Here is a 98066-nt window from a genome sequence, read left to right on the forward strand (position 1 = left end):
TTGTTGAATTACCGGGCGGCGGGATGAAAGGTACTCGAGTCATCATTGATTCGGTCGATGATTAGGGTCTGTTGATATTTCGCCAGGGTAAATAAACAGCAATGCATAGGAAATCAAAACTTTTCGGGCAAGATAATCGGCCTATCAACAGACCCTAAATTCAAATGACTTTTTGCCCTTTTATTGTAATAAGGCAAAAGAACCATGCACACCATTAGCAGCGAGCTTATTTTTTAAATTCGATGTCATCTGTTTATCAGCAAAAGGGCCTACTTTAACAACAAAGCGATTTTCATATTTCTCAACAATAACAGGCGATGGTGTTAATTTTGCCAATTTATTTTGCAGGACATTCGCTAATTTTTCTGAGTTGAAGGCACCAGCCTGCACATAATAATGAGCAACGCGTTTACCAGTACTCAACGCCTCGATTTCAACTGGTGCGGTACCTTTAGGTAATAAACCCAGTTTTATAGCAGCAGCATAGGAGAGGTCAATAACCCGATCACTGTGGAATGGACCTCGATCATTAACTTTGACAATAGCCACCCGCCCATTACTCAAATTTTTTACTCTGACATAGGTTGGTAATGGCAAGGTTTTGTGCGCAGCTGTCATAGCATACATATCATAATCATCACCACTGGAAGTTCGTTGACTATGAAATTTAGTCCCATACCAAGACGCTATACCTCGCGTTTTATAACCACCTGAACTTTTCATTACTTCATAAGTATGACCATCTACAGCATAAGATTCCGGATTACCATAGCGGCTGAATGGTTCATTTTTAGGTTTCACCTCTTTGAAAGATACTGGCATGGGGCCTACTGGCGCCCCGTCTTTCTCTTGGCTATATCTCTTAGAGGATTTAGCAGGGGAAACGGTTAAATCCTGGTTGGTACCGCAACTCGCTAACAAACACATGGCCAAAAAACAAACAAATCGCATTCTTTAACTCGAACAAATAATGTTTGCCTAATATATACAAAGCGAAATCGTATTAAAATACCTTAATGCCATTTGGTTGCATGATTGAGGCTGTGGTAAGATGGCGGCGTTTTGTAATAATGAGTATAGAAACCATGAAGTTACCATTTCCTTTCATTCGCATATTAATAGCAACTACGCTACTTGCAACATCTAATAGTTTTTATGCTGCAGTTGATGTTTTACCTAAATCCGGCTTGTCTGGAGCGGTACCGACTTCATCGCCCGTTGCCAACAAGCCACTGATTACCCCTTCAGCACCCACACTGAATGCCAAGGCTTACATTCTTATTGATGTAAACAGCGGTAAAATTATCGCTGAAAAAAATAGCGAGGAAAAATTACCTCCAGCCAGCTTAACCAAAATGATGACACTTTATGTCATCTCCCATGCATTACATAATCAGCAGATTCATTTAAATGATAACGTTCATATCAGTCGTGATGCTTGGAAAACCGGTGGTTCACGCATGTTTGTCAAAGAAGGACAAGATGTGGTTATTGAGGACCTGCTAAAAGGTATTATTGTAGACTCAGGTAACGACGCCTGCGTTGCAATGGCTGAACATTTAGGTGGTAGCGAGCCGGGCTTTGCTGAAATTATGAATCAACAAGCACAAAATCTGGGTATGAAGGATAGCCATTTCACCGACAGTACTGGTTTACCGGATCCCAATCTATATACTACCGCTAAAGATTTGGCTATCCTGGGTCGTGCCTTAATTAATGACTTCCCCCAATATTACCATTGGTACAAACAAAAATGGTTTACTTATAATGGAATACGTCAGCCTAACCGCAATCGTCTGTTATGGAGAGATAATCAAGTCGATGGAGTAAAAACAGGACATACCAACGAGGCTGGTTTTTGCCTGGTATCATCCGCTAAACGAGAAAATATGCGTTTATTAGCTGTTGTTATGGGCTCTCCTAGCGAATCAGCACGTGCTGACGACAGCGAACGGTTACTTAACTATGGCTTTCGCTTTTTTGAAACCCATGCACTTTATAAAGCCGGTCAAACCATTACTGAAACCCCTATTTATAAAGGTTCAACAAATAAATTAACCATTGGGCTACGTGAAGATCAATTTGTCACTATTCCTAACGGTCAATATCAACGATTAAGCATTAATACAAAAGTCCCTCAAAATCTTCAGGCACCTATTGCTAAAGGGGATGCTGTTGGCGAACTGGTTATTCAATTTGACAACAATATAATATCAACCCAACCCCTTTATGCACTGGAAGACGTTGAAAAAGGAGGTATTTTTACTCGAATGAAGGACTCTGTCCGATTAACATTCAAGCGTTGGTTCGGTTAGTAAAGGCAAGGCATAGTTATGACAGGCATTGTGTATCTTAACGGTGATTACTGTAAAACAGAGGACGCGAAAATATCGGTATTTGACCGTGGCTTTTTATTCGGCGACGCTGTTTATGAGGTAATTCCGGTATACAATGGACGTACTTTCTTTGTGAATAGTCATTTACAACGATTGGAATCCAGCCTCACTCAGGCAAGAATTAAGATGCCTGACATTAATTGGCGTTCGATTTTTCATGAACTTATTAAGCAAAATGGGAGTGGTGATTTGCAGATTTACTTACAAGTCACCCGTGGTAATCAGGGATTACGCAAACACGACATCCCGGAGGGATTAAATCCCACGATTATTGCATTTACCCTGCATACCCCCTACCCCAGTTTTGAAGCTAAAAAACGCGGTTTGCATGCGATGCTGGTGGAAGATATTCGCTGGTCGCGTTGTAATATTAAAACCACGTCTTTATTAGCAAATATCCTCACTAATGACGATGCTGTATCCGTAGGAGCAAATACCGCGATTTTATCCCGTGAAGGTTTTTTAACTGAAGGAAGTGCGAGCAATGTTTTTTTAGTAGATGCACAGGGGACTATTCGTACTCCTGTCCTGGATAATCTTTGTCTACCAGGCATTACACGCCACATTACGATTGATCTCATAAAATCGCTTTCTTTACCCCTGCGGGAAGAAAAAATCCCAATTGAATCTATTTTTAATGCGCAGGAAGTTTGGATAACGAGTACAACTAAAGAAATTTATCCCGTAACACGTATTAATGATTGCATCATAGGCAAAGGCTGTGGTGGTATGTATTGGCAACAACTCAATGAACACTATCAACAATTGATAAAAAACACTCATGAATGATAAAAAATCTATGATCGAATTTCCTTGTGATTTTCCTCTGAAAATAGTTGGGAAAAAAACCGCTAACTTCGCCACGGATATTATAGAGATTATTCACAAACATTTTCCAGAAACACCGGATAAAGCAATCAGGCATCAAGAAAGCCAGCACGGGAATTATTTAGCTGTTACTGCGGTGGTACATGCCCAAGATCAAGTGACGCTTGATGCACTATACCGCGACTTAACCAAACATCCTGACATCAAAATGGTGTTATGATGATTAATATCCGTAATCTAGGCCTACAACCCTATTTAACAGTTTGGGATAAAATGAAATCATTCACCTCTGTGCGGAATGAAAGTACAATTGATGAATTATGGCTATTAGAACATTGGCCAGTGTATACTCAGGGACAAGCTGGTAAGGCGGAGCATATTTTAAACCCTAATGATATCCCAATCGTCCAGAGTGATCGCGGTGGACAAGTTACCTATCATGGCCCAGGCCAATTGGTTGCGTATGTATTAATGGATATCCGAAGACGCCATCTTGGTATTAGAAATTTGGTAAGCCAACTAGAGCAAATTTTGATAAATCTTCTGGCAAATTTCCAGATCCCTGGCTCGATACGGTGTGGTGCACCTGGTGTTTATGTTGAAGATAAAAAAATAGCCTCTATTGGCTTACGCGTGAAAAATGGTTGCACTTATCATGGAGTTTCGCTTAATGTTGCTATGGATCTCGCACCTTTTCAAAGTATAAACCCTTGTGGTTTTGCTAAACTGAAAATGGCTCAAATAAGTGATTATGTACCTGACGTAAGTGTTGCTGGCGCCAGTAAACTGTTTACTGAAGCATTTTTAACTCAATTTGAACACTGATAGATAATCTATGCATTTATTCACTGATTACATTGAACCATTAACTGCTTGGCTTTATACCCACCCTCATTGGGCCTTAATTATAACGTTCCTCATTGCGCTTACTGAATCACTAGCAATTATCGGCTCGATTATCCCTGGCTCAGTCACCATGACTGCTATTGGTATTCTTGCCGGATCAGGCGTTATGCGTATTGATTTAACACTTCTTGCTGCAACTTTGGGAGCAATTGCAGGAGATAGCAGCAGTTATTTGCTAGGCTACGCCTTTAGCGAGCGACTTGTTAGCATCTGGCCTTTTAGCCGCTACCCCAATTGGTTATTTTATGGCAAAGATTACTTTGCCCGACACGGCGGTAAAAGCGTGTTGGTAGGGCGATTTATAGGCCCTTTACGCTCGATTATTCCGGTAATTGCGGGAATGATGCACATGAGTCACTGGCGCTTTTTTATTGCCAATGCCCTTTCTGCCATTGCCTGGGCAATTATTTATGTTACCCCTGGTGTATTAATTGGTGCAGCCAGTAGTGAACTCTCCCCTGAAAGTGCTACCCGTCTCTTCGTTCTTATTTTAGTTTTACTGGCAAGTATTTGGTTATTGAGTGTGGGGCTTAAGTGGCTTTTTATCCGTATTAATCGCTTACTAAGATCGAGTTTACATGATTTTTGGTCCTGGTCTTCAACTCATCCTCACTGGGCTAAATTTTTCAAACTGGTTACTCCCGCCTACGAAACCAATTATTATCCAACTGCCGCCCTAGTTGCGTTGCTTGGGATAAGTACTCTTTTATTTCTTATTCTTGCTGCCCTTGTGATGCATGGTGACTGGATTAGCGTCCTTAATAGTCCCACACATCTTTTTATGCAAAGCCTGCGTACGCATGCCTTCGATGTTTTTTTCATTGTGGTTAGTCAAATAGTAAGTCCTTTAACATTAATTACTTTGATATTAACTATTATCGCCTTAACAATTTATGCTCAAGACTGGCGCTCATTAACTTATTGGCTAAGCCTCAATTTGTTTTGTACCCTTATACTTCTCACTGTGCACTTGCTTATCAACAGTCCTCGGCCGCAAGATCTTCTGGAAATTCAAGCTGGAAACTCCTTTCCCACTATTGAGCTTACCTATGCTACGGCCTTGTTTTCATCCCTCATCTTTTATATAAAAACCTATTATCCAGGACGACTAAATGGCCTTTTCAAAATAATCCTATCCTTAAGCTTATTGCTTGCAGGATTAGCATCGATTTATTTGGGGGATAACTGGTTCACTGATAACCTGGGTGCCTATCTCTGTGGTTTTAGCCTCAGTCTTAGCCATTGGTTATTTTATAGGCGTCAGACTCAGCAGGCTGTTCGTTCATTCCTAGTACCTACCATTATTTTGGTTTCATTATTTTTAGCGAGCATGGCCTCTTGTTTGTTAACCTATAATAAATCGATAAGAAGGCATCAGCCCTATTTCGCCCAATATGTATTTACTGATGAATTGTGGTGGAATCAAAGGAAGCCTCTTTTACCAATGTATCGTACCAATCGTATTGGCCAACGTATCAGTTTATTCAATATTCAGTATGCTGGTTCGTTAATTCATTTTACTAATGCCCTCACAGCTTTTGGTTGGAAAAAGCAGCATGACTCTCTTTTTAATTCAATCTTAACTCGAGTTAGCGGGCAAGGGGCTTCTGCGCAACTTCCTCTAATGGCGCAACTATACTTAAATCGTAAACCAGTTCTCGTGATGACCTATCAGCCTAATGATGGGAACCCCATGCAAATTTTGAGAATTTGGCGCTCTAACTATCATTTACATCATTTTCATCAACCGCTCTGGCTGGGAAGCGTTCATCCTCGCACTCCTTTAAAACCCCATGAATTAAAGCACATGAATTTAAGTAATAAAAATAAGCCAAATTCACTTATCTATGTCAGTAATGCCCTCCCTCAATTTTTGCAACGGCAACTTCCTTTACCTGCATATCATGCAAAAAAACAATTACCAATTGTTGTAGAGCCCACTTTATTGTTAATTAGAGAGTCAACAGGCTTGGAAATTAAGAAAGAGGCTTTGCATTGACTGTGCAATACAAAACCTGAGTAAATCATAGCTGGTGCATTTCTATAAAAATCTGATACTCTACTATCTCAATCTAATGAGATATCTCTACTGAGTTAAGCCAATTAGCTAACTCTAATTTTAGAAAGGGACTAGCTTGATGATGAACTTGATGGATGCGATCCATTTTTTACTCCCCTTTTTGGGGTGCCTTTTTTTTCTTGTAGGCATCAGATTACAACGTAAAAACTATATTGTCGCCTCTTTGTGGTTAAGCCTTATTGCGTTAGCTTTGCATTACCGTGCTTCCGGTGGTGAAATTCTTGGGAGCTATTTTAATTACACCCACGCTATAATTTACTCACTCAATTTAATCATCTTGCTCGCAGCAACCATTTATTTGTTATTCAGCCTAAGCAATAATACTCAAACCAAATTGATTCACTATAGCACAGGTTTGTTATCTGCATGTCTCATAACCGGATTGTTTCTTTTATTAGGAAATTTATGGGTAAATGCCGTGTTTGTTGAAAATAGACTTCCAGGAACCCCCATTTTGCAAGTGGCTAGCTTTAACAAACAACCTTATTGCGATTATAAATATGTCTTTTATAAAATTGGGCCTGATAGTATTGTAAGGTTCATGTGCCCTAACCACTACGGCTTGCTCCCTTCTGTAGGACGGCTGGATTCTGCTCCAGGGTTTGTTGTTAAGCAGTTACCGATACAACTACAAAACAAATTTAAACAGGAATCAGATTCCTTATAATTTGTCTTTTTATACAAGAGGTTAGATAGAATAATTTTAATGAATGAGCAAATAAAATCACCTTGTAGATAATTTGTTCCATTGTTTATTTTTTGTTAACATATCGGAAATTTTTATACTATTACTATTATGCGCAGTTTGTTTTTAGTCTTATCGATATTAATATTTACATCGTCTTACAGCATGGCTCCCAAATTAAATTGGGACAATGCAGTTGATAATGCAGTGAGAAAATATGGTCTGCGAACTGAGCCAGAACTACTTAGACTATTTGCAAAATCGAACGTCGAATACCCTCCCAAAGATATAGCACTGTTAGCCTTCAAAAAAGAAAGAAGAATGGAATTATGGGCAAAAGATAGCAATACTACCTGGCGCTATATCCATACTTACCCCTTAACAGCCTTCAGCGGTCGTTTAGGCCCCAAACTCAAGGAACGAGATGGACAAATACCCGAAGGAATATATCGATTAATAACATTTAATCCCTTCAGTAGCATGCACTTATCAATGATGATTGATTATCCAAATTATTTTGATCGGCTGCAAGCCAGTAAAGATGGGCGTCGCAGACTTGGTAATAATATTTTTCTTCATGGTAAATCATTATCTGTTGGTTGTTTGGCAGTAGGAGATCGGGCTATTGATCAGCTTTTTCTTCTCGTACGCCGCGTAGGCTTAAGCCATGTAAAACTTATTATTGCTCCTAACGACCTGCGGATTGCTAAACCAGCTACTTCCAATTTTGCTCAACCACGCTGGTTGCCTGAATTGTACAAACAAATAAATTCCGCATTGAGTCAATTTCCACATAGAAATAAAATTGCCTGATTATAGCCATTTTGCAAAATTGCTTGAGAGGTACATAGTTCATATTTCAACCGGTTAAGTCTTTATACGCGCGGCAGGAGTCTCTTCCGCGGGAGAGTCCTTCGCAGCATTTAGGCGGGCTTTAAAATCCTTAAAGCTATTAGCCGCTTTCTTTTCATCAACTGTCCCATCTTTATTCAAATAGACTTCCCCTCTTTTACCCCAATAGCGGTGTGAAGCTATCGCCTTTTGAACTTCAACAGCAGCCGGGTTTTTACTGATATGTAAATTTCTTCTTTCTTCAATTGGCACCCTCATAAGAGCATCTTCAATTCGAGCAGCCTTGGCGTTCATACCTACAGTCAGCAAACCTGCATTCTTGCGAAAGTCTTGAATAATTGATTTGACCTCCTTGACTGAAGAATCTCTTTTTAATTGCTCCAAGGTGCTAGTTAGTTCGGTTTTTAGTTTTAAAAGCGCATTAGGATCTGTTGTTTCTGCAATGGCAAGTTTCTTTTTCTCAATAAAATCCCGCATTGCTACATCGTTTGGACTCAACTCTTCATGCGCAATCGTCGCTAAAATCCTCTTACATTCACTTTTATAACGATAAACAACGATCAACTCCTTAGCTACAAGAGCTTCAGGAGAGGTCGCCGCCATTATATTTCCTCTTTCTTTTACTGGAATTTGATTTAATACAATTACAGCGTTTCTATCTCCAGAAGTAATTAGCGCTTCTCTTAACTCTATTAACACAGGATCAACTTTAACTTGTTCGAAAGCTTTTAATTCTTCTTTTATTTTACCAACCTCAGCTAGGTTTTTTGCATTTAGAATCTCAGCCTGCTTAGCCATAACAAACGCATTCATTGCTGTATCCGCTTTGCCAAATCCCTTCCTGTTAATTTTTTCTAAAATTTCATTACATTCATTTACAGCAATTATTGTTTGGATTCTTGTTAATTCAGATAGTGCTTCACTGACTGGGATGCGTTGTGCCGGATCGACTTTAATCATTGAAGAAATGAGTGTTTTTAATTGACGGCCTGGTGCACTTTGGAAGATTGGCGCTGAGAAATCAAACTCTGCAGCATCATTTTTCCCATAAAGATATTCAAAATTACATTGAGTGAGATATTGATATAAATTTTTTCCTAACATAAAAGAATGCATTTTATCTGCCGAGAAAGGCACTCTATCCCAACGCTTAAATTCAGGTGGATTCATATAACCTGTTGATAAAAGACTGCACCATTCATTTGCCGGACTTTTGTAATCAATTTTTCCCGAGGCATCGGTAAATGCAAACGATTTGGTGTCCGCAAGACGTACCCTTCCATTGCTATCTAACAGCCAATTCGTGTTTTTCATGTCAGGAAAACCACAGCCATCCCGACTAATATCATTTAGAATCGCTCCCATTTGACTATAGATATCAAGAGCAGATTGCAGGCGAGCAGCATTGTTTGGACGTTGTTTTGAATGACTCTCCAGATCACCGCCAGCACAAAATTCAGTTAGCAACAACGTTCGGGTCAGTGTTTCGCTACTACTCGCATCCACATAAGTAGCTTGTCGCTCCGCAGCAACTGGAGTGAGTGTTGCTTTGAGTGAATGCTCCCTCAGATGGGCTTCAACTTTTTTGGGCATATTTAAGCGATTATCTACTTTCAAAACAATTTCTGAGCCATCAGCAAGGGAGGTGATTCTGAAATTTTTTGAATTTCCTCCGCCTAAAAATTGAATAGAATGCTTCTTTAAAAAAGATTGAAATGTCTCATAGCCTTCTTCGCCACGGCTATATAACCTTTTAAAATCTGTCAAATCAAATTGTGCCCCCTCGGCTAAAATGGTTAGCAAGCGCGAGGTCTTTTCAGGTGACATATTGGCAAGTATTTCTGCAAAGCTATCTTTATTAACAGGGGTGATGGGAGGTGAGGCAGGATTTATCTCTAAAACCTTATGTAAGGATACAATTCCCTGCTTTGCGAATTCTTTCTTTACATTGCTATATAACGTCTGATGAATCGTTGCACGATAACCCGCTGAAAAACTCATATATGCAGCTTGGTACTTACTATCCACAGTCTTTGCATAATGATATACCCCTTGCAGGGCTCTAATTTTTCCTTCTTTATCCCTCGTATCGTTATAAACTTTAATAAGCCTGTTTAACTCATCTATATCACCATTTACGCTCTTAATAAATTTGTCTACCATTTGAGCTGTACTTTTTGACAGATGGCCGGTAGAAGGTGAAGCTATATGTTTAAGTTTAGCCATTGGCTCTGACCTGTCCACTTCTTCCACAGGGGCTCTCATCTCAGCTACCCTTACAGCCACAGATGGAGTGCCTCCAACCACAACTTCCCGTCGTTCTGGATCAGGTAGTTTTGGTACAAATTTTTTGTCAGGATTAGCCGCCTTTAATGCCATTAATGAGGCTATTTTTTCTACTGCCTGCTCTTTTTTACAACTTTCAGGGATATTAAAACTTGCTCGCAGAAATGAAAGAGCTGCATCTTTATGAGCTGTTGTGTACTTTGGTTTAGGGCTATTATAAACATCCCACGCGTAATCTATTCTTTGCGCCAAATGCCCTTTACTATCAGAATAGATCCCTCTATCCAACAAATGCTCTTTGCGGAGAGTCTTTCTGAAGAAACCCATAGCTGATTTTCTTGGAGTAGACCTATTTTAAATGTATACTTTTAACTTCGTTTTGTAAAATATTAATACATTCGGAATTAAATTATATCAAATGAAGAAGCTACTGGTTTTACAACTACCTAATAAATTTAAGTTTCTATAAATTTATTATTCTAAAAATGTTGATGAGCTTAACAACGACTATTATTGCAATATTTTGATCATGACTCGCTTTTGTAAAGATGTTTGCATGATCACTCAACAAAAATTAGCAAAAATTAATAAATTCGCTCTATACTGAATTAAAACAATAACACAGTAATGAGATGGCTACTTTCAAAAGACAATCCTGGTCAACCATTGATTTACATACACTTCCTCCACAAGACTCTTTGTTAGGTTGTCTTGTGTTACTAACCCGTTATTATCGAAACCCCTATTCTGCACAATCTTTGACGGCAAGATTACCTTTGGAACAAAATAAACTCACTGTTAAGTTATTTGCCCGAGCAGCTGAGCGTGCCTCATTGAGTGCGGAAATATTCGATAAATCTATCGATAAAATCAAGAACAATGAACTTCCTGCTGTTTTACTATTGGAAAAAGGCGAAGCTTGTTTATTAATACAAGATGCCCAAGGAAAGCGTAAGATTATTAATCCCCAAACACCTACTGAACAGCTGGAGCCGGCAGCTATTTCAGCTAGCTATACTGGCCAAACCATTTTGGTGCAACCAGAATATAAATACACTACACGTGCCGAAGAAACCTTAGGGAAACCCCCAAAAAACTGGTTTTGGAAAGTGTTCCTAAAGTCTTGGCGGACCTACTCCGAAGTATTGGTGGCCTCCCTGCTAATTAACCTTTTTGCGTTGGTTATTCCTTTATTTACAATGAATGTCTACGACCGTGTAGTACCTAACCATGCCATTGCAACGATGTGGGTATTAGCCAGCGGTGTTGGCTTAGTGTTTCTCTTTGATGTTTTACTTAAAACATTACGTTCACATTTTATTGATTTAGCGGGTAAACGTAGTGATATTGAATTATCTGCAAACATTTTTGAGCAGATATTAGGAATCAGTATGCAAACAAGGCCAAAATCAGTAGGAGCCTTAACCAATACCGTTCAATCTTTTGAAATTTTCCGTGATTTTATCACTTCAAGCACGATAACAATTTTAGTTGATTTACCCTTTGTCGTTATTTTTATTTTAGTGATTTATTTTATAGGTGGCAGTTTATTCTGGATTCCTTTACTTACTATCCCCATTATTTTTGTTATCGGTATTTTACTGCAATTCCCTTTGATAAAATTGACAAAACAGTCTTATCAATACGCAGCAGAAAAACAGGCCATTCTTTTTGAATCACTTTCTAATATTGAAACAGTAAAAACAACCACTGCAGAATCTGCCCTGCAATCACGATGGGAGCAATTAATTGGTCTTGCCGCAAAAACAGGAATGAAATTACGTCTGGTATCCAATACCAGTATTAATCTCACTATTCTTGCACAACAGGCTGCGACGATTATCATGGTTCTTGCTGGTGTCTATCTTATTAGTGAAGGCGATTTAACAATGGGGGCACTCATCGCCTGTACTATTTTAACTGGCCGTGCACTTGCTCCCATGGCGCAAGTGGCTTCTCTCTTGACCCGTTATTATCAATCCGTTAACGCATTAACATCGCTTAATCGCATCATGCAATTACCAATTGATGTTAATGAAGATAGTCATTTTCTGCACAGGCCCGTGTTGCGGGGACAAATTGAATTTCATCAAGTCTCCTTTAGCTATGGTGATGGTAAAAATTCTATTTTAAAAGCGATCAGCTTTAAAATTAAAGCCGGAGAAAAAATTGCCATTATTGGTCGTGTAGGCTCAGGAAAATCGACGCTTGCGCGTTTAATACTTAAACTTTATTTGCCTGACGAGGGTACCATCCTTCTTGATGATACGGATTATCGCCAAATTAATCCCGATGATTTAAGACAACAAATTGGCTATGTCCCACAGGACATCACTTTATTCTATGGTAGTGTCCGAGACAATATCTGTGTTGGAGCCCCTTTTATTGATGACGCCTCCTTAATAAGAGCCTCTAATATTGCAGGCGTTACTTCCTTTATAAATAGCCATCCTGATGGTTTTGACAGACAAGTTGGTGAAAAAGGAAGTGAATTGTCGGGAGGACAACGGCAATCTATCGCAATCGCCAGAGCCTTGTTACGTAATCCCAATATATTGCTTCTTGATGAACCAACTTCCGCAATGGATGACAACAGTGAGCGACGTTTTAAAACCCAACTAATTGAGCATATGACAGAAAATCATACCCTTATTTTAGTAACGCATAAATTTTCCATGTTAGAACTGGTCAATAGAATTATCATTCTTGATGATGGTAAGATAATCGCTGATGGTCCCAAAGAATCTGTACTTTCAGCATTAAAAGCCGGCATGACTGTTGAGAGGAAAACAAAATGAGGCGCGAAGAAAAATCACGTCTGTTTACTCACATTATTCTTTGGAGTGCTGTTTTATTTATTATATGCGCTACTCTCTGGGCAAATTACGCTATTCTTGACGAAGTGACTGTGGGGCAAGGAAAAGTTATTCCATCAAGCCAAGTCCAAGTCATCCAAAATCTGGAGGGTGGTATCGTCAGTAAACTTTACGTCCATGAGGGAGAGATCGTCGATAAAGACCAGGTATTGATGCAAATTGACAATACTCGATTTATGGCAACCTATGATGAGGCACAAAAAAAAATCGCCGCTTTAGAAATTCAGATATTACGTATCACGGCGGAGATGAATCAAAAACCAATGAATATTCCACCAGAATTTGCTGAAAATAACGCCGAGCTTATTGAGGCTGAAAAAGCCTTATACCAATCCAGGCAAGAAGAACTAAAACAACTCAATGATGCTTTACTTGCGGCAGATAAAGAATTATCTCTCTCTAAACCATTGGTTGCCAAAGGTGCTATTTCAGAGGTTGAAATTTTAAGATTGGAACGTTCTGTCAGTGAAATAAAAGGTAAAATTCATCAATTCAAATCGCAAGCTCTTGAACAACTCAATAAAGCTAAAGGTGAGTTAGGGGCTCTTAATGCTGCCCATCGAGCAGATAAAGATAGACTAACTCGTACCACTGTTCGCTCGCCAGTAAAAGGTGTTGTAAAGAGGCTCAAAGTAAACACCATCGGTGGCGTTATTCAACCAGGAATGGATATCATTGAAATAGTTCCTCTTGATGATACTTTATTGATTGAAGCAAAAATAAAGCCAGCAGACATAGGCTTTATCCGTCCAGGACAAAACGCCGTCGTTAAATTAACCGCCTATGATTTTTCAATTTATGGTGGCTTACCTGGTAAGGTTGAACAAATCAGTGCTGATACAATTACTGATGAAAAACCAACTAATGGCAAAGAGGAAACTTACTATTTAATTCGCGTCAGAACAGAAAAAAATTACTTGGGAAATGAGAAAAAACCGCTTTATATCATACCCGGTATGATGGCAACAGTTGATATTCTGACTGGTAAAAAATCAGTCTTGGATTATTTATTAAAACCCATTTTAAAAGCTCAGCAAACAGCACTCAGAGAACGTTAAATGGATCCCGTAATTAATGCTATGCATTTTACGGGATAATGTTCGTTTAACAATTTTAGAACGCTTGTTAATTATCATGCTCAGGAGCAACAACAAAAATACCCGGCGCATTTCTTAGATATTCATTGTAATCCATACCGTATCCAAAAATATAATGATCATCGACTTGTAAACCCACAAAATCAGCTTTCTTTAAACCATTAGGTACACGCTTGTGGTATTTGTCGACTAATACCGCACAATAGACTTCTGCAGCCCCCATCAGCTTGACTTCCTCAATAATTGCTGCCAAGGTAACACCGCCATCAAGAATATCATCAACAACTAAAACTGTTCTTCCGGTCAAGTCAGTACTAGGCTTGACCTTCCAATGCAACTCCCCACCTGTAATTTCACCCCGATAACGTGTAGCGTGGATGTAATCGACCTCTAAAGGGAAATCAAGGCGTGGCAACAAATTTCCCATAGGGACTAATCCGCCAATCATCACACACAAAAGAACAGGATTTTTATCCTGTAACTGCTCATGAATATTAATCGCCATTCGATCTAGAGCTGCCTCAACTTCTTTAGTAGTAAATAGGCAACTTGATTTCTCATAAACCTCTTTGATTTTACTTGGAATAGACATCTGATATCCTAAGAATTTTGACGATCGGGTTATTAATCTTTACGTTTACCAGAAACTGGAAACATGCTTACCTTACCTTCATCTTTCGATTTATCTCTAACTTTCGCAGCCCCCTGTTTACTCACTTCATCAATACGAAAAACAGAGTGCATTGGAATGTAAGTACGCTTCACATCATTAAATTCTACCTTTAAACGCTCTTCAGAGGGATCGACAACCAAGGATGTATTCTCACCAAAAACAAAATCCTCAACTTCGAGAAAACCGAACATTTCACTTTCACAAACTTTACGCGCGTAAATCTCATAAATTGCTTCCTGATTTGCGAAAGTTATACGATAAAGTGATTTTTTTGACATGCAACTAACCTAAAAATAAACCAATATTATTATACCGAATGTTCATGGGCTTATCCAAGCAATTAAGTGCTTTTATTGATCGATGCCCGCAATTTAAATGGGTTGCAGCGGCACCCGATTCGTTAGTAACAATTCGTCTTCGGAAGCAGTTTCCAAAAGCACATCAGGATGAGCCTCTTGCTGCTTTTGGGCTACCAAACAATAAAATCCTGGGGGGCAAGGCCAAATCATTTTACCTAATTCATTAAGTATTTCTAATTTATGTAACCATTTTTCTTTTTTTACTGGGGGAATGTAATAAAAACTCGATAAATTACACAGTACATAACCACGATGAACCATCGCTCTCTTTACAAAAAAAGCAGACATTGATTTACCAGCATAAGCACCAAAGCAAGGCAAGCTTCCTAGATGCATCTTGACGCCCCAAGAGCTCATGGGATTAATTCCAAAAAAAACCGCATATCCCATAGGCTTGAGAACTCTATCAATCTCATCTAATGGGTTTTTTTGATGCGTAAAAGCTTCTAAGGTTAAAGGAGCAATTACACAATCGACACTCTCTCTATCAAGAGGTAATTGAGTAAAGGAGCTAACCAGAGTACTTTTAGCTGGATTTAAGTAGGGGGTAACTAACCATTTATGACTATAATGCAATGCTTGCAGCCATAAATTATCACCGCAATTTCCTAGCTGTAATAAAGTAGTCCCATACAAAAAATCGCTAAGATGGGCTAATTCCGCAATAAAAGCATGTCCTAAATGAATGCCCTGTGGCGAGTTAAACCAGTCATCAAGGGCATAAAACCTAGTTTTCAGATCCTCGAAAGACAAAGCACTCGCCTCATATTTAATAAGCAAAACTCCCTTTTTGTATCATACAGTCATAGTCTACAGCAAGATATCTATTTACAATAACCATTAAGTATAAGCAGACTTTTTTATGCAAAGCTAACTCTATTCAATAATAGAAAGACAACCCTATCTCAATCCTGCCTAACTTAATTTCAAAACCAAATGCTCGATTTAATCTCTTCATGACCAACATTTCCTTTTATTGTTCTTGACAAGCACAGTGTGAGCCATAATAATTCGACGATTTTTAACCAATTTGCTGAAGGGATAATCGGCGCTTAACTAGGAAAAATATGCAAAATAATAAAGTAGTTATGTTGGCTCTTATCGCCCTACCGTTGACTTTTTCTCTGAATGCCAATGCCTCTACAAGTTCAACCGATTATAGTTTTAACGGTTTGTCTCTTAGTGCCTCATTGGGAAGCTTATCCGGCAAATCACAAGAATACGTTTATGATTCGGAGAGTGGTAGAAAAATGAGTCAATTGGACTGGCGGATCAAAAACGCACCTATCGTTAACGGTGAAGTCAATTATGATTTCCTATCCTGGCTTAGTCTCAATGGTAGAGGATGGGTTACTCTGGGTAAAAGCAAAACAACAATGGATGATTATGATTGGCTGGATCCTTTTCAATCTAATTGGACGGATTGGTCTCATCATGAAAACACCCACCTTAATTATGGTAATGAACTGGATTTGAATCTACGAGCATGGATAATGCAAAAACAAAACTATAAGTTAGGTCTTGTCGCAGGGTATCAAAGAAATAGCTATAGTTGGCGTGCAGTTGGTGGCTGCTATCAGTATGAAAACGGTAGTGAGATAGGTTGTTTTGTAAATGATGACGGGGGAATAGGTTATCAACAAAAATTTAATACTCCTTATGTAGGGTTATCAGGAAAATATGTAATCAATAATTTTGAGTTTAATGCTCTGCTTAAATTTAGTGATTGGGCTAATGCGCAAGATCGAGATGAACACTACTCTCGTGGCCTAACCTTCAAAGAGCGTGGGCAAAATTCAAAGTTCTATTCAGCAACGATTGATGCAGGGTATCATTTTACTCAAAGTACGAAGCTTTTCGCCGCAGCCTCCTATAATCACTATTCAAAGGGACTAGCTGATACTGAGATAATAGACAACATGACTGGCGAGCGCGCTTATTTCAATAATGCAGCTGGTATTTCCAATAAAAGCTATATCCTCTCATTAGGGATCCAATATCTTTTTGGATAATGACCTAAGTAATCGAGCCCAATGTGTTTGAATTTACCATTGGGCTTTTCACCGCGAATTTTTTGCCTGAATAGTCTGTCCCCCAATCTCGTAACCTTATCTTTATGCAGAACAAAGAACTCTGCAATCTATTGAATTTGGCTTTTTTTTCTTTATAGTAACTGGGGGAAATTAAAAGGCTAATCATGGAAAAGACAATAAAGCCACAGGAACAATTACAAGGAATTATCCAATTACTCGTACAAAATAAACTTATCACGACTGAGAAAGCACTTGAATATCAACAAATTGCTTTTAAAAACAAACAAACTTTATTGCAATATTTAATTAGTGAGCAATTATTTTGTGCGCAAAAACTTGCGCAAGCAATAGCAGAACATTATTGCGTTCCTTTCATCGATCTGGATAGTATTGACATCAATTCTATCTCTCACACCCTGATTAATGAACATTTAATTCGCCGCCACCATATCGTGCCGCTTTTTATTCGTTGCAATCGCTTATTGCTCGCCACGGATGATCCTGGTAAGCCATTTTTATTAAAAGAAATTCAATTTCATGCAGAGCTCCCTGTCTCCATCGTAGTCGTTGAAAGCGATAAACTCGGTAAATTGATTAACAAGATACTGTCAGAAAAAGAAAAACACACCCCTCCAGTTGGCCTGACCTATTTAGAAAATTATGCAGAACCTGAAGAGTTAGCCCCAGCCATTCAATTTGTCAATCATTGTTTACAGGATGCAATTAGTAAAAGAGCATCTGATATTCATTTTGAACCTTATGAACATCAATATCGCATTCGTTATCGTCGAGACGGTTTGTTATTCGAAGCAACATCACCGCCCCTTAACCTAACCAATCAGATTACATCCCGCATTAAGGTAATGGCTAATCTTGATATTTCTGAGCGTCGCGTCCCACAAGATGGGCATTTTAAAATGAAAATATCCCATACTCGCACGATTGATTGCCGGGTAAATACTTGCCCTACCATTTATGGTGAAAAAATTGTTATAAGAGTACTTGAGCAAGCACTTCCGCAGTTAGGCATTGATGCACTAGGATTTAACACGGTTCAAAAAAAACAATTTTTAAACGCTATAATACAACCACAAGGTCTGATCCTGGTAACCGGACCTACAGGCAGCGGTAAAACAATTTCCCTTTATTCAGCACTTGCCCTGTTAAACAGTGAAGAAAGAAATATCTCAACTGTGGAAGATCCTGTGGAAATTAAAATACCAGGGATTAACCAAGTTAATATTAATACCAAGGCTGGTTTAACCTTCCCTACCATCTTACGTGCTTTTTTACGACAAGACCCTGACGTTATTATGGTTGGTGAAATTCGTGATCTTGAAACAGCCGAAATCGCTATTAAAGCAGCGCAAACTGGCCATCTTGTTTTATCTACCTTGCATACAAATAGTGCTGCTGAAACACTGAACCGCTTACTCAATATGGGTATCCTGCCTTTCAATATTGCTTGCACTATTCGTTTAGTAGTTGCGCAACGTTTAGTAAGACGCCTATGTCTTTATTGCAAACTGATACGCAATGATATTCCTTCGGATGATTTAATAAAACTAGGGTTTCATAAGAAAGAACTCTGTACACTCCAATTGTATAAATCAGGCAGCTGTAAGCAATGTATCAATGGTTATTACGGCCAAATAGCGCTATTTGAATTACTTCCCATGACCCAAACAATAACAGAACTTGTTATGGCCGGAGGAAATTCAGTAGGTATTCTCCAACAAGCGCAACGTGAAGGCATGATCACTATCTATCAATCAGGTCTTGAAAAAATAAAGCAAGGGCTTACCACGATAGAAGAAGTTCAACGAGTAGCCTTGAGTAATGTATGACTAACAAAACAAACTACTATCAATGGCAAGGACTCAACCGTCGTGGAGAAAAACTAACAGGCTCTCTTGCCGCTCCTAATCTTGCAGCAGTTAGAATCGAATTGCGCAAGCAAGGAGTGATTACTAAAAAAATAAGCAAACTATCGTTCTTCTCTTCTCTCCGTATTAATAAAAAAATTACCACAAATGATATCACTTTGTTTAGCCGACAGATGGCAACCCTAATCAAGGCAGGCATACCCTTAATCCAATCCTTTGAAACACTTATTAAGAGCTGTAGCAATCAAGCAATGAAAAATCTACTACAAATTATTAAAAAAGATATAGAAACGGGACTTACACTCACAGAGTCCTTTCGTAAACATCCACCATTTTTTAATACCTTGTTTTGCAATCTTGTCGATGCCGGAGAAAAATCTGGCTCGCTTGAGCTCACGCTGACTAAGCTGGCAGTTTATAAAGAAAAAATGGGTGTCATTAAAAGGGGAATTAAAAAAATACTCGCCTATCCTTGCGCTGTTTTAAGCATTGCTCTATTTGTCACAGTTGCACTGTTAATATATGTTATTCCACAATTCGAACAATTATTCAAAACCTTTGATGCCGAGCTTCCTTTATTAACACGAGGTATCATTTATTTCTCTCAGTTCTTTAAAAATTACTGGCTTATATCCACTGGAACGGTACTAGGTATTATTTATAGCCTATTCTACGCATTCAAGCGCTCTCAACAATTTCGACAATGGTTAGACAAGCTCTTGCTAAAAACACCTTTTCTTGGAGTTGTTCTTACAAAAATCATTATTGCTCGCTTTGCGTGGACCCTCTCCATTACTTTTGCCGCTGGCCTTCCCTTACTGGAAGCTTTAAAATTGGTTGCGCAAGTAACAGGTAACTCCATCTATACCCAGGCAGTTAATGACGTTCAGAAAGAGATAGGTAACGGTCAACAGTTGCAAACTGCTTTAGCCAGTAAAGCCTTATTTCCCGCAATGGTAATTCAAATGATCGCGGTTGGAGAAGAATCAGGTACTCTCGAGCTGATGCTGACTAGAATAGCTACTTATTATGAAGAAGAGGTAGATAGCGCAATAAGTACTTTAAACAATCTGTTAGAACCTATTATTATGTCACTTTTAGGACTGCTGATAGGTATTTTGATAATTGCCCTGTATCTTCCTATTTTTAAACTTGGCTCAATAGTGTAGAAAATAATGCTTAATCAATTGCAAATTATTCATTCCCCAACAACTTACATCTTGCTTGCCCTGTTTTCTTTGGCTATAGGCAGCTTTTTAAATGTTCTTATTTATCGTTTACCTCGAATGATTCAGGCTGAGTGGAAGAAAGAATGTCGTCAAATACTGAACATGTCTCCAGAATTAAGCGAAAAAATAAATTTATTTTTGCCTCGCTCATTCTGTCCTGCCTGCAAGGCAATGATCCCCGCAATACATAATCTTCCATTGCTTAGTTACTTATTCTTAGGTGGCCGTTGCAGGCAATGCAAACACTCCATTTCACCACGCTATCCCTTGGTTGAAAGCCTCAGTTGTTTACTTGCTCTATTAGCTGCCTGGCATTTCGATTTTAATTTAACCTTGGTTTTCGCACTGTTATTTATCTGGTTTAGTATTAGCTTATTCTTTATTGATCTCCAGCATCAAATCTTACCAGATAGTCTAACTTTAGGCCTACTTTGGCTAGGCTTAATCGCTAATACGCAATCGCTTTTTACGTCTTTATCAGACGCCGTTTTAAGTGCTGCCTGTGCTTATCTATGCCTGTGGCTATTTATTCAAATCTTTTATTTATGTACTGGTAAAATAGGAATGGGGCACGGTGATTTTAAATTATTTGCCGCATTTGGTGCCTGGTTTGGCTGGACTCAGTTACCCCTTATTTTATTATTTGCTTCCTTAAGTGGTATCCTAATAGGAGTTATCTATCTAAAAGCCAAAGGAAAAACAACAAAAAATACACCAATTCCCTTTGGTCCCTTTCTCTGTATTGCTGGCCTCGTCTCGCTATTTGGTGGAAAGTCTTTTATAAATTGGTATTTAACTTTTCTCTTTAACTAAGGAGCTCAGTAGAGCTCTGATCTCCTTATAATGACCGATTGAATCAACTTTTATTACGATGTTTCATTAACGCGGAGAAGAATTCAGGTTTATTCAAGCCTATTGCCGCAAATATCTGTGGAACTCTATCCCAACTGTTTTCCTGCTCGATACTGGCAACGACTAACTCAAATCCTCTATCACGATCAGGAGTCACACCCCAACCATTTATATAGCATAAGCCCCGTAACCGTTTTGCTTCAACATGCCCAAGTTTTTCTGCAGCTTGCAAATAGACATGCGCCTCTTCATAAAGCTGAAGCATTTGACGCTCATTTCCTGGGCTTGCAAAAAGTTTTCCTTCCTCAAGTTTTGCTCTGTAGTTGGCTTCATCCAGTAGTTTTTTTCCTAGTTGGTATCCAGCGACTGGATCATCCAATGTTGAAGCCGCACGTAAGCAGGCAACAACCATTACATCCGCGAAAGGATATTTTTTATGGCCTATTAAAGAATGATAGATAGCTCCTAACTCATGATAATAAGAAATTTCTTTTGCTAACACGTCATCTTTGGGCTGATTATGAACACGGTTGTGCTGCATCGCCTTTATTTTTTTATTTAATCTTCTAATTTTAAACCGTTTAAAAAGCATGCCAGCTCCTTTTATGGGACAGTTAATAACCATTGTAGCAACGACAACGCTAATAAAACTAACACAATTAGCAACACTATTTTGAAACCAAAACTTAGCGTCGCTTTTACTTCTTCTTTTATTTCTATCTGCTTGTCTGTTTTTACCGGTTCAATACCATGGATTTTATTATCTATGTGATTTGAGGCAAGATGGGAAATATAACCGCAAATCAGGGCTGGAATAATAAAAATGAGAAAAATTATCCAGGAAGCCCCAGCTTCACTAAACTCATAATATTCTTTTAACCATTCATGCCAATTTAAAACAATTGCAGGTATATCATAATTCCAGCCCCAAAAAAGGTAGGGAACTACATAAAAGCCAAGAGCAAATAAAGTTAAACTAAGTAGTAGCGTAACGATACCAAGAATAAAAACTTTACTATTTTGCTCGTAGCGATCTGGTTCCATAATCTTTATTTATCCCGGAATTTAATCATAAACAGTACAAAAATCATTGGAATCATATAAATTCATTAATTTTTCGAGCTGGCTTCTAGTAATCCGGCATTCTGACAGTGGCGGTAAAGTCCCCAGACTAAAAAAACCTATATCGAGAATTTCATGACTATGGGTAAATTGCCCTCCAATTACCTCACAATAAAAAATGCATTTATAAATGTAAGGCCAGTGGGGGGGATGATCATGTTTTGCAGTATCCCATAAGGCAAGAAGCCGTTTTACTCGGGTCTGTAATCCTGTTTCCTCATGTACTTCTTTCACTATACACTCAGAAGGAGAATAATTGACATCTGCCCAGCCACCCGGTAACGCCCATTTTCCATCCTGTGCCTCACGCACTAATAATAGTTCATCATTTTGGATTATCAAGGCTCTGACATCAACTTTAGGCGTCGCATAGCCAGCTTGATTTAGAAAAGTTGCCTGAAGAACCTCTTTCTTTACATCCACAACATCTGACATCATTTCAACAGCCAGTCTTGCCAGTTGTTCATAACGTTCTTTATCGTAGAGATCAGTACTGTAGGTAAGGCCAATCTGAGCAATTGCTTGGACCTCGGTAGCCCAGGCCAACAAATTCTTTAATTTATCAGACGAGCTTGTCATCTCTTTTCCAATAATCATCACTCTCATGAAAATAACAGAAGCGAGTTACCTTGCCAAGCTATTATAAGCTGGTAGCAAGATTATTAATCGATTAGAATCATAAATTTGAGTTTAGAGACTACTCTCTAAAGAAGGGGTTATAGATGAAACGATATGTTTTCATGATTTCAGATGGGACAGGGATTACCGCTGAAAATTTAGGCAATAGTTTAATTACGCAATTTGAAAACATTGAGTTTGAGAAACTTACTATTCCCTACATCGATACTGTCGCAAAAGCAGAAGCAGCAGTTGCACGCATAGACTCTTCTTACGAAGAAACAGGTATTAAACCGCTCATCTTCATGACTTTGATTAACCCAGATATAGCTCAAGCAATTAAACAGTCTAAAGCAAAAGTTTTTGATCTTTTTAATACTTTTCTTGGACCTCTCGAGCATGAGTTGCAAGCCAAATCATCTTATACTGTGGGGCGTACTCACGGTGTCGCAAATCCGCAATCATATACTCAACGTATTGAAGCAGTAGACTATGCCTTAGCCCATGACGATGGCATTAAAACACGTGGCTATGAAAAAGCAGACATTATTTTAATTGGGGTATCACGCTGCGGCAAAACGCCCAGCTGCCTTTATATGGCCTTACACTTCGGTGTCTTGGCCGCCAACTACCCTTTTGCCGAGGATGATTTAACCTCTTTTCGCTTACCAGAATCATTAAGGCCGTACAAGAATAAATTGTTTGGACTCACAATTGACGCGGAAAGATTACAGCATATACGTACAGAACGACGCCCTAACAGTCAATACGCCTCGATGGAACAATGTCGACGTGAAGTTGCTGAGGTCGAAACGATGTACCAACGCGAAAACATTCCCTATATCAATTCCACTCGCTATTCAATTGAGGAAATTGCTACCAAGATTCTGGCTACAGCCGGGATTAAACGAAAATTCTAATTGAACAACAAAAACGCTAGAAAGCAGCAAAAAATATCCTAGCGTTTTTCTTCTTCATTATTGCTTCGCTCAAATCTGCCAAAGAGCCATAAACTCAACAACCGACAAGGCTGCTAATGAATTAGTATCATCCATTGCCTTGGAAATTGCCTCAACACGTGCAGGCGCATAGCGGGTTGCTAAATTCCGTTTAAATTTTGCTAACAAAACCGAAAGCCCCTCTTCGCGGCGTCGTTTATGGCCAATAGGATATTCTACCGTTATCAATTGTGATTCTGTACCGTCGTTAAAAAATAGCTTGATGCTGTTTGCTATAGAGCGTTTTTCAGGATCATGATAGTCACGCGAAAATTGTTGATTTTCACTCACATGCATTTTTTCACGTAGTTCATCAATACGTGGATCAGAGGCCGTTTCATCTTCATAATGTTCAGCTCGTAGATCACCGTGCAAAAGAGCAACCGCTACCATATATTGCAGGCAATGATCTCTATCAGCGGGATTATGCAAAGCACCTTGCTTACTAATAATACGAATTGCTGACTCATGAGTTACTAGTTCTATCCGTGCAATATCCGCGATTCGCGCTTTTACCTGCGGATGTAAAGCAACAGCACATTCAACAGCGGTTTGAGCGTGAAACTCCGCTGGATAAGATAATTTAAATAAAATGTTCTCCATGACATAACTGCCATAGGGACGTTGAAATTTAAAGGCTTTGCCACCAAATAAAACGTCATAAAATCCCCATTTAGGGGCTGTTAAAGCACTGGGGTAGCCCATTTCACCACGAGCAGAAATCAAGGCTAAACGTACAGCACGCGACGTCGCATCACCGGCAGCCCACGATTTACGTGAACCAGCATTCGGAGCATGGCGATAGGTTCTCAGGCTTTGTCCGTCCACAAAAACTTGCGATAAAGTACGAAGCATTGTATCTCTATCTGCACCAAGTAATAGGGCAGCAACGGCTGCACTGGCAACCTTGACTAGCAAAACATGATCCAAGCCAACGCGATTAAAGCTATTTTCTAAAGCCAGAGATCCCTGAATCTCGTGTGCCTTAATCATTGCAGTCAATACTTCATGCATGGTAATTGCTGCTTTACCCTGCTGGAGATTTTGTCGACTCATATAATCAGCTACAGCCAGAATCGCACCCAGATTATCAGATGGATGCCCCCATTCAGCCGCGAGCCAAGTGTCATTAAAATCAAGCCATCGCACCATAGTCCCGATATTAAATGCCGCCTGCACCGGATCAAGTTCATAATTAGTACCGGGTACACGTGCCCCGCCTGGCAAAACCGCGCCAGGGACAACAGGACCCAGCAATTTGGTACATTCAGGAAAATTAAGCGCCAACATGCCGCAACCTAAAGTATCCATTAAACAAAGGCGAGCTGTTTCGTAAGCAGCTGCACTCTTAATCTCCATATCCAATACATAATCAGCAATATCTGTTAGTACATTGTCATAATCTGGTTTAACGTTGTCTTCTACATAGGAATGCATATTATCCTCGCTGCTCAATAGGAATAAATTTTCTAGCATCAGGTCCAGTGTATTCGGAAGTTGGCCTAATCAAACGATTATCTGCACGTTGCTCAAAAACATGTGCTGACCAACCGGTAATCCTTGACATCACAAAGATAGGGGTAAATAAAAAGGTCGGTATACCTGCGTAGTGATAAGCTGATGCACTGTAAAAATCAAGATTTGGAAATAATTTCTTCTCACGCCGCATTACCGCTTCAACACTTTCTGAAACCCTGTATAACAATAGATCGTTTTTGGATTCAGCTAATTTATGCGACCACGCCTTAATAATATCTGACCGAGGATCGCAATCCTTATAGACACGATGGCCAAAACCCATAATTTTCGCTTTATTAGCCAGCATTTCCATTAAACGCTGTTCAGCTTCCTCTGGACTTTTAAACTGTTCAATCAACTCCATTGCGGCTTCATTTGCTCCACCATGTAAAGGGCCACGTAAGGTACCAATTGCTGAAGTAATTGCTGAATAGAAATCAGCCAGAGTAGCAGCTGTAACGCGAGCCGCAAAGGTGGAGGCATTAAATTCATGCTCAGCATACAAAATCAGGGAAACATTCATCATGTCACTTTCCAACTTAGATGGCTTACGCTCATGAAGCAGTTCAAGAAAATGCCCCCCTATGGTGTCTTCATTACTTTCACCACTAATTTCTTTCCCTTTAAAATGATAAGCATACCAATAACACATCATGCCCGGGAATAAGGCTAGCAGTCGATCAGCAATGTCATATTGCTGAGCAAAATCCTTTTCTGGTTCCAAGGTACCTAACATTGAACAGCCAGTCCGCAATACATCCATTGGATGCGTATTTTTAGGGATTAATTTCAATACAGTCTTTAATGTATTAGGCAAATGGCGCAAACCAACCAATTTTTTTGTATAAGTGCTAAGCTCTGAACTTGTAGGTAACTTACCATAATGAAGTAAATAAGCCACCTCCTCGAACGTTGCATGCTCGGCCAAATCATCAATGGAGTAACCACGATAATTTAACCCTTTTCCAGCCAGCCCTACAGTGGCTATAGCCGATTGCCCAGCTATTACACCAGCCAATCCTCCTGCTGCTTTATTGACCATCCTCACCCTCCATCAATTGGTCTAATTTTTTTTCATAATCGTGATACCCCAGTACCTCATACAAATCATTACGTGTTTGCATGCTCTCCAGCAAGCCTTTCTGTGTCCCCTCTTCCTTAATTGCTTTATAAACACGTAAAGCTGCTTGTGACATAGCTCTAAAAGCACTCAAAGGATACAAAATAAGTTGCACACCAGCCTTAGCCAACTCATCCCTGGTAAATAACGGTGTTTTACCAAACTCAGTAATATTGGCCAGGATAGGCACTTTAACCTGTTTACTAAAAGTCTGGTATTCATCCAGTGTCGTCATTGCTTCTGCAAAAATCATATCAGCGCCCAACTCAACACAGAATTGAGCTCGCTCTATCGCAGCATTCATTCCCTCAACTGCATAGGCATCGGTCCGTGCCATAATAACAAAACTGTCATCACTTCGCGCATCTACTGCTACTTTAATACGATCACCCATTTCCTCCATTGAAACAATCGCTTTATTGGGACGATGCCCGCAACGCTTAGCGAGCACTTGATCTTCAATATGAATGGCGGCAACACCAGCCCGCTCCATTAGTTGTACAGTTCGAGCAATGTTAAATGCGTGTCCCCAACCAGTATCAACATCAACTAATAAAGGCAAGGAACAGGCTTGGCTGATTCGCCTAACGTCTTCTAACACCTCAGTAAGACTAGTCATACCTAAATCAGGCAAACCATAAGAGGCATTGGCAACACCTGCGCCGGATAGATAAATTGCCTCACAGCCAACTGATTCAGCAAGCATTGCAGAATAAGCATTGATGGTTCCGACAATTTGTAATGGAGAATGATTTTGAACAAGCGTTCTAAAGCGCTTTCCCATAGACATCAATATTCACTCCTTGACATTGTGAACGGCATTTTTATCATGCTGGCAGTCTGATAGCAACTGCTAAACCTGTGGAAAAACAAGCTATTTAACCGATAGAACGATGATTTAGGACGAGAAGAAGGGGCGAATCAAAGCCCGGAACACTATCCGGGCACATGATTATTTTACAGATACTTCCTTCCACCAATTTGTTTTGGTTTCAGTTGCCCAATGCCCATCACGCATACGCGCAACAAAGGCTTCTGTTTTTTCAGGAGAAGAATTTTTCATATCCAGCTTAATGCACCAGTCCCAATCACCTGTAGTGGACCACATTTTTTCTACCCCATCCCATTTGGCCATTGTGCTTAAATCAGACCAGGGTTTATTCGTTTTCATAAAAATTATACTGTTCCATGTATCCATAATCACTATCCTTAATTTTAGGGGGACGCCTATGCAATGACAGCAACCCCTGGTGTCTGTAAATAAAACTCCAGCGTTTTCAGCTTAGAACAATTATCTCGGTCCTGCCATGTGCTTTTAATAAATTTTTTGTTAAGTTAAGCAAAGTAAGATCTGGCAACAAACCCTAAATAAAGGCATGAACTACAAGGTACTCTACACCCCAATGAATCTCTCACGCTTTTTTTATTTACTGCTTATATTGGGTTCAGCTCTATATTCTCCCACTTCGCCAGCTATGCAAACCACACAGAAATTCTGGTCAACTCTTTTCCTGAATACGGATATTGACAAATTTTCCTATCAAATTGAACCACAAGTACGGCTTGTCAACGATCCTAGAGTACTTGAGCAATTCCTGTCGCGATTTAGCGGCGGTTATAATGCTTCCTCGCAATGGGCTTTTTGGTTAGGTACAGGTTGGTTCTCCACTGCACAAGATGAAGATACTAGAAGTCAGGAGTTTCGCCTATGGCAAGATGTTATTTACAATGAAACACTGAACTCCAATAAATTTTTTTTTAGATCACGCGTTGAACAACGCAGAAGTAAAGGCTCCGACCAATGGGGTTATCGATTTAGAGAGCGTATTCTTATTAGCCACCCGCTTACAACCAGTATTAGCCTTGTTGGCTCAAATGAGTTCTTTATCAACTTTAACCGGCCAGACTGGCTTTCCACTAAAACCATTGATCAAAATCGATTATCGATTGGTCTTGATCAACAAGCATCAAAATGGTTAAACGTTGGCGCAGGCTATCTCAATCAGGTAATTTTTTCAACACCAATCCAAATGGGACATGTAGTTACCTTTAATGTACAAATTCATCTTCCTGGAGGCTAAGACTTATAATCAAATAACCAAATACCCTTTTGAATACCATGTGCAATGACCTGAAATATGAACCCGCTCGTCATGAATTTCACAAGTTAACTCCCCTTTGCGGAAAGAACCCTGGATAGCATGCAAGATCTTTTTATTGAGGCGCTCAGCCCAAAAAGGTCCAAGAACACAATGAGCTGACCCTGTGACCGGATCCTCCGCAATGTTATGCCTTGGGTAAAAACAGCGTGAATAAAAATCTGCACCACTGCAACGAGATGTGAGAATTAATCCACGTTTCGGTAATTTGACTAACCCTTTAAGATCGACTTGAGCATGCAACACTTTATTTTCATCAGCAAGTAAAATTAGGTAATCCAAGTCACTTTCAAAAACATCCACATAAGGTTTATCAATTAAGGCTGCAATTAGTTCCGGGGTCTCACTCAATTGAAAATTTAATCGAGGAAAATCCAGGGTATAGCTCTCTCCTTTTTTTCTCACCGAAAGAAGTCCACTAGGACTCGAAAAATGAACCGTATCTTTAGAACATTTACCTAGCTCATGTAAAACAAAACCTGCGGCTAAGGTAGCATGTCCACAAAGACTAATTTCACCCCGCGGTGTAAACCAACGGATATGAAAACCACTTTTATCCTCAATAATAAAAGCGGTTTCCGAAAGATTATTTTCAACAGCAATAGCCTGCATCAATTCATCATTGAGCCAATCATTGAGCAGGCATACTGCCGCCGGATTCCCGTGAAATATTTTGTCAGTAAATGAATCAATTTGAAAAATTTCAATGCTGTTCACGGACTACCCCATTGACTAACCTGTGGATTCGAAGAGTAACGATCTCATGTTAGAGAAGCAATACTCTCACTTTTCTCTCTCTGAAAAAGATATGTTAACATGTTCAAAAAAAAACAGGGAAGATTAAGCTATCAATAAGCAGCTTGAGCTACTACTTATTTGATTTATTAAATATGCTTTGATTTTTTTCTTCCTTAAGAAAGCAAAAAAACAAAGCATATGGCAGTTTTAATGTCGCGCTTGTTGAATCGCAGGTTGAATAGAGGCTCTTTTTATGACCTGTCTGGATTGATTGTCAGCCAAGTTGAGACTTTCCCTTAGAAAATGAGAAGATTCAGTTAAATGCGAGAGTAAATCTTGTGTTAACTGCGTTGAATCCATTCTATTCAGTATATTCATCACTAAAGACAGATGACCAGCCATTAACTCAAAATTTTCATTACCCTCTTTCTGCTCCCTGTAGACAATTACTTTTGCCTTCATGGCTACTCCTGATTAATTATTGATATAAAGTTATAGTTCAAAATTCCTATCTTACAAGTAACTTGATAATTTTGACCAATTCCTTTGCCCATACTGTAAAAGTATAGGCTATAAAATGAATCTTAATCTTGATGCAAATTTTTTGTTAATTCTTTACGTAAAAAACGAGCTGGCGATAAAGATTGCACTAAGGTGCGAGGCAGAAACCAGGGCTCATTGTTAATCAGTGATGCTAACCATTCAGCGCTAAGCGGAACCGTCGTTAACCCCCGCGAACCAAAACCGGCACACAGAAATAAACCGGGGTAAAAAACACCGGGAGTAGGCAACCAACGCTTAGCATTCGTTGCTAAATCAGCAAAACGCGCTTTAAAAAGCTGCTCATCCGGCACAGGACCGACCAAAGGTAAATAATCGGGAGTAGCTGCTCTCACACCAGCCCAATTGTCAATCACTTCATCAGACCAAACTAATTCTGTAGAGATTTTTTCCAACCTTGCGAGATTGCTCTTATTATCCTCTTCATAGCAAGTTTGTTTAGTAACGTCTAAATGATAAGTTGCTCCAATGGCATGCATACCTTTATTTGCTGGTAAAACATGGCCATCGCCACACAAGGGTATTTTTAATTTTTCACTAGGAAAGTTTGAGCTAATCATTGTCATTTGGCCACGAATTGATTTCAGTGGTAGAAAAGAGGTTTGGCTAAATTGATTCGCTTGATTGCCGTTCGCAATGATTAATACGTCGGCCTTATGCCCTGCTACATGCCATTGCTCATTTCTAAAGACTAATTCTCTTATTACTGTGTCAGGAATCCAATTGACCCCTTTTTCTTGAGCAAATATATTGCATAATGCACGTGAATCCAACCATCCAGAGTGAGGGATGAACAAACCACCAGTATTTAAGTGAATTCCAGCAATTTCCGTTGCACACTGCTGATCTACAAGAACACCCAACTCAGGATAAGCAGCCAACCATTTCTCTAAACCAAGCTGTGAAGCCCGTTCTCTATCATTGAAGGCCAGTTGCAAAATCCCCGACAATTTACCAATATCATGTTTATGAAGTAATTGGCTATAAATGCGATGAGCAAAAAGAAAAGCATTTAGCATAAATAGAGTTAAAGGTGAGCGATAAGCGGATAATTTTGGGTATAAAACTGCCTGGGGATTCCCTGATGCACCACAACCCACTTCATTCTGAGCATCCATTAAAGTAACTTGCCAACCGCGTTTCGCTAAAGCTTGAGCGAGATAACAACCAGCCAATCCTGCACCTAAAACAATGGCCTTTTTTTCATTGACAATTCTTGGAATACCACTTTGCCAAGGTGTAACCCGAGCTCTTGGCGAGGAGGCGAACTCTGCTTTTTTAAATGCAGCAACCACCATTTCACGTTTTTGACCAAAGCCTTTGATTTTTTTGACCTCAAAACCAACCACTTGCAAATTTTTTCTAACAACACCTGCAGCAGAAAAGGTAGCAAGCGTTGTTCCTGGTTTAGATAATTGCCCTATTATCTGAAAAAGCTCTTCATTCCACATCTGCTGGTTTTTGGCTGGTGCAAAACCATCCAAAAACCAGGCATCAATATGATTTGTCCTTAATTCTGCTTCAAGTTTAACATCCCCACAAACTAAAAGTTGATGAAAACAGTGGCTAGCTTCTCCAAGCATCAAAGTTAAATTGACTCTGCCATTTTCAAATTGTAGATGATGAAATCCTGGCGTTAAAATAGGGTAATCTGCCTGTAAAACCAACGCTAAGTTCTTTAATTGCGGCCATAAAGCTAAACAACGAGCAAGCTCCTCTCGTCGCAAAGGGAATTTCTCGCAACTGATAAAATGCAACCGAGCTTGCTGAGGGGCATATTTAAGCCACAGCGACCAAGTTAATAAAAAATTAAGACCGCTACCAAAACCTGTTTCTGCAATAGCAAAAGAATCACGTCCCTCAGTGGCTAACCGTTGCCAACGTTCTATGAGGTTGTTCCCGGTGATAAACACATGCTCCGCTTCTAACAAACCATTTTCATTAGAAAAATAAATGTCATTAAATCGGGTAGAAAACGGCAAACCATCACACCACATTAAATCTGCCGTTTCAATTGGAATAAAAGGATTACTCACAAGCACACACTAGAATGATTTCGTAACAAAGCCAAGCTATGCCGAAAATTAACGCGTGGGTGTGATTATAACAGAGTTGTTAACTACCGCTGCATTTGCTTCATTAACTACTTCAGATTGCATATTTTCAATCCATTTACATAACCGTGGTCTTAAAATAAATACTAACAAAGCGGCAACTAGAGCAATTAAGCCTAGCTCTAAAAATACACGACTATAGCTGGAATTAGTGAGTACAGGTGAAATACTGTCTTGCCCGCCCATCATCCAATTAGAACTATAACTTGATAAGATCGCCCCTACACCGGTGCTCAACATCCACATGCCCATCATCACGCCTTGTAGAGAATTAGGTATTAGCGCGCCTACCATCGCATAACCAATAGGTGCGATAAGCAATTCACCGGCACTTTGGAGAATAAAACTGAGAAAGATCCATCCAGGGGCAACCAATCCAACCGAATTTGCACTGATTATCCCTACAGGCAGTATTATAAACGCTAAACTAATTAACAATAAGGCCCAGGCAAATTGCACAGGAATATTAATAGGTATGCCACGCGAACGCAGATGGTTCAATAATGAACTTAATAATGGCCCACCGATAACAATGCTTAACGTATTGATATTCTGAAACCATTGTGGAGGGATGGTCATCATCAGCCAATTACGATCAACATTGTTATCGATAAAATAGGTTAAACCCATAGGCCCGGTCTGATACAACATCCAAAACACCGTACTCACTAACATCAACACTACAAAAGCGAGCATCTTTTTTTGTGCATCCATAACATTTTGCTGGAATGCGAGCCAACAAGCAACAGCTAACATTAATCCACCAGTAAACAAAACCAACTTATTTGCCCAATTAGCAAAATGAATCAATTGGCTTAAAAGCAAAGGCATACAAAGAATAACCAATATGCCAACCAAAGAAGCTTGTCGTTTCTTTTGTCTAGAAAGACGCGAATAAACAGTTTCATGATCGGCTAAACTGTGCCAACAGTATAAACAAATAAAAAGAGCAACCAAATTACCCAAACTACTCAATAAAAATAAGCGTTGATAATTTTGCGATAATTGAAAATAACCACTCAAACTAAACCCAGTAAAGAAACCGATATTCATTCCTGCATAATTCCACAAAAAAACGGTTTCACGGCGTTGGTCTTGGGGTTTAAAACGTTGCGTTAGCATACAGTTAACACAGGCAACATTAAGACCACAGCCAATTAAAAAAGTGGCTAAACCATAATAAAGGTAAGCTACATTGATACTGGCTAATAAAATACAGCCAACAATTTGCGCAAACATACTAAAACAAAACAGCGCTCGATTTGAGAAAAATCTCCCACCGCAATAACCACCCAATAGGTGTAAAGTAAAGTTAAGGGCAACAAATATGCCTGTAACGCTATTAGCCAATTTAATGGATAAACCAAGTTTGCCAGTCATATACAAAACCAGCGTCGAATAAAGCACACTAAAACTTAAGGTCGCAAAAACTTGAATGAAGAACAGGGGAACTACTCCTTGCGGCAACCTATTCCAAACTATTTTTTTGTTAGCTACTCTTAACATTGGATGCCCTCCTCTGTTAGCTAATTCACCTCGAATATGACATGGCAATTTTTAGCTGTCTATGCAAAAAGGACGATCAAATAAAGTTATTACAAAAACCTGCAATTTCTTTACAAATTGAAGTTTTATTGCAATATTTTTTATACAAAACTCTACAATTTCTTTACAATACAAGACTTAGAACAAGTTTTGCTGCTTCGATCGCTCTTTTGATTTGATCCCTGTAGTTAATGATCAACGTGTTTGAGGTTTAACCATGCACAAAAAAATTTACTTAACTGGCATAGAAAAGCGACCAGGAAAATCGTTTGTATCGTTGGGTTTTTTATCAGCGCTTAAAGAACAGCAAAACTCTATTCAATGCTTTAAGTTATTTACGGAATCAGATGAGTCGCAAATTCCATTACTGGAAGCAGTAGCAGAACAATCTCTAACACCGATCATGGATGTCAATAAAGCCATTGCGCTTATGCGCACGCAACCTGAAGATTTACTTTCAGCGGTATTAGAAGCAACCAAAACTCAAAACCAGGATGATTTGATTTATCTTGAGGGCAGCGATTTTGAAAGTGACAATGATGTTTTTGAATATCAGTTTAATTTAACACTCGCGCATCAACTAAATTGCGATGTAGTCTTAGTAGTTTCAGCTAAAGATAGAACCTTGGAGCATACGCTTTCTATCTTAAAGACTGCTCTGGAAGTGAGCAAAAAAGCGCATGCACGTGTTGTGGGAGTTATTATTAACCAAGTGTCGCCTTCTGATGAAAGTGAAGCATCCGAGCTTTTTAACAAGCAGTTACCCAAACTGGCATTTACAGCCATTCTTCCCGAGTTTGAATCTCTGGCTAACCCATCTGTTCGCGATATAGTGACCACTTTAGATGCTAAAATCTTATGTGGAGAAAGCGAGTTAGACCGCCCCGTCAGACAATTTACGATTGCTGCCAAGACTGTAAGTAATTTCTTGCAATCACGTCTTGATAGAAGCGGTATGCTTATTATCACGCCAGATGATCGCATTGATATTCTTTTAGGCTCACTTCTGGCCGATCAATCAGCTTATTATCCTAAAATAGCCGGTATTGTTTTAACCGGAGGTGAAATGCCCGGAACCGCCATCTGTGAAATTCTCGCAGGCCTCGATCACCCCTTTCCGGTCTTACTAACAGCACTTAAAACCTATGAAACGGCTACCACTCTGTTTTCAGCAAAATTTAGTTTAAGTGAATCTAATCCAGATAAAGTGAAAACAGCCATAGAAACGATGCGTCCTTATCTCCATGAACCCTTGACAAAATTACTGAGTGATAATTCAGTTAAACCACAATTAAGTCCAGCAGTATTTCTTTATGACTTAATCCATAGGGCAAAGCAGTTAAAACGGCATATTGTTCTTCCAGAAGGTGATGATGCCCGAATACTAATTGCTGCAGATCACTTACTAAAACGTAATATTGTTAAGATTACGCTCTTGGGTAAAACTGAAAAGATTAATTTATTAGCCAAACGTCTGGATTTGAATTTGTCAAATGCAACAATTATTGATATTGAAAAATCCGCAAAGCGAGAAAACTACGCTCAACAATATTACCAGCTTCGTCAACATAAAAATGTTAATTTACCTATTGCTCTTGAGCGAATGACTGATATTAATTATTTCGCTGCAATGATGGTTTATTGTGGTGATGCAGATGGTATGGTTTCCGGAGCAGCCCATACTACGGCAGATACCGTCAGACCAGCTTTGGAAATAATAAAAACCAAACCTGGCGTCAGCAAGGTATCCTCTATTTTCATTATGTGCATGCCTGCACGTGTTTTAATCTATGGGGACTGCGCTATTAATCCAGAACCTGATAGTCAAACACTTGCTGAAATTACAGCTCAGGCCGCCCAAATCGCTAAAAATTTGGGTATAGAACCCAAGGTCGCGCTTTTGTCTTATTCTTCGGGTGATTCCGGTAAAGGAGAAAGTGTGGAGAAAGTAGCCAAGGCTATGGAAATTGTGAAGAAACAACAACCCGATTTGTTAGCAGAAGGACCTATGCAATATGATGCTGCAGTCGATCCTGAGGTTGCTGCAAAAAAACTACCTCATTCCAAACTTGCAGGTCATGCAACTGTACTGATTTTTCCTGATCTTAATACGGGGAACAACACGTATAAGGCAGTACAACGTGAAAGTGGGGCTCTGGCAATTGGTCCGGTATTGTTAGGCTTAAACAAACCAGTCAACGATTTAAGTAGAGGCTGCACGCCGCAAGATATTATCAACACGATTCTCGTTACTGCCATTCAAGCACAAGGTGATAAATAATGTATATTTTAACGATCAACGCAGGAAGTTCCTCTATTAAATATAAGGCATTCCAGGTTGAAAAGCAGCAAGTTACTCCCCTGCTATCAGGCTTAATTGAAGGAATTGGTGAATCTGAATGCCTTTGGCATCATTATAAGCACAGTAAAGAAACCATAAAAAAAAATTTTAAAGCGCATGATGAGTCATTTCACTCATTAGCGGACAAATTACACCATGACCTTAAAGATCATCCTATAACAGGCGTTGGTCATCGTGTGGTACACGGGGGTGAGCGCTATTATGAACCGACGGTTATTACACCCCAAATATTAAAGGAAATAAAAGAGCTTGCTCATCTTGCTCCAATTCATAATCCGATTAATGCCCTGGGTATTGAGTTCGCCCAACAGTATTTCCCAGAAGCTCAGCATATCGCTGTCTTTGATAGCGGCTTCCATCATACAATGCCGGAATATATTCGCCAATACGCAATTGATTCAGCGATAGCGAATCGTTATCAAATTAAACGTTATGGTTTTCATGGTATCAATCATGAATATGTTGCCAACCAGGCAGCAACCTATTTGCAAAAACCAATAAAAGACTGCAATTTTATTACTTTGCATTTAGGGAATGGTGCAAGTGCTTGCTTAATTAAGCAAGGTAAATCTTTTGATACCTCAATGGGGATGACCCCTTTAGCAGGTTTGGTAATGGGTACACGTTGTGGAGATATCGATCCGGCAATTCCCTTATATTTACAGCAGCAAGGGATGACTGCCCAGCAAGTTGATATCTTCTTGAATAAACAAAGTGGATTAAAAGGCATTGCGGGTGAAAATGACATGCGTAGGCTCATAGCTAATGCTTTAGCAGGTGATCAGAGCGCAGAACTCGCTATTGAGATGTATGTTTATGCCATTCAAAAAACAATTGGCGCTTACAGTAGCCAAGTTGCCGCCCTGGATGGGTTAATTTTTACCGGTGGCGTAGGTGAAAACGCTGCTTTAATTCGTGAGCGGATTGTCGCGCCTCTCAAGCACCTGGATTTTGAATTAGATTCTACAGCCAACTCAAGTTGCAGTAATGAAAAATGCCAGATTATCTCAAATTCTGGAAAACCTATTTTAGTCGTTCGAGGGGATGAAGAAGCCTATATTGCTCAGAAAGCAGCCACTAAAATTCTGGAAAACCAACACCAATCTAAATCATGAAAAATTTGATATTTCGCTAGCTTGAGTCGAAAAGCGTTGGTTAATAGTAAATGAACTGCGACAGTAAATTGACGCTTTTCGATCGAGATAGTAGAAAGGTCAACAGACTCTATCCGGCTTTACGAAAAGTAAGGTTCAAGCGGTATCTACCGACTAAAAAATGCTCATTCTCTTTGAGTGGTAAGATACCATGATAGCGAAGTCTGGCTGGCCCACCCCAAACCACAACATCTCCATGCATTAGAGGCAAGCGTTGTAATTTATCGCTTCGTTTAAAACCACCAAACAAAAATATTGCAGGAATGCCAAGCGATACAGAGACAATTGGGGCAGCAAAATCCTTTTCATCTTTATCTTGATGTAAGGAAAGACGACTCTTTGGTTCATAACGATTTATCAAACAAGCATCTGGAATAAAATGACTAAAGCCCGCTTGCAAAGCAGCTGATTTAGCGAGCTCTACCAATGAATGAGGCATTGGCGGCCAACTTTTTCCACTTAAAGGATCAATTGATTCATAACGATATCCACTTTCATCCGTTATCCAACCCAAAGATCCACAGTTTGACATAGCAACTGACATGATATATCCCCCCGGCGTTACCATATGCCGAAACGGAGCCACATCAATGACTTTCTTCAAATCTGCCAGAATTAAACGATCCATAGAAAGAGTAAAACCATGTAATATTACAGCACCAGGAGCCAGAATTTCCTGGTAGGGCTCTTGATATACTTTATCAAACAAATCCCAATTCATAACTCTATCTTTAATTACCTTACTCTATTAAGTTTAGCTAACTTATTATATAAACTTTTTCTATTAAAAATATTTTATGCTTTTTAGTATGAGCACATACAAGGGGAGGATAGATAACTGGTCATTAAACCATCTACAAAAGAAATTACTCAAATAGCTAAATCCTGGAGCCTTTATAGAACAATAATCCTGCATCTGGAGCGAAGTCACTAAGACTCAACTTCTATTTCAACCAGTTGACTTGTGCCAAAGTGACCGGGGGCAGCAAAATGGTAATTATTTGATGTAAATTGTTCTTTAATTATTTTAACCTGTCTATTATCCAGACGGGCACCATATTGTTTGACAACCTGTGCCGCTGCCTTATTGGCCAAATCGATTGCCAACTGAGGTGCATATCCCTGAGTAATTGCATAGAGATAAGCTCCAGCAAACATATCACCAGCTCCTACCGTATCTACAGCCAATACAGGTGTTGTTGGAATAGCCATTATTTCACCATCTATAGCTAAAACAGCCCCACGACTTCCGCAAGTAACCACTAAATGGTTTGCTAAAGGTTGTAACAAACCAATGGCCGCCTCTAAATGATCCGTTTGAGTAAATAAAAGAGCTTCCTCTTCATTACAAAATAAAAGATCAACTCCACCATCAATGACTGCTAGTAATTCATTCTTGAAATAACGAACCATATTTGGATCAGATAGGGTTAAAGCAACCCTGGTATTGACAGTATTTGCATACCGTCGCGCAGTTAATAATGCATTTCTAGCGGTGGGTGAAGTAACTAAATAACCTTCGAGATAGATATATCGCGCTGCAGCAATCGCTTTTAAATCCAACGCCTCTGGGCATAAAGTTTCTGAAATACCCAAATGAGTATTCAGAGTTCGTTGCGCATCCTCTGTGACAAGTACAATACATTGCCCAGTTATACCAGACGACAGATTATTGACAGTTAAATTGCAATCAAGACCGAGGGCTTTTAACTCATGCAAAAATAAATAACCCGCCTCGTCGTTAGCAACTTTACAACTATAATAACCACGTCCACCAAACTGACTGAGAGCAATCATTGTATTGGCGGCAGAGCCGCCACATCCCCTATGACAAAACGAATCCGCTAAGGCTGTCATCAAGCGATGATGCGTTAGTTCATCTGTTAAAGTCATGACTCCTTTTTCTATCTGAAAATCTTCTAAAATCTGCTCATCAATTTTTGCTTCCCTATCCAATAGGGCATTTCCTACACCATAAACATGGTATTTTTTCATTAAGCTCTGATCTCCGTGAGGCTTGCCAACACTGACTCCGCAGCTTGCTGTGTCAATTGAATTTCTTCGTTTTGATGAGCAATAGACACAAAACCTGCTTCGTACATAGATGGCGCGAAATAAACTCCTTTTTGTAACATACCATGAAAAAATTGTTTAAATAAAGTTTCATCCGAGGAAGCAATATCCGCATAATCAAAAACTTGTTTTTTACGATTAAAACAAAAACCAAACATACCCCCCAAGGAGGAGTGACAAAATGGAATATTAAATGAAGCAGCAACCTCAGCCAAGCCTTCTACCATTGCAGTTGTATTAGCAGAAAGTCGCTCGTAAAATCCTGGCTTTTCCAATTCAGTCAAGGTCGCTAAACCAGCAGCCATCGCTAAAGGATTACCTGATAAAGTACCTGCTTGATAAACGGGCCCTTCAGGCGCTAAATGAGTCATAATTTCAGCCTTGCCACCCACTGCTCCAACAGGCATACCACCACCAATTACTTTACCAAGCGTCGTGAGATCAGGAATAATATTAAATAGTTGCTGTGCTCCACCTAAAGCCACCCTAAATCCAGTCATTACTTCGTCAAAAATTAATAACGCTTCATGAGCATCACATAAATCACGTAATCCTTGCAGAAAATCTGGTTTTGGTAATACAAAACCCATATTGCCGGCAACTGGCTCTATGATAATTGCAGCAATATCGCCAGGATATTGCTCAAACAGTTTTTCTGTTTGTTCAAGGCTATTAAAGTCAGCAGTGAGTGTATGTTCGGTTATACTGGCAGGTATGCCTGGCGTAGAAGGAATACCAAGAGTCAGTAAACCCGAACCTGCTTTTACAAGCAAACTGTCATTGTGACCATGATAACAGCCATTGAACTTGATAATTTTATTTTTACCAGTAAAGCCGCGTGCCAATCGAATAGCCGTCATTGTTGCTTCTGTACCAGAATTAACCATCCTTATCTTTTCGATAGCCGGCATTAGCGTCGTAATTTTTTGCGCAAGCCTGACTTCCAATTCAGTTGGCGCACCAAAACTCATACCGCTGCGCAAGGCAATACTAACTGCATCAACAACGCCAGGATGACAATGCCCTAAAATGAGAGGCCCCCAAGATCCTACATAATCGATATAATGTTTATTATCAGCATCAATTAAGTAAGCCCCTTTTCCCTGTTTAAAAAAGATTGGATCGCCGCCAACACCTTTAAAAGCTCTAACAGGGGAATTGACACCGCCAGGAATAACGGTTTGCGCTTGCGCAAATAATTGTTGAGAACTCCGCATGACCACTCCATCGTCTAGAATTAACCCGTTATTCTACAGTCTTTTTAGGGGGCTGACAAAAATTATAACAAATTTAGACTTTACATTAGTGCAGTCAATAGCTAAATTAGCCCCTTTAAAATATTGAGCGGCAGATATGCAAGATTACAAAAAATACATTTGTGTTATATGTGGTTTTATCTACGATGAGGCTGAAGGTTGGCCTGAAGATGGCATTCAAGCAGGCACGCGTTGGGAGGAAGTACCGGAAAACTGGTTCTGTCCTGATTGCGGAGCAGGTAAAGAAGACTTTGAAATGGTTGAAATAGATTAATCCTTAATTAGCAATCTTTCCCTGCCGTGAGGCTCCTCCTGACTCACGGCTAAAATGGCTTGAGTACCACCAAGAAAACGATAGCCAACAAAAATAAAGTCGGCAATTCATTAAAGATCCGGTAAAATCTTGCCCTCTTTTCGTTCTTGTCCTGAGCAAATTGCCTAACAAAACGCCCACAGAACAGATGGTAAAACCACAATAAAATCACCAAACTTACTTTTGCATGCATCCAACCTGCTTTTAAGTAGTACTGCCAATTGTAGCTAATCAGGGCCAAACCAAATCCCGTTGTTAATAAAGCAGCAGGCCAAGTTATTCCATAATACAAGCGCTTTTCCATAATTTTAAAACGTTCAATCGATATTTGATCGTTTGTATCAGCGTGATAAACAAAAAGACGAGGTAAATAAAAAAGACCGGCAAACCAAGCAACCATTGCGATAATATGAAGTGCCTTTACAATTAACATAGGCTATGACCTGTTTTTTCGTTTATGTTGACGAGAACGCCGAACAATATTAAGCACTTCAACACTTAAAGAAAAGCCCATAGCAAAATAAACATAACCACGTGGTACATGAAAAGAAAAACTATCAGCGACTAAAACCATACCAATTAAAATCAAAAAACTTAAGGCCAACATTTTAACTGTTGGATGCTTATCTATAAATTCGCTTACAGGTTCACTTGCATAAATCATAACTAAGATCGCACAGGTGATAGCAGCTGCCATGACCCAAAAACGAGTAGTCAGACCAATTGCCGTAAGAACACTATCCAAAGAAAAAACAATATCCATAACAGCAACTTGAAATACAACCACTTTAAAAGTGGGGTGTTTAGGACCTTTAGCTTGCAATTCCGTCTTGTCTTCCCCTACTTCATAATGTATTTCCTGTGTTGCTTTCGCTATTAAAAAGGCGCCGCCGGCAAATAAAAATAGATCGCGTATAGAAAAAGAAAATTCCCCATAGGAAACCAACGGATGCACTAATTTTACTAGCCAAACAGCTGAGCCAAGCAAAGCAATTCGAGTCATCCAGGCAAAAGTTAGCCCCCATCTTCTGGCGCTTTTACGTTGTTCGCGCGGTAATTTTTCTGTCAAAATAGACAAAAAAACAAGATTATCTATGCCTAGTACTATTTCTAAAATAACCAGCGCAGAAAGACTTAAAAGTATATCTAAAAATTCCATGTCATCACTTTAAAATATCAATATCAGCAGCCTTATTGTCACCCGAACTTATCCAAAGGTAAATGATTCACTTTCTAACCTATCTTAGCTATACTAACGCGCGATAAACAAGTTATACAGGTGACTAAATCATTAAGTTAATCAAAAAGCTGCTACGTAGATCCAGGACGAACCAATCACCTGTTGATGCCAGTTATATTATTCCACGCAGCCAACACCATATATCAAAAACAGATATCAGTGCAAATGCACTTAAAGTCTTGAATCGCCTTAATAGTGCTGGTTTCCAAGCCTTTTTAGTTGGCGGTAGCGTACGTGATCTTTTGTTGCGCAAAGTACCTAAGGATTTTGATGTTGCAACCAACGCAACTCCGAACCAGATAAAAAAATTATTTCGCAATGCCCGTATTATAGGACGACGCTTTAAGCTAGTGCATATTATTTTTCACCGCGACATTATTGAAGTAGCCACTTTCCGAGGCAGTGAAGGTGCAGATGAAGTTATTGAAGCGAATCAATTAACCAATGAGCGAGGCATGCTCGTTCGTGATAACGTGTATGGTACTCTCGATGAAGATGCCTGGCGCCGTGATTTCACCATTAATTCACTCTATTACAATATTGACGACTCTTCGATTGTTGATTTCACTGGTGGCGTCAATGATGTTAATCAGCATATCATTCGTATGATTGGTGACCCAACAACACGTTATCAGGAAGATCCCGTACGTATGCTGCGTGCAGTACGTTTTAGCGCTAAATTACATTTTAGCCTTGCTCCAGAAACAGCTGAACCTCTGCCACACTTAAGTTATTTGATTACCCATGTTTCTGGTTCGCGCCTATTTGATGAAATGACTAAACTATACCAATGTGGCGAAGCCGAAAACGTGCATCGTTTATTAATTCAGCATGGTTTATTTCCTCATCTTTTCGCCCAAACAGCAAAATTAATGGATAGTCACTATCCAGTGAATGCCTTAATAGGAATAGCATTAGAAAATACGGATACCCGCATTAGGGATAACAAGCCTGTTACACCCGCTTTTTTATTTGCCGTATTGCTATGGTTTCCTTTGCAAGCACGAACTGCGCTGTTGCAGGAAGAAGAGGGGCTAGATCCACTGCCTGCTTTAGAAAAAGCAATGTCACAAGTTATTATTGAACAAAATCAAGTTATAACAATTCCCAAACGTTTTAGCCAAATCATGCGAGAAATGTGGCTTTTGCAATACCGCTTTCCAAAACGTTTAGGTGGACGTGCCTTTAATTTATTGCAGCATCCAAGATTTCGCGCTGCGTATGACTTTCTCGCTTTGCGAGCTCTTGCAGGTGACGAAGAACTCGAGCTGGCGCAATGGTGGACTACCTTTCAGGATGCATCTGAAAGTGAGCAAACTGAGATGATTGCAACACTTGCTCCTGCCGCTCCACGCAAACCGCGAAAACGTCGCAAACCCAAAGCAGCAAGACCCGAATGATTTCCTGTTATCTAGGATTGGGAAGCAATCTGCGATCGCCCCAACGTCAATTACGACAAGCTCTAACTGCTTTAAGAGGTTTGCCATCTACACAAGTTATCAAAGTAGCAGGCTTTTATCGTAGTAGTGCTTGGGGAAGAAAAGCACAACCAGATTATTACAATACTGTAGTGGCTCTGCAAACGAGCTTAACGCCTGAACAATTATTAATGTTTTGCCAAAAAATAGAGCGTCAGCAAGGTCGTATACGAAAAATACGTTGGGGCTCACGTACACTTGATATCGATATCTTGCTATTTGGCACAAGAAAAATTAACTCCACGAAAATAACGGTTCCGCATCCAGGATTACATTTGCGCGACTTTGTTTTTGTCCCTTTGCTTGAGCTATCCCCCAAGCCTGCAGTCATGGCTAACAACAACCTTTCTAAGCTTATTAAAGAAAGTAAGTTTTGCTCAACAATCAAGCAATAAAATTCATTGTTGTTTTTCCTGTTCATAAACTACACTTACGATATCAAGCAGTTATTAAGCGAGGGAATCGTGTATACATCTATACTGCATGCAACCGATTTGAGTGAAAACCATTTTGATATGTGTAAACAGGCCGTAAAAATTGCTCATCTATTTGGAGCTACCCTTCACTTACTGCATGTCATTGAACCCCCGCCTAGTCTACAGCTGGCACAGGGACTTGGGTTTGCTGAATTTGATAGCCCGGTTAAAGATGACGCGCAAGCTGTTATGAATGTTTTGGGCGAAGCACTTGGCATCCCTCCTGAGCAACAACATGTTGAAATAGGCTCAATCAAAATGAATGTATTGGATAAAGTAAAAGCCTTAGGATGTGGACTCATAATTATTGGCAGCCACAGCCCAAACGCACTGCCAGCTTTTCTGGGAAGTACAGCACATGCTGTGGTGCATCATGCTCCTTGCGATGTTTTAACGATACGAAACAAGATATAATTATTGGGATTTTTCTCCTTAGGAAAGAGCTCGGCATGAGTGTATAACACACTCTTTATTTTTTAACGATCCTTAGAGATAAAACACGACAAGGCTTAAGTTTTCTTTATCTTCAGTTTCATTAACCTCCAATATAATATCATTACCAATGAGTGATAACTTTAAAAGATAAAGATATGCCTGCCTTTCTTTATAGGAAGGATATTTTCTCTAAAAGGTTTTTCTGAATTGCCTTTCTTCGTTATAAATAGCATTTTAAAGAAATAATATTCTCTTTTTGCTCTCATAACTACAGTGTGTTCTTCGCATACTAGCAACAAAGATTTCCGGTGCTTGATAAACGCCTGGCATTAATTACTGAAGAGGAATGAGACTTCTTTTTGCTTAACTCTAGTCGCATTTCACACTCAAATAATAGGTTTACTCTTAATGAAACTACCTCTTTTTAACACGTTTCATAAGCCTTTTTTTCTTCTTGACTTGGCGTTCGGTCAACTTGTTCTTTTTATCTTTAAATGGATTGCCTCCACCTTTAAATTCAAGTTTTAAAGGCGTACCGACTAACCCTAAATGAGCCACAAAGGCATTCGTAAGATAACGCTTGTAACTATCTGGCAAAGAATCCAACTGATTCCCATGGATAACAATAAGTGGCGGGTTATGACCACCAGTATGAGCATATCGTAATTTAATTCTTCGACCATGCACCATCGGCGGGGTATGTTGACTCACCAAATCTTGCAGTAAACGAGTCAATTTTGGTGTTGAAAAAGCCTGTATTGCTGATGCATAAGCTTCTTCAATATCCTTGAATAATAGGCCAACACCACTACCGTGCAAAGCGGAAATAAAGCGAATTTTGGCAAAATGAACAAAATGCAGGCGACGATCCAGTTCAGAACGAACCTGTTCTTTGTGTTCCTCATCCAAGCCATCCCATTTATTAACCGCTACAACCAGGGCCTTACCTGACTCAATGATAAAACCCAACAAATGCATATCCTGCTCGGTTAATCCTTCTCGGGCATCTAAAAGCATCATACAAACGTGAGACTCTTTTATTGCCTGAAGTGTCTTGATTACCGAAAATTTTTCAATTTTCTCATCAACTCGTGAACGCCTACGTACGCCAGCTGTATCAATTAAAACATATTCTTTTTCATCGCGCTTAAATGGAATAGCAATACTGTCACGGGTAGTGCCAGGCATATCATAGACAACAACTCGCTCTTCACCCAGGATACGATTAATCAACGTAGACTTACCAACGTTGGGTCTACCAGCAAAAGCAATTTTAATTGCCTTAACATCTGAACTTTCTTCTCCAACGGGTTCAAAATCTTTGGTTAAAGTCTGCAATAAAGAATGCATACCGCGACCATGGGTTGCAGAAACGGGATGTACTTCACTGAACCCTAAGGACTGAAACTCAGAACAGGCTATTTCTTCATCTAAGCCATCAGTTTTATTTACAATCAGGTAAACAGGTTTGCTAATCTTACGTAAACGTTGGGCGATATTTTCATCAATTCCTGTTAACCCAGCTCTGCCATCAACTAAAAACAAAACAGTATTTGCTTCCTCCAAAGCTGTTTCTGATTGCTTTGACATCAAGGCATCAACAGCCAAATCATCAACACCAACTCCACCGGTATCAATCACAATAAAGGGCTTATTTTCAAACTCAGCCTGACCATACTGCCTATCGCGTGTCAAACCAGGATAATCTGCAACGAGAGCATCCTGAGTCCGGGTTAATCGATTAAACAGTGTCGATTTTCCTACATTAGGACGACCAACAAGAGCAATAACAGGAATCATTCATTTAACTCACAGAAAAACGGCTTAATTTACCATTAGCGGCCATTACATAAATATTGTTACCAATAACAGAAGGAGCCGTATTAATCGCACTGCCAAGTTGCGCGCGTGAGATCAAATTACCACTATCGGTTGCGAGAATGTGTAGATAGCCGGTCTTGTCTCCAACCACTAAACGATTCCCCATTAGCACTGGTTCAGTAAGCCCATGAGCCTTCAGTGCTACCTGCTTCCAGTTAACTTGACCATTTTGGCGGTTAATAGCCCAAATTACATCATCACTATCAGTTAAAAACACTGTTTTACTATCCATCGTGATATTTCGATAAACAGATGCTGGTTTACGCCATATAAACTGTCCATCGGTGAGAGAGAGTGCACCGACATAACCTTGGTAACTGGCGAGATAAACAACTTGTCCACGCACAATTGGGTCTGCGTCAATATCTACCAAGCGCTCAACATCACTTGCACCGCTTGCATAAGCGATACTGCGTTGCCACACCAGACGACCAGTTTGGAGATCAACAGCATCCATCCTACCATCAGAATACCCTACCAAAGCCAACTTATTGTCAAAAATAACCGGTGAAGAACTCGCTTTTAAAATTAAACTGGGCGCTCCATGATCAGAGATCCACAGTTTTTCGCCTTTTACAATATCGAAAGCATACAGATTACCGTCGATAGTTTTAGCAATGACTTTATTATTGGCAATAACTGGTTTGGACAAAACTTCTCCAGACACTTTATTTCGCCATAACTCACTTCCATCAACCTGTTTCAACAAAATAATATTTGATGTGTCAGTTCCTACCGCAATAGCTCCCTCAGAAACGGTTGGACCACTTACTATTCCGCTATCCAGTTTTTTAGACCAGAGCACTTTACCGGAGTTTTTATCAACAGCTTGTACTATACCGCTTGTGTCAGCAGTGTAGATAATATTCCCTCTAATCTCCGGTTTTAGTTTTAAATTAGAGTTATTTTTTTGGGTCCCACCAGCAGGAACCGACCATTTTTCAATTAAACTTACTTTGGTTTTAAGAGGTTCTAAAGGCGTTGGTGTGGGTGTGTTGTCCTTACCCAACATATAATCATCAACCTGGGTGCAGGCTTGTAATAATGCGCAGACGCCTAAAACCACCAATTTTTTGTTAATAAGCAACATATGACCTCTTTATATCAAGCAGCTTGTAAAGCATTGTTTTTGGTTTTCATGGATTGAGTAAGAGCAGCTAATTCATTTGTTTTCATTTCCAGGAAAAGGTTACCCATACCATTTGTTCGCACTTCCGTAATCGCTTCTTTATAAGAAACGATCGCTTGTTGATATTTTCCTGTAGCCGCATAAATATCACCTTTTAACTCATTAACAACAGGCATATAAGCCATATCATCAATTGTAGTTAGTTCGGCAAGCGCTTTATCATACGCTTTTTCTGCAGCAAACAAACGCGCAATACGAATTTTCGCCACCTGCTTCAGGGCTGTCATTTTTGAATTTTTAGCTACATAGTCTAAATTTTCTCTAGCCTTTTCATATTTTTCACGCGTAACAAAGAGTTTGGCTAAGGCCAAACGAGCCGCATCTGCATATACTGTATCACTGTATTCATTCATGAGTTGGTTAGCATAGGAGCGGACACCTTTATTGTCCTGGTTAGAAAAAGCGACCATAAGATGCTCGTAAGCATTGGATGCTTGCATACTCATTTTAGACTCATGCCAGTTCCAATATTTAAAACCTGCAACAGTTAATAACACTAACGACAAGATCACAGTAATCACATTACTATACTTGTTCCACCATTTTTTAATTGCTTCTAACTGCTCTTCTTCTGTCATATAAACCGACATAATTATCTCCCACTACCTTCCCAGACAGTCTTGTAAGTACTTGCTCAATTCCCGTTGTGGAATGGTTGCCTGTTCTTCATGACTACGCAAATTTTTAACCCCAATTACTCCTTGCCTAACCTCATCTTCCCCGAGGATTAACGCAAACTCAGCCCCACTCTTGTCCGCTTTTTTAAATTGACTTTTAAAACCGCCTCCTGCCGTATTAGTAATCACTTGCCAGTTTGGGTTTGTATTTCGCAACTCTTCAGCAAGCAATAAAGCCTGACTCATCGCGTCCGCACCTGCTGCAATAATAAATAACGCTTTGGGTTCCTGGATCTCTATTGTTGGAGAGTTTTGTAATAATAACAGTAAACGTTCAGCACCCATGGCAAAACCAACTGCCGGTGTCGCATTGCCTCCCAGCTGCTCAACCAGGACATCGTAACGTCCTCCCGCACAAACTGTAGCCTGACTCCCCAGTTGATCAGTAACCCATTCGAAAACCATATGGCCATAATAATCCAAGCCACGAACCAATAAAGGATTAACAGAATAGGCTATACCCATTTTAGTAAGGCCTTCGCATAAATTAGCAAATCGCTTTTGGCTCTCCGGACCAAGACTATCCATTAGTTTAGGTGCTTTACCCAGCAAAGCCTGCATGTCAGGATTTTTACTATCAAGAATACGTAATGGATTTCTATCCAAACGCCGTTTACTATCCTCATCGAGCTGATCAAAATGGGTGGTAAAATAATCAACCAATTCCTCTCTATACTGTTGCCGCTCACTTAACTCTCCGAGGGTGTTAATTTGTAAATGAACCAGGCTACTAATTCCCAAAGCAGTCCATAAACGCTGGCAGATTGCAATGAGTTCCAATTCGATAGCTTCACCCTCTATACCCAAGGCTTCAACACCAAACTGATTAAATTGCCTGTAACGCCCTTTCTGCGGTTTTTCATGCCGAAACATTGGTCCCATATACCAAAGTTTTTGCTGCTGATTATGTAACAAGCCATGTTCCAGACAAGCACGAAGACAACCCGCAGTACCTTCTGGCCTTAGAGTCAAACTATCACCATTCAAGTCGGTGAACGTATACATCTCTTTTTCAACAATATCAGTTACTTCACCGATAGTGCGTTTGAATAATTGCGTACTTTCCACCAAAGGAAAACGAATTTCTTGATAACCGTATTGCAACAAACACTGGATGAAAATTTTTTCAAGCAAGCGCCACAACATCGTTTGATGAGGTAAAACATCATTCATACCCCTTACAGCTTGAATTCTCTCACCCACCATGTGTCTCCAAAGGTGTAGCCGGGCCAGATGGGCTGGGGCTAGTTGAAAGCATAGAGCGCATTTTTGATAGATCTGTTAAACGAATATCCGTTTCGGCCTTATTCGATAAGGCGTCAGTATGAGTATTTTTTGCAGTAAACAATTGCTGACTATCTTTATTTTTTTGCCACCAAATACTTACAGCAACAATCACAGCAATAGCAACCAAACTGGTTAACCAACGCACCAGACGTTCTCCTTTATTCGATTCCCGCTTACTTTGCCACAATGCTTTCTCAGGCTTTGCTTCCGTTGAATAGAGACTATTAAAGGTTTCCAAGAGCGGCTGCGATGGTATCCCAAGTAACTTGGCATAAGCATGGATATAACCCTTAATAAAAACAGGTTCTGGCATTTGCTGGTAATCATCGGCTTCCAACAATTCAATAAGTCGAACTCGCAAATGCAATTTAGCTGCAACATACTCCTGGCTATAGCCCTTTTTTTCACGTACACGAGCTAACTGCAAGCCAGGATTTTCTCGATTACCGTTATGAATTTCATCCATTGCTACTATCGTATTCATTTTTTGCTCCGGTATAATAGTCCGTATAATTAGTCAATCTAGCCAAACGCTGTTTATACTCCCCTTCAATATTCCTTTTTCCTGCTTGACGCGCTGCTTCCACACCCATTGCAAGTATGTTAGGGTCAGTCAATGAAAGCGCAGGATATTTTTGCATATATTCCAATGCCTTACTTGCATGTTTCTCTTTAAGCTCGATAGCAGCTAACTCGTAAAGCGCTTGTTTTCGACGCGGATCCTGTTGCAATGCCTTTAAATAATAATGTTTCGCCTTAGAATAATCAGGTACTGCCGCCGCACATAATCCAGCATTTTCATAGGCTGCAGCTGTATGAATGTAGTGAATATCATTCGCTGCTTTTAGAAAATAACGTTCTGCCTCTTTATAATGCCCAAGGCGACATAAAAAAGTTCCATAATTATTCAGTTGGGCACCACTATCTGGCGCCAGAACTAAAGCCTTCTGGTAGAACACCTGCGCTTTCCTTACTTCCCCTGTTTTTTCAAGATAATAAGCCATCGCTACATTCACATCAGCGGAATCAGGCGCCAAGTCCAGTGCGGTAAGCAACTTCCGCTTTGCTCGTGGCCTATCACCCTGTTTTAAATAAGCCAAACCAAGCTGAGTATTATAGGATGCTGCCTCATTACGTTTCTGTAGTTGTTCTGCCCTTATGTCATTATTCTGTTGACAAGCTTGTAACAACAGGAAAATTAACCAAGGTAAAAAGCGTAATAAGTTCAACACAATTGTCACATGGCATTAAAGGATTGGCCATTATAACCGTGAACAGATAAATTTAAAAAGCTTTATGCACTCTTTTCGTCAATCTCGTTAGTGGCCGTCTTAGGCACAAAGTGTAATTTTTGCCAGCGCCTAGAGCGACTTGTTCTATCCTTTACCTCGCCAGCCAATTGACCACAGGCTGCATCAATATCATCGCCTCTTGTTTTACGTGTAATCGTGTTAATTCCTTTGGCTATTAGCTTTTCCCGAAAGGCATCAATAGTCGCTTGCGAAGAACGTTGATATTGCGTCATAGGGAAAGGATTAAAAGGTATTAGATTCACTTTCGCAGGAACATCGCGCAATAATTTAATCAATTGGGCAGCATGCTCAGGCTGGTCATTAACCCCTTTAAGCATCACATATTCAAACGTTACCTTTCTTTTAGGTTCATTTTTAAAATAGCGTTTGCATAAAGCCATTAATTCTGCCAAGGGATATTTTTTATTGATAGGCACTAATTCGTTACGCAATTCATCGTTAGGTGCGTGTAAGGAAACAGCCAGTGCGACTGGGCTGGCTTCACGCAAACGCTCTAATTCTGGCAAAACACCGGAAGTACTCAGAGTAACCCGTCGCTTGGATAAACCGTAGGCAAAATCATCCATCATGATATCCATTGCCGCTACAACGTTATCAAAGTTGAGCAGAGGCTCGCCCATCCCCATCATGACTACATTGGTAACTCGCTTATCATGTGCTCCATTCTGTTGTGATAATTCACGCACAGCTAACCAGACCTGGCCGATAATTTCCCCTGTACTCAAATTTCGATTAAACCCTTGTTTAGCAGTGGAACAAAAGCTGCAATTTAATGCGCAACCAACTTGCGATGATACACAGAGAGTCCCCCGCGTTGCTTCAGGAATAAAAACAGTTTCTATACAATTCCCACAATCCAACTTCAGTAACCACTTATGAGTGCCATCAGCAGATTTCTGGCAAGTTACAATTTCTGGTAAACGAATTTCAGCCAGCAGGCTAAGCCGCTCTCGGAGCGACTTACCCAAATTAGTCATTTGCGAAAAATCATGAAAACCAGCCTGATGGATCCATTGCATTACTTGCTGCGCACGATATGGCTTATCACCAATCTCATTAAAAAAATTGCGCAGTTGCTGATAATTAAAATCCAACAAATTGATTTTTTGACTCATCACATTACCTCAAACAACAATTATCTTTTGCAAATTTCATGTGGTTCGAAGAAATAAGCAATTTCTTGAGCAGCCGTTTCAGGACTATCAGAACCGTGAACTGCATTTGCATCAATGCTGTCAGCAAAATCAGCACGAATAGTACCTGCATCCGCCTTCTTAGGATCAGTCGCGCCCATTAAATCACGATTTTTGATGATCGCATTTTCGCCTTCTAAAACCTGAATCATTACAGGACCTGAAATCATAAAAGACACTAAATCGTTAAAAAAAGGACGCGCTTTATGAACAGCATAAAATCCTTCTGCCTGTGTTCGAGAAAGATGCATCATTTTTGCAGCCACAATGTTTAAGCCAGCTTTCTCAAAGCGAGAATAAATTTGGCCAATGACTGATTTAGCCACTGCATCAGGTTTGATGATAGATAGGGTTAACTCTTTTGCCATAACGCACTCCAATTTTCTAAGATTAAAGCGCGGTATTATACACGATCTGATAGCGTAGTAGCCAATATAAATTCATTGTTCGCCAAGATCGGCATCAAAATAGAGTGATTCACGGTTCTCTTCTGTTTGTTCCGGATTTACACGATATTCTGGTAGTAATTGAATCAATTCATTGACTCGTAGTATCAAATTATAAAAATCAGTACGGTATTGGCGCAAACTTCGCCCAGCATCCGAAACACGCTCTATAAAATTCACCAAAGATGCCTCTATTGACTCAGCAAATTCAGTTAACTTGACAAGCTCCTCCACGATTAATTGTTTAAGTTCATTTCCTATGCTTTGACCCAAAATTTTTTCCAAATCACCCCAGATACTACTCTTAAAGCTGACGGTTTCTCCCGGCGCAGTATTTTCTTTAATAATCAAGTGATTAATTGCCTGAATAATTTTTTCATCACTTTTATCTCCGCCAACTAACGGCAAAGCAGGCTTAATTTTTTTTGCAATACCTTGAAGAATTTTTTTCCATTCAGAAGCATGCTTGATAAGACTATGCTGGCTTTCGGCAATCAATTTATCCTGAGCAAATTCCAATTGATGAAATTCATCCCCCATTTCTACAAGTTTTTTACGCATCGCCTCCAAATCATCTCTGGTCAAACCACCAGGCGATTCCTCATCTTTGGCCGTTTCACCGGACAGCAAATAATCAACAAACAATTTTTGTGCATAAACCTGATAATCATGGGCTTGCTGCAAGATAATCCCGTTAAATACGTTTTTCATGGGAACACGTAGCAAACGATGATAAAAATTATTGGGGTTTTTGACCGCAGCAAACAGATCTTCTTGCGGGAGTTTAATTTTACATTTTTCTAAAATACGTTCTGCGGTTATTAAACCATAGGTTGAATACCACATTGACAAATCGCTTTCTGCTTGTTTTTCGCTCATTATTCATCCAACTTGATTTTGCAACAGACTGTGATATAACGCACTCTTATCAAATAGTATAATGTATATTTCTCATGCTAAGCTCACTTACCAATGAATTGCAAATTTTAATTGATTTTATTCGTACACCCACCCCTACTGCCTGGTTGGATGCTGCTGTATCAAACTTAACAACCTTACTGGTGGATCACGCACATTGTGAGCGAAAAGCAGCAGCCACAGCAATCAATTTCATTAGTAAATACCCGGAGAAGCAAGAGTTAGTCGCAGTTATGTCTCCTTTGGCGCGTGAAGAATTACTACATTTTGAAAAGGTAGTCAATTTGCTGAAGGCGCGGTCCATTAAATTTGGACCTCTTCATCCCTCTAATTATGCACAACAAATGCATCGTTTTGTACCCAAAGAAAATACCCGGGAGCGTTTACGTGATCAATTAATTATTGGTGCACTTATTGAAGCACGATCTTGTGAGCGCTTTAACGCTTTGATTCCTAGACTGGAAGATGACGAGTTAAGTAGATTTTATAGTTCGCTTGTGAAATCTGAAGCACGCCATTTTCAAGATTATTTGCATCTGGCAAAACTTTATGGAGGCGATATTAGCAAGCGGCTGGATTTTTTTATTACCGTCGAAAACGAACTAATTAATAATACTGATCAGGTATTCCGTTTTCACAGCGGAATACCTATCTAAAACGAGGGTCAACAGACCTTATTATATGGTCATTCCAGAGCGTGGCTCTTGAGGTGGCTCATATTTCATATTGATATTATAGCGTCCTTCCATAAAGCTTTTTAAGCCAGTATTAGCCGGTTGGTCAGGCGCCCTGCCTTCACTAAGCTCTTTGAATTGTGCTGTAGTCATGATTGCGTTAGTGGGTGGCTGTCCTCCCAGGCTCTCTGTTTGTTTTAATACGACCTTGCCAGGATGATTAGGATCGGGTTGATTGGTATAGCCGTGTGTTTTTGCCCATGCAACCAATCCCGCATCAAAACGCATTTGCTCCGCTTCTCCAAAAGGCTCTCCATCTTTGGTCGCGCAAGAAACCAAATGCCCTTCGTCGTCGACATTCACACTAAATTTAACATCAGGGACTCTTGTTCCTAAACCAAGTGCACTACCAACACGGGTGTTACCAACTTTATCGGAAACGAGCGCGCCTACACCCTCAGCGAATTGCCCTATTTCCTTGTTATAAGGTACCAGTGAGACCAGCGGTTTTAGAACTAAATCATTGCCTGCTTCTGCTACAAATTTCAACATTCCCACTGCTGCATAGTCACTATCACCAATCGGATCCAGCGACATAGCCATAGCCAAGTCCATCATTGTATTAACAATGGCGTTCATACCAGAAACCCAATCATTATAGCCTTTCATCCCATCGCCCATGAGAGTATCAGCATTTTTATTAACTTTATCCCAGTAATCCTTCCCTTTAGCACGCCGTTTTTCCCTACCCATATTATTTAATTCTTCTTTCATCTGCTGCTGCTTTGCTCGTTGCTCATTTTGCAGCATGCCTTGTAAAGCACCCTCGTCCTCCTTGGCTGCTAATGTCTTGATTTGTTCCTGTTTCGTTTCTTCAGGAGTTGGCATAGCGAGATACCTCTATTAATTCCAGTTGATTAAAAAATATACCTATTGATTCATCATAACACAGAAGCATGGGGTTGTCATCCCAATCACTTAGCACATATTGACTATACATAATTTCATTATAACAATGATTTATTAAGCCTGGCTTATGTGTATGCCCATGAATTAAATTAGCTACTTTATATTTCTGCATATGTTCTATCATATCCGATACAACGACATCCATTTTACTATAGGGTTTACTTCGATTTGTTTGACTGTGTTGTCTGATCTTGCTAACTAATTGAGCCCGGACTTTATAGGGAAAACGCAAAAAAAAGTGGCTAAACCATCGATTTCGCGTTAAACGTCTAAACCATTGATGGCCTTTATCATTAGTACAGTATCGATCCCCATGAACTAATAATATTCTCGTATCACCTAATTGGATAATGGCAGGCTCAGGAAGAATAATCATTCCCGCCAAATCAGCAAACGCTTTTCCTAGCAAAAAATCACGATTGCCGTGCATAAAATAGATAGTTACTTGTTGTTGCGATAACCAGAATAGACGTTTTGCGATCGATTTGGACCAGGAATCAATACTATCGTCACCAGCCCAGGCATGAAAAAAATCACCTAGAATATAAACAACCTTGGTATTTTGCGCTGCCCATTCGATAAAGCGATTAAAGCGTGCTGTAATTAAAGACGCTTCGGGGTGTAAATGTAAATCCGAAATAAACACTGCAGCCAAACGATCGTCAGGCTTCTTTGTCGTGGCGGTCATCAGCGGTCGTTTTTCAATGCTTCGCAGAGGCTGTTTAGACGAGTAGATGATACCACCATGATCCAAATTTAAACCATTTTGCTTAAATCGAACAAAGCGCAGCATACGTTCTATCATAGAGGCTCTATACAAATATGCTCATCTTGTAAATAGACCTGGCAAGGCCCGGAATGAGGCTCAATCGCATCACTTAAACGATAAAAACCCGCAATAGACACCAACTCAGCCTCTAAAGATTGGCAGAAAATTCTTGCTTGCGTATCCCCGGATAGACCAGCCAATGCCCTACCACGCAAACTACCATAAACATGAATATTGCCATCTGCAAGCAGCTCCGCACCATGGCTGACTGAGGCTGTAATTACCAAATCACCGCCCTTACTCACTACTTGCTGTCCCGAGCGGACAGGCGTTGTTTGCAACTTGGTTTTGGACGATTCACTCACTGCCGTTGACTCGCCAGAAGGCTCTTCAATCAACGGTTTATCGTGAGTAGATGAAGCATGCAAAACAGCTAATCCCTGGCATTGAGCAATCGTTGTCAGCAAAGGATTCGCACCCTGAATAGCGACCGGTAACAAATTGTACTCGCGCATACACTGACACAAGTCCTGCAGATCAACATCATTTTCCTCGAGAACACTGCAGTCCAAAACAATCGGTGTTCTATCAAAGAGGCGAGGTGCTTTGGCGACTATTTCATTTAGTTGCTGTTCAAATAATATTCTATTACTGGATAATAATTGTAAAACAGTAAAAGTATATAATCTGCCTTTAAGTTTAAATGCTTGTGATTTCAATAAATTATCCGCCATAACTCCGATATCCATCACCTTGTTTTTTGTTTATACTATCACGAGGGGATCAATAACAGAAGGACATCAACGTGGATAAAGTCTGGTTAGAACACTATCAAGCAGGCGTTCCTTATGAAATCGATAGCAGTAAGCACTCATCTATTGTTGCTTTATTTGAAGATTCATGCCGCCAGTATTCTGAACAAATAGCCTATGTCAACTTAGGTTGTGAGTTGAGTTACAGTGAACTAGAGCTTAAAAGTCGTCAGTTTGCGATATACCTGCAACAACTTGGTTTAAAAAAAGGCGCACGCATTGCGCTCATGATGCCTAATTTATTGCAGTATCCTATTGCCTTGTTCGCAGCCTTAAGAGCAGGTTTCGTTGTTGTTAATACCAATCCTCTCTATACGTCGGATGAGGTAGCCCACCAGATGAATGACTCAGGGGCAGAAGTGATTATAGTGCTGGCTAATTTTGCTAAAACGGTGGAAAAGGCCTTGGCTCATATGACTACTGTTAAACATGTCGTTATTACCCAAATTGGCGATATTTTCCCGCTCTTTAAAAGAGTCATTGTCAATGCAGTTGTCAAATATATTAAAAAAATGGTTCCTAACTATAGCATCCCCCATGCAACTCGCTTCAATGACGCATTAGAACTAGGGAAACAGGGTCATTTACAAGAAGTAAAATTGAACCATGAAGACATTGCTTTTCTACAATACACTGGAGGTACTACCGGCGTTGCCAAGGGAGCTATCCTCACTCATGGCAATATGGTAGCCAATGTACTGCAAGCTTCCGCCTGGATATCCCCTTTAAAGGTTGATAGCCAAGATATCATTATTACCGCACTTCCCCTCTATCATATTTTTTCTCTTACTGCCAATTGCCTGACTTTTCTAAAAGCCGGCGCTAAGAACATCTTGATAACCAATCCACGTGATATTCCTCATTTTATTGCCGAGATAAAAAACAGCGGTTTTACAGCAATTACCGGTGTTAATACTTTATTTAATGCTCTTTTAAATCACCCTAATTTCAAAGACATTGATTTTTCAAAGCTCAAACTTGCCCTCTCAGGGGGGATGGCCTTACAAAAAAGCGTCTCGCTTAAATGGCGTGAAACCACTAAAACTCGTGTATTGGAAGCCTATGGCTTAACCGAGACCAGTCCTGCTGTAACTATCAACCCTATGTACCTGGAAGAATATAATGGCAGTATAGGCCTGCCTCTGCCGTCGACAGACATTTCCATTAGAGACGAAATGAATCACGAAGTCGATTTTGATAAAGCGGGTGAATTGTGTGTTAAGGGGCCGCAGGTTATGCGCGGTTATTGGCAACGTCCAGACGAAACAGCTTTGGTCTTTACTCCGGATGGTTTTTTAAAAACAGGGGATATTGCCCGCATTGATGAAAAAGGATTTATTTATTTAGTTGATCGTAAAAAAGATATGATCGTCGTGTCAGGTTTTAATGTCTACCCTAATGAAGTTGAGCAGGTTATTGGCATGCACCCAGGCGTTCTTGAAGTAGGTGTGGTGGGGGTTATAGACTCTGAATCAGGTGAACGGGTAAAAGCTTGTATTGTTAAACGAGACCCTGCACTGACTGAGGAAGCCATCATTGCTCATTGCCGCGAACATCTTACGGCTTACAAAGTGCCTAAAATTATTGAATTTTACAAGGAATTACCAAAAACAAATGTTGGTAAAATTTTACGCCGAGCCCTAAAGGATAAAGAAAATAAAGAAAACGAAGAAATCAGTATTGCTTAATACCTTATCTCTCCATTGCTCATTCCCTGTTTTTTAAAAGCAGGGATGATACTTCTACTCCATCACTCGCTTTTTGCTTAACTGCATCATAATACGCGCTGTTGCACCCCAGACAAAATAAGTACTAGCCATATATTGATAGCTTTTAATATCTACTCCATAACGCTTCACAGTAACCTCTTGATAATTCGACAAATTACTAACTTCGGCAAGAGGTAGACTAAACACAGCTGACACCTCCGCTAAATTAGCTTTATAAGGATCTATTGATTCAATAGTAACCAACCATGGTTGAATAATATAACCGGTTAAAGTACGCTCAAGAGCCATACTTCTTTGCAACTGTATGCGAGAGGAATCTATATCCAACTCCTCTCTTAACTCGCGTAAAGCAGTTGCATACAAATTATCATCACCTTCTTGCCAACGACCACCGGGAAAACAAATTTCGCCTGGATGTTCAGGCATCTCCGTGCTTCGTTGAGTTAACACTAAAGAGTCAGTGGTTAAATCGTGCATCACTATTACGCCAGCCTCTTTCGGAGTTTCTAATTTATTCACTTATTAATCCATTTACAATTGCGGCAATTTTTGTGAAACATTCACGATACTCATCTTCCCAGTTGGAATCAATCACGATGCCGCCACCTGCCGCTAAATGCAAAACGTCATTACAAGCGGTTACAGTACGTATGGCAATATTGCTATCAAAGCGGCCATGTCGAGAAAAATAACCTAAACTACCACAATATACACCACGAGAGTAAGGTTCTTGTTCCGCAATAACATGCATGGACTCTAATTTGGGTGCTCCTGTAATAGACCCTCCTGGAAAGCAGGCTTCTATTGCTTGCCAGGAACTAATACCATCCTGACTTCGCGCTTCGATATGACTGACTAGATGATGCACCGATTGATAACTTTCCACCTCACATAAAGCATTTACCCGTACAGATCCTGGCCGCGCAATTTTGCCTAAATCATTACGTAACAAATCTACGATCATAATATTCTCAGCACGATTTTTACTACTTGCTAACAACCGCTCCCGCAATAGTGCATCATCCCAATAATTGGCAGCTCGTCTTTCAGTTCCTTTTATAGGGGATGTTAATAAATGCCCTTGATCGCCAGTTAGAAATCGTTCTGGTGAAAAACTAAGAAGATCCCCTGAGTTAGTACGCATAAAGGCACAATACGGTACGGGATTAGTTAATCTTACCCGTTTATACATTTCCCAAGAATCGCCCTCGTAACAGGCATTAAAAGGCTGTGTATAATTCACTTGGTAACATCGACCTTGTTGCAAATCCTGATAAATGCTTTTAAATGCTTCTTGGTACTCTGCTTTGCTAAGTAGCGGTGCAAAGAAGCCACTCCAACTAAACGACTTACACTGTTGCGTTCTGCCCTGCCATAGCATTTTTATTTCTTCGACAATTGAAGCGGTGTCGGTGCAACTATTCGCTGCAAATAAACTGACTTTCTTTAACCTATGATCAGTAATAATAGCCCAATCATACAATCCCATATCCACCAGAGGCATATCAGTCAATGTAGGTTGTGTCGTCGAATTAATACCCGCCAGACTTGCAGCAAAATCATAAGAAAAATAACCAATTGCTCCACCTTGAAAAGGTAAATCGATATTGGAGGAAATTAAAGGAACTCGCTTTTGTAATTCCTTAAATGGATTACATAAATTAGTTAGGTGACGCTCGACTCTGAATTGTTCATAAGGATAGGCACTAAGAATATCATAACGCCCTCGAACTCTGTCACTACTCTCCAAGAGTACAAAGCCGGGCAATTGACTCATTTTTTGATAATTTCCTATGAGATTATCATTATATTCTAAAGGGAAGATACTCAACAATAACACCCTGATTTCTAGGTTATAATTTGCAAAACTCTAAATGACTAGCAGCGCAATTATAACTTATTTTTTAACAGTCATAACCGGAATTAATCAGCTTTTTCACCAGCGTATTACAGAATTGTAAACATAATCTGGTTTTTGCAAAAAATTGTGAGTATTCTATGGCGGCGTTGTTAACAAGGAGACAAGCCGTGACAACAGTTGCTCGATTTGAAATACCTTTCACCCAAATTATTAATGAACAAGGTGAACCTTGCGTTACCCTGCCTTCTTTTGCTAGCGATAAAACGTTGTTACAAGAACTCTATCGCATCATGGTACGTACAAGAACCTTTGATAAAAAAGCAATTGCCTTGCAACGTACTGGTAAGATGGGGACTTATGCCCCCATTAACGGTCAAGAGGCCATTTCAACAGCGATAGGTCACGCTATGCGACCAGAAGATGTATTCGTTCCCTACTATCGTGATTATGCTGCCCAATTTCAACGCGGCGTAAAAATGTCAGAGATTCTAGCTTACTGGGGAGGTGATGAGCGGGGTAGTCAATTCGCTTGTGATTCAGAAGATTTGCCCATCTGCGTGCCTATTGCCTCACAATGCTTACATGCGGCAGGTGTTGCTTTTGCATTCAAATACCGAAAGCAAGCACGCGTTGCGGTGGTATGTCTTGGTGAAGGAGGTACCTCAGAGGGTGATTTCTACGAAGCAATGAATGTAGCAGGAACCTGGAAATTACCTGTGGTTTTTATTGTTAATAATAACCAATGGGCTATTTCAGTGCCACTTTCCAAACAAACAGCCAGTCAAACTGTTGCTCAAAAAGCCATTGCTGCTGGATTTGCAGGTACCCAAATAGATGGCAATGACATACTTGCTTGTCGTCAGGTTATCGGTGAAGCAATAGAAAAAGCACGTCTTGGCCAAGGACCCACTTTAATTGAAGCGTTAACTTATAGGCTCTGCGATCATACGACAGCTGATGATGCTACTCGTTATCAACCACAAGAAGAGGTTGAGAAGGCAAAACTAAAAGAACCAATTGCACGCTTTAGGCACTTTTTAGAACAACAGAACTTATGGGATAAAACACAAGAAGAACAGCTTCTCAAAGAATGCGGTGAACTTGTTCAGCAGGCCGTAGACGAATACTTGGAACGTACCCCTCAACCTATTAGTAGTGCCTTTGATTACCATTATGCTGAACTACCAGATTATCTGGTTGAGCAACGAGCAATAGCAATGGAGGAAGCAGCTCATGCCTGATATAACCCTAGTTGAGGCAGTTACCCAAGCATTAGCTTATGAACTGGCTCATGATGAAAATGTCATTGTATTTGGCGAGGATGTAGGTAAAAACGGCGGTGTATTCCGTGCGACTGTTGGCTTACAAGATCGTTTTGGTGAACATCGTGTTTTTGATTCCCCACTTGCTGAATCGATGATAGCAGGACTTGCTGTAGGAATGTCTGTACAAGGTTTGAAACCTGTTGCCGAATTTCAATTTATGGGTTTCATTTATCCGGCAATGAATCAGATTATTTCCCATGCCGCTCGTATGCGAAATCGAACCCGCGGCCGCCTGCATTGTCCATTAGTATTTCGTGCTCCCTTTGGTGGGGGAATTCGTGCACCTGAGCACCACTCCGAGAGCACCGAAGCATTATTTGCTCATATTCCGGGATTGCAGGTCGTTATTCCTTCCTCACCTAGACGAGCTTATGGCTTACTATTAGCAGCTATCAGGAACCCTGATCCCGTTGTTTTTCTCGAGCCCAAACGAATTTATCGCCTGGTTAAGCAACCCGTTGAAGATAATGGTCAAGCTTTACCCCTAGGTAAGTGCTTTACCTTACAAGAAGGTGATGATGTAACCTTAATCAGCTGGGGAGCCAGCATGCACGAGACTTTACAAGCGGCCAAACAGTTGAATGAAGAAGGGATCTCCTGTGAAGTAATCGATGTGGCTACTATCAAGCCACTGGATATCGAAACCATACTTGCATCCGTTGAAAAAACAGGGCGATGTGTCATCGTCCATGAAGGAGCAAAAACCTGTGGTGTTGGTGCAGAAATCTCGGCACAATTAATGGAAAACTTGCTGCCCGACTTACTGGCGCCGGTTCAGCGAGTAACTGGCTACGATGTAGTCATGCCCTATTTTCAACTAGAAAAACACTATCTACCAAGTGTTGCACGAATCAAAGACAGTGTCATGAGTATAATGGAGTGATAATGAATATTTTCAATTTGCCTGATTTGGGCGAAGGTTTGCCCGATGCTGAAATTCATGAATGGTTTGTCAAAGAAGGTGATACCGTAACTCTTGACCAACCTTTGGTATCAATGGAAACAGCCAAAGCAGTCGTCGATGTGCCCTGCCCGCAAGGTGGAACTATTGTGAAATTATTTGGCAAGCCTGGTGATGTTATTAAAACAGGTGAGCCCTTAGTCGCTTTTGCAGCCACAGATGCACCACGTGTTGATAAAGGAACTGTGGTTGGTAATCTTGAAGAAAGCACCGATATTTCAGATGATAATTTTACCATTGGAGCGGGACGCACCACGTCGCAACGAGCAAAAGCAACACCTGCGGTACGCTTGCTGGCTAAAAAATTGGGAGTCGCTCTTAATACATTAAGTGGTAGCGGTGAACATGGCGTTATTACCCGAGAGGATGTTCAAGCAGCTGCCAATAAAAAAGCTCAACTTCCTGAAGGCTTCGAAGCTTTACGGGGCGTACGTCGCGCTATGCTTAATAGCATGATGCAATCGCATCAGGAAGTTGTGCCTGTAAGCATTTTTGATGAAGCAGATATTCATAGTTGGCAGCCGGAGACTGACATTACTGTCCGACTGATTAGAGCAATAACTCACGCCTGCAAAGAAGAGCCTGCTCTTAATGCATGGTTCGATACCGCTCATAGCGCACGTAAATGTTTTAATGAAGTCCATTTAGGTTTGGCAATGGACAGTAGTGAAGGCTTATTTGTACCCGTAATCCATAACACAGCAAGCTGTTCAGACGAACAATTACGTCAAATGATTAATGATTATAAACAAGCTGTACAGGATCGTGCTGTAGCACCTGAAAAGTTAAAAGGTGCAACCATTACTCTCTCGAATTTTGGCAAATTTGCCGGCCGCTTTGCCAGCCCAATTATAGTCCCTCCTATGGTTGCAATTCTGGCTGTGGGGCGTTTATATGAGGCTGTTGTAGCAACTAAAGGTAAAGCAGAAATCCATCGCCTCCTACCTTTGTCTTTAAGTTTTGATCACCGAGCAGTTACCGGCGGAGAAGCCACCCGATTTTTAGGGGCAGTGATCCAAGCCCTCCAAAAACCTTAAAGAGCCCGCTTCAGCGGGCTTTAAATTCAGGGTGCAACTGTTTTTTAGTGTTTTTTAGTGTTTTTTAGTGTTTTTTAGTGTTTTTTAGGCAGCTGGTGCTGCAATAGCAGCAGCCGCTTTCTCTACTGCACCAACTCGTTCCAATCCAACAGAGCGATCGTAGAAAAAGGCAAAACGACCAGTCGACCATTTTGAGGCAGCCAATTGCAGACCTACAACAATCCCCAAAGTAGTTACAGCAACAAACATATTAAACAACACAGGTCTCCACCAGGAAGCATGCTTACTCATTAACTCATCCTGAGTATGCGCCAAATGCATAAATTCGGTTTGAAAAGACTCAACTGCTTGTCTGGTGAGTTCCCGCCCTTGATTGCTAATAATAAAAGTGTCTACCTTAGTTCTCAAAGACTGGGCTAACTCCAGAATAGTTTTTCTCTGCTCATCGGTTAAACCGCTTACCTTTAAGCCATACTGCTCTATTCCTTCAATTTCGGTATAAAGTTGCTCAATAGCTTTCACAAATTGTTCTTTATTATTGCCAGCAGCGTCAAAAGTAGCAAGAGCAGCTAAAGCGCGTTGATGTTCAATAATCAAAGCCTCCGATTTATTGTCATCATAATTTTTAGGAATTCTTTTGTCCTGCTCACTGAGTCCATGTAACAACTGACTCAGAATAGTTTGAAGATTGTAGCCAGCGAATTTTCCTCTTTGAGAGTTAATATAAGTAAAAAGGGGCTCACTGTTACCCGACTTGGTATAAGCGTCTAGAGCGGATGTCACTTGCTCGACAAATTGTTTGCGTGCAACACCATCAGTCCAAAGAACATAATCCTTAAGCGCATATTTTCCATTTCTTTGAACAAGATAACGATCTAAGGCCGCAGTAAAATCGACAGCAAAACTTTTTCTTGCCTCTATGCGAGCATTCAAGGCAGCATTAATAGATTGTTTTTGAGCCAGTAAATCTCGCAAGGCCTCAGACGCTTTGCAGACAGCTTTGAGTTTATGCAGAACAGCTTCACTGGCAGGCTTTAAATCCTCTAGGGTACTCACTAACCCTACAAGCGTCGTTTGTGGGAACTTCATTAAATAATTTTCTGTATCGGCAAAAATACTCCGATTAGCATGATAACACTCTGTTGTTTCACTAAATGCCACATTTACAGTTGTAGAGTGTGTTTGCAGATCTGATTCATAAGTCTTTAGAATTTCCTCTACCTGGTTTAAATAACTTACTAATGATAGCTCATTACTCAACGCCAACTGTTGTACATTATTATTAACCAAACTAAATTGTATCTTTAGATTTTCAGCATTTACTGTTTGTAAATCGCCTTGAATTGCGCCCTGGCATTTGGTGATTAAAGCTCTTGCATCAGCATAATTGCTGTATTGTATTAATAGCGTATCTAACCGACTTAATTGAACAGCCAGTGGGACTTCCTGCCCTGTAAATTGAGCCGCCAATTTTTTGCCTAAAACTACCATAGCTTCTTTATTAGCTTGAATTTTTGCCTGCAGATCATTAACTTTCCTGCCAAAAATACCGTCCTTAAATTTTAAAATTCTTTGTTCTGAACTCTGCAGTAAAGAGATAATCGTCTCAATATTAGCTAAATAAGCTGTATTATCATTTAAGCTATTTACGCTCCTCGCTAGCTTCTCTAATAGCAGGTTCAACTTGCCCTGTTGACTAACTGCTCTTGCAATTCTTCCGTTTATAATTTCTTGATTTTGATAAAGTAAATCGGCAGAGCCGAATTCAGTGTCTGACGCTTCAACCTCAGCAACCAATTTATTGAGTGCTTGGCAGCCTCTTAATAAATCGACAACTTGCTGCAATATACTGACATCTTCAGTCAATGAAACCGCCGTTTCTTCCTCTTCAGCCAGACTAAGTTCTTCTTGTTCAATTGCAAGAAGCAAGTCACTACGTTTCTGTTCTCTATGCTTCCTTACCAATTCTTCAATATCATTGTTCAGAACTGGTAGAAGAATCATAAGATCCCTAATGAATAGAAGGCTATCTTGAGCATGCAGAAAATCTTTTTGTGCTTTTTCCAAGATTAAACGCCCCTGTATTTTACTCTGGTAACTCCATCTTTTTGACTCAATGAGTTTCAAGAGCTGCTCTCTTGCTTGCAACAACAGCTCTTTCGGAGGAGCAGACTTACTATAGGCAAGCCATAATTTCGTTGTGTTTGAATCATCAAGCAGACTCAATAAAGCCTCAAAACCGCTGTTTTTACCCGTGACAATGCCTTGCAGCGCTGACAAAGAAGTTAACGTTTTAAAAGGAAATCTTTCCTTTGAGGAATCATTGATACAGTTATAAGCAGCGTTTAAAGCAGCGAGCATTTGGGGATAATCTCGGCTCTCCTCAACACTCTCCAATCCCCTTTGATCTTCAAAGATTTTATTTAAGTAACGCTGAGCTGCATCGACTCCCGCCAAAGAATTTAATTTTTTTACATCAAAATAAGCAGCGAAACCTGGTTCTACCGCCAAAATTTGCTTTGAGTGGGCTGCTATTTCCGCCAGAATACTTTGTATAATCGAATTTCGTTTTTTTACCAACGTTGATAGCGGTTCGACCTCTTCCAAGACTTCATCGTCTACTCCATAAGGGCTTTCTTCATCTTGTTGCAATTGCAATCTTTTTTTACTTAAGTCCTGAGCACGTTTTTCCTGCGTAACAAACAATTCTCGAAGCTGCTCCTGCTTGTCACTCAGTAGTATTTCAATATCTTCAGGATTTGATGAGCGCATTGCCTCAGCAAAGGCTTTAGCCGCTTGTATTTTGCGTAACTGCCCCTCTAGAGCTTCTTGCCTGCTTTCAAATAATTTGGCACTCTCATGCAGTTGCTGCCCACAAAGAGACATTTTTTTCTTACTTGCTGTATAACAGCCCTCTACTGCTTCAATGAGCCTATTATCATCCTGGCAAAGCCTTTCTGGACATGGGACAGATTTATTGAGAGCTTCTTGCAAGATTTCTAGCTGGCTCTCATACTTCTTCAATTTTTCTTGACACTGCGTCAAATCTTCTAATTCTTGAGAGAGTGATTGAATTTGTAGTTCAAAGTTGTCACCGTCATCTGGCATCTCTATTTGATCAAGACGTAAAGCGCCGCTCGCCTCTATACGAAAATGTTCTAAGCGCTCTAACCAACGCTCATTTTCCTTCTGATGTTGCTTAAGTACTGCTTCATGCCACTCTTGCAAGATCAGCTTATCCTGTCGGGCAAAGTCTAATTGTTGATCAGTTATTTGTTTCCGCAAGCGAGAAAGATCATTCAGAGTTGAGTACAATTTGGTTTGTAAAATTTGTTGAACAGGGATAGTCGTAAAACTACCCTGATCTTCAGCAACAAGAATTGCTGGTAAAGCAGAAACGGCATAAGACACATCAAGCCCCAACGCTGCATCTGCCTCAAGTACACCCACCATGTTATGCATGACAAGCAAATCGGCAAACGTTTGTTGTTGATAATTTCTGCTATTAACTCCTTCAATCAATTGCTCGATATCACTCAACAGCTCATTCACAGCCACCATTTTTTGTTTGAGTAAATTAAGTTTATCCTCATAACCCATTTCAGCAGGGAGACTTTTATTCAACTCTTGATATCTTTCATTATATGGCTTGCTCTTATTTTGCAGCCAATGCGTTTCTTCCGTTATAAAAGCTTGAATTAATTTGGCTTTGGCGCGTTCGCTTTTGACGTGAGAAGTCTCTCTATAAACAGCAAAATAATCGTTTAAAAGCGCATATAAAAAAACTCGACTTTGGGGAAGCGCTTCTCGATAATGCTCATCACCATTAAACGATATTGTTTCTTCGCCTATAGATAAGTCATAGCAATAAGCACTAGAACTTTCCTCATTAGAAATGCTTGCCAACTGGAAAGGAGCCAAACCTGCAGCAGAAAGTAATTTTGCAATAATTCCACTTCTCAAATTAAGATTCAAAGCAGTGGGATTTAGAAAAGGAATACAAGCATCAAGTGATTCCGGAAGGGTATCAACGAGTAATAAAAATTCAACAAGGAGTTGATAAAGACCAGGGTCGGTTATTTTCAATTGGAAGGGCGGATTAAAATCCTTAAACTGATGATTCCAACCGATTAATTCTTTTTTTATATCAAAATTTAATTGAGTGATTAATTTTTTCTTATCAATATGTTTTTCTTGATTAAACTGAATAAAATTAAATTTCTCAATAACCCCATCAAGCTTGGCTAAAATTAAATCCAAATTGTTATTCGGTATTTTGTTGGCAGCCGCAAAACGAATTTCTTTTTGTTTTCTGATCTCTACCTTCAAAGTAGCTCTAAGATTATCTATATTTTCTGGAGTAAATAACTTAATTCTCTTTGTCTCTAACCAGGTTGTTAGCATACCCTCTAAATCTTTTTCGATTGCCTCATAGACGGCATATTCAGGCGTATAAAAAACGGGAAGAAAAGATCGTAAGCCTAATCCAGATGAGATCATGCCAGGCAGTGCTGTGCTAAATAGACTTGGGCTATTACCAGCATCAAAAATAGGCAACGCCGTTTTTATCAAAAAATCAAAACCTTGTCCTATAGCAGCCAATTGTTGATCGGAATAAATTTTTTCAACTGGGTCGTCTGCGGTAGCAGGTCTGGATTCTCGAATTTGACTCAATTTAGCTTGGAGTTTGGAAAGAAATGTCCCAAAAGGGCTATTTGCGAACGCTGGATAAGTCTTTTTTGAATCTTTTCCCATTTGTTACACCACTAACGTAAGTATCTGAATTTTATAGAGTAGAACTTAAGTAAATATTAAATATTATTTATTTTTAGCCTCATAATTGGCAGCCAGTGTATTGAGTACTGCGGCCAAACGACATCCAGCTATAGCAAGACGCTCTTCAGTCGTTGCTTTAACCATCCTTTGATAGCGTTTGTCAGGTTTTTGCCCTGCCTTTATTTGATAAGCTTTATGGATTGCCAATTGATGAGACTCTGTTGCCCAAACTTTTGGTTGAAGATTTACACTGGCTATACTGCAAGGCCAACGCTGCTCTATCCTGTATGCCAATCTGTTAACCTGGGCTTGCGAGTAATGCCTTTTTTTACTTAACATACCGCCTCCTTTATCCCAGTAGGAATGCAAATTAGAAGCAATTGGATTAGCGCCCAGGAGATAGAGATTACCGCCTTTATCACCCTTCGGGTAACGAACACTAAATTGGTTGACGGCGTGCATCGGTTGGTGGAGATCACCGACTACATGAAGTAAAACACGCAAACTAAAGCCCTTGACAAGCTCACTCTTCTGCGGAGAATTGATAACCCTCATCGCTTCTTCAACAGCAGAAACAGCATTAACCCTGGCAGGCTGTATCAAGCGAGTACCATCCTTGGTAAAAGGGATATTGATGTAGTGCTTTGGTGCAAGCCAAAGTTGATTTTGATCATGTAAACGGTCTAGCCAGACAGCAGCATTAACCAGGCTTTGAGGCCGGTATTGTTTGTCTAAAGTATGATTGTAATGATTAAAAATTTGCTTGGCTTGCTTGGTTAAATGATTATAGGCGATTTGAGCCACCAAACGATGACCCAATGCATTCCAGCTGTAACTTTTGGTTATCACTAACAAAATACCGAGACAACAATAACCGAGTCTTTTACCCATCAATTTTTATCCCAGATAAGGTGACCAGGCTGGTTCCTGCACATCGCCTTCACGAGCCGGTAAGCGCAATTTAATACGGCCATCAAGTGACACCATGCCCAAGACACCCTTGTCATTGTAACGTGTTGCATAGAGAACCAAGCGTCCATTTGGTGCTATAGAAGGAGACTCATCTAACGAGGAGAAAGTTAGCTGGGTTATTCGACTACTGCTGGTATCCTGCACACCAATATTAAAATTCCTATCTTCACGGTGCAGCATTACTATATGCTTTTGATCAGGGGTATAAGACGCACGAGCATTGTAATTGCCATCATAGGTAATCCGGCTAACACTGCCATCAGCCAGTGATAAGCGATATACTTGTGGCGCGCCACCGCGTCCGGAAGTGAATAACAGCGAGCGACCATCGGGTGAATAACGTGGCTCCGTATCAATGGCATCACCAAACGTCAGTTGCTTCATATAACCGCTGCTTAAATCCACACTATAAATTTTAGGCGAACCTCCTTTGGATAACACGACGGCAAGCTGACGCCCATCTACCGACCAGGCAGGTGCACCATTGATCCCGGTAAAATCAGTCACTAAACGCCGTCTACCAGTTGCTACATCAACAGTGAATATCTGCGCCTTCTTTTTTTCAAAGGATACATAGGCAATTTGTCTACCATCAGGCGACCATGCAGGAGACATAACAGGTTCAGAAGACACCAATAAACTTTGGGGATTATGACCATCTACATCAGCGACCTCAAGGAAGTACTTGGCGTTCTCTCCATTACGTTGCACCAGGATATAAGCAATCCGGGTAGAAAAAATCCCACGTTCACCAGTTAATTTTTGATAAACTTCATCACTAATGTGATGAGCCAGTGCTCGTAATTCATTTCCACTGATTTGGTAGTTTTTTGATAAAAGTGTTCTGCCTTGTGCTACTGCATCAACCAACTCAAAACTGATGTCGTAACGATTATAGCCAATCTTGCTAACACGGCCTGACAACACACTATCTGCACCAGCTTGACGCCAAAGACCAATTGCTACTTGCCCATTCTGCATACCTGGAGGAGGAGCGATAATGTTAAATTGGCCGGAAAAACTTAAATCATGGCGAACAACCTCTGTTAATTGCCGGCCGGCATCATCATAACCAAAAGAACTAATGGCAATCGGTAATGCTGAATTAATACCCTGTGTCAATTCGAGATCGAGGGAAAAAACTGCCCCTGAAATCAATAAAAAAAATGATGCTACTAAACGTTTAACTAACACTTTTATCCCCTCACATTTTCTGGACGTACCGTTAAACTGATATCACGAAACATATTAAAGGTATCTGGATCAGTTGGAACGGGTAACGGTGATGCTTTACGAATAGCCGTCTCGGCGGAGCGATCGAGCACCGGATCACCACTACCGCGTGTCAAACTAACATCCAACACAGCACCATCAGGTGCCAGGCGAATTCTAAATTGACTCGATAAGCCACTATTTACGTTCTCAGGCAGGATCCATTGTCGGCTTATTGCATTAACAATCATTGCCTTGTATTTATCAACTTCTCCAGCAATGTGCGCTTTTTTAGCCGCATCTTGCGCAGCTTGCTGCATTGCTGCCTGCCGTTGTTTTTCTGCTAATTCCGCTTTAGCTTTTTCTGCACGTGCAAGTTCTTCTTTTGCTTTTTCAGCTTTTATTTTATCGCTTTTTATTTTTTCTTCTGCTTGCTTCTTTTTCAATTGCGCAAGTTTTTCAGCTTCTTGCTGTTGCTTTTTCTGCAGCAATTCTTGTTTATGTTTTAATTCCTCCAGTCGTTTGGCTTCTTGCTCTTTTTGCAAAGCTAATTGCTTCAAATGACGTTTTTCTTCTTCAATTTGTTTTTTTCTCGCAATCGCTACTTTCTCTGCCTCTTCTTTCAGTTTTGCTAATCGCTGTTGTTCCTGTAAACGTGCTTTACGAGCCATTTCAGCTTGTTTGGCCAAAGCCTGTTGCCTTGACTGTTCTGCTCTTAATTGATTAGCTCGTTCTTGTTTTAGACGATTCACTGTTTCCATCACTTCTTGGCTGTCTACACTCACTGCCTTCACGGCTTGTTCTTTGGGTTGATCAGCCAACTCTACCGGTAAAACTTTGCTTGGTTCATTTTTTGCGGCAAGTGTCATAACAGGTCGCTGATGAGTCGACTCCATCGTCAACAATAAAGCTAAAAAAAAGTGCAACGCAATCGCGATGAAAAACGCTTTACGATAAGTCTGATCATTTATCATCCACGACTCCCCTGCTCTACATCAGTAGAATCAGTCAACAGACCTACTTGAGCAGCCCCTGCTTGCTTTAATAAACTCATAGCACCAACTACCTTGCCATAAGCAACACCCTGATCACCTTTAACCAAAACATTCAACGCTTGATTGGATTGGCGAGCCAATTCTAATTCTGCAGCCACTCTGACCATTAATGCCTGAGGTTCAATTGGGCTTTCAGGTGTAGAATGGATATTGAGAAAATAATCTCCTTGTTGATTGACTGAAACAATAATTGGTTCACGCTCGGAAGGTTTCAGTGCCTCACTCGCTGCTTTAGGTAAATCCACAGTCACACCTTGAGTTAGCATAGGGGCTGTAATCATAAAAATGACTAATAGAACTAACATCACGTCGATGTAAGGCACTACATTAATGTCTGCAATTGGGCGAGAAGTAGTCGTTTTTTTCCTCAACATAAGATTATCCCCTTACTGGCACTGAGGTTTGCTGCTCTATCAGTGAGACTAATTCATCCTGGAATAAGTCATAACGATCCAGCAAGCTATTAGCACGGGTGCTGTAACGGTTATAAGCAATAACGGCGGGAATAGCTGTAAATAATCCCAGGGCAGTTGCCACTAATGCTTCCGATATTCCCGGTGCCACCATAGCGATAGTTGCTTGAGAGGCTTGGCCAAGAGCCTGAAATGAGGTCATAATTCCCCATACAGTACCAAATAAACCAACGTAAGGCGCAATAGAACCTACTGAGGCAAAAAAAGGCAAATGCTGTTCTAATTGTGCCGCTTCCTTAGCATGTTTTATTTGCATCACTCGCTGAATCGGCTCAAGAACGACATTTCCTGTCTTGCGCGAACGCACATATTCTTTAAATCCGGCGTGAAAAATTGCAGCTAATCCTTCTCTATCATCATGATTGCTATCGAGGTCTGCGTATAACTTGCTTAAATCACTACTATCCCAAAAACGCCTGATAAAGCCTTCACACTGTTGTTTTTTACGATTGAAATACCAGGCTCGTTGCAAAATGAGAGTCCAGGATATCACAGAAGCAGCAAGCAAAAGCATCATAACAGTCTTCACGACCAGACCTGCTTGCATAAAATAACCCAATACATTGGCATGGTTAACCACGTTTTATTCCTCCATTAGTCATCTTTGCTTCTTAAAGCTTTTTTTAAAATTGTTAATTCTTTAACGCTCAGAATAGATCGTCTGGTAAGCGTCTTGGTTTCAAATGGGTATTGACACAGACTACTTTAACCATTGCTTCGCAGAGCAATTTTTTATGCTGATTGTACATGAGCTGCTTAAATAATGCACTGCATGCTGTTTTACTATCAATTCTTGAAATGATTGTGAGTAAGTCATCCAAACGCGCAGGATTGAAATAATGCAACTGAACTTCATTGATCGCAAAATGGCAATCATACTTTGCCAGAGTGGTTAAAGACAAGCCAGATTTACGTATCATTTCAGTCCGCGCACGCTCAAAAAAGCAAAGATAATTTGCGTGGTAAACAATACCCATGAGATCAGTGTCTTCAGCATACACTCGGATATCAAATCGATGCTCTGGATGATTACTCTTATTCATGCACCGCTATACCAAAATGTTGATAAGCCAATTGAGAAGCAACCCTGCCTCTTGGCGTACGCATTAAAAAACCTTGTTGAATTAAATAAGGTTCAAGGACATCTTCGATAGTTCCCTTTTCTTCACCAATTGCAGCAGCAATACTATCAAGACCAACTGGACCACCAGCAAAGCGTTCGATCACAGCAAGCATTAATTTTCTATCCATCATGTCAAATCCATGTTGGTCAACATCCAACATTTCCAGGGCAAGTCTTGCCATTTCCAGGGTAATTGCACCACTCCCCTTCACTTCAGCATAATCTCGTACACGGCGTAAAAGTCGATTAGCAATTCTTGGTGTACCTCGCGAGCGCATCGCAATTTCTTTAGCGCCGGCTGCTTCCGTATTAACACCAAGCAATTTTGCCGAACGAGAGACAATATGGGTTAAAGATTCTACGGAGTAAAATTCTAAGCGCTGAACGATGCCAAAACGGTCGCGTAGCGGTGAGGTAAGAAGTCCTGCACGAGTTGTTGCTCCGATTAAAGTAAAAGGTGGTAATTCCAATTTAATGGAACGGGCAGCAGGTCCCTCGCCAATCATAATATCTAATTTGTAGTCTTCCATCGCTGGATAGAGAATTTCTTCAATTACCGGGCTTAAACGATGAATTTCATCAATAAACAACACATCGTTTTCTTGTAGATTAGTCAATATGGCAGCAATATCCCCGGCTCGTTCAAGAACAGGTCCTGACGTTTGCCGCAAATTAACGCCCATTTCATGCGCAATAATATTAGCGAGTGTTGTTTTACCAAGTCCTGGAGGACCAAAAATAAGCACATGATCAAGTGCATCCATACGATTTCTGGCTGCATCAATAAAAATACGCATTTGTGAACGGACAGCATCCTGGCCGATATATTCATTAAGACTCAAGGGTCGAATAGCTCGATCTAACGCTTCTTCCGATGTAGCTGAGCCAGCACTAATCAAACGGTCACTTTCCAACATAGGAGTCTAGGGTTTACCATGATTCCTGCATTCTAACACAGCTTTTGCTGCAAGCTCATCTCCTTTGCGGTTAATGCACTTTAAAATTTTATCTTTGCAAGGGCTGATATGTTCAAGGAGCTTGTTAGAGCAATAGTTGTTATTGATGAGCATTGCAGCTCAATGCTCATGGAAGTACATGAGCAGAACGTTCTTAAAAGAAGTTTATTTTTAGCAGAATTAATTAACAAGCTCTGAAAGTATATTTCGTACTCGATGAATACGAGAGCGTACTGTTCCCAACGGACAGCCAAGATGTTTGGCAATATCTTCATAACTTAATCCCTTTACCACATATAAATTAAAGCAGTGCTGTAATTCATTTGACATGGCAGTAAAGAGCTTTTCTACCCGCTCAGCAAGCTGAAAACCGATTAAATAGGCTTCAGGTGAGTTATTTTCTTCACCTCGCAGAGCGAGTAAATTATTTGATTCAATATGGATTGCTCTAAAATGATTTTTAATAGTATTTTGGGTGATACGGTACAACCAGGTAGTAAAATTGGCCTGTTGCTTAAAACCTGAAAGATTACAAAAAATTTTTATACTGACTTCTTGCGTTAAGTCATTAGCGATTGAATTGTCGGATATTTGTGATTTTATTTGGCCAAAAATTTTAGCCTGGTAACGGGCAATTAAATGGTTCATTGCCTTGGCTTCTCCCTTTAGCGCTGATTCAATTAATTGCCTCTCAGTCACTGACGCTGCATCCCGCATAAGATGTCCATTTTTCAACCACCTACCTAAGGTGTCGACAAAAAAATGAACAGCTTTAACTTATTTTATTTTCCCTATAATATTCAATAACCTAAAATCATTTTTGCTAATCTGATCAGAAAAAATAACAACAAGCTTGCGTTGCTTTTCATGAGAGAACTCTACAAGAAAAAAAAGACCTGCGCTCATAACAACTCGCATTTTTGCGTATGTCCTCTGTTGTCCATGCACATCATGTAATTGCCAATTATTATTTGTATACACCAATAAAGAGCAAGAACCAGGTATGGAAGTAGCTTTAATGCGAAAAAAAAAGAATAACAATAGAAAAAATCCTGGTAATTTAAGGAAGCATGGCCAGGCAGAATAATAAAGAACGACCATTACTGAGAAATAAATGAGAGACGCTAATCTAACGTAAATGGCCGATCTGTCCAGTTTTATCATGCAATTTGATAAATTCAACAATCTCTAGCAACTCCTTGTCTACAGGTTTTGCATGCCCCATTAACCAACTGAATAACTCAGGATCAGTGCATCCAAGCAACTCATCAAAGGTATCTACCTGCTTCTCTGTCATAGTATCCAAGTAACTCTCAGCAAAGCGTATAAGAATTAAATCCAGCTCGAGCATTCCTCGTCTACAATGCCACATGAGCTTCGCTTTTCTTAATGGATTAATCATTGGGCTACCTGATTGTCAAACTGGGCGATGTTACACTAAAATCCCTCTTAATCGCAATCTCAAGTATTTAGAATGAGTTTTAAACAATATTTGCTCAATAGCCGTCCCTATACGGCCTTATCATCCCTGGAGGATGAATTTAATTTTCAAGCTGATAAAAATTATCTGTTTGACCTGGCTTACCTTACATCAATTGCTGTTATCGGTGAACGCAGCGCAGAGTTTCTGCAGGGTCAATTAAGTTGCGATATACGTAAAGTAACTACCGATAGAATGCAGCAAGGGGTTATGTGTAATTTAAAAGGCAGAATCCTGGCTTTATTAGATGTCATTAACTGGCATCATTTGCAGTTAGTTCTTCCTGTTGATTTACTGACTGAAACAAAAGCATCTCTCATGAAGACGGCTCTACTTTCGAGAGTTCAACTGGAACCAACGTCGTATCGAATGTATGGATTATATGTCAATAATCAATCCGATTTACTACCAGAAAATCTACAATTACCTAACGAGTGTTTCGCTGTAACCCATTCAAACGAACTATGTTGCTATCAGCTAAGTGATAGTTTTTATTTAATTTTGGCTACTGAAGAAGCAACCTCATCGCTAAGTCAGCCTTTTATTAGAAAGCAACAGATGCGAGGTTCTCTCGCTTGGCATCAATTACAACTCCAACAGAAGCGCGTAGTTATTTACCCCGAGACCAGAGGGTTATTTTTACCACACCGTCTTGATTTACACTTATCCGGTTACTTAAGCTTTGATAAAGGTTGTTATAAGGGCCAAGAAATCATTGCTCGCACTCACTACAAAGCCAAAATCAAACATGGTTTACGCTTATTTAGCATTCATACTCCTGAACTTTTATTAGCCGGGAAAAAATTATTTACTCCTTCTGGTGAAACAGAAGTAGGTGAATTGATTGATTTTAGTCCTTTAGCAGACGGTCGCTATTTAATTGCCTCAAGCATCCTATTTGAGCATCCCAATGAAATACTCATTGAAGGCAATAAACATCCCGTAATACTCAGTAAAGCTTAATTACCATACAAAGGTAATACTACTGACTGCATTTTATGCGCACAATCTGGGCTGATACTCCACTGAAAATCGACTACGTGCATAAAGCACGGTAGTTACCGCCGACGACCAGGAAGCATACGACGCAAAACATCGTCCTTATCAATGAAATGATGCTTGATTGCACCAGCGGTATGTATGACAAGCAGCACGATGATGATCCAAGCAATCGTATTGTGAACCTGTTCCATCAACTCGGCCACCGCTTCATTTGGAACTACTCCCGGGAAAGGTACCTTAAACAGCGTAAAATATGAGGGAATTCTGTTAGCAGCCACTGACATTATCCAACCGGATAGAGGCATCAGAATTACAAAAAAATACAGGCTGTATTGCACCGAATGCGCAAGAAATTTTTGCCAGGCAGGCACTGAAGCAGGCAAAGCGGGTTTACCCCTATACGCAATCCAGAAGAGGCGGATAATCATTAAAAAAAGTATGGTGAGACCAAACGATTTATGTAGCATATAGGCTGAGGGTTGATAGTGTTCTGGTAAATCACCGAGAAAGAAACTGCCCGCAAGCATACAGATAACAATCAGAGCAACAAACCAATGGATGAACTTAGATCCGCTTGAATAATTGACAACCTGTCTTTTCACTGTCTGAACTCCTTGATTAAGCCTTTTGGCACTAATTCTGTCTCTTTTTTATGAAAAACAAAAATGATCTTAAAGAATAGTTGTCCTACTATACCCAATAAAAGTAGAGGGGGTAAAGCACTTCTTACCAGGCAAATGACTTTACTAATGCCTGCAACAAAAAAGAGTAGCCTTATTAACACGGGCTACTCTTTGATGACAAATTTTCCGAAGAAACGAATGCTTCGTTTTAAACTACAACATCAACATTTTTTTCTGCCAGGATAGTTGTTTGAGTTAAAGCTAACAATTCTCTGATAGCAACAAAAAACATCGTATAGTTCAAGCTCGTACTCGCCTTTAAATCAGCAAGAATATGCCGCCATCGCTCAATCAAGACAATATTTTTATCTGACCAGGCAGTAAAACACTTCATGAAATCCTTTTTCTTACTATCGATACTGATAATGCCCGCTGTCAATTGTTTTTGCTGCCAATCCAAATCATCGCGCAAACCCTCTCTAGATAAAGATTCCCAATGATTATCTGTTGGATGGGCAAGGATCTGTGAACGAATCCATGACAGATCCAGGAACTCATCAATACCAAAATACACTTCCGCTACTTTTGCAACATCGAGCTTTGTTTGATGGCTAACTTCAATAATATCAATAGCAGAGAACAAAGCTCGCGTAATTGATAACTCATGTGCAAGACCTGTTGGAATCCCTAATTCTACGTATTCATTAAAATGCTCATCGTAGTTCGCACGATTGGCTTCGCCAAATACAGCAGGAAGCGCTTTCTTAAGCTCACAGACTCCTGACGCAAAGTGTTTTACAGCTTTATTAATATCCAGCCCCATGCGTGGAGTACGAAGGAACCAGCGTGTTACCCTTCTAAGCAATCTCAAATATAACATTGATAATTCAACTTGCTTCGCCGCTGTTATTTTTGTATTTAATGCACCTATTTCCTTCCATATCGTCTCAAGATCCAGTACCGATCTGGCAATCATATAAGCTCGTACGATAGATGAAACCGGAGCACCTGTTTCATCCTGGACGCGGTATATGAAGGTGAATCCCATTTCATTGACAATAGTGTTGCTGAGTTTTGTTGCAATAATTTCACGTTTTAAAGGGTGACTTTGCATCTGCTTACTAAAACAATCTTGCAAGGGTTTAGGGAAACAACTAACCAAGACTGTTTTAAGGAAAGCATCTTCAGGGACATTTGAGTCCAGAATTTGTTCTTTCAACAAAGTCTTGCTGTAACACATCAGTACGGCAATATCAGGACGGGTTAAACTGGTTCCACTTAACTTACGCTCTAATAACGCTTTTTCATCCGGTAAAAACTCTATAGTTCTATCTAACTTACCACTTCGTTCCAATTCATTAATGTAACGACCATGCAACTCTATGGAGCGCACTGCCTGCGCTGCAGCAATACCAATTGCACGCGGCTGAGCAAAATTATCACGTAAGACAAGGGCAGCAACTTCGTTAGTCATCTCACCTAATAGTTCATTGCGCTGTTTTTCAGTTAAATCACCGGCAGTTACGATACTATCCAAGAGAATTTTGATATTCACTTCTTTGTCAGAGCAATTAACTCCAGCCGAATTATCAATAAAATCAGTATAAATACGGCCACCATTGAGTGAATATTCCACACGCGCCAATTGAGTTAAACCAAGATTTCCACCCTCACCAACTACTTTGCAGCGTAATTGTTTAGCGTTAATTCGGGTTGCATCATTCGTTCTATCTCCCACATCAGCATGCGTTTCTGATTGTGCTTTAACGAAAGTACCAATACCTGCACTCCACAATAAATCAACCTTCGCACGTAAAATCACCCGAATTAATTCATTGGGTTCAATTGTTGCCTGCTTGATATTAAAAATATCCTTCATCTCTTTACTGACAGGAATCGATTTGGCACTGCGATTAAAAACACCTCCGCCTTTAGAGATCAATTTTTTGTCATAATCTGTCCAACTGGAACGCGGCAAATTAAATAATCGCTCTCTTTCTTGGAAACTGATCTCAGGATCGGGATCGGGATCAATAAAAATATGCACATGGTTAAAAGCAGCAAGCAATTTGATACGGCGTGATAACAACATGCCATTACCAAAAACATCCCCAGCCATATCACCAATACCAACAACCGTAAAATCATTATTTTCTATATCACGGTCTATTTCGTAGAAATGACGCTTAACTGATTCCCAAGCACCCCTAGCCGTAATTCCCATCTTTTTATGGTCATAACCAACGGAACCGCCTGAAGCGAAAGCATCACCTAACCAAAAACCATATTCCAGTGAAATTGCATTGGCAATATCCGAAAAAGTCGCTGTACCTTTATCAGCAGCCACAACCAGATAAGGATCATCCTCATCAAAACACATCACATTAGCAGGCTTAACAATGGCTCCCTCTTTGTAATTGTCGGTAATATCCAACAAGCCACGGATAAATAAACGATAACAACTAATGCCTTCCGCTAAAATGTCTTCACGTGTACCATTAACAGGCAAATGTTTGGGAACAAAGCCACCTTTTGCTCCACTAGGTACAATCACCGCATTCTTTACCTGCTGCGCTTTCATTAATCCTAAAATTTCCGTACGGAAATCTTCTTTACGATCAGACCAGCGTAAGCCTCCTCGTGCAACCTTACCACCCCGAAGGTGAACACCTTCAAATCTAGGTGAATAAACAAAAATCTCAAACATTGGATAAGGTTTAGGTACACCAGGAATTTCTTTACTATCAAGCTTAATAGAAATGTAATTTTTATAATTTCCTTTCTCATCAACCTGATAGTAATTAGTTCTTAATGTAGACATAATCACCTGTACATATTGCCGGATAATCTTGTCTTCATCGAGATTACTCACCTCATCCAAAGCTGCCAAAATCTTATTGACCAGATCCATGCATTTTTCAGCTCTGGTTTCATCAACGATTGGGTTAAAGCGAAGCTCAAATAGTTCTACTAATCTTTTAGCAATATGAGCATTGTTATTTAATGCAGTTTCAATGTATTCCTGGCTAAAAGTAAACCCAATTTGTTTGAAATATTTTGCATAAGTACGCATCACTGCAACTTGGCGCCAATTCAACTCAGCAGCAAGAACTAATTGATTAAATCCATCATTTTCTGCGTCGCCAAACCATACACTGGAAAAAGCATTTTGGAATAATTCTTTTATTTCATCAATTTCAAATTTAGCACCATGAGTATATTGAAGCGCGAAATCATTAATCCAGGTTTCTTTACCATCTTCCAATTTTAAAACGTAAGGCCTTTCACTGATTGCGCGCATCCCCAGTCGTTCAATGATTGGCAGCACATCAGACAAGGGAATCGTGTTATCATGCTGGTAAATTTTAAAACGGAAATTTTCCGGTGGTTCATCCATTAATTTATAGAAATTCATTACCAAAGGAGTTTCTTTAGAGAGTGCTTCCATATGTTTTATGTCATACACTGCTGTTCTTGGAGGGAAATTAGCAGTATAAGCAACTGGGAAAGCATTTTTATAACGCACATAGAGGCGATTAGCGCTTTCCTCACCGAAAGTATCAAAAAGGAAATGCTGTAAATCATCAGACCAGGTACGGCCAACATCAATCAATTTTTTCTCAACTTCTTTGAAATCCCATACTGTTTTATCCTGAGGATTAGTACGGATAATAAAATGAATACGCGCCAAAATTGATTCTTCGGAAAATCGGGTAGAAAAAGTAATTTCATCAGAATTAAAACTGTCTTTTAAGACTTTTTCCATCTCCTGCCTTAATTCAGTGTTGTACCGCTCTTTAGGAACATAGACTAGACAGGAAATAAAACGGCGATAGACATCTGTACGCGCAAACATACGAATTCTTCGACGCTCTTGCATATAAAAAATACCCATACCGATTTCTAATAATTCATCCTCTGATGCTTGTATCAAATCATCACGTGGCAAGGTTTCCAGGATATTTAATAGAATCTTACCAGCATGACCACGAGGATCAAGTTTGGAATTCTCCATAATCATGGCAACTTTATGACGCAAAAACGGAATGTGTTTAGGACTTGTGTTATAAGCGGCAGACGTGTACAGACCAATAATGCGACGCTCTCCAATCACCTGCCCTTTTTTATTAAAGCGCTTAATACCTATATAGTCTGTGTACGCACGACGGTGGACAGTAGCCTCCGTATTTGTTTTGGACATAACCAGAACGCGTGAAGATAAGGTATGCTCACGTGCTTCCGGGGTCATCGCAGAAATACTACGCGCACTGGATTTACTTATGCTTTGGCGAAGTACACCTAACCCAGTTTCAGGCAGTGGCTGTAAAATAGTCTCCTGTCCCTTTTGAACAAGTTCATAATCGCGTACACCCAGAAACGTAAAATGGTGATCTTCAATCCAATTTAGGAACGCTTTCGTTTCTGCGGCTTCATTGGCTTCTAAAATCCCGGATGCGTGGTCAAGTTCGGCAATGGCCTCACGAACTTTTTCACGCATAAGGATCCAATCCTTAACAACTGCGCGATTATCTTCTAACACACGTTCAAAATTACGATGCAAGTCTTCAAGAATAGAAGCATCTGTTTGCCTATCAATTTCAATAAAGATCGCAGCTTCTGTTAATTTGCCACTATTACTACCTAAACTACGTGGAAAAACTGCGGTAACCTGGTTGTTTTTATCCCGTTGTAAAGATAAACCGCCCATATGCATAATGAGATGTGAAACCAATCCTAAGCGATTGATAACCATCCGCAATGAATCGACCAGAAAAGGCATATCCTCAGTAATAATTTCTACAACCGTATGAGTTGTTTGCCAACCATGCCTTTCAAAGTCAGGGTTATAAATACGAATTTTTGTTTCATCCGGTGCTCGTTGTTGAATAAGCGACCAAAAATTAATTGCAGCCCCATACAGATCATCGATATCCCATTCACGTAAATCTTCCAAGGCAACCGTGCCATAAAATTGGCGAACAAATTGAGAGCAAAAATCAGCTTGCTCACCACTCATTTTTTGCTTTAATTTGTCCACTACAGCTTCAATAATTAAATCTTTGCCTTCTTCAAATTTGTAAGACATTCAATCACCTCATTAGGCATGAAAATAAATTGCGGCGCATTATATACTTCTACGCGATAAGTTACACCGCCAGTAATGCATTTTTTTGCTCCAGGAGCTATTCACCTTCCACTAGCTTGAGTGATTATGGCTTGATTTTAAAGCATCGCAGCGGAGGCATACACACTAGCATGTGAGCATGCGAAGCACAGAAAATCAAGACATAACTGCAAGATAGAGGACATACCAACAATTGCATAACTTATTCAATACACACGCGTGTTCCCACAGCAACCCAATCAGCTAATTCGACTAAATCCGAATTTTGCATACGAATACAACCATGGGAAGCTGGTTTACCTAATTCGGATGTATCAGGCGTGCCATGAATATAAATAAAGCGCTGTAAGCTATCCACCTTACCGCCTTTATTGCGTCCTTCCTCTAAACCATCCAATTGAAGAATACGAGTTAATATCCAGTCTCGCTCGGGATAAAGAGCTGCTAACTCAGGCGTATAAATTTCTCCTGTCCACTCACGAGATATAAAAACACTATTTATCGGGGCATCCAGGCCAATACGAGAGTATATTTGATGCCAGCCGCGAGGGGTACATCCACTGCCACTTAATTCACCTAAACCGTTTTTTCCTGTTGATATTAGGTAAGATTTATAAACATTATTATTGTCAAAACAATGCATCCTTTGTTCAGTTGCCGAAATAAAAATCAATTGATTATTTGTTATCATGGTCATTGATTGCAACCGTTTTTGTATTAACAAATTCTAAAATACCTTCCTTCGATAATTCTCTTCCATAACCAGAATGTTTAATTCCCCCAAACGGCACTCTTGGATCTGAGGCCACCAAAGCATTCACAAAACAGGCGCCAGCCTCTAATTCATAGCGAGCAATCCGCTCCCCACGAGTCAAATCCCTCGTAAATACTGCGGAGCCTAAGCCATATTCACTTTGATTAGCCAATTGTACAGCATCAATTTCATTGTCTGCATTAATAACGGCAATGACCGGACCAAACAATTCCTCATCAAAAGCGGGCATACCTTTTCGCACATCAAGTAATAAGGTTGGCGGGTAGTAAAAACCCTTGGTATTTGGTATTTCTCCACCCATGACCAATTTTGCTCCTAATTTTACACTTTTTAATACCTGTTGATGAAGTGTTTTTCGCAGATCATCACGAGCCATAGGACCTAAATGGGTCTTCTCATCTAGAGGGCTCCCCATTTGATAACCAATCATTTTCTCTTTTATTTTTTTAACCAATTGATCACAAATAGAATTTACCGCGATGATTCGTTTGGCGGCAATACAAACTTGGCCACTGTTATTCAATCGAGAAGTGACAATACAATTTGCAGCCAAATCAAGATCAGCGTCCTCAAGAATAATATAAGGATCATTACCACCTAACTCTAGCACTGCTTTTTTTAAGTGGCTGCCTGCATTAGCAGCAATTATCTGGCCTGCTCGCTCACTTCCCGTTAAAGTGACAGCAACGATCTTTTTATGCGCAATTACTTTGGCGGCCATTTCATTATCTAAAATAAAATGCTGAAACAAGTGTTCTGGAAAACCGGCTTCCAGAAATAAAGCAGCAATCGCCTCGCCAGTACCCGTTGAAATAGGAGCATGCTTTAAAATAGCTGCATTCCCAGCCATCAACGTTGGAGCAGCAAAACGAAAGACCTGCCAAAAAGGAAAATTCCAGGGCATGATAGCAAATACAATGCCTAGAGGCTGATAACAAACCATGGTTTTTTTCATTTCTGTTTGAATTATCCTTGGTTGTAAATAATCTTCAGCATGTTCAGCAAAATGCTCGCAGACCCAGGCACATTTTTCAATCTCAGCTTTTCCAGCACTAATAGGCTTACCCATTTCGTTTGCTATCAGCAAGGCAAAATCATTTTTCTTTTGCCGTAATAAAGCTGCCATTTTCAACATGGCTTGTTTGCGCTGCAAAAAAGTTGTTTTTTTCCAGATATTGAAAGTTAAATGACCTGCATCAATTAAAGCATCCATTTGTTTTTCACTAAGCGTTGAATACTCCTGCAAAACAACTTCCGTCGCCGGATTGATAGTTTTTATAATCATTTGCATCAGCCTCTATTCTTATTTTTACCAGTGTAGCCGATGCCAATGAAGACGCAAACTAATTTAAATCATCCATTTCCTGTAAGCTCGCCTATATGCGATCCAGTAATGCGTTTACTACTTTTGACTAGATAGACTTTTACCAAAGAGTTCTGTTCTAAGGCAGTTCGTTGTATGTAATGGGCAAATCACTCATTCAACACATCAGTATTCTTGCACAGGGGTTTTGATTGTTGTTACTATTTTGCTAATTTCGTTGTATCGGCATTGTTAGCAATTAAGTAATCTGGCATAACAGCCTTATACAGTAGTATGACACTAACCTTAGGACACGCGATGACAAACAAAATTCTAGGCTACCATCCTGTTCACTACCTGGTTGCCTGGGCTGTGCATGCATTCACTGCGAGCGCAGCTTGTTTTGGTATTCTTACCCTCATCAAAATCTATCAACACGATTACGTGCAAGCTCTTTGGTTTATGGCTGTAGCTGTGGTCATAGATGCCGTGGATGGGACCTTAGCCAGATTAGTGCAAGTAAAATCAGTACTCCCCAATATGGATGGTGCTTTACTCGATAATATTGTCGATTATTTAAACTACGTGATAACACCTTGCTTTTTCCTGTTTGTAAAACCCGGCATGCTACCCTCTCATTTTTTGCTTTTTATCATTGTCGCAATTACACTGACCTCTTCTTATCAGTTCTGTCAGGCAGATGCAAAAACACCGGATCATTTCTTTAAAGGATTCCCCTGCTACTGGAACATTGCAGTCTTTTACATGTTTATATTCGATACTTCGATGAATACAAATGCCTGGATCCTCTCAATATTATGTGTATTGATATTTGTACCAATTAAATATGTCTACCCATCTCGTCTTGATTACCTGACTGATTCCAGGTTTCTGAAAATAATTATGCACAGTTTCTCTTTGATTTATGGTGTCAGTTCAGCCTTTGTGCTATTAAATTACCCACGCATGGATTCGCTGTGGTTATCCTTATCCCTGGGCTATGTCATTATGTATCTGACTCTTAGTATGTATCGTACTTATTCACCCATGCTCAAAGTGAAAACTATCCTACGGAAAGAAGAAAGAAGTTGATTCACTTTTAATGCGGTTATCATTAGAATATCCCGTTTCAATTTATTTAAGAGGATTTTCATGTCACTTTGTAGAATAATCATGTCAACATTTGTAATGACTGTTTTTTTCTGCAGCACGGTAGCCGCGGACAACTTTCCACATGGTTGTGAGGTATCAGGTTTCGGCTTTAGCCAAGATCGTCTGGTTGTCAATGATGATGGCCAACAAACTTTTTACTTAATTCAAAACCGCAGTAACGTACAAATCGAATTACAACGTTTTGAAACACGTGAAGTCTTCATGAGCCCTTCTCTAACTGTCAAGCTCGACCCATCTAATTGGGCCGCTTTTGCATCTGACATCGCCAATTTAAATTTCCAATGTTTTTCTCGCAAACAAGAAAATACACCGGAAAATGAAACTAATAATGAGGTGGATACGCCTAGTGCAACTCCAGTTGACTGCCGTACAGTATTAGACGTTTGCCAATATCCTCGGGTTAAATTTGCCTTAAGCAATATGGGTAATTATTGGGTTTCCACGAATAAGTCACAACAAGATGTTATTAATGAGGCAACTCGAAAAGGCATTTACCTACGCTGGTGATTAAGTGAATACAAAGACCCAAGATGAATTATTTCTGCTGATTGGAATTATTGGTTCAATAATATTATTGGTTGGTTTAACACAGACTCCAGCGCAAAGCTATTATGTGGTGGGCTCCCTCCTATTATTGTTCACCTCTCTGCATTTCAAGCTGATTTATTTTATAGCCTTGGAAATGATTCTTATTGCTGGTCACGGTGCAATTCTTTTAGGGATTGGTACAGCCCTACAGATGGCTTTGCCAATCCTTTTGTGTCTGCAGCTTCTCTGCTTTTATTTGTTAAGCGGTCAAATAAATAATTTTTTCCTTTTAATTGGAGTTATTGGCATTGCTGTTCTATCTGTCGGTTTCGCTTATGAAAACCAATGGGTGTTCTTTGCAGGAAGCTTGTCTGTCGCAATTTATGCTTTTTACAGTGCCTATAAAGGTAAGCGAATCACTTTATTATGGGCTTTTCTTAATTCACTATTTGCCTTGATTGCAATCTTGAAATTAATCTTTTCATCAGGCGGGAGACTTTAATGGCTAAGACAGCTTCCAGTATGCTACCTCTCGGTACCACTGCCCCTCAATTTTCTTTGCTGGATGTAGTTAGTAATAAAAAGATAGGATTAGATAATTCCCATCAAGCCAGATCAACAGTAATTATGTTTATCTGCAATCATTGTCCCTATGTAAAACATGTTAATAAAGAGCTCACCAAACTTGCCAATGATTATTCAAGTAAAGGAGTCTACTTTTTAGCGATTAACTCCAATGATGTAGAAAAGTACCCTGACGACTCCCCGGATAATATGAAAAAAACTGCCCAGGCAGAGGCTTATCCCTTTCCCTATCTCTATGATGAAACACAAGAAGTTGCAAAAGCTTATCATGCGGCCTGCACCCCTGATTTTTATGTTTTTGACTCCAATCTGAATCTTGTCTACCGCGGACAGTTAGATGACTCTCGTCCAGGTAACCAAATTGAGGTCACTGGCAAGTCTGTTCGTGATGCTCTGGATTGCTTGCTTGCAAACCAACCTATCAACTCAGACCAAAAACCCAGTTTGGGGTGCAACATTAAATGGAAAAATTAGCCTCTCATTATAAAATAAATTTTTATGTGCCTGAAAGTCATCTGGAAATTGTTAAGCAGGCCTTGTTTGATGCCGGCGCAGGAAGGCAAGGTGACTATGATCAAGCCTGTTGGCAATGTCTTGGTCAAGGTCAATTTCGACCTTTGAAAGGCGCAAATCCAAGTATCGGTACTCTACAAAAACTGACCTTTGTTCCAGAATATAAAGTCGAGATGCTTTGTTCTGGTGCATTTCTTAACGCCGCAGTTCAAGCATTAAAAACCAGCCATCCCTACGAAGAACCAGCTTTTGATGTCATTCGTTTAGAAAACTAAAATTTGCATTTAAGAAACGTATTAATTCAATTCTTGTATATTCATTCCGCTAATAAACTATACTTTGAGAAATGTACCAATTAGTCAGGTGAATAACATGGCCAGCCATCTAAGACTGCAAGGAACTGAACCAAGTGATGATGAGGCTTTTATTTTTTCCTTGATCGGAAAAATCCAAAAATATGATCAATATATTGCCAAAAACCTGGATCAAGATACTTTAGGCTCACTTAAGAATGAAGAAGGCCAGGTTTTCTTTGAAACCCAAGCCAGGTCAATGTATTTAGAAACAGCAAGAGCTTTAGCCAAACAGTGGGATCTTGAGATCCCGCAAACGGACAATTACCAAGAAATTTCTGCAACTTTGACCGCTTTACGGGAAAAAACCTCTAAAAATCCGAATCAATATAAAGAAATTATGAATGGGGTAGCCGGTATTTTTTTTAATCAAACCAAACAATTGGATGAATTATATAAAGCATTTAAAAGTGACATCAGACAACAAAAAAGAGAAAAGACAATAGAAGCATTCTTGGCACCCTTTAAAAGTCTAAAGAATAGCATAAAGGATAAGGTGAGCAGTCTTTATCATTCAATAACCTTGAAGAAACAGCTCAGAGAAGGAAAAGACTTCCAAGATATTGCTCAAAGTACCCACTTGGATTCCGTTGAACGTTCTATTAAACGCTCTATGGATAAATTAGATGCACGACACCATGTTTTGTCACCATCCCAAAATGAACTGCTACAAAAGAAAACTTTATTTGATATTGAAAAATTCATTAAATCAACTGACTATTTAAATGCTGATGAAAAAACATACGCATTAAATACATTGCAAAGGGCTAAAACAGACCGAATTAAGGATGGCAAATCGGGTCGATCCATACTCGATTCTTTAACCACAATGTGGTTGGCAGCGAAAGATAAGGCTGCTTATCCAGCGAGCGATACTCATAACGAAGATACATTAGCAAGATGCAATCTGATTGCTAAAAACATGGCATTATCCGATAGAGAATATAATTTAGATAATAATGGTAAAGATCTAGGTGGTGAATCACGACATGCTTGCCGTGGAGGTACTATCAATAAAATTGTAGAGTCCCTGGAAGCTATTCATCCAGATGTTGTAATTATAAGAGGGACAGAAATACTCTCTGACTTGGCAAATAAAGAGTTTATAAATGCTGTTGAAAATCTAAGTGATGAAGAACAAGTCGAATTATACCAAGGTGACGAAGAGTTAATGCAATCCATTCAGGAAATAATACGTGGCAAAATAAATGAAATAGATAGAGACATTTTTGAGGGCTCTGTTGGCGCTAATAAAATAAACGAGTGGGTTGATGCCGTGCAGTATATAGAAATTCCTGAAACAAATGCTATTAAACAATTTAAAGAGCGACAAGCTCCTACAGCTACTCTCTCTAAAGAGCAAGCAGCTGGAAGTGAGTCCCCTCCTCAGAAACTACTCTTTAAAGGCAATGAGATTACACCACGCGATATTGAAGCTTTTAACAACGCCTTTGAACAAACCCAAAAACTCCCTACCGGATGGAATGAAGAACAGATAAGCAAACGTGCAGTAAAAATTGCTTTCGGTGAAGAGATATGGGAGCCTGAAGATAACCTTGAATCTTTAGCCGATATGTTATTGACTATACGTAAAGATCCTCAAGCTATTAAACAATTTAAAGAGCAACAAGCCCCTACAGCTACTCTCTCTAAAGAGCAAGCAGCTGGAAGTGAGTCCCCTCCTCAGAAACTACTCTTTAAGGGCAATGAGATTACACCACGCGATATTGAAGCTTTTAACAACGCCTTTGAACAAACCCAAAAAATTCCTACCGGATGGAATGAAGAACAGATAAGCAAACGTGCAGTAAAAATTGTTTTCGGTGAAGAGATATGGGAGCCTGAAGATAATCTTGAATCTTTAGCTGCTATGTTATTGACTATACGTAAAGATCCTCAAGCTATTAATCAATTGAGAGGAATGGAAAGCCCTGAGGATAAGCCCCTGTCTTCTCAATCTTCTACAACTCATAATCAAGAGAATATCACTTTTGCAGGCCAGGAGATTACAAAAGACCGCATTAGCTCCTTTAATTTCTCATTCGAAAGTATAAAAAAATCCCCTATGGCTATCAGTCAAAGCTGGACTGATGAGCGAATTGCCCGAGTATGTATAAAGGGTATGTTTCCAGAGTCTGTTTGGGAACCCGAAGGAAATATTGAGCAATTAACAACAATCATGCTAGATGCACGTAATAAGGAATTAGAAAAAAATAACCCTGCAGTTACTCTGGCAGAAAACATAGAGGATACAGACAAGACAGAGAATAGAGAAAACGCCGAGACTACAGAAACTGATAAGTGGCAATACAGTATGTAAGTTAGCAGCAATATCGCCAGCTTGTCTCATTCTATAACTTAAAAAACCTGCTAGGTCTTAGCAGGTTTTTAGCTTCAACTATTTTGCGGGAACGATTTGTACTTGCAGGTTGGCGATCACATCACTATGAACATGAATTTCAATTACATAGTCACCAATTGAATGGATAGGACCTTCAGGCATAACAATTTCACGCTTGCTAACTTCCATAGACTTAGCAATCAAAGCCTCTTTGACTTCATTAGGGCCAACAGAACCATACAGTTTACCTTCGTCACTTGCCATAGCAGCAATAACAATAGTCGTATCGTTCAACAGCGCAGCACGTTGCTCTGCAGCAGCTAACGTTTTCTGTGCTTTTTTCTCAAGTTCAGCACGACGTTTTTCAAATGCTTCAATATTTTCCTCAGTAGCAAACACAGCTTTGCTTTGTGGAATTAGGAAATTACGGCCATAACCTGGTTTAACATCCACTTTATCACCCAAATTTCCCAAGTTTCTAACTTTTTCTAATAAAATAACTTCCATCTTATTACCCCTATTCTATTTTCCACCTACATTTTGCAAGCGTATTCTAAAATTAAACAAACTATCTAAAACACCAAAAATCACATAGACAGGCAACATAACAAAAGGCACGAGTACTAACGGTATTACTAATAAAAGTAAGGTACTAATTCCTCTGCCTTTAGCCAAAATAGTAAAGCTTAAACTAAGCCCTGCACATACATAATATAAAACAAGCACCGGCAAACAACTTAGAGCAATAGGGTTATACTGATATGCTCCAATAGCGACAAGGATTAGTAAGGCAACACCCCACCCGCTTGCACGGAAATTAAGCATTTCCTGTCTATAACCACCAGGATAAAATATCCTGGCCTGCACAGAACGAGCCAGCATTAGCGAAACGAGTGTCGATACCACAACACTCACAACCTGTATTCCCACTAAGTAATTGGAAAAAATTACTTGATTTTGATTATCTAACAGACTATTAACGGAACTATCAGCTTCCAGTTGTTTAAGCATTACCTGAATATACTGGTATTGAGCAGTGATAAACTCAGGAGTTAACCAGTGAATCAGAATAATCCCCAGCAGTGCCTGTAAAACGATAAATCCCCCCGTTATTCGCCAACTGGCTGTTGCTCGCAGAACAACAGCCGCTAAATAACAGGGTAGAAATGCCATCATAGTGGTAACAAGGGCTCCAAATAAAGGCATGGACATCAATGATAAGATCAGCAATGCGCTAATCCCGAGGGCTAATCCTCTAAACCCATCAAGCCAACCTTTACGCAAAGTCACTAATGCAACAATGGCCGCGGATAACCACGCTGTAAACGGTATTAATGCGCAAATTACAATATACAACAAGGCATAATAGTCATTTTCCAAAAGGAAATGACCTTGTTTACGTAGTAAGTCACCCAAACGAGTCATTATTATCTATGGCTATCACAATAAGGTAATAAACCCAGGAATCTCGCATGCTTAATGGCTTTAGCCAACTGGCGCTGGAAGCGGGTTTGCGTACCAGTAATACGGCTTGGTACAATTTTACCAGTTTCTGTTATGTAATCTTTTAACAAATTTATATCTTTATAGTCTATTTCAGATGAACCTTCGGCATTGAAACGACGCATTTTTTTTCTACGAAAATAAGCTGACATATTTAACTACTCCTTAGGCTGCTCGGTCGTCTTTTTCTTTCTTCATTAACACAGACTGAGTGGTAATCGCCTCTTTCTGATTGATGATTAAATTTCTCAAGATAGCGTCATTAAATTTGAACGCATTTTTCAGTTCGTCCAAAGCAACTTGATTACATTCAATATTCATCAATATGTAGTGTGCCTTGTGTACTTCTTTGATTGGGTAAGCTAATTGTCTACGTCCCCAGTCTTCTTTACGGTGGATTTTACCGCCTTGTTTAGTGATGATCCCTTCATAGCGCTCGACCATTCCTGGTACTTGCTCGCTTTGGTCAGGGTGTACAAGAAACACTATTTCATAATGTCTCATAGTTTCTCCTTATGGGTTATAGCCTTCCTCATATGAGCTGAGGTAAGGCAAGGTTAAAAAAACGCACAATCTTAACTGATTTTCGTCTACGGAGCAAATCTTCCCGGTAAATTAAACAGCTTAAGAGTGAGTCCTTATACCTACAAAGACTAAATTATAGACAAATGTAGGCTGATTGATCGATGGCAACAACGAATTAGTAAAAATCTATTTTCTACTTTCAGAATTGCCTCAGCAGTGGTTATCTGTCGAAAAGCGTTGTTTTACGAGCATCTCATCCTGGTTTACATGCGAGTAAATGAGCAGCAAAGCACTAGAAGTTAACGCTTTTCAGCCAAGATAGTCGAAATGGCAACAGCCCCCAGTAAAATCGTTGCTTTTAAACTTTCCATACGATATAACGTACTAAAAACAAAAGAGGTTTTGCATGAATATTGTGACCATCCCATTTGAAGAACCATTGACTGTTCATGTGAATGGTACTGTTGTACAAATAGTCGCTTTTAAGACCTCAGAACACGGTAATATTAAATTCGGTGTGGAAGCTCCTCGATCAATCCAAGTCCATCGTGAAGAAATTTATCACGCTATCAAGCAGAAACAACAAAGTGGTGATGCCGAATAATCGCCTGGCTACGCCTATACAGGACTTTGCTAAATATTGTCCCCTAATTACGGCCTTTTTTATTTGTAGTTTGGCTATCGTAGCCTATGCGGTTAATTTTTTATTTTACCGCTTCCCAGGCAACAATTATTTCCCTCCCAGTACTTCCTTAATAGCTATAGTTTTGCTCCTGGCCATGATAGGCGGCTCTCTGCAATTTGGTAAACATGGCCGTTTTGTACGTACAGTCCGTGAAATTTTTTATTTTTTCCTGGTCTTGGTTGTGATTGCCTTTGCCACAAATGCGGTGCAATATACACCATTCCAACCCATAGATAAGCAACTAATAGCCATCGAAGCAACCATGGGGATCAACATGCAAGCAATCGTTGCATGGACAGCGAATCACCCACGCTTGCAATTATTACTGGCTTATATTTACGATAGCCTTCACCTGCAAATGAGTATTTTGCCATTAGCTGTCATTATTACAGGAAAATTTTCTTATATTCGTGAACATTATTGCCTTTTGCTTGTTACTGTTTTAATTGGTTTTACCTTTTACTATTATCTGCCCACCATGGGACCGGCAAGTTTTATTCCAAGCCCTTACTTTATGGCTGAACAGCATGCAACTGGTATTAAATTTACTGAAATTCATCGTTACATCCAGCCCTCTACTATTGAGGGCGGTATGATTGCCATGCCCTCTTTCCATGCTATCTGGGCCTGGCTTTGCTTGTACCTGGTTCGCTGTTGGCGTATTGTATTTATTTTATTGCTGCCAATTAATGTCCTCTTACTGGCTTCCTGTATTTTGCTTGGCTGGCATTATCCAATTGACCTGTTTGGCAGTTTCCTGATTCTTCTTCCCGCTCATGGCTTGTATTTTTATTACAGGAAAAAAACTCAAAAAATTCTGTAGTCGGTAATAAATTAAGTGCTGATTTTTTTAAGAATACCACTCGGATTACTTAATTCTGAATTGACCACTTTCTTATTGACTTTATTTAGAGCAGACATTCTTTTTAATTGCTCATAAGCCAATGCTTGCAAAGAATTATTTTTTTGCTCAGCAAGTAAAGGATGCGCTTGAATATAGAGTGTACCTTTGTCGAAACCAAATTTTACTGGCTCATTGAGCACACGTACTGGAGTACCTACACTAACAAAATCAAAGAGGTATTCAATGTCTTCCGGCATCATGCGTATACAACCAGCACTTACCCGTGCTCCGACACCATCCCGACGGTTAGTACCATGAATAAGATAAGTTGGCCATCCTAATCTCAATACATGCCGCCCCAAAGGATTACCATCACCGGGTGGAAAAACATTCGGTATAGGTATGCCGTTTTTTGCAGCCTCGGCACGTACATTTGCGGTAGGACGCCAAATTGGATCACGTTCTTTGGTAGTGACTTTGGTTATACCGATTGGCGTTGTCCACCCTTCCCTACCAATTCCTACAGGCATGGTTATCACTACATTATCGTTTGGAGGATAATAGTAAAGACGATACTCAGCTAAATTAATAACCAGCCCCTCCCGTGGTACGGGTGGCAAAATAAATTGTGAGGGAATTAGCAAACGGGTATGTGGCGGCAAGGGTCTTGTAGAATCAACCTGTGGATTGGCTCTCATCATTTCGTAATAGCCGATATCGTAACGAATACCAACTTCACTCAGTGTTTCACCAACTTGGGGACGAGCATATTGCATCTCGCCAATAACATCACCCTCAGTAGGAAGTACAAAAGTAAGGGCAAACGAGATATCTGTCAAAGTAATCATTAATAGAAATATTAACAGCAGGCGCAAAGGACTTAATATAAACATGAATAATTACTCTAAATGAACTATGGCAAGGAAATGATACCTTGCCATAAAAAGGAGCACAAATACCTTATAAGCTAGTATCGGCTTTGAAACGCTCACCATACTGAGCTTCCAATTTAGCGAAAAGCTCATTTAATTTGTCATGGCCAAATTGCTTAGCATAATTCATCGGCCCGCCACGGAATGGAGCAAAACCAGTGGCGAAAATCATTCCTCCATCAAGTAAGTCACTGTCCGCAACAACCCCTTCACGCAGGCAAGAGGCAGCCTCATTGACCATACGTAGAATCAAGCGATTAGCAATATCTTTTCCTTTAGCTGATTTTGCAGGCTTCACTCTTTGTTTGATGGCTTTGCCATTCTTATAACGGTAAAAGCCTTGACCTGATTTACGTCCAAGCTTGCCTTCTTTAACCATATCACGCAATTTTTGCGGTACTGAGCCCCCAAAATGCGCTGTCAAATTTTCAGCAACAGCCAAGCATACATCCATCCCAACCGTATCCGCTAACTCAACAGGCCCCATGACCATACCAAAATTTTTGGCTGCCTCATCAATTTCTTCACCACTATATCCCTCTTCCAATAACTGCACGCACTCCATGAGGTAAGGCATTAAAACGCGATTTATCAAAAATCCTGGGCTCGATTTTACAGGTAATGGTAAGCGGCCAATCTGATTAACAAAGGAACAAGAACGTTTAGTGACTTCTTTGGCGGTCTTATTACTACTGACTACCTCAACCAAATCCATCTTGGCAACTGGATTAAAGAAATGGATACCAATTAACCGAGTAGGATTTTCCATGACTTGGCTGATTTCATCGAGCGGAATACTTGACGTATTCGTGGCAATAATAGCTTCTTTACTTGCCTTTTGTTCGACTTCCTTCATTATTGTTTGTTTAACTGCAAGATTCTCAAACACAGCCTCAATAATCACATCTGCTTTAGTAATACCGTAACCATCTGGATCAGCAAGCAAACGATCCATGGCCGCTTGAATTAATCGTGGTTGGCGCAATTTCTTTTTGAAAAGTGCGTGAGCTCGTACAAGCGCAGGCGCAATTTGCTGGTGAGACTTATCTTGCAGGGTCACTCGTAAACCGCGCAAAGCACACCAGGCAGCAATGTCTCCCCCCATAACACCGGCACCGATTACATGAACATGTTGGGCTTTAAAGTCACTGTCTTTAGCGAAGCTTTTCATGCGTTCCCGCAAATGGAAAGCACGTATTAGGTTTGTTGCCGTATCCCCTTGACTTACTAACTGCTCAACAGAATCGGCCTCTTTTAAATAAGCTCGTTCGCCTACTCCACCTTCCTTTTCCCACAAATCAATAATTGCATAAGGCGCAGGATAATGCTTTTTAAGTACGCGCTTGCTGACGTTATAACGAAGTATAGGGGCAAGGATAGCCCGTACTAACGAGTAGTTGCTTAACGATTGTATAAAGCTTGGCTTATGCTTGGCAGGTTTATTTTTAATGTAATAAACAGCGGCACGCTTTAATTGACGAACAGGTACTACATCATCAACAAATCCTAGTTGCTTGGCTTTGGCAGCAGCGATCGGCGCACCAGTCAAAATAACTTTAGATAACGCATCAAACCCACCTATCAAACGTGGCAAGCGTACTGTTCCACCCCAGCCAGGATGGATACCGAGCATAATTTCAGGCAAACCTAACCGGGTATCTTTATCATCAGTAGCAATCCTATAATCACAAGCAAGAGCTAACTCTAAACCACCTCCCATACAGAAACCATCAATCATAGCAACTGTAGGCATCGAGAGAGCTTCCAGTCGTGAAAAAACAGCTTGTCCCTGCCTTAAAAAATCAACTGCTTCTGCTGGTGTATCAAACTTCGAAAAAGCGTTTACATCAGCACCGGCGATAAAACCTTTGGGTTTGGCGGAGTAAATAACCAAGCCTATTAGATCTGATTTCTGAGCGATCTCTTGCAAAAGACCATTTAATTCATCTAAAACATCGCTATTGATAGCATTTACCGCCGTATCTTTGCGATTAATACCTAACCAAACAATATGGTCTGCATCTGTTTGTATTTCCCAATGTTTATAGTTACTCATGTCCTTTCACCTCTGTCACGCGTTCCAGATACATTGCCCCGCCTTGCCCTCCACCAATGCAAATGGCAGCCATTCCGCGAGTTCCATTACCGTGTTTCAATGATTGCAATACATGCAGCACGATACGAGCGCCACTAGCGCCAATTGGATGGCCAGCAGCAATAGCTCCGCCATCTTTATTCAGTTGCGCAAGAGATGGAGCCCCCATTGCCTGTTTCAATCCTAGTTGGGTACGGCAATAGTCTTCATCATCCCAGGCTGCTAGACAACCTAATACCTGAGCAGCAAAAGCCTCATTAATTTCCCAGCAATCAAAATCGGCGGGTTTCAAATTGTGACGCTGCATAATCGGTGTAGCCGCATGCACTGGCCCTAATCCCATTTGTGAAGGATCGAGAGCAGCCCATTGCGAATCGACAATACAACCAAGGACAGGAAGTTTATGCTTTTTAACAGCCTCTTCACTAGCCAATAATAACAAACAGGCGCCATCGGTAATTTGGGAGCTGTTACCTGCTGTTACCATGCCATATTTTTTATCAAAAAAAGGTTTTAATTTACCTAATTTTTCAACCGTAGAATCTGGACGAATACCATCATCTTGCGGATAGACACGACCTTTCGTGTCAATAATAGGAACAACTTCATCCATACGTCCTTCTATAAAGGCATGCGCTAAACGCTGATGACTCTCACTGGCAAAAGCATCCATCTGCTCTCGGCTAATATTAAAGCGATAAGCGACCTTCTCGGCGGTTTGTCCCATGTTCATGCCCACGATGGGATCAGTCAAACCGCGTAGTAAAGCAATTACCGGTGCCAAATAAGAAGGTCTAAATTGAGTTACCAAACCGAGGCGCTGACCAACACTTTTAGCGGCAAACCAATTAGCCAGCCAGGATGCCATCTTTTGATTAAATAGTAAGGGCGCATGGCTCATAGCCTCAGTACCACCCGCCAAGACCAGGTCACTACGACCATTGGCAATTTGCAACGCTGCATTATCAAGAGCCTGCATACCAGAGGCACAATTTCTCATCACAGTGAAGGCGGGAACTTTTTCTCCACAGCCCAAACGCAGAGCAACAACTCGCGCGATATTCGCCTCATCAGGACCCGGCATTGCAGAACCAATAATAACCTCATCCAAATCAGTGGGGCTAATAGATTGACGATTTAACAAGGGCATACCCGCAGCTACTGCTAAGTCTGACCCAGTAAAAGGACCAACTCCCTTTGCTTTTAAAAACGGTGTTCGACTACCATCTACTATATAGACCCGCCTACCGTTTAAATTCGACTTTTGTTTCATTACTCCTCCTGATACATGTCAATGCAGCTGACAAGCGCCAAATTTTTCATGTCAAAGATAACAGTAATCCTAAGTTTTTGGAATTTATCTAAATAAAATCATTTTTATTAACTGATAATGGGTGTTGACGCCACATAAATACCTGATATACTTCGCCTCCATTGACTGGAGAGATGGCCGAGAGGTCGAAGGCGCTCCCCTGCTAAGGGAGTATGGGAGAAATCCCATCGAGGGTTCGAATCCCTCTCTCTCCGCCAGTACACGCGCCCGTAGCTCAGTTGGATAGAGTATCTGGCTACGAACCAGGGGGTCGGAGGTTCGAATCCTTCCGGGCGCGCCATTTTAGATAAACACACTGAAAGATAAATCACTCCGAAATCAAGGCCAATGCACGGATGTACTTGGCCCGGAAGTGTTCGAACCGAGAGGTTCGACAAAATGCGAAGCGAAGAACGCGAAGCGTGGCGCAGCATTTTGGACG

Annotated in this window: 92 protein-coding genes and 2 tRNA genes; 37 read left to right on the plus strand and 57 right to left on the minus strand. The window is 40.1% G+C overall.

Going from position 1 to position 98066, the window contains the following annotated elements; translation table 11 throughout:
* Positions 1 to 180 precede the first annotated feature (180 nt).
* Positions 181 to 927, minus strand: a complete 747-nt coding sequence (locus ACN4Z1_RS10390; RefSeq protein ID WP_228365064.1) for a septal ring lytic transglycosylase RlpA family protein — start codon at positions 925 to 927, stop codon at positions 181 to 183.
* A gap of 158 nt (positions 928 to 1085) precedes the next feature.
* On the opposite strand from ACN4Z1_RS10390, the gene ACN4Z1_RS10395 reads away from it, so the two are divergent.
* From ACN4Z1_RS10395 to ACN4Z1_RS10425, 7 genes are all read left to right on the plus strand, one after another.
* Entirely contained in the window at positions 1086 to 2315 is a 1230-nt protein-coding gene (locus ACN4Z1_RS10395) for a D-alanyl-D-alanine carboxypeptidase family protein (protein WP_228364710.1), read from the plus strand.
* A gap of 18 nt (positions 2316 to 2333) precedes the next feature.
* Complete coding sequence (locus tag ACN4Z1_RS10400; protein WP_228364711.1) at positions 2334 to 3185, plus strand: D-amino acid aminotransferase; 852 nt, start codon at positions 2334 to 2336, stop codon at positions 3183 to 3185.
* A 10-nt stretch (positions 3186 to 3195) separates the two neighbouring features.
* Positions 3196 to 3444 (plus strand): YbeD family protein, encoded by a 249-nt coding sequence (locus ACN4Z1_RS10405; protein ID WP_228364712.1) that lies wholly within the window; start codon positions 3196 to 3198, stop codon positions 3442 to 3444.
* A gap of 2 nt (positions 3445 to 3446) precedes the next feature.
* Positions 3447 to 4049: a lipoyl(octanoyl) transferase LipB gene (lipB, locus tag ACN4Z1_RS10410; RefSeq protein ID WP_228365065.1), complete on the plus strand. Its 603-nt coding sequence runs from the start codon at positions 3447 to 3449 to the stop codon at positions 4047 to 4049.
* A 10-nt stretch (positions 4050 to 4059) separates the two neighbouring features.
* Positions 4060 to 6129, plus strand: coding sequence for a VTT domain-containing protein (locus tag ACN4Z1_RS10415; RefSeq protein ID WP_228364713.1), 2070 nt, complete (start codon positions 4060 to 4062; stop codon positions 6127 to 6129).
* Between the two features lie 139 nt (positions 6130 to 6268).
* Positions 6269 to 6877 (plus strand): type I secretion system protein LssZ, encoded by a 609-nt coding sequence (locus ACN4Z1_RS10420; RefSeq protein WP_115221250.1) that lies wholly within the window; start codon positions 6269 to 6271, stop codon positions 6875 to 6877.
* 129 nt (positions 6878 to 7006) lie between these two features.
* A complete protein-coding gene (locus ACN4Z1_RS10425) occupies positions 7007 to 7708 on the plus strand; it encodes a L,D-transpeptidase family protein (RefSeq protein ID WP_228364714.1) in 702 nt (233 codons plus the stop codon).
* 54 nt (positions 7709 to 7762) lie between these two features.
* Here the strand turns inward: ACN4Z1_RS10425 and ACN4Z1_RS10430 are convergent, their stop codons facing one another.
* Complete coding sequence (locus ACN4Z1_RS10430) at positions 7763 to 10321, minus strand: hypothetical protein (protein ID WP_419388078.1); 2559 nt, start codon at positions 10319 to 10321, stop codon at positions 7763 to 7765.
* A 344-nt stretch (positions 10322 to 10665) separates the two neighbouring features.
* Here ACN4Z1_RS10430 and ACN4Z1_RS10435 point away from each other — a divergent pair, with 344 nt between their 5' ends.
* On the plus strand, positions 10666 to 12831 hold the full coding sequence (locus tag ACN4Z1_RS10435) for a type I secretion system permease/ATPase (protein ID WP_228364716.1): 2166 nt from the start codon (positions 10666 to 10668) through the stop codon (positions 12829 to 12831).
* A complete protein-coding gene (locus tag ACN4Z1_RS10440) occupies positions 12828 to 13967 on the plus strand; it encodes an HlyD family type I secretion periplasmic adaptor subunit (protein WP_228364717.1) in 1140 nt (379 codons plus the stop codon). Before ACN4Z1_RS10435 ends, ACN4Z1_RS10440 begins: the two co-directional genes overlap by 4 nt.
* 67 nt (positions 13968 to 14034) lie before the next feature.
* Here the strand turns inward: ACN4Z1_RS10440 and ACN4Z1_RS10445 are convergent, their stop codons facing one another.
* The 3 genes from ACN4Z1_RS10445 to ACN4Z1_RS10455 form a co-directional block, all read right to left on the minus strand.
* Positions 14035 to 14598 (minus strand): hypoxanthine-guanine phosphoribosyltransferase, encoded by a 564-nt coding sequence (locus tag ACN4Z1_RS10445; RefSeq protein ID WP_115221244.1) that lies wholly within the window; start codon positions 14596 to 14598, stop codon positions 14035 to 14037.
* Between the two features lie 32 nt (positions 14599 to 14630).
* Positions 14631 to 14957, minus strand: a complete 327-nt coding sequence (locus ACN4Z1_RS10450) for a DUF1820 family protein (RefSeq protein ID WP_115221243.1) — start codon at positions 14955 to 14957, stop codon at positions 14631 to 14633.
* Between the two features lie 93 nt (positions 14958 to 15050).
* Positions 15051 to 15818 carry a class I SAM-dependent methyltransferase gene (locus tag ACN4Z1_RS10455; RefSeq protein WP_115221242.1) on the minus strand — a complete coding sequence of 256 codons (768 nt, stop codon included), beginning with the start codon at positions 15816 to 15818 and terminating at the stop codon, positions 15051 to 15053.
* 287 nt (positions 15819 to 16105) lie between these two features.
* Between ACN4Z1_RS10455 and ACN4Z1_RS10460 the strand changes: the two genes are divergently transcribed.
* From ACN4Z1_RS10460 to ACN4Z1_RS10475, 4 genes are all read left to right on the plus strand, one after another.
* Positions 16106 to 17050, plus strand: a complete 945-nt coding sequence (locus tag ACN4Z1_RS10460; RefSeq protein ID WP_228364718.1) for an omptin family outer membrane protease — start codon at positions 16106 to 16108, stop codon at positions 17048 to 17050.
* 185 nt (positions 17051 to 17235) lie between these two features.
* Positions 17236 to 18918: a type IV-A pilus assembly ATPase PilB gene (gene pilB, locus ACN4Z1_RS10465; protein ID WP_228364719.1), complete on the plus strand. Its 1683-nt coding sequence runs from the start codon at positions 17236 to 17238 to the stop codon at positions 18916 to 18918.
* Complete coding sequence (locus ACN4Z1_RS10470; protein WP_228364720.1) at positions 18915 to 20126, plus strand: type II secretion system F family protein; 1212 nt, start codon at positions 18915 to 18917, stop codon at positions 20124 to 20126. The genes pilB and ACN4Z1_RS10470 overlap by 4 nt, the downstream gene beginning before the upstream one ends.
* Before the next feature lie 6 nt (positions 20127 to 20132).
* Positions 20133 to 20999 (plus strand): prepilin peptidase, encoded by an 867-nt coding sequence (locus tag ACN4Z1_RS10475; RefSeq protein ID WP_228364721.1) that lies wholly within the window; start codon positions 20133 to 20135, stop codon positions 20997 to 20999.
* A gap of 43 nt (positions 21000 to 21042) precedes the next feature.
* On the opposite strand, the gene ACN4Z1_RS10480 is transcribed toward ACN4Z1_RS10475, so the two are convergent.
* The 3 genes from ACN4Z1_RS10480 to ACN4Z1_RS10490 are packed head-to-tail and all read right to left on the minus strand — an operon-like array spanning position 21043 to position 22739.
* Positions 21043 to 21630, minus strand: coding sequence for a hypothetical protein (locus tag ACN4Z1_RS10480; protein WP_228364722.1), 588 nt, complete (start codon positions 21628 to 21630; stop codon positions 21043 to 21045).
* A gap of 11 nt (positions 21631 to 21641) precedes the next feature.
* A complete protein-coding gene (locus ACN4Z1_RS10485) occupies positions 21642 to 22082 on the minus strand; it encodes a hypothetical protein (RefSeq protein WP_115221237.1) in 441 nt (146 codons plus the stop codon).
* A 21-nt stretch (positions 22083 to 22103) separates the two neighbouring features.
* Positions 22104 to 22739 (minus strand): NUDIX hydrolase, encoded by a 636-nt coding sequence (locus ACN4Z1_RS10490; RefSeq protein ID WP_228364723.1) that lies wholly within the window; start codon positions 22737 to 22739, stop codon positions 22104 to 22106.
* A 143-nt stretch (positions 22740 to 22882) separates the two neighbouring features.
* On the opposite strand from ACN4Z1_RS10490, the gene ACN4Z1_RS10495 reads away from it, so the two are divergent.
* Positions 22883 to 23698 (plus strand): pyruvate, water dikinase regulatory protein, encoded by an 816-nt coding sequence (locus ACN4Z1_RS10495; RefSeq protein ID WP_115221235.1) that lies wholly within the window; start codon positions 22883 to 22885, stop codon positions 23696 to 23698.
* 69 nt (positions 23699 to 23767) lie between these two features.
* Here ACN4Z1_RS10495 and ACN4Z1_RS10500 read toward each other — a convergent pair whose 3' ends face one another.
* From ACN4Z1_RS10500 to ACN4Z1_RS10515, 4 genes are all read right to left on the minus strand, one after another.
* On the minus strand, positions 23768 to 25213 hold the full coding sequence (locus ACN4Z1_RS10500; RefSeq protein WP_228364724.1) for a bifunctional 2-methylcitrate dehydratase/aconitate hydratase: 1446 nt from the start codon (positions 25211 to 25213) through the stop codon (positions 23768 to 23770).
* A gap of 1 nt (position 25214) precedes the next feature.
* Positions 25215 to 26336: a bifunctional 2-methylcitrate synthase/citrate synthase gene (gene prpC, locus ACN4Z1_RS10505; RefSeq protein WP_228364725.1), complete on the minus strand. Its 1122-nt coding sequence runs from the start codon at positions 26334 to 26336 to the stop codon at positions 25215 to 25217.
* On the minus strand, positions 26326 to 27204 hold the full coding sequence (gene prpB / locus ACN4Z1_RS10510) for a methylisocitrate lyase (protein ID WP_228364726.1): 879 nt from the start codon (positions 27202 to 27204) through the stop codon (positions 26326 to 26328). The genes prpC and prpB overlap by 11 nt, the downstream gene beginning before the upstream one ends.
* Before the next feature lie 162 nt (positions 27205 to 27366).
* Positions 27367 to 27612: a hypothetical protein gene (locus ACN4Z1_RS10515; RefSeq protein ID WP_115221231.1), complete on the minus strand. Its 246-nt coding sequence runs from the start codon at positions 27610 to 27612 to the stop codon at positions 27367 to 27369.
* 205 nt (positions 27613 to 27817) lie between these two features.
* On the opposite strand from ACN4Z1_RS10515, the gene ACN4Z1_RS10520 reads away from it, so the two are divergent.
* Positions 27818 to 28495 carry a DUF2490 domain-containing protein gene (locus ACN4Z1_RS10520; protein WP_419388079.1) on the plus strand — a complete coding sequence of 226 codons (678 nt, stop codon included), beginning with the start codon at positions 27818 to 27820 and terminating at the stop codon, positions 28493 to 28495.
* 9 nt (positions 28496 to 28504) lie between these two features.
* Here the strand turns inward: ACN4Z1_RS10520 and ACN4Z1_RS10525 are convergent, their stop codons facing one another.
* The 4 genes from ACN4Z1_RS10525 to ACN4Z1_RS10540 all read right to left on the minus strand — a co-directional run bounded on the left by ACN4Z1_RS10525 (position 28505) and on the right by ACN4Z1_RS10540 (position 33492).
* Complete coding sequence (locus ACN4Z1_RS10525) at positions 28505 to 29290, minus strand: PhzF family phenazine biosynthesis protein (RefSeq protein ID WP_115221229.1); 786 nt, start codon at positions 29288 to 29290, stop codon at positions 28505 to 28507.
* Between the two features lie 228 nt (positions 29291 to 29518).
* On the minus strand, positions 29519 to 29773 hold the full coding sequence (locus tag ACN4Z1_RS10530) for a hypothetical protein (RefSeq protein ID WP_228364728.1): 255 nt from the start codon (positions 29771 to 29773) through the stop codon (positions 29519 to 29521).
* A gap of 122 nt (positions 29774 to 29895) precedes the next feature.
* Complete coding sequence (gene mnmC / locus ACN4Z1_RS10535) at positions 29896 to 31908, minus strand: bifunctional tRNA (5-methylaminomethyl-2-thiouridine)(34)-methyltransferase MnmD/FAD-dependent 5-carboxymethylaminomethyl-2-thiouridine(34) oxidoreductase MnmC (RefSeq protein WP_228364729.1); 2013 nt, start codon at positions 31906 to 31908, stop codon at positions 29896 to 29898.
* Positions 31909 to 31956: 48 nt separating this feature from the next.
* Complete coding sequence (locus ACN4Z1_RS10540) at positions 31957 to 33492, minus strand: peptide MFS transporter (protein ID WP_115221226.1); 1536 nt, start codon at positions 33490 to 33492, stop codon at positions 31957 to 31959.
* 256 nt (positions 33493 to 33748) lie between these two features.
* Between ACN4Z1_RS10540 and pta the strand changes: the two genes are divergently transcribed.
* Positions 33749 to 35812 (plus strand): phosphate acetyltransferase, encoded by a 2064-nt coding sequence (pta, locus tag ACN4Z1_RS10545; protein ID WP_228364730.1) that lies wholly within the window; start codon positions 33749 to 33751, stop codon positions 35810 to 35812.
* On the plus strand, positions 35812 to 37008 hold the full coding sequence (locus ACN4Z1_RS10550) for an acetate/propionate family kinase (protein ID WP_228364731.1): 1197 nt from the start codon (positions 35812 to 35814) through the stop codon (positions 37006 to 37008). Before pta ends, ACN4Z1_RS10550 begins: the two co-directional genes overlap by 1 nt.
* Before the next feature lie 109 nt (positions 37009 to 37117).
* Here the strand turns inward: ACN4Z1_RS10550 and alkB are convergent, their stop codons facing one another.
* The 3 genes from alkB to hemL all read right to left on the minus strand — a co-directional run bounded on the left by alkB (position 37118) and on the right by hemL (position 40337).
* Positions 37118 to 37768 (minus strand): DNA oxidative demethylase AlkB, encoded by a 651-nt coding sequence (alkB, locus tag ACN4Z1_RS10555; protein ID WP_228364732.1) that lies wholly within the window; start codon positions 37766 to 37768, stop codon positions 37118 to 37120.
* A 209-nt stretch (positions 37769 to 37977) separates the two neighbouring features.
* Complete coding sequence (locus ACN4Z1_RS10560; protein WP_228364733.1) at positions 37978 to 39042, minus strand: adenosine kinase; 1065 nt, start codon at positions 39040 to 39042, stop codon at positions 37978 to 37980.
* Positions 39042 to 40337: a glutamate-1-semialdehyde 2,1-aminomutase gene (hemL, locus tag ACN4Z1_RS10565; protein ID WP_228364734.1), complete on the minus strand. Its 1296-nt coding sequence runs from the start codon at positions 40335 to 40337 to the stop codon at positions 39042 to 39044. The genes ACN4Z1_RS10560 and hemL overlap by 1 nt, the downstream gene beginning before the upstream one ends.
* Positions 40338 to 40473: 136 nt before the next feature.
* Between hemL and ACN4Z1_RS10570 the strand changes: the two genes are divergently transcribed.
* Positions 40474 to 40650, plus strand: coding sequence for a rubredoxin (locus ACN4Z1_RS10570; protein WP_115221220.1), 177 nt, complete (start codon positions 40474 to 40476; stop codon positions 40648 to 40650).
* Positions 40651 to 40699: 49 nt separating this feature from the next.
* On the opposite strand, the gene hemJ is transcribed toward ACN4Z1_RS10570, so the two are convergent.
* Positions 40700 to 41122 carry a protoporphyrinogen oxidase HemJ gene (gene hemJ, locus ACN4Z1_RS10575; protein ID WP_228364735.1) on the minus strand — a complete coding sequence of 141 codons (423 nt, stop codon included), beginning with the start codon at positions 41120 to 41122 and terminating at the stop codon, positions 40700 to 40702.
* Between the two features lie 3 nt (positions 41123 to 41125).
* Positions 41126 to 41848, minus strand: a complete 723-nt coding sequence (locus tag ACN4Z1_RS10580; protein WP_115221218.1) for a TerC family protein — start codon at positions 41846 to 41848, stop codon at positions 41126 to 41128.
* Between the two features lie 149 nt (positions 41849 to 41997).
* Between ACN4Z1_RS10580 and pcnB the strand changes: the two genes are divergently transcribed.
* From pcnB to ACN4Z1_RS10595, 3 genes are all read left to right on the plus strand, one after another.
* On the plus strand, positions 41998 to 43329 hold the full coding sequence (gene pcnB, locus ACN4Z1_RS10585; RefSeq protein ID WP_115221217.1) for a polynucleotide adenylyltransferase PcnB: 1332 nt from the start codon (positions 41998 to 42000) through the stop codon (positions 43327 to 43329).
* On the plus strand, positions 43326 to 43802 hold the full coding sequence (gene folK / locus ACN4Z1_RS10590) for a 2-amino-4-hydroxy-6-hydroxymethyldihydropteridine diphosphokinase (RefSeq protein WP_228364736.1): 477 nt from the start codon (positions 43326 to 43328) through the stop codon (positions 43800 to 43802). Before pcnB ends, folK begins: the two co-directional genes overlap by 4 nt.
* 69 nt (positions 43803 to 43871) lie before the next feature.
* The gene (locus ACN4Z1_RS10595; RefSeq protein WP_058447892.1) at positions 43872 to 44297 is read left to right on the plus strand and encodes a universal stress protein; all 426 of its coding nucleotides are present in this window, start codon (positions 43872 to 43874) and stop codon (positions 44295 to 44297) included.
* A 435-nt stretch (positions 44298 to 44732) separates the two neighbouring features.
* On the opposite strand, the gene der is transcribed toward ACN4Z1_RS10595, so the two are convergent.
* From der to ACN4Z1_RS10640, 9 genes are all read right to left on the minus strand, one after another.
* A complete protein-coding gene (gene der, locus ACN4Z1_RS10600) occupies positions 44733 to 46118 on the minus strand; it encodes a ribosome biogenesis GTPase Der (RefSeq protein WP_115221215.1) in 1386 nt (461 codons plus the stop codon).
* A 4-nt stretch (positions 46119 to 46122) separates the two neighbouring features.
* Positions 46123 to 47289 carry an outer membrane protein assembly factor BamB gene (bamB, locus tag ACN4Z1_RS10605; RefSeq protein ID WP_115221214.1) on the minus strand — a complete coding sequence of 389 codons (1167 nt, stop codon included), beginning with the start codon at positions 47287 to 47289 and terminating at the stop codon, positions 46123 to 46125.
* Between the two features lie 14 nt (positions 47290 to 47303).
* Positions 47304 to 47978 (minus strand): YfgM family protein, encoded by a 675-nt coding sequence (locus tag ACN4Z1_RS10610; protein ID WP_228364737.1) that lies wholly within the window; start codon positions 47976 to 47978, stop codon positions 47304 to 47306.
* A gap of 12 nt (positions 47979 to 47990) precedes the next feature.
* Positions 47991 to 49271 carry a histidine--tRNA ligase gene (gene hisS / locus ACN4Z1_RS10615; protein ID WP_228364738.1) on the minus strand — a complete coding sequence of 427 codons (1281 nt, stop codon included), beginning with the start codon at positions 49269 to 49271 and terminating at the stop codon, positions 47991 to 47993.
* Positions 49261 to 49836 carry a helix-turn-helix domain-containing protein gene (locus ACN4Z1_RS10620; protein ID WP_228364739.1) on the minus strand — a complete coding sequence of 192 codons (576 nt, stop codon included), beginning with the start codon at positions 49834 to 49836 and terminating at the stop codon, positions 49261 to 49263. Before ACN4Z1_RS10620 ends, hisS begins: the two co-directional genes overlap by 11 nt.
* Entirely contained in the window at positions 49811 to 50584 is a 774-nt protein-coding gene (gene pilW / locus ACN4Z1_RS10625; RefSeq protein WP_228364740.1) for a type IV pilus biogenesis/stability protein PilW, read from the minus strand. Before pilW ends, ACN4Z1_RS10620 begins: the two co-directional genes overlap by 26 nt.
* 62 nt (positions 50585 to 50646) lie before the next feature.
* Positions 50647 to 51780 carry a 23S rRNA (adenine(2503)-C(2))-methyltransferase RlmN gene (gene rlmN, locus ACN4Z1_RS10630; protein WP_115221210.1) on the minus strand — a complete coding sequence of 378 codons (1134 nt, stop codon included), beginning with the start codon at positions 51778 to 51780 and terminating at the stop codon, positions 50647 to 50649.
* A 20-nt stretch (positions 51781 to 51800) separates the two neighbouring features.
* A complete protein-coding gene (gene ndk, locus ACN4Z1_RS10635) occupies positions 51801 to 52226 on the minus strand; it encodes a nucleoside-diphosphate kinase (RefSeq protein WP_115221209.1) in 426 nt (141 codons plus the stop codon).
* Positions 52227 to 52298: 72 nt separating this feature from the next.
* Complete coding sequence (locus ACN4Z1_RS10640) at positions 52299 to 53183, minus strand: hypothetical protein (protein WP_228364741.1); 885 nt, start codon at positions 53181 to 53183, stop codon at positions 52299 to 52301.
* Between the two features lie 74 nt (positions 53184 to 53257).
* Here ACN4Z1_RS10640 and ACN4Z1_RS10645 point away from each other — a divergent pair, with 74 nt between their 5' ends.
* A complete protein-coding gene (locus tag ACN4Z1_RS10645; RefSeq protein WP_228364742.1) occupies positions 53258 to 53878 on the plus strand; it encodes a tRNA-(ms[2]io[6]A)-hydroxylase in 621 nt (206 codons plus the stop codon).
* A gap of 21 nt (positions 53879 to 53899) precedes the next feature.
* On the opposite strand, the gene ACN4Z1_RS10650 is transcribed toward ACN4Z1_RS10645, so the two are convergent.
* The 3 genes from ACN4Z1_RS10650 to minC form a co-directional block, all read right to left on the minus strand.
* Positions 53900 to 54784: a hypothetical protein gene (locus tag ACN4Z1_RS10650; protein ID WP_228364743.1), complete on the minus strand. Its 885-nt coding sequence runs from the start codon at positions 54782 to 54784 to the stop codon at positions 53900 to 53902.
* Positions 54771 to 55553 carry a UDP-2,3-diacylglucosamine diphosphatase gene (locus ACN4Z1_RS10655; RefSeq protein ID WP_228365066.1) on the minus strand — a complete coding sequence of 261 codons (783 nt, stop codon included), beginning with the start codon at positions 55551 to 55553 and terminating at the stop codon, positions 54771 to 54773. Before ACN4Z1_RS10655 ends, ACN4Z1_RS10650 begins: the two co-directional genes overlap by 14 nt.
* A 113-nt stretch (positions 55554 to 55666) precedes the next feature.
* On the minus strand, positions 55667 to 56368 hold the full coding sequence (minC, locus tag ACN4Z1_RS10660; RefSeq protein WP_228365067.1) for a septum site-determining protein MinC: 702 nt from the start codon (positions 56366 to 56368) through the stop codon (positions 55667 to 55669).
* A gap of 71 nt (positions 56369 to 56439) precedes the next feature.
* Between minC and ACN4Z1_RS10665 the strand changes: the two genes are divergently transcribed.
* Positions 56440 to 58134: an AMP-binding protein gene (locus ACN4Z1_RS10665; protein ID WP_228364744.1), complete on the plus strand. Its 1695-nt coding sequence runs from the start codon at positions 56440 to 56442 to the stop codon at positions 58132 to 58134.
* A 54-nt stretch (positions 58135 to 58188) separates the two neighbouring features.
* On the opposite strand, the gene ACN4Z1_RS10670 is transcribed toward ACN4Z1_RS10665, so the two are convergent.
* Positions 58189 to 58695, minus strand: coding sequence for an NUDIX hydrolase (locus tag ACN4Z1_RS10670; RefSeq protein WP_228364745.1), 507 nt, complete (start codon positions 58693 to 58695; stop codon positions 58189 to 58191).
* Positions 58688 to 60007 carry an aminodeoxychorismate synthase component I gene (gene pabB, locus ACN4Z1_RS10675; RefSeq protein ID WP_255673206.1) on the minus strand — a complete coding sequence of 440 codons (1320 nt, stop codon included), beginning with the start codon at positions 60005 to 60007 and terminating at the stop codon, positions 58688 to 58690. Before pabB ends, ACN4Z1_RS10670 begins: the two co-directional genes overlap by 8 nt.
* 197 nt (positions 60008 to 60204) lie before the next feature.
* Between pabB and pdhA the strand changes: the two genes are divergently transcribed.
* The 3 genes from pdhA to ACN4Z1_RS10690 are packed head-to-tail and all read left to right on the plus strand — an operon-like array spanning position 60205 to position 63360.
* Positions 60205 to 61278 carry a pyruvate dehydrogenase (acetyl-transferring) E1 component subunit alpha gene (pdhA, locus tag ACN4Z1_RS10680; protein ID WP_228364747.1) on the plus strand — a complete coding sequence of 358 codons (1074 nt, stop codon included), beginning with the start codon at positions 60205 to 60207 and terminating at the stop codon, positions 61276 to 61278.
* Positions 61271 to 62245 carry an alpha-ketoacid dehydrogenase subunit beta gene (locus ACN4Z1_RS10685; protein ID WP_115221202.1) on the plus strand — a complete coding sequence of 325 codons (975 nt, stop codon included), beginning with the start codon at positions 61271 to 61273 and terminating at the stop codon, positions 62243 to 62245. The genes pdhA and ACN4Z1_RS10685 overlap by 8 nt, the downstream gene beginning before the upstream one ends.
* A 2-nt stretch (positions 62246 to 62247) precedes the next feature.
* Complete coding sequence (locus ACN4Z1_RS10690) at positions 62248 to 63360, plus strand: dihydrolipoamide acetyltransferase family protein (RefSeq protein ID WP_115221201.1); 1113 nt, start codon at positions 62248 to 62250, stop codon at positions 63358 to 63360.
* An 84-nt stretch (positions 63361 to 63444) separates the two neighbouring features.
* Here ACN4Z1_RS10690 and ACN4Z1_RS10695 read toward each other — a convergent pair whose 3' ends face one another.
* The 11 genes from ACN4Z1_RS10695 to ACN4Z1_RS10745 form a co-directional block, all read right to left on the minus strand.
* Entirely contained in the window at positions 63445 to 68115 is a 4671-nt protein-coding gene (locus ACN4Z1_RS10695; protein WP_228364748.1) for a hypothetical protein, read from the minus strand.
* A gap of 63 nt (positions 68116 to 68178) precedes the next feature.
* The gene (locus tag ACN4Z1_RS10700) at positions 68179 to 69027 is read right to left on the minus strand and encodes a S1/P1 nuclease (protein ID WP_228364749.1); all 849 of its coding nucleotides are present in this window, start codon (positions 69025 to 69027) and stop codon (positions 68179 to 68181) included.
* 6 nt (positions 69028 to 69033) lie between these two features.
* On the minus strand, positions 69034 to 70302 hold the full coding sequence (gene tolB / locus ACN4Z1_RS10705; RefSeq protein WP_228364750.1) for a Tol-Pal system beta propeller repeat protein TolB: 1269 nt from the start codon (positions 70300 to 70302) through the stop codon (positions 69034 to 69036).
* Between the two features lie 2 nt (positions 70303 to 70304).
* On the minus strand, positions 70305 to 71294 hold the full coding sequence (tolA, locus tag ACN4Z1_RS10710) for a cell envelope integrity protein TolA (RefSeq protein WP_228364751.1): 990 nt from the start codon (positions 71292 to 71294) through the stop codon (positions 70305 to 70307).
* Positions 71291 to 71749, minus strand: coding sequence for a protein TolR (tolR, locus tag ACN4Z1_RS10715; RefSeq protein ID WP_115221197.1), 459 nt, complete (start codon positions 71747 to 71749; stop codon positions 71291 to 71293). The genes tolA and tolR overlap by 4 nt, the downstream gene beginning before the upstream one ends.
* 4 nt (positions 71750 to 71753) lie before the next feature.
* Positions 71754 to 72428, minus strand: coding sequence for a protein TolQ (gene tolQ, locus ACN4Z1_RS10720; protein ID WP_228364752.1), 675 nt, complete (start codon positions 72426 to 72428; stop codon positions 71754 to 71756).
* A gap of 67 nt (positions 72429 to 72495) precedes the next feature.
* Positions 72496 to 72891 carry a YbgC/FadM family acyl-CoA thioesterase gene (locus ACN4Z1_RS10725; RefSeq protein WP_228364753.1) on the minus strand — a complete coding sequence of 132 codons (396 nt, stop codon included), beginning with the start codon at positions 72889 to 72891 and terminating at the stop codon, positions 72496 to 72498.
* On the minus strand, positions 72884 to 73888 hold the full coding sequence (ruvB, locus tag ACN4Z1_RS10730) for a Holliday junction branch migration DNA helicase RuvB (RefSeq protein ID WP_115175211.1): 1005 nt from the start codon (positions 73886 to 73888) through the stop codon (positions 72884 to 72886). The genes ACN4Z1_RS10725 and ruvB overlap by 8 nt, the downstream gene beginning before the upstream one ends.
* A 219-nt stretch (positions 73889 to 74107) precedes the next feature.
* Positions 74108 to 74644, minus strand: a complete 537-nt coding sequence (locus ACN4Z1_RS10735) for an RNA polymerase sigma factor (RefSeq protein WP_228364754.1) — start codon at positions 74642 to 74644, stop codon at positions 74108 to 74110.
* A gap of 60 nt (positions 74645 to 74704) precedes the next feature.
* Positions 74705 to 75091 carry a protein YgfX gene (locus tag ACN4Z1_RS10740; RefSeq protein ID WP_370634606.1) on the minus strand — a complete coding sequence of 129 codons (387 nt, stop codon included), beginning with the start codon at positions 75089 to 75091 and terminating at the stop codon, positions 74705 to 74707.
* On the minus strand, positions 75057 to 75329 hold the full coding sequence (locus ACN4Z1_RS10745; RefSeq protein ID WP_255673208.1) for a succinate dehydrogenase assembly factor 2: 273 nt from the start codon (positions 75327 to 75329) through the stop codon (positions 75057 to 75059). The genes ACN4Z1_RS10740 and ACN4Z1_RS10745 overlap by 35 nt, the downstream gene beginning before the upstream one ends.
* Before the next feature lie 72 nt (positions 75330 to 75401).
* Between ACN4Z1_RS10745 and ACN4Z1_RS10750 the strand changes: the two genes are divergently transcribed.
* On the plus strand, positions 75402 to 76370 hold the full coding sequence (locus ACN4Z1_RS10750) for a YgfZ/GcvT domain-containing protein (protein ID WP_228364755.1): 969 nt from the start codon (positions 75402 to 75404) through the stop codon (positions 76368 to 76370).
* A gap of 95 nt (positions 76371 to 76465) precedes the next feature.
* Here ACN4Z1_RS10750 and ACN4Z1_RS10755 read toward each other — a convergent pair whose 3' ends face one another.
* From ACN4Z1_RS10755 to ACN4Z1_RS10770, 4 genes are all read right to left on the minus strand, one after another.
* A complete protein-coding gene (locus ACN4Z1_RS10755; protein ID WP_228364756.1) occupies positions 76466 to 77011 on the minus strand; it encodes a cytochrome b in 546 nt (181 codons plus the stop codon).
* Between the two features lie 229 nt (positions 77012 to 77240).
* Entirely contained in the window at positions 77241 to 82118 is a 4878-nt protein-coding gene (locus ACN4Z1_RS10760; protein ID WP_228364757.1) for an NAD-glutamate dehydrogenase, read from the minus strand.
* Between the two features lie 241 nt (positions 82119 to 82359).
* Positions 82360 to 82848, minus strand: a complete 489-nt coding sequence (locus ACN4Z1_RS10765) for a L,D-transpeptidase (RefSeq protein ID WP_115222686.1) — start codon at positions 82846 to 82848, stop codon at positions 82360 to 82362.
* The gene (locus tag ACN4Z1_RS10770; protein ID WP_228364758.1) at positions 82835 to 84217 is read right to left on the minus strand and encodes an NAD-dependent succinate-semialdehyde dehydrogenase; all 1383 of its coding nucleotides are present in this window, start codon (positions 84215 to 84217) and stop codon (positions 82835 to 82837) included. The genes ACN4Z1_RS10765 and ACN4Z1_RS10770 overlap by 14 nt, the downstream gene beginning before the upstream one ends.
* 336 nt (positions 84218 to 84553) lie before the next feature.
* Between ACN4Z1_RS10770 and pcsA the strand changes: the two genes are divergently transcribed.
* The 6 genes from pcsA (at position 84554) to ACN4Z1_RS10800 (ending at position 89707) form a co-directional block, all read left to right on the plus strand.
* A complete protein-coding gene (gene pcsA, locus ACN4Z1_RS10775) occupies positions 84554 to 85327 on the plus strand; it encodes a phosphatidylcholine synthase (protein ID WP_228364759.1) in 774 nt (257 codons plus the stop codon).
* Positions 85328 to 85387: 60 nt separating this feature from the next.
* Complete coding sequence (locus ACN4Z1_RS10780) at positions 85388 to 85915, plus strand: enhanced entry protein EnhB (protein ID WP_370634610.1); 528 nt, start codon at positions 85388 to 85390, stop codon at positions 85913 to 85915.
* Between the two features lie 4 nt (positions 85916 to 85919).
* Positions 85920 to 86438 carry a hypothetical protein gene (locus ACN4Z1_RS10785; protein ID WP_181879344.1) on the plus strand — a complete coding sequence of 173 codons (519 nt, stop codon included), beginning with the start codon at positions 85920 to 85922 and terminating at the stop codon, positions 86436 to 86438.
* On the plus strand, positions 86438 to 86995 hold the full coding sequence (locus ACN4Z1_RS10790; protein WP_228364761.1) for a thioredoxin family protein: 558 nt from the start codon (positions 86438 to 86440) through the stop codon (positions 86993 to 86995). Before ACN4Z1_RS10785 ends, ACN4Z1_RS10790 begins: the two co-directional genes overlap by 1 nt.
* Positions 86983 to 87309, plus strand: coding sequence for a YqfO family protein (locus ACN4Z1_RS10795; RefSeq protein WP_115221184.1), 327 nt, complete (start codon positions 86983 to 86985; stop codon positions 87307 to 87309). Before ACN4Z1_RS10790 ends, ACN4Z1_RS10795 begins: the two co-directional genes overlap by 13 nt.
* Before the next feature lie 160 nt (positions 87310 to 87469).
* Complete coding sequence (locus ACN4Z1_RS10800; protein WP_419388080.1) at positions 87470 to 89707, plus strand: hypothetical protein; 2238 nt, start codon at positions 87470 to 87472, stop codon at positions 89705 to 89707.
* A 78-nt stretch (positions 89708 to 89785) separates the two neighbouring features.
* Here the strand turns inward: ACN4Z1_RS10800 and rplI are convergent, their stop codons facing one another.
* The 4 genes from rplI to rpsF are packed head-to-tail and all read right to left on the minus strand — an operon-like array spanning position 89786 to position 91735.
* Positions 89786 to 90235 carry a 50S ribosomal protein L9 gene (gene rplI, locus ACN4Z1_RS10805; protein WP_115221182.1) on the minus strand — a complete coding sequence of 150 codons (450 nt, stop codon included), beginning with the start codon at positions 90233 to 90235 and terminating at the stop codon, positions 89786 to 89788.
* 15 nt (positions 90236 to 90250) lie between these two features.
* Positions 90251 to 91153 (minus strand): hypothetical protein, encoded by a 903-nt coding sequence (locus ACN4Z1_RS10810; RefSeq protein WP_115221181.1) that lies wholly within the window; start codon positions 91151 to 91153, stop codon positions 90251 to 90253.
* Between the two features lie 2 nt (positions 91154 to 91155).
* Entirely contained in the window at positions 91156 to 91383 is a 228-nt protein-coding gene (gene rpsR / locus ACN4Z1_RS10815; RefSeq protein WP_058447849.1) for a 30S ribosomal protein S18, read from the minus strand.
* A gap of 13 nt (positions 91384 to 91396) precedes the next feature.
* A complete protein-coding gene (gene rpsF / locus ACN4Z1_RS10820) occupies positions 91397 to 91735 on the minus strand; it encodes a 30S ribosomal protein S6 (RefSeq protein WP_058447848.1) in 339 nt (112 codons plus the stop codon).
* Positions 91736 to 92162: 427 nt separating this feature from the next.
* Between rpsF and ACN4Z1_RS10825 the strand changes: the two genes are divergently transcribed.
* A complete protein-coding gene (locus tag ACN4Z1_RS10825; RefSeq protein ID WP_019216791.1) occupies positions 92163 to 92360 on the plus strand; it encodes a carbon storage regulator in 198 nt (65 codons plus the stop codon).
* Positions 92350 to 93264 (plus strand): phosphatase PAP2 family protein, encoded by a 915-nt coding sequence (locus ACN4Z1_RS10830; RefSeq protein ID WP_228364763.1) that lies wholly within the window; start codon positions 92350 to 92352, stop codon positions 93262 to 93264. The genes ACN4Z1_RS10825 and ACN4Z1_RS10830 overlap by 11 nt, the downstream gene beginning before the upstream one ends.
* 11 nt (positions 93265 to 93275) lie before the next feature.
* On the opposite strand, the gene ACN4Z1_RS10835 is transcribed toward ACN4Z1_RS10830, so the two are convergent.
* The 3 genes from ACN4Z1_RS10835 to ACN4Z1_RS10845 form a co-directional block, all read right to left on the minus strand.
* On the minus strand, positions 93276 to 94178 hold the full coding sequence (locus ACN4Z1_RS10835) for a L,D-transpeptidase family protein (RefSeq protein WP_228364764.1): 903 nt from the start codon (positions 94176 to 94178) through the stop codon (positions 93276 to 93278).
* A gap of 67 nt (positions 94179 to 94245) precedes the next feature.
* The gene (locus ACN4Z1_RS10840) at positions 94246 to 96273 is read right to left on the minus strand and encodes a 3-hydroxyacyl-CoA dehydrogenase NAD-binding domain-containing protein (RefSeq protein ID WP_228364765.1); all 2028 of its coding nucleotides are present in this window, start codon (positions 96271 to 96273) and stop codon (positions 94246 to 94248) included.
* A complete protein-coding gene (locus ACN4Z1_RS10845; RefSeq protein ID WP_228364766.1) occupies positions 96266 to 97585 on the minus strand; it encodes an acetyl-CoA C-acetyltransferase in 1320 nt (439 codons plus the stop codon). The genes ACN4Z1_RS10840 and ACN4Z1_RS10845 overlap by 8 nt, the downstream gene beginning before the upstream one ends.
* Before the next feature lie 167 nt (positions 97586 to 97752).
* On the opposite strand from ACN4Z1_RS10845, the gene ACN4Z1_RS10850 reads away from it, so the two are divergent.
* Both ACN4Z1_RS10850 and ACN4Z1_RS10855 read left to right on the plus strand, forming a co-directional pair.
* Positions 97753 to 97842 (plus strand) — tRNA-Ser (locus ACN4Z1_RS10850).
* 6 nt (positions 97843 to 97848) lie between these two features.
* Positions 97849 to 97925: transfer RNA gene (locus ACN4Z1_RS10855), tRNA-Arg, on the plus strand.
* The last annotated feature ends 141 nt before the right edge of the window (positions 97926 to 98066 follow it).

This window comes from Legionella sp. ST3F1 (assembly GCF_048553315.1).
In the GTDB taxonomy this organism is placed as follows: Bacteria; Pseudomonadota; Gammaproteobacteria; order Legionellales; family Legionellaceae; genus Tatlockia; species Tatlockia donaldsonii.

What these genes read in the sequence shown, in the direction of transcription:
- ACN4Z1_RS10390 (WP_228365064.1), bottom strand. Translation starts at nt 927, where the DNA reads ATGTGTTTGTTAGCGAGTTGCGGTACCAACCAGGATTTAACCGTTTCC.
- ACN4Z1_RS10395 (WP_228364710.1), top strand. Translation starts at nt 1,086, where the DNA reads ATGAAGTTACCATTTCCTTTCATTCGCATATTAATAGCAACTACGCTA.
- ACN4Z1_RS10400 (WP_228364711.1), top strand. Translation starts at nt 2,334, where the DNA reads ATGACAGGCATTGTGTATCTTAACGGTGATTACTGTAAAACAGAGGAC.
- ACN4Z1_RS10405 (WP_228364712.1), top strand. Translation starts at nt 3,196, where the DNA reads ATGATCGAATTTCCTTGTGATTTTCCTCTGAAAATAGTTGGGAAAAAA.
- ACN4Z1_RS10415 (WP_228364713.1), top strand. Translation starts at nt 4,060, where the DNA reads ATGCATTTATTCACTGATTACATTGAACCATTAACTGCTTGGCTTTAT.
- ACN4Z1_RS10420 (WP_115221250.1), top strand. Translation starts at nt 6,269, where the DNA reads ATGATGAACTTGATGGATGCGATCCATTTTTTACTCCCCTTTTTGGGG.
- ACN4Z1_RS10425 (WP_228364714.1), top strand. Translation starts at nt 7,007, where the DNA reads ATGCGCAGTTTGTTTTTAGTCTTATCGATATTAATATTTACATCGTCT.
- ACN4Z1_RS10435 (WP_228364716.1), top strand. Translation starts at nt 10,666, where the DNA reads ATGGCTACTTTCAAAAGACAATCCTGGTCAACCATTGATTTACATACA.
- ACN4Z1_RS10440 (WP_228364717.1), top strand. Translation starts at nt 12,828, where the DNA reads ATGAGGCGCGAAGAAAAATCACGTCTGTTTACTCACATTATTCTTTGG.
- ACN4Z1_RS10445 (WP_115221244.1), bottom strand. Translation starts at nt 14,598, where the DNA reads ATGTCTATTCCAAGTAAAATCAAAGAGGTTTATGAGAAATCAAGTTGC.
- ACN4Z1_RS10450 (WP_115221243.1), bottom strand. Translation starts at nt 14,957, where the DNA reads ATGTCAAAAAAATCACTTTATCGTATAACTTTCGCAAATCAGGAAGCA.
- ACN4Z1_RS10460 (WP_228364718.1), top strand. Translation starts at nt 16,106, where the DNA reads ATGCAAAATAATAAAGTAGTTATGTTGGCTCTTATCGCCCTACCGTTG.
- pilB (WP_228364719.1), top strand. Translation starts at nt 17,236, where the DNA reads ATGGAAAAGACAATAAAGCCACAGGAACAATTACAAGGAATTATCCAA.
- ACN4Z1_RS10470 (WP_228364720.1), top strand. Translation starts at nt 18,915, where the DNA reads ATGACTAACAAAACAAACTACTATCAATGGCAAGGACTCAACCGTCGT.
- ACN4Z1_RS10475 (WP_228364721.1), top strand. Translation starts at nt 20,133, where the DNA reads ATGCTTAATCAATTGCAAATTATTCATTCCCCAACAACTTACATCTTG.
- ACN4Z1_RS10480 (WP_228364722.1), bottom strand. Translation starts at nt 21,630, where the DNA reads ATGCTTTTTAAACGGTTTAAAATTAGAAGATTAAATAAAAAAATAAAG.
- ACN4Z1_RS10485 (WP_115221237.1), bottom strand. Translation starts at nt 22,082, where the DNA reads ATGGAACCAGATCGCTACGAGCAAAATAGTAAAGTTTTTATTCTTGGT.
- ACN4Z1_RS10490 (WP_228364723.1), bottom strand. Translation starts at nt 22,739, where the DNA reads ATGACAAGCTCGTCTGATAAATTAAAGAATTTGTTGGCCTGGGCTACC.
- ACN4Z1_RS10495 (WP_115221235.1), top strand. Translation starts at nt 22,883, where the DNA reads ATGAAACGATATGTTTTCATGATTTCAGATGGGACAGGGATTACCGCT.
- ACN4Z1_RS10500 (WP_228364724.1), bottom strand. Translation starts at nt 25,213, where the DNA reads ATGCATTCCTATGTAGAAGACAACGTTAAACCAGATTATGACAATGTA.
- prpC (WP_228364725.1), bottom strand. Translation starts at nt 26,336, where the DNA reads ATGGTCAATAAAGCAGCAGGAGGATTGGCTGGTGTAATAGCTGGGCAA.
- prpB (WP_228364726.1), bottom strand. Translation starts at nt 27,204, where the DNA reads ATGTCTATGGGAAAGCGCTTTAGAACGCTTGTTCAAAATCATTCTCCA.
- ACN4Z1_RS10515 (WP_115221231.1), bottom strand. Translation starts at nt 27,612, where the DNA reads ATGGATACATGGAACAGTATAATTTTTATGAAAACGAATAAACCCTGG.
- ACN4Z1_RS10520 (WP_419388079.1), top strand. Translation starts at nt 27,818, where the DNA reads ATGAATCTCTCACGCTTTTTTTATTTACTGCTTATATTGGGTTCAGCT.
- ACN4Z1_RS10530 (WP_228364728.1), bottom strand. Translation starts at nt 29,773, where the DNA reads ATGAAGGCAAAAGTAATTGTCTACAGGGAGCAGAAAGAGGGTAATGAA.
- ACN4Z1_RS10540 (WP_115221226.1), bottom strand. Translation starts at nt 33,492, where the DNA reads ATGTTAAGAGTAGCTAACAAAAAAATAGTTTGGAATAGGTTGCCGCAA.
- pta (WP_228364730.1), top strand. Translation starts at nt 33,749, where the DNA reads ATGCACAAAAAAATTTACTTAACTGGCATAGAAAAGCGACCAGGAAAA.
- ACN4Z1_RS10550 (WP_228364731.1), top strand. Translation starts at nt 35,812, where the DNA reads ATGTATATTTTAACGATCAACGCAGGAAGTTCCTCTATTAAATATAAG.
- alkB (WP_228364732.1), bottom strand. Translation starts at nt 37,768, where the DNA reads ATGAATTGGGATTTGTTTGATAAAGTATATCAAGAGCCCTACCAGGAA.
- ACN4Z1_RS10560 (WP_228364733.1), bottom strand. Translation starts at nt 39,042, where the DNA reads ATGAAAAAATACCATGTTTATGGTGTAGGAAATGCCCTATTGGATAGG.
- hemL (WP_228364734.1), bottom strand. Translation starts at nt 40,337, where the DNA reads ATGCGGAGTTCTCAACAATTATTTGCGCAAGCGCAAACCGTTATTCCT.
- ACN4Z1_RS10570 (WP_115221220.1), top strand. Translation starts at nt 40,474, where the DNA reads ATGCAAGATTACAAAAAATACATTTGTGTTATATGTGGTTTTATCTAC.
- hemJ (WP_228364735.1), bottom strand. Translation starts at nt 41,122, where the DNA reads ATGTTAATTGTAAAGGCACTTCATATTATCGCAATGGTTGCTTGGTTT.
- ACN4Z1_RS10580 (WP_115221218.1), bottom strand. Translation starts at nt 41,848, where the DNA reads ATGGAATTTTTAGATATACTTTTAAGTCTTTCTGCGCTGGTTATTTTA.
- folK (WP_228364736.1), top strand. Translation starts at nt 43,326, where the DNA reads ATGATTTCCTGTTATCTAGGATTGGGAAGCAATCTGCGATCGCCCCAA.
- der (WP_115221215.1), bottom strand. Translation starts at nt 46,118, where the DNA reads ATGATTCCTGTTATTGCTCTTGTTGGTCGTCCTAATGTAGGAAAATCG.
- bamB (WP_115221214.1), bottom strand. Translation starts at nt 47,289, where the DNA reads ATGTTGCTTATTAACAAAAAATTGGTGGTTTTAGGCGTCTGCGCATTA.
- ACN4Z1_RS10610 (WP_228364737.1), bottom strand. Translation starts at nt 47,978, where the DNA reads ATGTCGGTTTATATGACAGAAGAAGAGCAGTTAGAAGCAATTAAAAAA.
- hisS (WP_228364738.1), bottom strand. Translation starts at nt 49,271, where the DNA reads ATGGTGGGTGAGAGAATTCAAGCTGTAAGGGGTATGAATGATGTTTTA.
- ACN4Z1_RS10620 (WP_228364739.1), bottom strand. Translation starts at nt 49,836, where the DNA reads ATGAATACGATAGTAGCAATGGATGAAATTCATAACGGTAATCGAGAA.
- rlmN (WP_115221210.1), bottom strand. Translation starts at nt 51,780, where the DNA reads ATGAGTCAAAAAATCAATTTGTTGGATTTTAATTATCAGCAACTGCGC.
- ndk (WP_115221209.1), bottom strand. Translation starts at nt 52,226, where the DNA reads ATGGCAAAAGAGTTAACCCTATCTATCATCAAACCTGATGCAGTGGCT.
- ACN4Z1_RS10640 (WP_228364741.1), bottom strand. Translation starts at nt 53,183, where the DNA reads ATGAGCGAAAAACAAGCAGAAAGCGATTTGTCAATGTGGTATTCAACC.
- ACN4Z1_RS10645 (WP_228364742.1), top strand. Translation starts at nt 53,258, where the DNA reads ATGCTAAGCTCACTTACCAATGAATTGCAAATTTTAATTGATTTTATT.
- ACN4Z1_RS10650 (WP_228364743.1), bottom strand. Translation starts at nt 54,784, where the DNA reads ATGCCAACTCCTGAAGAAACGAAACAGGAACAAATCAAGACATTAGCA.
- ACN4Z1_RS10655 (WP_228365066.1), bottom strand. Translation starts at nt 55,553, where the DNA reads ATGACCGCCACGACAAAGAAGCCTGACGATCGTTTGGCTGCAGTGTTT.
- minC (WP_228365067.1), bottom strand. Translation starts at nt 56,368, where the DNA reads ATGGCGGATAATTTATTGAAATCACAAGCATTTAAACTTAAAGGCAGA.
- ACN4Z1_RS10685 (WP_115221202.1), top strand. Translation starts at nt 61,271, where the DNA reads ATGCCTGATATAACCCTAGTTGAGGCAGTTACCCAAGCATTAGCTTAT.
- ACN4Z1_RS10690 (WP_115221201.1), top strand. Translation starts at nt 62,248, where the DNA reads ATGAATATTTTCAATTTGCCTGATTTGGGCGAAGGTTTGCCCGATGCT.
- ACN4Z1_RS10695 (WP_228364748.1), bottom strand. Translation starts at nt 68,115, where the DNA reads ATGGGAAAAGATTCAAAAAAGACTTATCCAGCGTTCGCAAATAGCCCT.
- ACN4Z1_RS10700 (WP_228364749.1), bottom strand. Translation starts at nt 69,027, where the DNA reads ATGGGTAAAAGACTCGGTTATTGTTGTCTCGGTATTTTGTTAGTGATA.
- tolA (WP_228364751.1), bottom strand. Translation starts at nt 71,294, where the DNA reads ATGATAAATGATCAGACTTATCGTAAAGCGTTTTTCATCGCGATTGCG.
- tolR (WP_115221197.1), bottom strand. Translation starts at nt 71,749, where the DNA reads ATGTTGAGGAAAAAAACGACTACTTCTCGCCCAATTGCAGACATTAAT.
- ACN4Z1_RS10725 (WP_228364753.1), bottom strand. Translation starts at nt 72,891, where the DNA reads ATGAATAAGAGTAATCATCCAGAGCATCGATTTGATATCCGAGTGTAT.
- ruvB (WP_115175211.1), bottom strand. Translation starts at nt 73,888, where the DNA reads ATGTTGGAAAGTGACCGTTTGATTAGTGCTGGCTCAGCTACATCGGAA.
- ACN4Z1_RS10735 (WP_228364754.1), bottom strand. Translation starts at nt 74,644, where the DNA reads ATGCGGGATGCAGCGTCAGTGACTGAGAGGCAATTAATTGAATCAGCG.
- ACN4Z1_RS10740 (WP_370634606.1), bottom strand. Translation starts at nt 75,091, where the DNA reads ATGATAAAACTGGACAGATCGGCCATTTACGTTAGATTAGCGTCTCTC.
- ACN4Z1_RS10745 (WP_255673208.1), bottom strand. Translation starts at nt 75,329, where the DNA reads ATGATTAATCCATTAAGAAAAGCGAAGCTCATGTGGCATTGTAGACGA.
- ACN4Z1_RS10750 (WP_228364755.1), top strand. Translation starts at nt 75,402, where the DNA reads ATGAGTTTTAAACAATATTTGCTCAATAGCCGTCCCTATACGGCCTTA.
- ACN4Z1_RS10760 (WP_228364757.1), bottom strand. Translation starts at nt 82,118, where the DNA reads ATGTCTTACAAATTTGAAGAAGGCAAAGATTTAATTATTGAAGCTGTA.
- ACN4Z1_RS10765 (WP_115222686.1), bottom strand. Translation starts at nt 82,848, where the DNA reads ATGATAACAAATAATCAATTGATTTTTATTTCGGCAACTGAACAAAGG.
- ACN4Z1_RS10770 (WP_228364758.1), bottom strand. Translation starts at nt 84,217, where the DNA reads ATGATTATAAAAACTATCAATCCGGCGACGGAAGTTGTTTTGCAGGAG.
- pcsA (WP_228364759.1), top strand. Translation starts at nt 84,554, where the DNA reads ATGACAAACAAAATTCTAGGCTACCATCCTGTTCACTACCTGGTTGCC.
- ACN4Z1_RS10780 (WP_370634610.1), top strand. Translation starts at nt 85,388, where the DNA reads ATGTCACTTTGTAGAATAATCATGTCAACATTTGTAATGACTGTTTTT.
- ACN4Z1_RS10790 (WP_228364761.1), top strand. Translation starts at nt 86,438, where the DNA reads ATGGCTAAGACAGCTTCCAGTATGCTACCTCTCGGTACCACTGCCCCT.
- ACN4Z1_RS10795 (WP_115221184.1), top strand. Translation starts at nt 86,983, where the DNA reads ATGGAAAAATTAGCCTCTCATTATAAAATAAATTTTTATGTGCCTGAA.
- rplI (WP_115221182.1), bottom strand. Translation starts at nt 90,235, where the DNA reads ATGGAAGTTATTTTATTAGAAAAAGTTAGAAACTTGGGAAATTTGGGT.
- ACN4Z1_RS10810 (WP_115221181.1), bottom strand. Translation starts at nt 91,153, where the DNA reads ATGACTCGTTTGGGTGACTTACTACGTAAACAAGGTCATTTCCTTTTG.
- rpsR (WP_058447849.1), bottom strand. Translation starts at nt 91,383, where the DNA reads ATGTCAGCTTATTTTCGTAGAAAAAAAATGCGTCGTTTCAATGCCGAA.
- rpsF (WP_058447848.1), bottom strand. Translation starts at nt 91,735, where the DNA reads ATGAGACATTATGAAATAGTGTTTCTTGTACACCCTGACCAAAGCGAG.
- ACN4Z1_RS10825 (WP_019216791.1), top strand. Translation starts at nt 92,163, where the DNA reads ATGAATATTGTGACCATCCCATTTGAAGAACCATTGACTGTTCATGTG.
- ACN4Z1_RS10830 (WP_228364763.1), top strand. Translation starts at nt 92,350, where the DNA reads ATGCCGAATAATCGCCTGGCTACGCCTATACAGGACTTTGCTAAATAT.
- ACN4Z1_RS10835 (WP_228364764.1), bottom strand. Translation starts at nt 94,178, where the DNA reads ATGTTTATATTAAGTCCTTTGCGCCTGCTGTTAATATTTCTATTAATG.
- ACN4Z1_RS10840 (WP_228364765.1), bottom strand. Translation starts at nt 96,273, where the DNA reads ATGAGTAACTATAAACATTGGGAAATACAAACAGATGCAGACCATATT.
- ACN4Z1_RS10845 (WP_228364766.1), bottom strand. Translation starts at nt 97,585, where the DNA reads ATGAAACAAAAGTCGAATTTAAACGGTAGGCGGGTCTATATAGTAGAT.